Annotated in this window: 109 protein-coding genes, 4 tRNA genes and 1 riboswitch; of the genes, 85 read left to right on the forward strand and 28 right to left on the reverse strand. The window is 55.4% G+C overall.

What is annotated here, in order from left to right; translation table 11 throughout:
• The first annotated feature begins 192 nt into the window (after positions 1-192).
• The 48 genes from ACJAXR_RS13590 to rplQ all read left to right on the forward strand — a co-directional run bounded on the left by ACJAXR_RS13590 (position 193) and on the right by rplQ (position 34,484).
• Positions 193-1,170, forward strand: a complete 978-nt coding sequence (locus ACJAXR_RS13590) for a biotin--[acetyl-CoA-carboxylase] ligase (protein WP_415058818.1) — start codon at positions 193-195, stop codon at positions 1,168-1,170.
• Positions 1,160-1,909, forward strand: coding sequence for a type III pantothenate kinase (locus tag ACJAXR_RS13595; RefSeq protein WP_415058819.1), 750 nt, complete (start codon positions 1,160-1,162; stop codon positions 1,907-1,909). The genes ACJAXR_RS13590 and ACJAXR_RS13595 overlap by 11 nt, the downstream gene beginning before the upstream one ends.
• Entirely contained in the window at positions 1,909-2,577 is a 669-nt protein-coding gene (locus ACJAXR_RS13600) for an SPOR domain-containing protein (protein WP_415058820.1), read from the forward strand. The genes ACJAXR_RS13595 and ACJAXR_RS13600 overlap by 1 nt, the downstream gene beginning before the upstream one ends.
• A gap of 151 nt (positions 2,578-2,728) precedes the next feature.
• Positions 2,729-2,812 (forward strand) — tRNA-Tyr (locus ACJAXR_RS13605).
• 23 nt (positions 2,813-2,835) lie between these two features.
• Positions 2,836-2,909, forward strand: a tRNA-Gly gene (locus ACJAXR_RS13610).
• Positions 2,910-2,934: 25 nt separating this feature from the next.
• Positions 2,935-3,010 (forward strand) — tRNA-Thr (locus ACJAXR_RS13615).
• 84 nt (positions 3,011-3,094) lie between these two features.
• Positions 3,095-4,288 carry an elongation factor Tu gene (gene tuf / locus ACJAXR_RS13620; RefSeq protein WP_415058821.1) on the forward strand — a complete coding sequence of 398 codons (1,194 nt, stop codon included), beginning with the start codon at positions 3,095-3,097 and terminating at the stop codon, positions 4,286-4,288.
• Between the two features lie 57 nt (positions 4,289-4,345).
• Positions 4,346-4,421: transfer RNA gene (locus ACJAXR_RS13625), tRNA-Trp, on the forward strand.
• Between the two features lie 40 nt (positions 4,422-4,461).
• Positions 4,462-4,830, forward strand: coding sequence for a preprotein translocase subunit SecE (gene secE / locus ACJAXR_RS13630; protein ID WP_415058822.1), 369 nt, complete (start codon positions 4,462-4,464; stop codon positions 4,828-4,830).
• 9 nt (positions 4,831-4,839) lie between these two features.
• Positions 4,840-5,373 (forward strand): transcription termination/antitermination protein NusG, encoded by a 534-nt coding sequence (nusG, locus tag ACJAXR_RS13635; RefSeq protein ID WP_415058823.1) that lies wholly within the window; start codon positions 4,840-4,842, stop codon positions 5,371-5,373.
• Positions 5,374-5,487: 114 nt separating this feature from the next.
• Positions 5,488-5,919, forward strand: coding sequence for a 50S ribosomal protein L11 (rplK, locus tag ACJAXR_RS13640; protein WP_415058824.1), 432 nt, complete (start codon positions 5,488-5,490; stop codon positions 5,917-5,919).
• On the forward strand, positions 5,920-6,615 hold the full coding sequence (rplA, locus tag ACJAXR_RS13645; RefSeq protein WP_415058825.1) for a 50S ribosomal protein L1: 696 nt from the start codon (positions 5,920-5,922) through the stop codon (positions 6,613-6,615).
• A 213-nt stretch (positions 6,616-6,828) separates the two neighbouring features.
• The gene (gene rplJ / locus ACJAXR_RS13650; protein ID WP_415058826.1) at positions 6,829-7,329 is read left to right on the forward strand and encodes a 50S ribosomal protein L10; all 501 of its coding nucleotides are present in this window, start codon (positions 6,829-6,831) and stop codon (positions 7,327-7,329) included.
• A 78-nt stretch (positions 7,330-7,407) separates the two neighbouring features.
• Positions 7,408-7,773, forward strand: coding sequence for a 50S ribosomal protein L7/L12 (gene rplL / locus ACJAXR_RS13655; protein WP_415058827.1), 366 nt, complete (start codon positions 7,408-7,410; stop codon positions 7,771-7,773).
• A 216-nt stretch (positions 7,774-7,989) separates the two neighbouring features.
• Entirely contained in the window at positions 7,990-12,060 is a 4,071-nt protein-coding gene (rpoB, locus tag ACJAXR_RS13660) for a DNA-directed RNA polymerase subunit beta (RefSeq protein WP_415058828.1), read from the forward strand.
• Between the two features lie 64 nt (positions 12,061-12,124).
• Positions 12,125-16,324 (forward strand): DNA-directed RNA polymerase subunit beta', encoded by a 4,200-nt coding sequence (gene rpoC / locus ACJAXR_RS13665; RefSeq protein WP_415058829.1) that lies wholly within the window; start codon positions 12,125-12,127, stop codon positions 16,322-16,324.
• Between the two features lie 145 nt (positions 16,325-16,469).
• Complete coding sequence (gene rpsL, locus ACJAXR_RS13670; protein WP_373187641.1) at positions 16,470-16,841, forward strand: 30S ribosomal protein S12; 372 nt, start codon at positions 16,470-16,472, stop codon at positions 16,839-16,841.
• Positions 16,842-16,939: 98 nt separating this feature from the next.
• Positions 16,940-17,413, forward strand: coding sequence for a 30S ribosomal protein S7 (rpsG, locus tag ACJAXR_RS13675; RefSeq protein WP_415058830.1), 474 nt, complete (start codon positions 16,940-16,942; stop codon positions 17,411-17,413).
• A 17-nt stretch (positions 17,414-17,430) separates the two neighbouring features.
• On the forward strand, positions 17,431-19,533 hold the full coding sequence (gene fusA / locus ACJAXR_RS13680) for an elongation factor G (protein ID WP_415058831.1): 2,103 nt from the start codon (positions 17,431-17,433) through the stop codon (positions 19,531-19,533).
• A 33-nt stretch (positions 19,534-19,566) separates the two neighbouring features.
• Entirely contained in the window at positions 19,567-20,760 is a 1,194-nt protein-coding gene (gene tuf / locus ACJAXR_RS13685) for an elongation factor Tu (protein WP_415058821.1), read from the forward strand.
• 157 nt (positions 20,761-20,917) lie between these two features.
• Complete coding sequence (rpsJ, locus tag ACJAXR_RS13690; protein ID WP_028614853.1) at positions 20,918-21,229, forward strand: 30S ribosomal protein S10; 312 nt, start codon at positions 20,918-20,920, stop codon at positions 21,227-21,229.
• 93 nt (positions 21,230-21,322) lie between these two features.
• Entirely contained in the window at positions 21,323-21,958 is a 636-nt protein-coding gene (rplC, locus tag ACJAXR_RS13695; RefSeq protein WP_415058832.1) for a 50S ribosomal protein L3, read from the forward strand.
• 12 nt (positions 21,959-21,970) lie between these two features.
• A complete protein-coding gene (gene rplD, locus ACJAXR_RS13700; protein ID WP_415058833.1) occupies positions 21,971-22,573 on the forward strand; it encodes a 50S ribosomal protein L4 in 603 nt (200 codons plus the stop codon).
• Positions 22,570-22,866 (forward strand): 50S ribosomal protein L23, encoded by a 297-nt coding sequence (rplW, locus tag ACJAXR_RS13705; RefSeq protein ID WP_415058834.1) that lies wholly within the window; start codon positions 22,570-22,572, stop codon positions 22,864-22,866. Before rplD ends, rplW begins: the two co-directional genes overlap by 4 nt.
• A 15-nt stretch (positions 22,867-22,881) precedes the next feature.
• Complete coding sequence (rplB, locus tag ACJAXR_RS13710) at positions 22,882-23,706, forward strand: 50S ribosomal protein L2 (protein ID WP_415058835.1); 825 nt, start codon at positions 22,882-22,884, stop codon at positions 23,704-23,706.
• Positions 23,707-23,718: 12 nt separating this feature from the next.
• Positions 23,719-23,994, forward strand: a complete 276-nt coding sequence (gene rpsS, locus ACJAXR_RS13715; RefSeq protein ID WP_415058836.1) for a 30S ribosomal protein S19 — start codon at positions 23,719-23,721, stop codon at positions 23,992-23,994.
• 12 nt (positions 23,995-24,006) lie between these two features.
• Complete coding sequence (rplV, locus tag ACJAXR_RS13720) at positions 24,007-24,339, forward strand: 50S ribosomal protein L22 (protein WP_150279281.1); 333 nt, start codon at positions 24,007-24,009, stop codon at positions 24,337-24,339.
• 11 nt (positions 24,340-24,350) lie between these two features.
• Positions 24,351-25,031 carry a 30S ribosomal protein S3 gene (gene rpsC / locus ACJAXR_RS13725; RefSeq protein ID WP_415058837.1) on the forward strand — a complete coding sequence of 227 codons (681 nt, stop codon included), beginning with the start codon at positions 24,351-24,353 and terminating at the stop codon, positions 25,029-25,031.
• Positions 25,032-25,042: 11 nt separating this feature from the next.
• A complete protein-coding gene (gene rplP / locus ACJAXR_RS13730) occupies positions 25,043-25,456 on the forward strand; it encodes a 50S ribosomal protein L16 (protein ID WP_415058838.1) in 414 nt (137 codons plus the stop codon).
• Positions 25,456-25,647 (forward strand): 50S ribosomal protein L29, encoded by a 192-nt coding sequence (rpmC, locus tag ACJAXR_RS13735; RefSeq protein ID WP_150279283.1) that lies wholly within the window; start codon positions 25,456-25,458, stop codon positions 25,645-25,647. The genes rplP and rpmC overlap by 1 nt, the downstream gene beginning before the upstream one ends.
• Before the next feature lie 2 nt (positions 25,648-25,649).
• On the forward strand, positions 25,650-25,913 hold the full coding sequence (rpsQ, locus tag ACJAXR_RS13740; RefSeq protein WP_415058839.1) for a 30S ribosomal protein S17: 264 nt from the start codon (positions 25,650-25,652) through the stop codon (positions 25,911-25,913).
• A 44-nt stretch (positions 25,914-25,957) separates the two neighbouring features.
• Positions 25,958-26,326, forward strand: a complete 369-nt coding sequence (gene rplN / locus ACJAXR_RS13745) for a 50S ribosomal protein L14 (protein WP_096348042.1) — start codon at positions 25,958-25,960, stop codon at positions 26,324-26,326.
• 11 nt (positions 26,327-26,337) lie between these two features.
• The gene (rplX, locus tag ACJAXR_RS13750; RefSeq protein ID WP_415058840.1) at positions 26,338-26,652 is read left to right on the forward strand and encodes a 50S ribosomal protein L24; all 315 of its coding nucleotides are present in this window, start codon (positions 26,338-26,340) and stop codon (positions 26,650-26,652) included.
• A gap of 17 nt (positions 26,653-26,669) precedes the next feature.
• Positions 26,670-27,209, forward strand: coding sequence for a 50S ribosomal protein L5 (gene rplE, locus ACJAXR_RS13755; protein ID WP_373187689.1), 540 nt, complete (start codon positions 26,670-26,672; stop codon positions 27,207-27,209).
• Positions 27,210-27,219: 10 nt separating this feature from the next.
• Positions 27,220-27,525 (forward strand): 30S ribosomal protein S14, encoded by a 306-nt coding sequence (gene rpsN / locus ACJAXR_RS13760; RefSeq protein ID WP_150279287.1) that lies wholly within the window; start codon positions 27,220-27,222, stop codon positions 27,523-27,525.
• Positions 27,526-27,564: 39 nt separating this feature from the next.
• Positions 27,565-27,957, forward strand: coding sequence for a 30S ribosomal protein S8 (rpsH, locus tag ACJAXR_RS13765; RefSeq protein ID WP_415058841.1), 393 nt, complete (start codon positions 27,565-27,567; stop codon positions 27,955-27,957).
• Positions 27,958-27,969: 12 nt separating this feature from the next.
• Entirely contained in the window at positions 27,970-28,500 is a 531-nt protein-coding gene (rplF, locus tag ACJAXR_RS13770) for a 50S ribosomal protein L6 (protein ID WP_415058842.1), read from the forward strand.
• Between the two features lie 10 nt (positions 28,501-28,510).
• A complete protein-coding gene (gene rplR / locus ACJAXR_RS13775; RefSeq protein ID WP_415058843.1) occupies positions 28,511-28,861 on the forward strand; it encodes a 50S ribosomal protein L18 in 351 nt (116 codons plus the stop codon).
• A 10-nt stretch (positions 28,862-28,871) separates the two neighbouring features.
• Positions 28,872-29,375 (forward strand): 30S ribosomal protein S5, encoded by a 504-nt coding sequence (rpsE, locus tag ACJAXR_RS13780; protein ID WP_150279291.1) that lies wholly within the window; start codon positions 28,872-28,874, stop codon positions 29,373-29,375.
• A 6-nt stretch (positions 29,376-29,381) separates the two neighbouring features.
• The gene (gene rpmD / locus ACJAXR_RS13785) at positions 29,382-29,564 is read left to right on the forward strand and encodes a 50S ribosomal protein L30 (RefSeq protein ID WP_150279292.1); all 183 of its coding nucleotides are present in this window, start codon (positions 29,382-29,384) and stop codon (positions 29,562-29,564) included.
• 3 nt (positions 29,565-29,567) lie between these two features.
• Positions 29,568-30,002 carry a 50S ribosomal protein L15 gene (gene rplO / locus ACJAXR_RS13790; RefSeq protein ID WP_415058844.1) on the forward strand — a complete coding sequence of 145 codons (435 nt, stop codon included), beginning with the start codon at positions 29,568-29,570 and terminating at the stop codon, positions 30,000-30,002.
• Positions 30,003-31,334: a preprotein translocase subunit SecY gene (secY, locus tag ACJAXR_RS13795; protein WP_415058845.1), complete on the forward strand. Its 1,332-nt coding sequence runs from the start codon at positions 30,003-30,005 to the stop codon at positions 31,332-31,334.
• A 24-nt stretch (positions 31,335-31,358) separates the two neighbouring features.
• Positions 31,359-31,475, forward strand: coding sequence for a 50S ribosomal protein L36 (rpmJ, locus tag ACJAXR_RS13800; protein ID WP_084672050.1), 117 nt, complete (start codon positions 31,359-31,361; stop codon positions 31,473-31,475).
• Between the two features lie 171 nt (positions 31,476-31,646).
• Positions 31,647-32,003, forward strand: a complete 357-nt coding sequence (rpsM, locus tag ACJAXR_RS13805) for a 30S ribosomal protein S13 (protein WP_415058846.1) — start codon at positions 31,647-31,649, stop codon at positions 32,001-32,003.
• A 20-nt stretch (positions 32,004-32,023) separates the two neighbouring features.
• Positions 32,024-32,413, forward strand: coding sequence for a 30S ribosomal protein S11 (gene rpsK / locus ACJAXR_RS13810; RefSeq protein WP_415058847.1), 390 nt, complete (start codon positions 32,024-32,026; stop codon positions 32,411-32,413).
• Between the two features lie 13 nt (positions 32,414-32,426).
• Positions 32,427-33,047 carry a 30S ribosomal protein S4 gene (gene rpsD, locus ACJAXR_RS13815; RefSeq protein WP_339846707.1) on the forward strand — a complete coding sequence of 207 codons (621 nt, stop codon included), beginning with the start codon at positions 32,427-32,429 and terminating at the stop codon, positions 33,045-33,047.
• Positions 33,048-33,072: 25 nt separating this feature from the next.
• Complete coding sequence (locus ACJAXR_RS13820) at positions 33,073-34,074, forward strand: DNA-directed RNA polymerase subunit alpha (RefSeq protein ID WP_415058848.1); 1,002 nt, start codon at positions 33,073-33,075, stop codon at positions 34,072-34,074.
• 26 nt (positions 34,075-34,100) lie between these two features.
• Complete coding sequence (rplQ, locus tag ACJAXR_RS13825; RefSeq protein WP_415058849.1) at positions 34,101-34,484, forward strand: 50S ribosomal protein L17; 384 nt, start codon at positions 34,101-34,103, stop codon at positions 34,482-34,484.
• A gap of 127 nt (positions 34,485-34,611) precedes the next feature.
• Here the strand turns inward: rplQ and uvrA are convergent, their stop codons facing one another.
• Positions 34,612-37,443 carry an excinuclease ABC subunit UvrA gene (uvrA, locus tag ACJAXR_RS13830; protein WP_415058850.1) on the reverse strand — a complete coding sequence of 944 codons (2,832 nt, stop codon included), beginning with the start codon at positions 37,441-37,443 and terminating at the stop codon, positions 34,612-34,614.
• 197 nt (positions 37,444-37,640) lie between these two features.
• Between uvrA and ACJAXR_RS13835 the strand changes: the two genes are divergently transcribed.
• From ACJAXR_RS13835 to ACJAXR_RS13850, 4 genes are all read left to right on the forward strand, one after another.
• Entirely contained in the window at positions 37,641-39,014 is a 1,374-nt protein-coding gene (locus tag ACJAXR_RS13835; RefSeq protein ID WP_415058851.1) for an MFS transporter, read from the forward strand.
• Between the two features lie 52 nt (positions 39,015-39,066).
• Complete coding sequence (gene ssb, locus ACJAXR_RS13840) at positions 39,067-39,567, forward strand: single-stranded DNA-binding protein (protein WP_415058852.1); 501 nt, start codon at positions 39,067-39,069, stop codon at positions 39,565-39,567.
• A gap of 269 nt (positions 39,568-39,836) precedes the next feature.
• Positions 39,837-40,514, forward strand: coding sequence for a histidine phosphatase family protein (locus tag ACJAXR_RS13845; protein ID WP_415058853.1), 678 nt, complete (start codon positions 39,837-39,839; stop codon positions 40,512-40,514).
• A 74-nt stretch (positions 40,515-40,588) separates the two neighbouring features.
• Positions 40,589-41,476, forward strand: a complete 888-nt coding sequence (locus tag ACJAXR_RS13850; RefSeq protein WP_415058854.1) for a sugar nucleotide-binding protein — start codon at positions 40,589-40,591, stop codon at positions 41,474-41,476.
• A gap of 44 nt (positions 41,477-41,520) precedes the next feature.
• On the opposite strand, the gene ACJAXR_RS13855 is transcribed toward ACJAXR_RS13850, so the two are convergent.
• Positions 41,521-42,186 carry an OmpW family outer membrane protein gene (locus tag ACJAXR_RS13855; RefSeq protein ID WP_415058855.1) on the reverse strand — a complete coding sequence of 222 codons (666 nt, stop codon included), beginning with the start codon at positions 42,184-42,186 and terminating at the stop codon, positions 41,521-41,523.
• Positions 42,187-42,389: 203 nt separating this feature from the next.
• Here ACJAXR_RS13855 and ACJAXR_RS13860 point away from each other — a divergent pair, with 203 nt between their 5' ends.
• From ACJAXR_RS13860 to ACJAXR_RS13885, 6 genes are read left to right on the forward strand one after another with little or no spacing between them, the layout of a single operon-like run.
• The gene (locus tag ACJAXR_RS13860; RefSeq protein ID WP_415058856.1) at positions 42,390-43,151 is read left to right on the forward strand and encodes a DUF3450 domain-containing protein; all 762 of its coding nucleotides are present in this window, start codon (positions 42,390-42,392) and stop codon (positions 43,149-43,151) included.
• On the forward strand, positions 43,148-44,494 hold the full coding sequence (locus ACJAXR_RS13865; RefSeq protein ID WP_415058857.1) for a MotA/TolQ/ExbB proton channel family protein: 1,347 nt from the start codon (positions 43,148-43,150) through the stop codon (positions 44,492-44,494). The genes ACJAXR_RS13860 and ACJAXR_RS13865 overlap by 4 nt, the downstream gene beginning before the upstream one ends.
• Complete coding sequence (locus ACJAXR_RS13870; protein ID WP_415058858.1) at positions 44,487-45,002, forward strand: MotA/TolQ/ExbB proton channel family protein; 516 nt, start codon at positions 44,487-44,489, stop codon at positions 45,000-45,002. Before ACJAXR_RS13865 ends, ACJAXR_RS13870 begins: the two co-directional genes overlap by 8 nt.
• Before the next feature lie 10 nt (positions 45,003-45,012).
• Positions 45,013-45,435, forward strand: a complete 423-nt coding sequence (locus tag ACJAXR_RS13875) for an ExbD/TolR family protein (protein ID WP_415058859.1) — start codon at positions 45,013-45,015, stop codon at positions 45,433-45,435.
• A gap of 5 nt (positions 45,436-45,440) precedes the next feature.
• On the forward strand, positions 45,441-46,127 hold the full coding sequence (locus tag ACJAXR_RS13880) for an energy transducer TonB (protein ID WP_415058860.1): 687 nt from the start codon (positions 45,441-45,443) through the stop codon (positions 46,125-46,127).
• The gene (locus ACJAXR_RS13885) at positions 46,127-47,206 is read left to right on the forward strand and encodes a tetratricopeptide repeat protein (RefSeq protein WP_415058861.1); all 1,080 of its coding nucleotides are present in this window, start codon (positions 46,127-46,129) and stop codon (positions 47,204-47,206) included. Before ACJAXR_RS13880 ends, ACJAXR_RS13885 begins: the two co-directional genes overlap by 1 nt.
• Positions 47,207-47,234: 28 nt before the next feature.
• Here ACJAXR_RS13885 and ACJAXR_RS13890 read toward each other — a convergent pair whose 3' ends face one another.
• From ACJAXR_RS13890 to ACJAXR_RS13920, 7 genes are all read right to left on the reverse strand, one after another.
• Positions 47,235-47,756, reverse strand: a complete 522-nt coding sequence (locus tag ACJAXR_RS13890; RefSeq protein WP_415058862.1) for a DUF3299 domain-containing protein — start codon at positions 47,754-47,756, stop codon at positions 47,235-47,237.
• A 19-nt stretch (positions 47,757-47,775) separates the two neighbouring features.
• Positions 47,776-49,038: an ABC transporter permease gene (locus tag ACJAXR_RS13895; RefSeq protein ID WP_415058863.1), complete on the reverse strand. Its 1,263-nt coding sequence runs from the start codon at positions 49,036-49,038 to the stop codon at positions 47,776-47,778.
• The gene (locus ACJAXR_RS13900; RefSeq protein WP_415058864.1) at positions 49,038-49,751 is read right to left on the reverse strand and encodes an ATP-binding cassette domain-containing protein; all 714 of its coding nucleotides are present in this window, start codon (positions 49,749-49,751) and stop codon (positions 49,038-49,040) included. The genes ACJAXR_RS13895 and ACJAXR_RS13900 overlap by 1 nt, the downstream gene beginning before the upstream one ends.
• Positions 49,752-49,832: 81 nt before the next feature.
• Positions 49,833-50,426, reverse strand: a complete 594-nt coding sequence (locus tag ACJAXR_RS13905; protein WP_415058865.1) for a DUF2796 domain-containing protein — start codon at positions 50,424-50,426, stop codon at positions 49,833-49,835.
• 88 nt (positions 50,427-50,514) lie between these two features.
• Complete coding sequence (gene trxA, locus ACJAXR_RS13910; RefSeq protein WP_415058866.1) at positions 50,515-51,396, reverse strand: thioredoxin; 882 nt, start codon at positions 51,394-51,396, stop codon at positions 50,515-50,517.
• An 81-nt stretch (positions 51,397-51,477) separates the two neighbouring features.
• Positions 51,478-52,131: a class I SAM-dependent methyltransferase gene (locus ACJAXR_RS13915; protein WP_415058867.1), complete on the reverse strand. Its 654-nt coding sequence runs from the start codon at positions 52,129-52,131 to the stop codon at positions 51,478-51,480.
• A 63-nt stretch (positions 52,132-52,194) separates the two neighbouring features.
• On the reverse strand, positions 52,195-53,100 hold the full coding sequence (locus tag ACJAXR_RS13920) for a LysR family transcriptional regulator (protein ID WP_415058868.1): 906 nt from the start codon (positions 53,098-53,100) through the stop codon (positions 52,195-52,197).
• A gap of 129 nt (positions 53,101-53,229) precedes the next feature.
• On the opposite strand from ACJAXR_RS13920, the gene ACJAXR_RS13925 reads away from it, so the two are divergent.
• The 15 genes from ACJAXR_RS13925 (at position 53,230) to ACJAXR_RS13995 (ending at position 65,699) form a co-directional block, all read left to right on the forward strand.
• Positions 53,230-54,219 carry an NAD(P)H-dependent flavin oxidoreductase gene (locus tag ACJAXR_RS13925; RefSeq protein WP_415058869.1) on the forward strand — a complete coding sequence of 330 codons (990 nt, stop codon included), beginning with the start codon at positions 53,230-53,232 and terminating at the stop codon, positions 54,217-54,219.
• A complete protein-coding gene (locus ACJAXR_RS13930; RefSeq protein ID WP_415058870.1) occupies positions 54,216-55,700 on the forward strand; it encodes an AMP-binding protein in 1,485 nt (494 codons plus the stop codon). The genes ACJAXR_RS13925 and ACJAXR_RS13930 overlap by 4 nt, the downstream gene beginning before the upstream one ends.
• A 121-nt stretch (positions 55,701-55,821) precedes the next feature.
• Positions 55,822-56,295 (forward strand): transcriptional regulator NrdR, encoded by a 474-nt coding sequence (nrdR, locus tag ACJAXR_RS13935; RefSeq protein ID WP_415058871.1) that lies wholly within the window; start codon positions 55,822-55,824, stop codon positions 56,293-56,295.
• Positions 56,288-57,421, forward strand: a complete 1,134-nt coding sequence (gene ribD, locus ACJAXR_RS13940) for a bifunctional diaminohydroxyphosphoribosylaminopyrimidine deaminase/5-amino-6-(5-phosphoribosylamino)uracil reductase RibD (protein WP_415058872.1) — start codon at positions 56,288-56,290, stop codon at positions 57,419-57,421. The genes nrdR and ribD overlap by 8 nt, the downstream gene beginning before the upstream one ends.
• 13 nt (positions 57,422-57,434) lie before the next feature.
• A complete protein-coding gene (nhaD, locus tag ACJAXR_RS13945; RefSeq protein ID WP_415058873.1) occupies positions 57,435-58,694 on the forward strand; it encodes a sodium:proton antiporter NhaD in 1,260 nt (419 codons plus the stop codon).
• Between the two features lie 31 nt (positions 58,695-58,725).
• Entirely contained in the window at positions 58,726-59,391 is a 666-nt protein-coding gene (locus ACJAXR_RS13950) for a riboflavin synthase (protein ID WP_415058874.1), read from the forward strand.
• A gap of 22 nt (positions 59,392-59,413) precedes the next feature.
• Positions 59,414-60,508, forward strand: coding sequence for a bifunctional 3,4-dihydroxy-2-butanone-4-phosphate synthase/GTP cyclohydrolase II (gene ribBA, locus ACJAXR_RS13955; protein ID WP_415058875.1), 1,095 nt, complete (start codon positions 59,414-59,416; stop codon positions 60,506-60,508).
• 60 nt (positions 60,509-60,568) lie between these two features.
• Complete coding sequence (ribE, locus tag ACJAXR_RS13960) at positions 60,569-61,048, forward strand: 6,7-dimethyl-8-ribityllumazine synthase (RefSeq protein WP_415058876.1); 480 nt, start codon at positions 60,569-60,571, stop codon at positions 61,046-61,048.
• Positions 61,045-61,524 (forward strand): transcription antitermination factor NusB, encoded by a 480-nt coding sequence (gene nusB, locus ACJAXR_RS13965; RefSeq protein ID WP_415058877.1) that lies wholly within the window; start codon positions 61,045-61,047, stop codon positions 61,522-61,524. The genes ribE and nusB overlap by 4 nt, the downstream gene beginning before the upstream one ends.
• Before the next feature lie 30 nt (positions 61,525-61,554).
• Positions 61,555-62,547: a thiamine-phosphate kinase gene (thiL, locus tag ACJAXR_RS13970; RefSeq protein WP_415058912.1), complete on the forward strand. Its 993-nt coding sequence runs from the start codon at positions 61,555-61,557 to the stop codon at positions 62,545-62,547.
• Complete coding sequence (locus ACJAXR_RS13975) at positions 62,540-63,025, forward strand: phosphatidylglycerophosphatase A (RefSeq protein WP_415058878.1); 486 nt, start codon at positions 62,540-62,542, stop codon at positions 63,023-63,025. Before thiL ends, ACJAXR_RS13975 begins: the two co-directional genes overlap by 8 nt.
• A gap of 23 nt (positions 63,026-63,048) precedes the next feature.
• Positions 63,049-63,702 carry a TIGR02281 family clan AA aspartic protease gene (locus ACJAXR_RS13980; RefSeq protein ID WP_415058879.1) on the forward strand — a complete coding sequence of 218 codons (654 nt, stop codon included), beginning with the start codon at positions 63,049-63,051 and terminating at the stop codon, positions 63,700-63,702.
• 121 nt (positions 63,703-63,823) lie between these two features.
• A complete protein-coding gene (gene ribA / locus ACJAXR_RS13985; RefSeq protein WP_415058880.1) occupies positions 63,824-64,435 on the forward strand; it encodes a GTP cyclohydrolase II in 612 nt (203 codons plus the stop codon).
• Positions 64,435-64,860, forward strand: coding sequence for an MFS transporter (locus ACJAXR_RS13990; protein ID WP_415058881.1), 426 nt, complete (start codon positions 64,435-64,437; stop codon positions 64,858-64,860). Before ribA ends, ACJAXR_RS13990 begins: the two co-directional genes overlap by 1 nt.
• The gene (locus tag ACJAXR_RS13995; protein WP_415058882.1) at positions 64,860-65,699 is read left to right on the forward strand and encodes a helical backbone metal receptor; all 840 of its coding nucleotides are present in this window, start codon (positions 64,860-64,862) and stop codon (positions 65,697-65,699) included. The genes ACJAXR_RS13990 and ACJAXR_RS13995 overlap by 1 nt, the downstream gene beginning before the upstream one ends.
• Before the next feature lie 60 nt (positions 65,700-65,759).
• Here the strand turns inward: ACJAXR_RS13995 and ACJAXR_RS14000 are convergent, their stop codons facing one another.
• The 10 genes from ACJAXR_RS14000 to ACJAXR_RS14045 all read right to left on the reverse strand — a co-directional run bounded on the left by ACJAXR_RS14000 (position 65,760) and on the right by ACJAXR_RS14045 (position 76,166).
• On the reverse strand, positions 65,760-67,574 hold the full coding sequence (locus tag ACJAXR_RS14000; RefSeq protein WP_415058883.1) for a TonB-dependent receptor domain-containing protein: 1,815 nt from the start codon (positions 67,572-67,574) through the stop codon (positions 65,760-65,762).
• A 142-nt stretch (positions 67,575-67,716) separates the two neighbouring features.
• Positions 67,717-67,935, reverse strand: a riboswitch (cobalamin riboswitch).
• A gap of 50 nt (positions 67,936-67,985) precedes the next feature.
• Complete coding sequence (gene dxs, locus ACJAXR_RS14005; protein WP_415058884.1) at positions 67,986-69,869, reverse strand: 1-deoxy-D-xylulose-5-phosphate synthase; 1,884 nt, start codon at positions 69,867-69,869, stop codon at positions 67,986-67,988.
• Positions 69,870-69,957: 88 nt separating this feature from the next.
• The gene (locus tag ACJAXR_RS14010; RefSeq protein ID WP_415058885.1) at positions 69,958-70,845 is read right to left on the reverse strand and encodes a polyprenyl synthetase family protein; all 888 of its coding nucleotides are present in this window, start codon (positions 70,843-70,845) and stop codon (positions 69,958-69,960) included.
• Positions 70,842-71,081, reverse strand: a complete 240-nt coding sequence (locus ACJAXR_RS14015) for an exodeoxyribonuclease VII small subunit (protein ID WP_415058913.1) — start codon at positions 71,079-71,081, stop codon at positions 70,842-70,844. The genes ACJAXR_RS14010 and ACJAXR_RS14015 overlap by 4 nt, the downstream gene beginning before the upstream one ends.
• A 132-nt stretch (positions 71,082-71,213) precedes the next feature.
• The gene (locus ACJAXR_RS14020) at positions 71,214-72,065 is read right to left on the reverse strand and encodes a phosphate ABC transporter ATP-binding protein (protein ID WP_415058886.1); all 852 of its coding nucleotides are present in this window, start codon (positions 72,063-72,065) and stop codon (positions 71,214-71,216) included.
• Positions 72,062-72,895 carry a phosphate ABC transporter permease PstA gene (gene pstA, locus ACJAXR_RS14025; protein WP_415058887.1) on the reverse strand — a complete coding sequence of 278 codons (834 nt, stop codon included), beginning with the start codon at positions 72,893-72,895 and terminating at the stop codon, positions 72,062-72,064. The genes ACJAXR_RS14020 and pstA overlap by 4 nt, the downstream gene beginning before the upstream one ends.
• Positions 72,888-73,778: a phosphate ABC transporter permease subunit PstC gene (gene pstC / locus ACJAXR_RS14030; RefSeq protein WP_415058888.1), complete on the reverse strand. Its 891-nt coding sequence runs from the start codon at positions 73,776-73,778 to the stop codon at positions 72,888-72,890. Before pstC ends, pstA begins: the two co-directional genes overlap by 8 nt.
• A 2-nt stretch (positions 73,779-73,780) precedes the next feature.
• A complete protein-coding gene (locus tag ACJAXR_RS14035) occupies positions 73,781-74,611 on the reverse strand; it encodes a phosphate ABC transporter substrate-binding protein (RefSeq protein ID WP_415058889.1) in 831 nt (276 codons plus the stop codon).
• Between the two features lie 5 nt (positions 74,612-74,616).
• Entirely contained in the window at positions 74,617-75,126 is a 510-nt protein-coding gene (locus ACJAXR_RS14040) for an arsenate reductase ArsC (RefSeq protein WP_415058890.1), read from the reverse strand.
• On the reverse strand, positions 75,117-76,166 hold the full coding sequence (locus ACJAXR_RS14045) for a methyltransferase domain-containing protein (protein ID WP_415058891.1): 1,050 nt from the start codon (positions 76,164-76,166) through the stop codon (positions 75,117-75,119). The genes ACJAXR_RS14040 and ACJAXR_RS14045 overlap by 10 nt, the downstream gene beginning before the upstream one ends.
• Before the next feature lie 177 nt (positions 76,167-76,343).
• Here ACJAXR_RS14045 and ACJAXR_RS14050 point away from each other — a divergent pair, with 177 nt between their 5' ends.
• From ACJAXR_RS14050 to ACJAXR_RS14070, 5 genes are all read left to right on the forward strand, one after another.
• Positions 76,344-77,102, forward strand: a complete 759-nt coding sequence (locus tag ACJAXR_RS14050) for an alpha/beta hydrolase family protein (protein WP_415058892.1) — start codon at positions 76,344-76,346, stop codon at positions 77,100-77,102.
• A gap of 110 nt (positions 77,103-77,212) precedes the next feature.
• Positions 77,213-77,524 (forward strand): copper-binding protein, encoded by a 312-nt coding sequence (locus ACJAXR_RS14055; RefSeq protein WP_415058893.1) that lies wholly within the window; start codon positions 77,213-77,215, stop codon positions 77,522-77,524.
• A 538-nt stretch (positions 77,525-78,062) separates the two neighbouring features.
• A complete protein-coding gene (locus ACJAXR_RS14060; protein WP_415058894.1) occupies positions 78,063-79,316 on the forward strand; it encodes a TolC family protein in 1,254 nt (417 codons plus the stop codon).
• Entirely contained in the window at positions 79,313-80,755 is a 1,443-nt protein-coding gene (locus ACJAXR_RS14065; RefSeq protein ID WP_415058895.1) for an efflux RND transporter periplasmic adaptor subunit, read from the forward strand. Before ACJAXR_RS14060 ends, ACJAXR_RS14065 begins: the two co-directional genes overlap by 4 nt.
• The gene (locus ACJAXR_RS14070) at positions 80,752-83,904 is read left to right on the forward strand and encodes an efflux RND transporter permease subunit (RefSeq protein ID WP_415058896.1); all 3,153 of its coding nucleotides are present in this window, start codon (positions 80,752-80,754) and stop codon (positions 83,902-83,904) included. The genes ACJAXR_RS14065 and ACJAXR_RS14070 overlap by 4 nt, the downstream gene beginning before the upstream one ends.
• On the opposite strand, the gene ACJAXR_RS14075 is transcribed toward ACJAXR_RS14070, so the two are convergent.
• The 4 genes from ACJAXR_RS14075 to crp form a co-directional block, all read right to left on the reverse strand.
• Positions 83,901-84,749 (reverse strand): hypothetical protein, encoded by an 849-nt coding sequence (locus ACJAXR_RS14075; protein ID WP_415058897.1) that lies wholly within the window; start codon positions 84,747-84,749, stop codon positions 83,901-83,903. The genes ACJAXR_RS14070 and ACJAXR_RS14075 overlap by 4 nt on opposite strands.
• A 41-nt stretch (positions 84,750-84,790) precedes the next feature.
• A complete protein-coding gene (locus ACJAXR_RS14080) occupies positions 84,791-85,195 on the reverse strand; it encodes a hypothetical protein (protein ID WP_415058898.1) in 405 nt (134 codons plus the stop codon).
• On the reverse strand, positions 85,192-85,914 hold the full coding sequence (locus tag ACJAXR_RS14085) for a 16S rRNA (uracil(1498)-N(3))-methyltransferase (protein ID WP_415058914.1): 723 nt from the start codon (positions 85,912-85,914) through the stop codon (positions 85,192-85,194). The genes ACJAXR_RS14080 and ACJAXR_RS14085 overlap by 4 nt, the downstream gene beginning before the upstream one ends.
• A 115-nt stretch (positions 85,915-86,029) precedes the next feature.
• On the reverse strand, positions 86,030-86,674 hold the full coding sequence (gene crp / locus ACJAXR_RS14090; RefSeq protein WP_415058899.1) for a cAMP-activated global transcriptional regulator CRP: 645 nt from the start codon (positions 86,672-86,674) through the stop codon (positions 86,030-86,032).
• Between the two features lie 168 nt (positions 86,675-86,842).
• Here crp and ACJAXR_RS14095 point away from each other — a divergent pair, with 168 nt between their 5' ends.
• On the forward strand, positions 86,843-87,265 hold the full coding sequence (locus tag ACJAXR_RS14095) for an OsmC family protein (protein ID WP_415058900.1): 423 nt from the start codon (positions 86,843-86,845) through the stop codon (positions 87,263-87,265).
• 43 nt (positions 87,266-87,308) lie between these two features.
• Here ACJAXR_RS14095 and coq7 read toward each other — a convergent pair whose 3' ends face one another.
• Entirely contained in the window at positions 87,309-87,956 is a 648-nt protein-coding gene (gene coq7, locus ACJAXR_RS14100) for a 2-polyprenyl-3-methyl-6-methoxy-1,4-benzoquinone monooxygenase (protein WP_415058901.1), read from the reverse strand.
• Positions 87,957-88,017: 61 nt separating this feature from the next.
• Positions 88,018-88,356 carry a histidine triad nucleotide-binding protein gene (locus ACJAXR_RS14105; protein ID WP_415058902.1) on the reverse strand — a complete coding sequence of 113 codons (339 nt, stop codon included), beginning with the start codon at positions 88,354-88,356 and terminating at the stop codon, positions 88,018-88,020.
• 93 nt (positions 88,357-88,449) lie between these two features.
• On the opposite strand from ACJAXR_RS14105, the gene ACJAXR_RS14110 reads away from it, so the two are divergent.
• Positions 88,450-89,928 carry an AAA family ATPase gene (locus tag ACJAXR_RS14110; RefSeq protein WP_415058903.1) on the forward strand — a complete coding sequence of 493 codons (1,479 nt, stop codon included), beginning with the start codon at positions 88,450-88,452 and terminating at the stop codon, positions 89,926-89,928.
• On the opposite strand, the gene hemJ is transcribed toward ACJAXR_RS14110, so the two are convergent.
• The gene (hemJ, locus tag ACJAXR_RS14115; protein WP_415058904.1) at positions 89,925-90,347 is read right to left on the reverse strand and encodes a protoporphyrinogen oxidase HemJ; all 423 of its coding nucleotides are present in this window, start codon (positions 90,345-90,347) and stop codon (positions 89,925-89,927) included. The two genes, ACJAXR_RS14110 and hemJ, sit on opposite strands and share 4 nt — an antisense overlap.
• Positions 90,348-90,474: 127 nt before the next feature.
• On the opposite strand from hemJ, the gene argC reads away from it, so the two are divergent.
• The 4 genes from argC to erpA all read left to right on the forward strand — a co-directional run bounded on the left by argC (position 90,475) and on the right by erpA (position 93,119).
• Positions 90,475-91,509, forward strand: coding sequence for an N-acetyl-gamma-glutamyl-phosphate reductase (gene argC, locus ACJAXR_RS14120; protein ID WP_415058905.1), 1,035 nt, complete (start codon positions 90,475-90,477; stop codon positions 91,507-91,509).
• Between the two features lie 26 nt (positions 91,510-91,535).
• Complete coding sequence (locus tag ACJAXR_RS14125) at positions 91,536-92,273, forward strand: DUF6776 family protein (RefSeq protein ID WP_415058906.1); 738 nt, start codon at positions 91,536-91,538, stop codon at positions 92,271-92,273.
• Between the two features lie 26 nt (positions 92,274-92,299).
• Positions 92,300-92,695 carry a bactofilin family protein gene (locus tag ACJAXR_RS14130; protein ID WP_415058907.1) on the forward strand — a complete coding sequence of 132 codons (396 nt, stop codon included), beginning with the start codon at positions 92,300-92,302 and terminating at the stop codon, positions 92,693-92,695.
• A 70-nt stretch (positions 92,696-92,765) separates the two neighbouring features.
• Positions 92,766-93,119 carry an iron-sulfur cluster insertion protein ErpA gene (gene erpA, locus ACJAXR_RS14135; RefSeq protein ID WP_415058908.1) on the forward strand — a complete coding sequence of 118 codons (354 nt, stop codon included), beginning with the start codon at positions 92,766-92,768 and terminating at the stop codon, positions 93,117-93,119.
• A gap of 15 nt (positions 93,120-93,134) precedes the next feature.
• On the opposite strand, the gene ACJAXR_RS14140 is transcribed toward erpA, so the two are convergent.
• Positions 93,135-94,244, reverse strand: a complete 1,110-nt coding sequence (locus tag ACJAXR_RS14140; protein ID WP_415058909.1) for an anhydro-N-acetylmuramic acid kinase — start codon at positions 94,242-94,244, stop codon at positions 93,135-93,137.
• Positions 94,245-95,699, reverse strand: a complete 1,455-nt coding sequence (locus ACJAXR_RS14145; protein ID WP_415058910.1) for an OapA family protein — start codon at positions 95,697-95,699, stop codon at positions 94,245-94,247.
• A 219-nt stretch (positions 95,700-95,918) separates the two neighbouring features.
• Here ACJAXR_RS14145 and tyrS point away from each other — a divergent pair, with 219 nt between their 5' ends.
• Complete coding sequence (gene tyrS, locus ACJAXR_RS14150) at positions 95,919-97,118, forward strand: tyrosine--tRNA ligase (RefSeq protein ID WP_415058911.1); 1,200 nt, start codon at positions 95,919-95,921, stop codon at positions 97,116-97,118.
• Positions 97,119-97,236: the final 118 nt, after the last annotated feature.

The following is a 97,236-nucleotide window of genomic DNA, read 5'->3' on the forward strand; positions in this document are numbered from 1 at the left end:
AAACGATGCATCGCCGATGGTAGTGTGAGGTTTCCTCATGTGAGAGTAGGTCATCGTCAAGCGCTATACCAAAACCCCGATCTGGAAACAGGTCGGGGTTTTACTTTGTGCAGTCAAAACACATTCCTCATTCATTCTGCCGTGCTGCGGCGTTATCATGCATCTTCAATTTAAACGGCCAATTTAATATTCATGCTCAGCTCTTTACTCAACTTGATGTCTGATGGGCGTTTTCACTCCGGTGAAGCGCTTGGTGCTGCGTTAGGCGTTAGCCGTGCCGCCGTATGGAAGGTGCTCAGCCCGCTTGAGGAGCAGGGGTTTCCGATACAGCGTGTGCGTGGCAAGGGTTATCGAATACCGCGTGGTGCTGTGCTGCTAGATGCGTCTGCTATAAAAGCCGAGCTACCAAGCGTCTGTGTGGATTACTGGTCGTGGCATGTGTACAAGGAGCTGGACTCTACGAATGCCGAGGCGCAGCGACTAATGGTCTCTGGCGGGCAGAGGCCGCTTGTGTGTGTCAGCGAGCAACAAACAGCAGGGCGCGGCAGGCGTGGACGAACCTGGGTTAGTCCATTCGCGCAGAATATCTATATGAGTATTACGGAGCCCTTTGAAACGGGGGCGCAGGGTCTGGAAGGACTCAGTCTGGTTGTGGGGATTGTACTGGTTGAAACGCTGGAGGCGTGCGGACACCACGGAGCTGAGCTCAAATGGCCTAACGATGTGCTGATCGAGGGTAAAAAGGTTGCGGGCATCCTTATCGAGATTGTAGGCGACCTGACGTCAGACTGTGTTGTAATCATAGGGGTAGGGGTTAATGTATTGATGCGTGAAACCGCTGTCGATCCAATAAATCAGGCCTGGACCTCTCTTGTACTGTCATCGCATTCTGGTGAGCTGAACAGGAATATTTTGATTGCCACCTTTGCTGAAAATCTCCTGACGGCTGTTCAGTTATTTCGGCAACGTGGCTTCGAGCCATTTATATCTGGTTGGCAACAACGTGATGCCTGGCTTGGTCAGTTTGTAGATGTTATTTCCGGGAGTAATGTTATTTCTGGTGAGCATTGTGGCGTGAACGAGCGGGGTTCTCTTAAGCTTAAGACAGTTGACGGCGTGAAGCTGGCGAGTGGAGGCGAAGTCAGCTTGAGGAAACACAATGCTTCTTGAGCTTGATTGTGGAAATACACTGATCAAATGGCGTCTGATTGATCGTGAAGGAAGAGTACGCGACAGGGACATGGCGCCGGATCTGGTAGAGCTGCAGTTGTTACTGGGCGGGCAAGAGCGTGATATTCACGCATGTCGATTGGTCAGTGTCCGTTCGCCAGAAGAGACCCAGGTAGTCATGAATCAATTGTCGAGCTGGTTGAAGTTACATCCAATGCTGGCGAAAGGCAGTCTCTGTCTGGCGGGTGTGCGCAACGGTTATGCTGACTATACCCGGCTTGGAATGGATCGCTGGCTTGCTTTGGTGGCAGCTTATAATCGTTGTCGCCGCGCCTGCGTCATCATCGATCTTGGAACCGCGATCACGGTTGATTTCGTTGACGCTGGAGGCCAGCATCTCGGTGGTTATATCGCGCCAGGTAGTAAGCTGCTGAGGAGCGGGTTGAAGCGGCATACGCGTCTTATCCGTTACGATGAAAGCTTGCTAGGAGACCTGCTTCTACCAAAACCGGGGAACAACACGGCTGAAGCGGTGGAGTTTGGATGTGATCTGATGCTGGCGGGATTTGTTCGTGAGCAGCGACGCATTGCCCATCAACTGCTTGGGGATGACATGATAGTTTTGCTCACAGGTGGCGATGCGGAGCGTATGTCAGAGGCTCTGCCTGGTGAGTGTGAAGTAATCAGTGACCTAGTTTTTGAGGGGCTGGCTATTGCCTGCCCGCTTGGAGACAGCTGATGCGTTCCGTATTTCTTTTCCTTTTGCTACTCAACGTACTCTATGCGCTGTGGCAACTGCAGGACGACAAGGCAGTTCAGGCGCTATATGACGTTGCGGATACATCGTTGGAGCAGCTCGACGTTGTCGCAGAGTCTTCATCTTCAATGCTGGAGCGAAAAGATCCAGAGCTAGGTTCAGCGCAGGTAAAAACTAGTCTATGCGTTAATCTGGGCGTTTTTCAGTCACGCGATAAGGCGGAGCAGCTTCGGCAGCGGCTCTTGGCATTGTCTGTAGAATCTAAAGTAATCGTCCGGGATGTGTCCGGTACGCTTGATTACTGGCTGGTCTATCCGGTCAGGGGTGATGAGGGCGCCGCTCTTTCTCGCTTGGGTCTTTTGCAGGCGGAAGGCATAGACAGTTTCCTCATTACGCGAGGCGATCTCGCCGGCAATATATCCCTTGGGGTATTCGGTCGTGAAAATAACGCCATGGCGCGTCAAGCTCAATTGCAGGCAATGGGTTACCCAGTTGAGATTGAAATGCTGGAAAAAATCACCAGCGAATACCTGGTTCAAGTGGATGCTAGTGCAAGAAGGCTGGTTAATCAGCCAATGCTTGCCAGGCTTCGCGAAAGCTTTCCCGGGCTTCAACATCAGTTTGATCCGTGCCAGGCCGTTGCGAACTAAGGCTTCATCACCTATGCTATGCGCCGCATTGCTAATCATATCCTTTGGAAAAGTTGGCGGTGCACAACCCTTTAAGCGCACAAGTAACGGTTTTTACTAATAAATGTGTTGACAGGGTGGCGCCAAGTGAAGAGAATGGCGCCTCTTTTACGGAGGGGTTCCCGAGCGGTCAAAGGGATCAGACTGTAAATCTGACGCGAAAGCTTCGAAGGTTCGAATCCTTCTCCCTCCACCAGATTTCGCAACAGCCAGTGTTCGGCGGGTATAGTTCAAAGGTAGAACCTCAGCCTTCCAAGCTGATGGTGCGGGTTCGATTCCCGCTACCCGCTCCAATCTGGCGCTGCAACAAGCCTGTATGCTCATGTAGCTCAGCTGGTAGAGCACACCCTTGGTAAGGGTGAGGTCAGCGGTTCAATTCCGCTCATGAGCTCCAGTATAGGGCGGATATGAGAATATCTGCTTTTTCATTAATGGTCGCGTGACGCGCGCATTGTACTCACGAATAAGGGGTCTCTCGATGGCTAAAGAGAAGTTTGAACGTAAAAAACCGCACCTTAACGTGGGCACCATCGGTCACGTCGACCATGGCAAGACCACTCTGACAGCGGCTCTGACCAAAGTCTGTGCTGAAACCTACGGCGGACAAGCCCGTGGTTTTGACCAGATTGACAACGCGCCGGAAGAAAAGGCACGTGGTATCACCATCAACACCTCGCACGTAGAGTACGATTCTCCGACTCGTCACTACGCGCACGTTGATTGCCCCGGCCACGCTGACTATGTGAAAAACATGATCACCGGTGCTGCGCAGATGGACGGTGCTATCCTGGTTTGCTCTGCAGCTGACGGCCCTATGCCTCAGACTCGCGAGCACATCCTGTTGTCACGTCAGGTTGGTGTTCCTTACATCGTCGTGTTCCTGAATAAGGCTGACATGGTTGATGATGATGAATTGCTTGAGCTGGTCGAGATGGAAGTACGTGAGCTTCTTAGCGCATACGACTTCCCTGGCGACGATACTCCAATCATCATCGGCTCCGCGTTGATGGCCCTTAAGGGTCTGGACGATAACGAGATGGGTGTGACTGCTGTCAAGAAGCTAGTCGAGGTTCTGGATTCCTATATTCCTGAGCCCGAGCGCGCCATCGACAAGCCGTTCCTGATGCCAATCGAAGACGTATTCTCCATTTCCGGTCGCGGTACTGTAGTGACGGGTCGTGTAGAGCGCGGTGTCGTTCGCATCCAGGAAGAAGTTGAGATTGTTGGCATCAAGGACACCGTCAAGACTACTTGTACTGGTGTTGAGATGTTCCGCAAGCTGCTCGACGAAGGCCGTGCTGGTGAGAACGTTGGTGTACTGCTGCGCGGTACCAAGCGTGAAGATGTAGAGCGTGGTCAGGTCCTCGCCAAGCCGGGCACTATCAAGCCGCACACCCAGTTTGAAGCTGAAGTGTACGTGCTGGGCAAGGATGAAGGCGGTCGCCATACTCCGTTCTTCAAGGGTTATCGCCCCCAGTTCTATTTCCGTACTACAGACGTGACCGGTTCGTGCGAACTGCCGGAAGGCGTTGAGATGGTCATGCCTGGCGATAACGTCAAGCTGGTCGTTACTTTGATCGCTCCGATCGCCATGGAAGATGGTCTGCGCTTCGCGATTCGCGAAGGCGGCCGTACCGTTGGTGCCGGCGTGGTTGCCAAGATTATCGCTTAATTAGCATTTGATCTTGAACTGTCGGGCCGGTACTATTACCGGCTCGACTGCGATTACAGGCCAGTAGCTCAATTGGCAGAGCGGCGGTCTCCAAAACCGCAGGTTGGGGGTTCGATTCCCTCCTGGCCTGCCAGATTTCATTTTCTGGCTACCAAAACAGGATTTAATGATTCATGAGCACCAAAGCTGAGCTTTACGACGACCGCCTAGATATACCCAAGTGGATCGTTGTGGCGATTATTGTTGTCGCTGGCGTTTATGGAAACCATTATTTTGCCGCGGAACCTGTTTTGTATCGCGCCCTAGCACTGGTTGTGCTGGGTTTGGTTGCAGGCTATGTAGCGCTGCAGACATCCAAAGGCAAGGCTTTTTGGGCGCTCTTGAAAGAAGCGCGAATCGAAATACGTAAAGTGGTTTGGCCAACCCGTCCGGAAACGACTCAGACAACGCTTATTGTTGTAGCGGTTGTATTGGTAATGGCTCTGATTTTGTGGGGGCTTGATACTCTTCTGGGTTGGATCATTTCTCAGTTCATTGGTTAAGGGTGATCCGTGTCTAAGCGTTGGTACGTAGTGCATGCCTTTTCAGGCTACGAAAAGCAAGTCATGCGTTCTCTTCATGAGCGTATCAAGCTGGCCGGGATGGAAGAGCTGTTCGGCGAAATCCTTGTGCCCATCGAAGAAGTGGTGGAAATGCGCAATGGACAGAAGCGCAAGAGCGAGCGCAAGTTTTTTCCTGGTTATGTGTTGGTCCAGATGGAAATGAATGAGGGCAGTTGGCACCTCGTTAAAGACACTACCCGCGTGCTTGGCTTCATCGGCGGCACGGCAGACAAGCCGGCTCCTATTACCGACAAAGAAGCGGATATTATTTTGCGCCGGGTTGCTGAAGGTACTGACAAGCCCAAGCCTAAGACGTTGTTTGAACCTGGTGAAGTTGTCAGGGTCACAGATGGTCCCTTCGCCGACTTTAACGGTGTGGTAGAAGAAGTTAATTATGAGAAGAGCCGTGTTCAGGTGGCTGTTCTGATCTTCGGTCGTCCTACCCCTGTCGAGCTTGAGTTCGGCCAGGTAGAAAAGGGCTGATAGCCCGCGTCCTCCTGAACCCTGCAGAGCCTTGGGCACTGCGGGGTTTTGTTGTCAGTATGATGTGTTGAACCGGGGAGCCGTAAGGCGCTACTACCCAATGGAGAGAGAAACATGGCTAAGAAAATTAATGCTTACATCAAGCTGCAGGTAAAAGCTGGTCAAGCTAACCCAAGTCCGCCAGTTGGTCCGGCGCTGGGTCAGCACGGCGTGAATATCATGGAGTTCTGCAAGGCGTTTAACGCCAAGACTCAGGGTATGGAGCCTGGCCTGCCAACTCCAGTGATCATTACGGTTTACAGTGATCGTAGTTTCACATTCGAAACAAAGAGTACGCCTGCAGCGATCCTTCTGCTCAAGGCTGCTGGCCTGAAGGGTGGCTCCGCTCGCCCGAACACCCAGAAAGTAGGCACTGTAACTCGTGCCCAACTGGAAGAGATCGCCATTATCAAGAAGGCGGATCTGACAGCTGCCGATATGGACGCCGCTGTGCGTACCATCGCCGGCTCCGCGCGTAGTATGGGCCTTACTGTGGAGGGTGTGTAAATGGCTAAGTTGAGCAAGCGTCAAAAAGCAATCAACGAGAAAGTACAGGCCAATAAGGCTTATGCCTTTGAAGACGCCGCCACTCTGTTGGCCGAAGTGTCCAGCGTCAAATTTGTCGAGTCTGTTGATGTATCCGTAAACCTCGGTGTAGATCCGCGTAAATCCGATCAGGTTGTGCGTGGTGCCACTTTGTTGCCACACGGTACAGGCAAAACTGTTCGCGTTGCTGTATTTACTCAGGGTGCCAATGCAGAAGCTGCTCTGGCAGCCGGCGCTGATCGCGTTGGTATGGATGACTTGGCCGCTGAAATGAAGGCCGGCGATCTCAATTACGATGTGGTCATTGCATCCCCAGACGCAATGCGTGTTGTTGGCCAGTTAGGTCAATTGCTGGGTCCCCGTGGCCTGATGCCAAATCCCAAAGTAGGTACTGTTGCTGCCGATGTTGGCACCGCTGTGAAAAACGCCAAAGCTGGCCAAGTTCGCTATCGCACAGACAAGAATGGCATCATTCATTGTTCGGTTGGTAAAGTTGGATTTGACGCAGTCAAACTAAAGGAAAACGTTGAAGCCCTGATTAGCGATTTGAAGAAGGCCAAGCCTTCCACGTCCAAGGGTATCTATCTTCAGCGCGTGACCCTAAGCACTACTATGGGTCCGGGTATCGAGATCGATCACGCGTCCCTGACTATCTGATTTAACGGCGCTCTGCTTTCAAGCGGAGCGTCTCTTATTGGGGTCCCTGCCGTATCGCGGGGGCTATCCAAGACCGTAGGTGGCGAAAGCCCCAAATAGAAGAAGTGTTTCTTCAAGCCTACGCAGATGGTGCTCCCGATTCAGTGCAGGCTGGATCAGACACCAAGACACGTCGCCCTCGGGCGATTAATGGTATATCCAGGAGTAAAACCCGTGGCAATTAAGCTCGAAGACAAGAAAGCCATCGTCGCTGAAGTCAACGAAGCTGCCAAAGGTGCGCTCTCCGCTGTTGTGGCTGATGCCCGCGGCGTGAGCGTTGCTGCTATGACTAGTCTGCGCAGAGATGCGCGCGAAGCTGGTGTGACATTGCGCGTTGTGCGTAACACACTGATGCGCCGCGCTGTTGAAGGTACTCAGTATGAGTGCCTCAACGACGTCTTTACAGGTCCGACTCTTATTGGCTTTTCCAATGAACATCCCGGTGCAGCTGCCCGTTTGTTCAAGGAGTTTGCAAAGAGTCAGAGCGCATTCGAGATCAAGGCTGCAGCCTTTGAAGGCAACTTCCTTGCAGCATCACAGATCGACATTTTGGCTACGCTGCCGACTTACGACGAGGCTATAAGCCAGCTGATGAGCGTGATTCAAGGCGTTACCAGCAAGTTCGTTCGTACCTTGGCTGCTGTTCGCGATCAAAAAGAAGCCGAAGCTGCTTAATAAGCGCTTTACTTTCTTGCTGTCGCACACCCTATTTTGACGGCCTCGAGGTCGTCCACTATTACAGGAATTTGAGTCATGGCTTTGACTAACGAAGACATCATGAACGCCGTATCAGAAATGACCGTTATGCAGGTAGTTGAACTGATCCAGGCAATGGAAGAAAAGTTCGGTGTTTCTGCTGCTGCTGCTTCTGGTCCCGCTGCCGCTGTTGCTGCTGTTGCTGAAGAGCAGACCGAGTTTAACGTTGTTCTGACCGAAACCGGTGAGAAGAAAGTCAACGTGATCAAGGCTGTTCGCGAGCTGACCGGTCTAGGCCTGAAAGAAGCCAAAGCACTGGTTGATGGCGCTCCTGGCAACATCAAGGAAGGCGTATCTAAGGACGAGGCAGAAGCTGCCAAGAAGACTCTGGAAGATGCCGGTGCCAAGGTTGAGCTCAAGTAAGCTTGCGCGACCTTGTGTCGACAGTCTGATTTAACGGTCAGATTGATGGCTGGTGGCCTGTGTGCCACCGGCCTTTTTCCGTTCTGATTGGCTTCTGTGAAGCTGTTGACGGAGAGGCACCCCGAGGGGTGAGCAAGGCGTAGGACTTGCAAGCATTTTCTGGTTTTCCCCGCAGGGGAGGACCAATCAAGCAGGTGACCAAGCTGGGGAACGCTGATGGCTTACTCATATACTGAGAAAAAACGTATCCGCAAGGACTTTGGCAAACTGCCGCATGTGATGGATGTGCCCTATTTGCTGGCGATTCAGCTGGATTCCTATCGGGAATTCCTGCAATCGGACATGCCGAAGGAGCAGGTTCGTGATATCGGTCTGCATGCGGCCTTCAAATCTGTGTTCCCCATTATCAGCTACTCCGGTAATGCGGCACTCGAATATGTAGGTTATCGTCTGGGTGATCCTGCCTTTGACGTCAAAGAATGTGTCTCACGTGGTGTGACCTATGCGGTCCCACTGCGCGTGAAAGTGCGCCTGATCATCTTTGATCGTGAATCGTCGAACAAGGCGATCAAAGACATCAAGGAGCAGGAAGTCTATATGGGGGAGATCCCTCTGATGACCGAAAACGGTACCTTCGTGATCAACGGTACGGAACGTGTCATTGTTTCTCAGTTGCACCGTAGTCCGGGTGTGTTCTTCGATCACGATCGTGGCAAGACGCACAGCTCCGGTAAGTTGTTGTATTCGGCCCGCGTGATTCCTTACCGTGGCTCATGGTTGGATTTTGAGTTTGATCCGAAGGATGCGGTCTTCGTTCGTATCGATCGACGCCGTAAGTTGCCGGCCACAGTCTTGCTTCGTGCTCTTGGCTTCCAGACCGACGAAGTGCTGGATATTTTTTACGACACTAACGTGTTTGAAGTGAAGGGTGAAAACCTCCAGCTAGAACTCGTACCTCATCGTTTGCGCGGTGAGATTGCCACCTTTGATATCAAAGATAACAAGGGCAAGGTCATCGTTGAAAAAGGACGCCGTATCACTGCACGGCATATCACCCAGCTTGAAAAAGCAGGGATCGATAGTCTCGAAGTGCCCTATGATTATATTCTTGGTCGTACCATTGCCAAGCCAGTCGTGCATCCCGCTACTGGCGAGATCATTGTCGAGTGTAACGTCGAGATTACTGCCGACCTCATTCTCAAGCTGCAGAAGGCTGAGATTGCGCGGTTAGAGACCCTCTACACAAACGATATCGACTGTGGTCCGTTTATTTCCGATACGCTGCGCATTGATGGGACCTCCACCCAGTTAGAAGCGTTGGTGGAAATCTATCGCATGATGCGTCCCGGCGAGCCGCCAACCAAGGATGCAGCCGAGACCCTGTTTGGTAACCTGTTCTTCAGCGGCGACCGTTACGATCTTTCTGCTGTTGGCCGAATGAAGTTCAACCGCCGTATCGGCCGCGACGAGATTGAAGGCGCCGGCGTGCTGAGCAAGGAAGACATCATCGAAGTCCTCAAGACTTTGGTTGATATCCGAAACGGTAAAGGCGTGGTTGATGATATTGATCACCTGGGTAACCGTCGTGTGCGTTCTGTTGGCGAGATGGCCGAGAACCAGTTCCGTGTTGGCTTGGTACGTGTTGAGCGCGCGGTCAAAGAGCGCCTGTCTATGGCCGAAAGCGAAGGCTTGATGCCCCAGGATTTGATCAACGCTAAGCCCGTTGCGGCTGCAGTGAAAGAGTTCTTTGGTTCCAGTCAGCTTTCCCAGTTCATGGATCAGAACAATCCACTGTCCGAGATTACCCACAAACGCCGTGTATCGGCGCTTGGGCCAGGCGGTCTTACCCGGGAGCGTGCCGGCTTTGAAGTGCGTGACGTTCACCCTACGCATTATGGTCGTGTATGCCCGATCGAAACACCTGAAGGCCCTAATATTGGTCTGATCAACTCGCTGGCAACCTATGCACGTACCAACAAATACGGCTTTCTCGAAAGCCCCTATCGCCGCGTTCGTGAGGCTCAGGTTACTGACGAGATTATTTTCCTGTCAGCGATCGAAGAATCCGATCATGTTATTGCTCAGGCGAGTGCCACGGTTGAGGATGGCAAGTTAACCGACGATTTGGTTGCTGTCCGTCACCAGAATGAATTTACCGTCAAGGCGCCGCATGAAGTGACGCTAATGGACGTTTCACCTCGTCAGGTAGTATCAGTGGCAGCATCGCTGATTCCTTTCCTCGAGCACGACGATGCTAACCGCGCCCTTATGGGTTCGAACATGCAGCGTCAAGCGGTTCCGACCTTGCGTGCGGAAAAGCCGTTGGTTGGTACCGGGATGGAGCGAAATGTTGCGCGTGATTCTGGTGTTTGCGTTACCGCACGCCGTGGCGGTGTAATCGATTCTGTCGATGCTAGCCGTATCGTGGTGCGTGTTGCAGATGACGAAATTGAAACGGGCGAAGCGGGCGTCGATATCTATGCGATGACCAAGTACACCCGGTCCAACCAGAATACCTGTATCAATCAGCGTCCCCTGGTAAAGAAAGGTGATGTGATCGCGCGCAATGACATCCTTGCCGACGGTTCGTCCGTCGACATGGGTGAGTTGGCCCTAGGCCAGAACATGCGCGTTGCCTTCATGCCTTGGAATGGTTACAACTTCGAAGACTCGATTCTGGTTTCCGAACGCGTAGTGCAGGAAGATCGCTTCACCACTATTCACATACAAGAGCTGACCTGTGTTTCGCGGGACACCAAGCTAGGGGCGGAGGAGATTACTTCCGATATTCCCAATGTAGGTGAGTCGGCGCTAGGTAAGCTTGATGAGGCTGGCGTGGTGTACGTCGGTGCTGAAGTGGGTCCAGGTGATATTCTGGTCGGTAAGGTTACTCCCAAGGGTGAAACCCAGCTGACGCCTGAGGAGAAGCTCTTGCGAGCCATCTTTGGTGAAAAGGCGTCCGATGTTAAGGACACCTCCCTGCGCGTGCCCACAGGCACCAAGGGTACTGTCATTGATGTTCAGGTCTTCATCCGTGATGGCGTCGAGCGCGACTCCCGTGCCTTGGCGATTGAAAAAGAGCAGCTTGATGAGATTCGCAAGGATCTTCAGGAAGAGTTCCGTATTGTCGAAGTGGCTACCTTTGAGCGCTTGCGTGCTGCGTTGGTCGGTCAAGCAGTCGAAGGTGGTGCTGGCCTGAAGAAGGGCGCGAAGCTGACTGACGAAGCATTGGACGGCATTGAGCACGGTCAGTGGTTCAAGCTTCGCATGAGCGAAGACAGTCAGAATGAGCAGTTGGAAATGGCGCAGGCGTATTTGTCTGATCGTCGCAAGGTGTTGGACGACAAGTTTGAAGACAAGAAGCGCAAGCTGCAGCAGGGCGATGATCTTGCTCCTGGTGTACTGAAGATCGTCAAGGTTTACCTTGCTATCAAGCGTCGTATACAACCAGGCGACAAGATGGCTGGTCGTCACGGTAACAAGGGTGTTATCTCGGTCATCATGCCGATCGAAGACATGCCCCATGACGAGTTTGGTACGCCGGTGGATATCGTACTTAACCCGCTGGGTGTGCCTTCGCGTATGAACGTCGGTCAGATTCTTGAAACGCACCTGGGCCTAGCGGCCAAAGGGCTGGGAGAGAAGATCAACCGCATGTTGGAAGATCAGCGCAAGGTTGCCGAGTTACGGGTATTCCTAGATGAGATCTACAACAAGGTCGGCGGTCGCCAGGAAAAACTGGACGAGCTGAACGACCAGGAAATTATCGATCTGGCAAACAACCTGCGTGGTGGTGTGCCCATGGCAACGGCGGTATTTGACGGGGCCAAGGAACACGAAATCAAGCACATGTTACGTCTGGCCGATTTGCCCGAAACTGGGCAGATGATGTTGGTCGATGGTCGTACTGGAAACACCTTTGATCGCCCGGTGACGGTCGGTTATATGTACATGCTCAAACTGAACCACCTGGTCGACGACAAGATGCATGCTCGTTCCACCGGTTCGTACAGTCTGGTAACACAGCAGCCGTTGGGTGGTAAGGCGCAGTTTGGTGGTCAGCGTTTTGGTGAGATGGAGGTCTGGGCTCTGGAAGCATACGGCGCGGCCTACACCTTGCAAGAAATGTTGACTGTTAAGTCGGACGACGTGAACGGCCGGACCAAGATGTACAAAAACATCGTGGACGGTGATCACCGGATGGAGGCGGGTATGCCTGAATCCTTCAACGTGTTGATCAAGGAAATTCGTTCGCTGGGTATCGATATCGAACTGGAATCTGATTAACCACCAACTGCCCATGTCTCGGGGGGATATATTCCGCCCCGAGACACTGCGAGGAGTATAGGCCTTGAAAGATCTACTGAACCTGCTCAAGTCCCAGGGACAGATTGAAGAGTTTGATTCCCTGCGAATCGGCTTGGCATCACCGGAGTTGATCCGGTCCTGGTCATATGGCGAAGTCAAAAAGCCAGAAACCATTAATTACCGTACGTTCAAGCCAGAGCGTGACGGCCTCTTCTGTGCCAAGATTTTTGGCCCGGTCAAGGATTACGAATGCCTGTGCGGCAAGTACAAGCGGCTTAAGCACCGTGGCGTGATCTGCGAGAAGTGCGGTGTGGAAGTCGCCCTAGCTAAAGTCCGTCGTGAGCGCATGGGTCATATCGAATTAGCTTCTCCTGTTGCACACATCTGGTTTTTGAAGTCGCTGCCATCGCGTATTGGCTTGCTGCTAGATATGACTCTTCGCGATATAGAGCGTGTGCTTTATTTCGAATCTTATCTGGTCATCGAGCCGGGTATGACGACTCTGGAAAAGGGTCAGCTGCTCAATGATGAACAGTATTTCGAGGCGCTTGAAGAGTTTGGTGATGACTTTGATGCTCGCATGGGCGCCGAGGCGATTTTCGAACTGCTTACCGCAATGGATTTGGTCCATGAGATCGCAGTGCTACGTGAAGAGATTCCGCAGACTACTTCGGAAACCAAGATCAAGAAGTTGTCAAAGCGCTTGAAACTGATGGAAGCCTTTCACGGTTCGGGAAACAAGCCCGAATGGATGGTCATGACAGTTCTGCCTGTATTGCCGCCGGACCTGCGCCCTCTGGTTCCGTTGGACGGTGGGCGCTTTGCGACCTCTGATTTGAACGATCTGTACCGCCGTGTTATCAACCGTAACAACCGTTTGAAGCGTCTGCTGGATCTGTCCGCGCCTGACATCATAGTGCGCAACGAAAAGCGTATGCTGCAGGAGTCGGTTGATGCCCTGCTGGACAATGGCCGTCGTGGCCGTGCCATCACCGGCACCAACAAGCGTCCGCTGAAGTCCCTGGCCGATATGATCAAGGGCAAGCAAGGCCGTTTCCGTCAGAACCTGCTCGGCAAGCGCGTCGACTACTCTGGACGTTCCGTGATCGTGGTGGGTCCGACTTTGCGTCTGCACCAGTGCGGTCTGCCTAAGAAAATGGCCCTCGAGCTGTTCAAGCCTTTCATCTTCGGCAAGCTGGAGCACCGTGGTCTAGCGACCACTATCAAGGCCGCGAAAAAGATGGTCGAGCGTGAGCTTCCGGAAGTATGGGATATTCTCGCGGACGTGATCCGTGAGCACCCCGTACTACTGAACCGTGCACCGACACTTCACCGTCTGGGTATCCAAGCATTCGAGCCGGTTCTGATTGAAGGCAAGGCCATCCAGCTGCACCCGCTGGTCTGCGCTGCCTACAACGCTGACTTCGACGGTGACCAGATGGCTGTTCACGTCCCGCTGACCCTCGAGGCTCAGTTGGAAGCGCGTGCGCTTATGATGTCGACCAACAATATTTTGTCGCCTGCCAGTGGCGAGCCGATCATTGTGCCCTCGCAGGACGTGGTATTGGGCTTGTACTACATGACTCGGACACGTATCAACGCCAAAGGCGAGGGTATGCGCTTCACCGACGTTAATGAAGTCGAAATGGCTTATCGCAGCGGCCAAGCAGATCTGCATGCTCTGGTCAAAGTGCGCATCAGCGAGACCATTAAGCACAAGGATGAAAGCTGGACGACCGAAATCCGTATCGTTGATACGACAGTGGGCCGCGCCCTGCTTTATCAAATCTTACCCAAGGGTCTGCCCTACGAGCTGGTCGACCAGCCGCTAAAGAAGAAGGCGATCTCTAAGCTGATCAACCAGTGTTATCGCGTGGTTGGCTTGAAGGAAACTGTGATCTTCGCTGACCAGTTGATGTATGCCGGTTTTGCTTATTCCACTATTTCCGGTGCTTCAATCGGTGTGAACGACTTCGTCATTCCCGATGAGAAAGCGCACATCATCGATGCAGCTACCGAAGAAGTGAAAGAGATCGAAAATCAGTACGCCTCGGGTCTGGTGACTCAGGGTGAGAAATACAACAAGGTGATCGACTTGTGGTCCAAGGCCAACGACGAGATCTCCAAGGCAATGATGGACAACCTGAAGTCTACTCGGGTGCTGGATCGCAACGGTAAAGAAGTAGAGCAGGAGTCATTCAACTCAATGTATATGATGGCTGACTCGGGCGCGCGCGGTTCCGCCGCGCAGATTCGTCAGTTGGCAGGTATGCGGGGTTTGATGGCCAAGCCGGACGGTTCGATTATTGAAACGCCGATTACCGCCAACTTCCGTGAAGGCTTGAACGTACTTCAGTACTTCATCTCAACACACGGCGCACGTAAGGGTCTGGCTGATACCGCACTGAAGACCGCTAACTCCGGTTATCTGACCCGTCGACTGGTCGACGTTGCCCAGGATCTTGTGATCACCGAAACCGATTGCGGCACTGATCGTGGCCTGGTTATGTCGCCGCACATTGAGGGTGGTGACATCGTTGAGCCGCTAGGTGAGCGCGTATTGGGCCGTACTATTGCCCGTGACGTGATCAAACCTGGTACCGACGAAGTGATTGTACCCGGTGGCACTCTGGTTGACGAAAGATGGGTCGAGTTCCTTGAGCTGAACAGCGTCGACGAAGTTATCGTTCGCTCGCCGATCAGCTGTATTACCCGCTATGGTGTTTGCCGTACCTGTTACGGTCGCGACCTTGCTCGTGGTCACTTGATCAACATCGGTGAAGCGGTTGGTGTTATCGCTGCCCAGTCGATTGGTGAGCCGGGAACCCAGCTGACCATGCGTACGTTCCACATTGGTGGTGCGGCCAGCCGGACTTCAGCAGCAGATAGCGTGCAGGTTAAGGCGGCGGGTGTTATCCGCCTGCACAACCTTAAGCACGTTGAGCGTGCCGATGGCTGCCTGGTTGCCGTATCGCGTTCCGGTGAGCTGGCTCTGGCCGATGAGTTTGGTCGCGAGCGTGAGCGTTACAAGCTCCCCTACGGCGCGGTTATTTCAATTAAAGAGGGTGAGAAGGTTACCGCTGGCCAAGTTGTTGCCAAGTGGGATCCGCACACTCACCCCATCGTGACGGAAATTTCCGGCACCATGGCCTTCTTTGGTATGGAAGAGAACATCACCATCAAGCGGACTGCTGATGAGCTGACTGGTCTGACCAACCTGGAAGTAATGGATGCCAAGGATCGTCCGGCAGCCGGTAAGGACATCCGTCCAGCAGTAAAGCTGGTTGACGACAATGGTAAAGAGCTGCTGCTGCCAGGTACTGACGTGCCGGCTCAGTACTTCCTGCCAGCAAACGCGCTGGTCAACCTGTCTGATGGAGCCAAGGTGAACGTAGGTGATGTTGTTGCCCGTATTCCCCAGGAAACATCCAAGACACGTGACATTACCGGTGGTCTGCCGCGCGTTGCTGACCTGTTTGAAGCGCGTCGTCCTAAAGAGTCCTCTATCCTCGCGGAAATCAGCGGCACGATTTCCTTTGGTAAGGAAACTAAAGGAAAGCGTCGTCTGGTGATCACGCCAACTGATGGTAGCGAGCAATACGAAGAGCTGATTCCGAAGTGGCGCCACCTGAACGTGTTTGAAGGTGAGCAGGTTACCAAGGGTGAAGTTATCTCCGACGGCCCGAGCAATCCGCACGATATCCTGCGTTTGTTGGGTGTCAGTGCGCTGGCTAAGTACATCGTTAACGAGATTCAGGATGTATATCGCCTGCAGGGCGTGAAAATTAACGACAAGCACATCGAAGTGACTATCCGTCAGATGTTGCGCAAGGTCGAAATCAGTGACACCGGGGACTCCAACTTTATCAAGGGCGATCAGGTCGAGTTGACTCACGCTTTGGAAGAGAATGAGCGCCTGGTCTCGCAGGACAAGTTCCCGGCCAAATACGTGCACGTGTTGTTGGGCATTACCAAGGCATCGCTGTCGACAGATTCGTTCATCTCTGCGGCCTCCTTCCAGGAGACCACGCGGGTACTGACTGAAGCTGCTGTTACTGGTAAGAGCGATCATCTGCGCGGCTTGAAAGAGAACGTGGTTGTGGGTCGTCTGATCCCGGCAGGTACCGGTTTGGCTTATCACGCTGAGCGCAAGCGTCAGCGTATGGTCGACAAGCCCGCCAAGGTAAGTGCGGTGGAGATTGAGCAGGCACTGTCCGATGCATTGAATTCGGGTAGTGACTGATAGGGAGCGCGGCGCCCTTCGGCGCCGCTAGCCTTGACGCACGGGGACGGTCTCTATAGAATTCCGTACCCCTAAAACTGGTGGGGATCTTGCCCTGCCATTTTTTATTTAATATGTCTGATAGACATCAGTGGAGTTTTGCTAGATGGCGACAATTAACCAGCTGGTTCGCAAGCCGCGTAAGCGCGTCGCTGAAAAAAGCGACGTGCCAGCGCTGCAGAACTGCCCGCAGCGACGTGGTGTGTGCACCCGTGTATACACGACCACACCGAAGAAGCCGAACTCGGCTCTGCGTAAAGTGTGCCGTGTACGCTTGACCAACGGCTACGAAGTTTCTTCCTACATCGGTGGTGAAGGCCACAACCTCCAGGAACACAGCGTTGTGCTGATCCGTGGCGGTCGTGTAAAGGATTTGCCAGGTGTGCGTTATCACACTGTACGCGGTTCACTGGACACCTCGGGTGTCAAGGATCGTCGTCAGGGCCGTTCCAAGTACGGCACCAAACGTCCCAAGTAATTTTTGAATTCATTTATCCTAAGTCGATAAGAGTAAGGTCAGGTGTAACCAGATGGTTACGGTCCTGAGCTAACCTGAAGACCGTTTGAGGGCTTATCATGCCAAGACGTCGCGTAGCAGCAAAACGTGAGATCCTGCCAGAACCAAAGTACGGCAGCTTGATTCTCGCCAAGTTCATGAACCACGTAATGGAAAGCGGCAAGAAAGCCGTTGCCGAAAGCATTGTTTACGGTGCGCTGGATAAGGTCAAAGAGAGAACCAAGACCGAAGATCCAGTCGAGCTGTTCGAACGTGCGCTCGATGCCATTGCGCCTCTGGTGGAAGTGAAATCCCGCCGTGTTGGTGGTGCCACCTATCAGGTGCCGGTTGAAGTGCGTCCCTCCCGCCGTAACGCTCTTGCGATGCGATGGCTGGTTGACGCTGCCCGTAAGCGTGGCGAAAAGTCCATGGCCCTGCGTCTGGCTGGTGAGTTAGTCGATGCCTCTGAAGGCAAGGGCGCCGCCGTTAAGAAGCGTGAAGATGTGCACCGTATGGCTGAAGCCAACAAAGCCTTCTCCCACTATCGCTTCTAACGATCCAGGAGAATATTTTGTCTCGTGTAACCCCCATTAATCTGTACCGTAATATTGGTATCGTCGCGCACGTTGATGCGGGCAAAACTACTACGACGGAACGGATTCTTTTTTACACCGGCGTCAACCACAAGATGGGCGAGGTGCACGATGGTGCAGCGACCATGGACTGGATGGCGCAGGAGCAGGAGCGTGGTATTACTATCACGTCTGCTGCTACAACGGCGTTCTGGGAAGGTTCAGAGAAGCAGTACAGTCGTCACCGAGTCAATATTATCGACACGCCGGGCCACGTCGACTTCACCATCGAAGTAGAGCGCTCTTTGCGTGTGCTTGATGGTGCTGTCGTCGTATTTTGTGGCACGTCGGGCGTAGAGCCGCAGTCGGAAACAGTATGGCGTCAGGCCAATAAGTATGGTGTGCCACGTATTGTTTATGTCAACAAGATGGATCGTCAGGGTGCGGACTTCCTCCGGGTAGTCGAACAGATTAAGAAACGCCTGGGTCATACACCGGTCGTCATTCAGTTGGCTATTGGTGCTGAAGAGAACTTCGAAGGGCAAATCGATCTGTTGCGTATGAAGGCCATGTACTGGAGTGACGACGACAGCGGTCTGGCTGCCCGTGAGGAAGACATTCCTGCCGACATGCTCGACATGGCCAAGAAGTATCGGGAGCAGATGGTCGAGGCGGCTGCTGAGGCTAATGAAGATTTCACGAATAAATATCTGGATGGCGTGGAGCTGACGAACGATGAAATCAAGGCGGGTCTGCGTCAGCGTACCCTGGCTTGCGAAATTGTTCCGGCAGTCTGTGGCAGTTCGTTCAAGAACAAAGGCGTTCCTTTGGTTCTTGATGCGGTAATTGATTATCTTCCTGCGCCTGATCAGGTTGTTGCTATCAAAGGTGTGCATCCTGACGACGAAGAAAAAGTCGATGAGCGTCATGCTGATGATTCCGAGCCTTTCTCTGCTTTGGCGTTTAAGATTGCGACTGACCCATTCGTTGGAACCTTGACCTTTGTTAGGGTTTACTCGGGCGTACTACAGTCCGGCGATTCGGTATTAAATTCGGTCAAGGGCAAGAAGGAGCGAGTCGGGCGCATGGTGCAGATGCATGCCAATGCCAGGGAAGAGATCAAGGAAGTTCTCGCCGGCGATATAGCTGCCTTGATCGGCATGAAGGATGTGACCACGGGCGATACGTTGTGCTCGCATGAGAAGCCGATCATTCTTGAGCGCATGGAATTTCCAGAGCCGGTGATCTCGGTAGCTGTCGAGCCAAGAACCAAGGCTGATCAGGAAAAGATGGGTGTTGCCCTGGGCAAGCTAGCTCAGGAAGATCCTTCCTTCCGTGTTCGTACCGATGAAGAGTCGGGCCAAACCATTATTTCCGGCATGGGCGAGTTGCATCTGGACATTCTGGTTGATCGCATGAAGCGCGAATTTGGTGTTGAAGCCAACATAGGTAAGCCGCAGGTGGCTTACCGTGAAGCGATTCGTAATAAGTGCGAAATCGAAGGTAAGTTTGTGCGTCAGTCAGGTGGTCGAGGCCAATATGGGCACGTGTGGATTCGCTTTGAGCCGTCTGACGAGGCCGGTGATCATCTGATTTTTGTTAATGAAACAGTCGGTGGCTCCGTGCCGAGGGAATACGTTCCTGCCGTGCAGAAAGGCATCGACGAGCAGATGAAAAACGGTATTCTTGCCGGCTATCCGCTGCTCAACTTGAAGGCAACCCTGTTCGACGGTTCCTTCCACGACGTCGATTCGAATGAAATGGCATTCAAGATCGCTGCTTCTATGGCCACTAAGCATTTGGCCCAAAAAGGTGGCGCTGTTTTGCTTGAACCGATGATGAAAGTAGAAGTGGTCACTCCGGAAGATTATATGGGTGACATCATGGGCGACTTGAACCGTCGTCGCGGTATTGTACAAGGTATGGAAGATTCCGTTTCCGGTAAAGTGATCCGCGCTGAGGTTCCGCTTGGCGAGATGTTCGGTTACGCCACGGATGTGCGCTCCATGTCCCAAGGGCGTGCGAGCTATTCCATGGAATTTTCGAAGTACTCCGAGGCGCCAAAGAACATTGCCGAAGCAATTATCAAGAAGCAAGGCTAACTGAACTCAAGCTAATTAAAGAGGCTATTTACCGTGGCTAAAGAGAAATTTGAACGTAAAAAACCGCACCTTAACGTGGGCACCATCGGTCACGTCGACCATGGCAAGACCACTCTGACAGCGGCTCTGACCAAAGTCTGTGCTGAAACCTACGGCGGACAAGCCCGTGGTTTTGACCAGATTGACAACGCGCCGGAAGAAAAGGCACGTGGTATCACCATCAACACCTCGCACGTAGAGTACGATTCTCCGACTCGTCACTACGCGCACGTTGATTGCCCCGGCCACGCTGACTATGTGAAAAACATGATCACCGGTGCTGCGCAGATGGACGGTGCTATCCTGGTTTGCTCTGCAGCTGACGGCCCTATGCCTCAGACTCGCGAGCACATCCTGTTGTCACGTCAGGTTGGTGTTCCTTACATCGTCGTGTTCCTGAATAAGGCTGACATGGTTGATGATGATGAATTGCTTGAGCTGGTCGAGATGGAAGTACGTGAGCTTCTTAGCGCATACGACTTCCCTGGCGACGATACTCCAATCATCATCGGCTCCGCGTTGATGGCCCTTAAGGGTCTGGACGATAACGAGATGGGTGTGACTGCTGTCAAGAAGCTAGTCGAGGTTCTGGATTCCTATATTCCTGAGCCCGAGCGCGCCATCGACAAGCCGTTCCTGATGCCAATCGAAGACGTATTCTCCATTTCCGGTCGCGGTACTGTAGTGACGGGTCGTGTAGAGCGCGGTGTCGTTCGCATCCAGGAAGAAGTTGAGATTGTTGGCATCAAGGACACCGTCAAGACTACTTGTACTGGTGTTGAGATGTTCCGCAAGCTGCTCGACGAAGGCCGTGCTGGTGAGAACGTTGGTGTACTGCTGCGCGGTACCAAGCGTGAAGATGTAGAGCGTGGTCAGGTCCTCGCCAAGCCGGGCACTATCAAGCCGCACACCCAGTTTGAAGCTGAAGTGTACGTGCTGGGCAAGGATGAAGGCGGTCGCCATACTCCGTTCTTCAAGGGTTATCGCCCCCAGTTCTATTTCCGTACTACAGACGTGACCGGTTCGTGCGAACTGCCGGAAGGCGTTGAGATGGTCATGCCTGGCGATAACGTCAAGCTGGTCGTTACTTTGATCGCTCCGATCGCCATGGAAGATGGTCTGCGCTTCGCGATTCGCGAAGGCGGCCGTACCGTTGGTGCCGGCGTGGTTGCCAAGATTATCGCCTGATAGTCTGACGCCATTCGCAAAAGCCTCCGTTTGACGGGGGCTTTTGTATTTTGGTTGACACTGGGTAGGCGCGTCAGTAGAATTGCGCCTCCCTTGGATGGGCCTACCCGATGTTTCGGGTAGCTCTGAAGAATTGAAGCTTGGAGTTTCTGGTCAAATGCAGAACCAACAGATTCGTATTCGGTTAAAGGCTTTTGACCACCGCCTGATAGATCAGTCAACCCAGGAAATCGTGGATACCGCGAAACGTACTGGGGCTCAGGTCCGTGGTCCAATTCCTTTGCCGACACGCAAAGAGCGTTTTACAGTGCTGGTTTCACCGCACGTCAATAAAGATGCCCGCGATCAGTACGAGATCCGCACCCATAAAAGGGTTCTGGATATCGTTCAGCCTACCGACAAAACTGTCGATGCGCTGATGAAGCTGGACCTGGCAGCTGGCGTTGAGGTTCAGATCAGCCTCGGCTGATAGTCCCATACGACGGGGGCTATAAGTCGTGTAACGCCCTGCAATGGGCGGCCATAGCGGGTAATAGCCCCGTGCACTCATGAGGTTTATAAGATGACTATTGGTTTAGTCGGCCGGAAATGCGGGATGACCCGTGTTTTCACTGAAGATGGTGTATCCATACCGGTTACGGTTGTAGAAGTTGAGCCTAACCGCGTCACCCAGGTTAAATCCCTTGATACTGATGGCTACCAAGCCGTTCAGATCACCGTAGGCGAGCGCCGCGTTAGTCGCGTCAGCAAGCCCATGGCCGGGCACTTTGCCAAAGCCAACACCGCGGCTGGCCGTCGCGTCCGTGAATTTCGCTTTGAAGAAGGCGAATTCGCTGCTGGCTCTGAAATTACTGTTAGCATTTTCGAAGCGGGCCAGTTCGTTGATGTGACCGGTCAGTCCAAAGGTAAGGGCTTCGCCGGTACTATCAAGCGCTGGAACTTCCGTGGGCAGGATGCTACTCACGGTAACTCCGTATCTCACCGCGTTCCTGGCTCTATCGGCCAGTGCCAGACCCCGGGTCGGGTATTCAAGGGTAAGAAGATGGCTGGTCACATGGGTGCTGAACAAGTGACCGTGCAGACTCTTGAAATTGTCCGCGTTGACGCCGAGCGTAATCTGCTGCTGATCAGGGGTGCTGTTCCTGGTGCGCCAGGTAGCGACGTCATTGTCCGCCCGGCTGTCAAGGCTAAGGGTTAAGGGGGAGTTACCATGAATCTGAATGTAGCTGGTGCAAATGCGATCGAAGTATCCGATCTGACTTTTGCCACCGAGTTTAACGAGACCCTGGTGCACCAAGCCGTTGTTGCCTATATGGCTGGTGGACGTCAGGGTACCAAGCAGCAGAAGAACCGTTCTGATGTATCCGGTGGCGGCAAGAAGCCATGGCGTCAGAAAGGTACAGGTCGTGCCCGTGCGGGCACTATCCGCAGCCCTATATGGCGCGGGGGTGGTACTACTTTTGCTGCACGTCCGCAGAACCATGAGCAGAAGCTGAACAGGAAGATGTACCGTGGCGCGCTGCGCTCGATCCTGTCCGAGCTGATTCGCCTAGATCGCCTGGTAGTGGTTGAAGACTTCGCAATGGAAGCTCCCAAGACCAAGGCTCTGGTAGAAAGGCTCAAGGAAATGAACCTGGACAACGTGTTGATCGTCACCGACAACCTGGACTCAAATCTGTATCTCGCTGCGCGCAATCTGCCGCACGTCGATGTACGGGATGTTCAGGGTTCGGATCCGGTCAGCCTGATCGCTTACGACAAGGTGCTGATTACCGTACCTGCTGTTAAGAAGTTCGAGGAGATGCTGGGATGAACCAAGAGCGCATTTTCAAAGTACTGCTTGGCCCACATGTGTCCGAGAAGGCTACCGTGCTGGCTGACAGCAAGAACCAGTTTGTGTTCAAGGTGGAAACCACTGCGACCAAGCTGGAGATCAAGAAAGCTGTTGAGCAGCTGTTCAACGTCAAGGTTAAGACTGTTGCGACCTTGAATGTCAAAGGCAAGACCAAGCGAACCGTTCGCGGCCTCGGCAAACGTAATGATTGGAAGAAGGCGTATGTCAGTCTTCAGCCTGGTCAGGACATCGATTTTGCCAGCGCTGAATAAGTAAAGGGGCACATCATGGCACTTGTAAAATGTAAACCTACGTCCCCTGGCCGCCGCTTCGTTGTCAAGGTCGTAAACTCTGATCTGCACAAGGGCGCACCTTTTGCTGCCCTTGTTGAGAAGCAAAGCAAGTCTGGTGGACGTAACAATAATGGTCGTATTACCACGCGTCATCGCGGGGGCGGCCACAAGCAGCATTATCGGCTGGTCGATTTTCGACGTAACAAGGATGGCATTCCAGCCACCGTTGAGCGTATCGAATACGATCCGAACCGTACTGCGCACATTGCTCTGCTGAAATATGCTGACGGCGAGCGTCGCTACATCATTGCACCAAAAGGTGTGAGTGCTGGTGATCAAGTCGTATCCGGTGCTGAAGCGCCGATCAAGCCGGGTAACTCCCTGCCTTTGCGTAATATCCCTGTTGGTAGCACGATCCACGCGATCGAGCTTAAGCCAGGTAAAGGCGCACAGGTTGCACGCAGTGCTGGCGCGTCATCGCAGCTTGTTGCTCGTGATGGTGCTTATGTGACAGTTCGCCTGCGTTCCGGTGAAATGCGCAGAGTACTTGGTGAATGCCGTGCCACCTTGGGCGAAGTGTCCAATGGGGAGCATAGCTTGCGTTCACTTGGTAAGGCCGGTGCTAATCGCTGGCGTGGTATTCGACCAACTGTTCGTGGTGTTGCCATGAACCCGGTCGATCACCCGCATGGTGGTGGTGAAGGTCGTACATCAGGTGGTCGCCATCCGGTATCACCTTGGGGGTTCCCGACCAAGGGTGCCAAGACTCGGTCAAACAAGCGCACTGACAAGATGATTGTCCGTCGCCGCAGCAAGTAAGGAGATACGACTGTGCCGCGTTCTCTAAAGAAAGGTCCTTTTATCGATCTTCATCTGTTGAAGAAGGTTGAAGTGGCAGTTGAAAAGAATGATCGCAAGCCAATCAAGACCTGGTCGCGTCGTTCTATGGTTCTGCCACAGATGGTTGGTCTAACCATCGCTGTTCATAACGGTCGTCAGCATGTTCCGGTGATAGTTTCCGAAGACATGGTCGGCCACAAGTTAGGCGAATTTTCTGCAACGCGTACCTATCGTGGTCACGTGGCAGACAAGAAAGCCAAGCGCTAAGGGGTTAGAGAGATGGAAGTAGCCGCTACTCATAAAGGCGCTCGACTTTCTGCCCAGAAAGCGCGCCTGGTCGCCGACCAGATCCGCGGGAAGAAAGTGGATGAGGCTTTGAACCTGCTGAAGTTCAGCAACAAGAAGGCCGCTGAAGTCATCAAGAAAATTCTAGAGTCGGCAATTGCCAACGCTGAACACAATGATGGCGCAGACGTGGATGACCTCAAAGTCTCCACCGTGTTTGTCAACGAGGGTCGCTCATTGAAGCGCATCATGCCACGTGCCAAAGGCCGGGCTGATCGCATCGTTAAGCGGTCTTGTCATATCACGGTCAAGGTTGCTGACAAGTAGGAGTCGATCAAATGGGTCAGAAAGTACATCCGATTGGCATGCGCCTCGGTATAGTTAAACAGCACACCTCGGTGTGGTACGCAGAAGGTCGCACTTACGCGGACTATCTGTTCACGGATCTGAAAGTGCGCGAGTACATTCAGACTAAATTGAAAGCCGCTTCGGTCAGCCGTATTGAAATTCAGCGTCCGGCACAAACCGCCAAGATCACCATTCATACTGCCCGTCCGGGTATTGTGATTGGTAAGAAGGGCGAGGATGTCGAGAAGCTGCGTCAGGAATTGACCAAGCAAATGGGCGTGCCCGTGCATATCAACATCGAAGAGATCCGCAAGCCGGAACTTGACGGTGCACTGGTTGCACAAAGCGTTGCTCAGCAGCTGGAGCGTCGTGTGATGTTCCGCCGTGCCATGAAGCGTGCAGTACAGAACGCTATGCGCATCGGTGCCAAGGGTATCAAGATCCAGGTTAGTGGACGTCTCGGCGGTGCTGAGATTGCCCGAACTGAATGGTACCGTGAAGGCCGCGTGCCGTTGCACACACTGCGCGCCGACATCGACTACGCGACGGCTGAAGCCCACACCACTTATGGTGTGATTGGCGTCAAGGTTTGGATTTTCAAAGGCGAGATCATTGGTGGTCAGCCCGAAGAAACCAAAGCTGCCGCTCCCAAGAAAAAAGCTGCTAAGTAAGGGGTACGCACATGTTACAACCCAAGCGTACGAAGTTCCGCAAGCAAATGACCGGCCACAATCGTGGCTTGGCTCTTCGCGGTAGTAAGGTGAGCTTTGGCGAATACGCCTTGAAAGCTGTTGGCCGGGGTCGTTTGACCGCACGCCAGATTGAGGCCGCTCGTCGTGCCTTGACCCGTCATGTAAAACGTGGCGGTAAAATCTGGATCCGCGTGTTCCCGGACAAGCCTATCTCCAAGAAGCCTTTGGAAGTTCGGATGGGTAAAGGTAAGGGTAATGTCGAGTACTGGGTTGCCCAGATCAAGCCTGGCAAAATCCTGTATGAGATTGAAGGTGTTTCCGAAGAGATGGCACGCGAGGCCTTTGCCTTGGCTGCTGCCAAGCTGCCTCTCGCTACCACCTTTGTAAAGCGGACGGTGATGTGATGAACGCAACTGAACTTCGTGAAAAATCTGCCGAGCAGCTCAATGAGCAGTTGCTCACCCTGCTGCGTGATCAGTTTAATCTGCGCATGCAGAAGGCAACCGGTCAGCTCGGTCAGAGCCACCTGCTGAAGCAGGCAAAGCGTGATATCGCTCGCGTCAAGACCGTGCTTAACCAGAAAGGTGGTAAGTGATCATGGCTGAGACCAAGACTACAAGTAGTGTTACTGGCCGTGTGGTCAGCAACAAGATGGAAAAAACCATCACTGTGCTCATTGAGCGCCAGGTAAAGCATCCGCTGTACGGTAAGTACATGCGCCGTTCTACCAAGCTTCATGTGCATGATGAGAATAACGAATGCCGCATCGGCGATCTGGTCACCATTCGGGAAACCCGCCCCTTGGCTAAAACCAAGAGCTGGACCCTGGTGCAAATCGACGAGCGCGCGGCGCAAGTTTAAAGCCCCGCGCGTTTTAGCGGATTTTTTAAGGGTCGGAGAAAGTTATGATTCAGACTCAATCCATGCTGGAAGTGGCAGACAACAGTGGTGCACGTCGCGTTATGTGTATCAAGGTTCTGGGCGGTTCTCACCGCCGCTACGCTGGCATTGGCGATATCATTAAAGTAACCGTGAAGGAAGCAATTCCCCGCGGCAAGGTAAAGAAAGGCCAGGTGCTTAACGCGGTCATCGTGCGTACCCGTCACGGCGTTCGCCGTACGGATGGCTCGTTAATCCGTTTTGATGGCAACGCTGCCGTTCTGCTCAATAATAAAAATGAGCCGATCGGTACCCGCATCTTTGGGCCAGTGACGCGTGAACTGCGTAATGAGCAGTTCATGAAGATCGTATCCCTCGCGCCCGAAGTGCTGTAAGGAGCCCGGTCATGCAAAAGATCAAACGTGAAGACGACGTAATCGTCATCGCCGGTAAGGATAAAGGTAAGCGTGGTAAGGTCCTAAAGGTCCTTACTGATTCGCGCCTGCTGATTTCCGGCGTCAACATTATCAAGCGGCACACTAAGCCTAATCCAATGGCTGGTTCGCAAGGCGGTATTGTTGAAAAGGAGGCGCCAATCCACGTCTCCAACGTGGCTATCTTCAACCCTGCGACAAGCAAGGCCGACCGTGTCGGCTTCAAAGTCGAAGACGGTAAGAAGGTTCGTATTTTCAAGTCGACCCAAAAAACCGTCGACGCTTGAGAATCTAGGTGCTTACCATGGCAAGATTGAAAGAAGTATATCGGACGACTCTCGTTCCACAGATCCAGGAAGAACTTGGCCTGAAGAACGTGATGGAAGTGCCGAAGCTCACCAAAATTACCCTTAACATGGGTCTTGGTGAAGCTGTTGGCGACAAGAAAATCATCGAGAACGCGATGGCTGATCTCGAGAAGATTACAGGCCGTAAAGGCATTGTGACCTACGCTCGTAAGTCGATCGCCGGTTTCAAGATTCGTGACGGCTGGCCCATTGGTATCAAGGTTACCTTGCGCCGTGAGCAGATGTACGAATTCCTGGATCGGTTGCTGTCGATTTCTCTTCCGCGCGTGCGTGACTTCCGTGGCCTGAACGCGAAATCGTTCGACGGTCGCGGCAACTACAGCATGGGCGTCAAGGAACAGATCATCTTTCCGGAGATCGATTACGACAAGATCGATGTTCTGCGTGGTCTGGACATTACCTTGACAACAACTGCCCGGACGGATGACGAAGGTCGCGCGCTATTGCGTGCGTTCAAGTTCCCGTTCCGTAACTAGGAGTTAGGTAATGGCTAAAGTCAGCATGAAAAACCGTGAGCTCAAGCGTTCGCGCACGGTTGCCAAGTACGCCAAAAAGCGTGCTGAAATCAAGGCTGTCATCGGTAATATCAACGCGTCTGTAGAAGACCGCTGGAATGCCCAGGTGGCCCTGCAAAAACTGCCGCGCGATGCCAGCCCGGTTCGTCAGCGTAACCGCTGCCGCATCACTGGTCGTCCGCACGGTGTATATCGCAAGTTTGGCCTGAGCCGTATCAAGTTGCGTGAAGCAGCTATGCGCGGTGACGTCCCCGGTCTGGTCAAGGCCAGCTGGTAAACCAGACCTTAATTACTCAGTTTCAGGAGCACAAAGCCCATGAGTATGCAGGACCCGTTAGCAGATATGCTGACCCGCATCCGTAATGCCCAGATGGCTGAAAAGTCCAGTGTAAGCATGCCTGCGGCAAAGCTGAAGGTGGCTGTCGCCAAAGTATTGACAGAAGAAGGCTATGTAGCCGGTTACGACGTACAAGGCGATACCAAGCCTGTACTGTCCATCGAGCTCAAGTACTTCGAAGGCAGGCCAGTTATTGAAGTTATCAAGCGCGTTAGCCGTCCCGGTTTGCGCCAGTACAAGTCCGTTGACCAGATTCCGAAGGTCAAGGGTGGATTGGGCGTATCGATAGTCTCCACCAATAAAGGTGTTATGACAGATCGTGCTGCTCGCGCTGCCGGTATCGGCGGTGAAGTGCTCTGTACCGTATTCTGATAGGGGGTTACGATGTCTCGCGTCGCTAAGGACCCTGTCAAATTGCCACAGGGTGTAGAAGTAGAACTGAACGGTCAGGATATTTCAGTCAAAGGAGCCAAAGGCTCCATTGCATTGAACCTGCATTCGACAGTCGAAGTTGTCCAGCATGACGGTATGTTGCATTTTGCCGCTCGTGAAGGCAGCGTTAACATGGCTATGGCCGGTACAACGCGTGCGTTGGTACAGAACATGGTTACCGGTGTCACTGACGGTTTTGAGCGTAAGCTTCAGCTGGTAGGTGTTGGTTACAAGGCGCAGTCCAAGGGGCAGGTTCTGTCTCTGGCGCTGGGTTTTTCCCATCCTATCGAGTATCAGCTGCCTGAGGGCGTTTCTGCTGAAACCCCAAGCCAGACTGACATCATCATTAAAGGTATCGACAAGCAACTGGTCGGCCAGGTAGCCGCGGAAATTCGTGATTTCCGTCGTCCCGAGCCCTATAAGGGCAAGGGTGTTCGCTACGCCGATGAGATCGTGCGTCGTAAAGAAGCCAAGAAGAAGTAGGGCATAGCAAATGAGCGATAAAAAAGTTATTCGTCTCCGTCGCGCTCGCCGTACGCGTCTCAAGCAGCGCGAGCTGGAAGCCGTACGTCTGTGCGTGTACCGTTCTTCGCAGCACATGTACGCACAAGTGATCTCGGCTGATGGCGCCAAGGTTTTGGCTAGCGCTTCCACACTGGATTCTGATCTACGCAGTGGTAGTACTGGCAACATCGAAGCCGCCAAGAAAGTCGGTCTGCTGGTTGCTGAACGCGCCAAGGCCGCCGGTATAACTCAGGTCTCCTTCGACCGTTCCGGCTTCAAGTATCATGGCCGCGTGAAAGCGCTTGCCGACGCCGCTCGTGAAGGCGGGCTGGAATTCTAAGGGTAGAGCTATGGCTAATTTCGAGCAAAAGCGCGACGAAGGTTACATTGAGAAGCTGGTTCAGGTAAACCGCGTTGCCAAGGTAGTAAAAGGCGGCCGTATCTTCGCTTTCACCGCATTGACGGTGGTTGGCGACGGTAATGGTCGTGTGGGTTTCGGTCGTGGTAAGGCACGTGAAGTGCCTGCTGCCATCCAGAAAGCCATGGAAGCTGCACGTCGTAACATGATCCAGGTAGACCTTAACGGTTCTACTTTGCAGTATCCGGTGAAAGCTGCACATGGCGCCTCCAAGGTGTACATGCAGCCTGCTTCCGAAGGTACCGGCGTCATCGCTGGTGGCGCAATGCGTGCCGTCCTGGAAGCTGCCGGTGTGCATAACGTACTGGCCAAGTGTTACGGTTCCACCAATCCGGTCAACGTCGTACAGGCCACCTACAAGGGCTTGAAGTCTATGCAATCGCCTGAGTCGGTAGCGGCCAAGCGTGGCAAGACCGTCGAAGACATCGTGGGGTAAGCTGACATGGCTAATGCAACAATTAAAGTGACCCTGTTCAAAAGTGTTGTTGGTCGTTTGCCGAATCATAAGCTCTGCGTCAAGGGTTTGGGTTTGCGTCGAATCAACCACACTGTCGAGGTCGAAGATACTCCGGCCGTTCGTGGGATGATCAATAAGGTCTCCTACATGGTTCGGGTAGAGGGTTAAGACATGAAATTGAATGATCTGCGTTCCGCGCCGGGTGCACGCCGTAACAAGCTACGTGTCGGTCGCGGTATTGGTAGTGGTCTGGGCAAGACAGCCGGCCGTGGTCACAAGGGTTTGAGCTCTCGTTCCGGTGGCACCGTTGCCCCCGGTTTTGAGGGTGGTCAGCAGCCTTTGCACCGTCGTTTGCCGAAGTTCGGCTTCACTTCCAAGATTGCCATGGTTACCGCCGAGATCCGTACCAGCGAGTTGAATAAGCTGGACGCCGACGTGATTGATCTTCAGGCGCTCAAGGATGCCAATATTATTGGGAATAAGTTTGTACGTGCCAAGATCGTCCTCTCCGGTGATGTGACCAAAGCGGTCAACGTCAAAGGGCTGATGGCCACCAAAGGTGCGCGTGCAGCAATCGAAGCAGCTGGCGGCAAGTTCGAGGAATAAATGGCTAAGCAAGGCGCTCTCTCAGGAATCAAACAAGGCGGCCTGTCCGAACTGTGGACGCGACTGCGTTTTCTGTTCATGGCGATCATTGTCTACCGTATCGGGGCTCATATCCCAGTACCTGGCATTGACCCTGATCGTCTGGCCGAGCTGTTCAGACAGAATGAGGGAACCGTTCTTAGCCTGTTCAACATGTTCTCGGGTGGAGCACTGGAGCGGATGAGTATCTTCGCTTTAGGCATCATGCCGTACATATCTGCATCGATTATCATGCAGCTTATGACGGCGGTTAACCCTTCTCTCGAGCAGTTGAAAAAGGAAGGCGAGTCTGGTCGACGTAAGATTGCCCAATACACGCGGTATCTGACGCTGGTTCTTGCGTTGGTGCAGGCGGTGGGCATGTCGGTTGGTTTGTCTAGCCAGGGCGTTGCTTTTGAAGCGGGGTTTAGCTTCTATTTCATAGCAGTAACGACCTTTGTTGCGGGAGCCATGTTCATGATGTGGCTGGGCGAACAGATCACTGAGCGTGGTATTGGTAACGGTATATCAATGCTGATTTTTGCTGGTATCGTCGCCGGGCTGCCCAGTGCCATAGGGCAGTCTTTTGAAGCTGCACGCCAAGGTGATATCAATATTTTCGCCTTGATTGCGATTGCTTTATTAGCTATCGGTCTAGTGGCTTTTGTGGTCTTTGTTGAGCGTGGGCAACGGCGTATTACCGTCAACTATGCTAAGCGCCAGCAGGGCCGTAAAGTGTTTGCTGCGCAGACAAGTCACCTGCCCTTGAAAGTGAATATGGCGGGTGTCATACCGGCTATTTTTGCCAGTAGCATCCTGTTGTTCCCCGCATCATTGGGTACCTGGTTTGGTCAGGGCGAAGGCATGGGTTGGCTGCAAAGCATCTCCCAGTCCCTTGCTCCGGGTCAGCCACTTAACATCATACTGTTTACCGCAGGTATAGTTTTCTTCTGCTTCTTTTACACAGCGTTGATGTTCAACCCCAAAGATGTGGCAGAGAATCTCAAGAAGTCAGGGGCGTTTATTCCTGGCATTCGACCTGGCGAGCAGTCGGCGCGCTATATTGATGGTGTGCTGACCCGACTCACCATGTTTGGTGCCATGTATATGGCAGCAGTGTGCTTGTTGCCCCAGTTCCTGGTGGTATCGGCCAATGTGCCCTTCTATCTGGGTGGGACTTCGCTGTTGATCGTAGTAGTGGTTGTTATGGACTTCATGTCCCAAGTACAATCGCACCTCGTTTCTCAGCAGTACGAGTCTCTTATGAAGAAATCCAACCTGAAAGGCTATGGTGGCAGCGGTATGCTGCGCTGAGATGCCAGGTTCTAGGAGTCAGTTATGAAAGTTGCAGCATCAGTAAAGAAGCTTTGCCGTAACTGCAAGTTGGTACGTCGCAATGGTAGCGTTCGTGTCATCTGCAGTGCTGAGCCCCGTCACAAGCAACGCCAGGGTTAATATTCCCTATAGTTGATTGTCGACTACGTCTCAGGATAACCGCCACTCGACCAGATAAATGGTCGGGTGGTTGATTTTTATATTTGTTAGCGCTACCCTACTGCACCCTTTTTCACACAACCTGTGAACTTATTGGTTGAGTCAGGTAGCTGTCAGACGGAGTAAATTTGGATGGCCCGTATTGCAGGCGTCAACATCCCGGATAACAAACATACTGTTATCTCTTTGACCTATATATTTGGTATCGGTCAAACCAAGGCACAGAAGATTTGTGCAGCAACTGGCATTGCGCCGGATGCAAAAATCAAGGATCTCAGCGAGGAGCAGGTTGATCTGCTGCGCACCGAAGTGGGCAAGTCAAACACTGAAGGTGACCTGCGTCGTGCGGTCAACATGAACGTCAAGCGTCTTATGGATCTTGGTTGCTATCGTGGTCTGCGTCACCGCAGGGGCCTTCCGGTCCGTGGTCAGCGCACCAAGACTAACGCTCGTACCCGCAAGGGTCCGCGCAAGCCGATCCGTAAGTAATCGCGAAGGAATATACAGATATGGCTAAGCCTGCTGCTCGTGTACGTAAGAAAGTAAAAAAGACAGTGGTTGATGGGATCGCCCACATCCATGCGTCTTTCAATAACACCATCATTACCATTACCGACCGTCAGGGTAACGCTCTGAGCTGGGCGACTTCTGGTGGTTCCGGTTTCCGTGGTTCGCGTAAAAGCACCCCCTTTGCTGCACAGGTTGCAGCTGAGCGTGCTGGTCAGGCTGCTCTGGAATTTGGTCTGAAAAACCTAGACGTTAACGTGAAGGGCCCAGGCCCGGGTCGTGAGTCGGCTGTTCGTGCGCTGAATTCTTGTGGCTACAAGATCAGCGGCATCACTGATGTCACCCCCATCCCACATAACGGCTGTCGCCCGCCTAAAAAGCGCCGCGTGTAACCAGGAGACGGAAATGGCTAGATATATTGGTCCCAAGTGTAAGCTGTCTCGTCGCGAAGGCACCGACCTGTTCTTGAAGAGCGGCGCCCGCGCAATCGAGTCAAAATGCAAACTGGATAGCCCCCCAGGTGTGCATGGTCAACGTCGTGGTCGGCTTTCCGAGTACGGCACACAACTGCGTGAAAAACAGAAAGTTCGTCGTATCTACGGCATTCTTGAGCGTCAGTTCAGCAACTATTACAAGGAAGCTGCCCGTCTCAAGGGTCCTACCGGTGATAACCTGCTGCAGCTTCTCGAGCGTCGTCTTGACAACGTCGTTTATCGTATGGGTTTCGGTTCGACTCGTGCTGAATCGCGTCAGTTGGTTTCGCATAAAGCTATCAGCGTTAACGGCAAAACCGTAAACATCGCTTCGTTCCTGGTATCCCCGGGCGACGTTGTTGCTGTTCGCGAAAAAGCCAAGAATCAGTTGCGTATTGGCGGTTCTCTGGAGCTCGCAGCGCAGCGCGGCCAATCCGAGTGGTTGGAAGTAGATGCAGCGAAGAAGGAAGGTGTCTTTAAAAGCCTGCCCTCACGGAGTGATCTGTACGCCGACATCAACGAGAATTTGATCGTCGAGCTTTACTCCAAGTAAGCGTCAGACAGCAAAAGGTGCCCCCATGCAGAGTTCGGTTACCGAGTTTCTAACACCACGTCATATTGACGTACAGGAAACCTCGCCCACACGTGCCAAGATTACTCTTGAGCCGCTTGAGCGTGGTTTCGGTCATACCCTGGGCAATGCGCTTCGTCGTATTCTGCTCTCTTCCATGCCAGGTTGTGCGGTGGTAGAGGCGGAAATCGACGGCGTCTTGCATGAGTACAGCGCTATCGAGGGTGTCCAGGAAGATGTCATCGAGATACTGCTTAACCTGAAAGGTTTGGCTGTCAAGATGCACGGCCGTGATCATGTAACACTGACCTTGTCCAAAAAAGGACCAGGTCAAGTTACCGCAGCTGACATCCAGCTGGATCATGATGTTGAGATCATCAATCCTGATCACCTCATTGCTACCTTGTCCGATAATGGTTCGCTTAATCTTAAAATTACTGTGGCCCGTGGCCGTGGTTACGAGCCAGCTGACTCGCGTCAGACTGACGAAGATGAAAGCCGCTCTATTGGCCGCTTGCAGTTGGATGCGACTTATACCCCGGTTCGCCGCGTGGCCTATGTTGTTGAAAGTGCACGGGTCGAGCAGCGCACGAACCTGGACAAGCTAGTTATCGACCTGGAAACCAACGGTACGCTGGATGCTGAAGAAGCCATTCGTCGTGCTGCGACCATCCTGCAACAGCAGTTGGCCGCCTTCGTTGACCTGAAAGGTGAGAACGAACCCGTTGTTGAGCAACAGGAAGACGAAATTGATCCTATTCTGTTGCGTCCGGTCGACGACCTTGAGCTGACTGTACGTTCAGCCAACTGTCTGAAAGCCGAAAATATTTACTATATTGGCGATCTGATCCAGCGTACCGAAGTGGAACTGCTGAAGACCCCGAACCTAGGCAAGAAGTCCCTGACCGAGATCAAGGATGTTCTGGCCTCACGTGGTCTGTCACTGGGTATGCGTCTGGATAACTGGCCGCCTGCAAGCTTGAAGAAGGACGATAAGGTTTCGGCCTGATCGTCTCGACACCGAGGAATTGAGAGATGCGTCATCGTAAAAGTGGTCGTCACCTGAGTCGGACCAGCTCACACCGTAAGGCTATGTTTCAGAACATGGCGGTGTCGCTGTTCGCGAACGAACTGATCAGAACCACTCTGCCCAAGGCCAAGGAATTGCGCCGTGTTGCTGAGCCCCTGATCACCCTGGCGAAGGAAGATACCGTCGCCAATCGCCGCCTGGCATTTGATCGTACCCGCAGCAAAGAAGCTGTTGGTAAACTGTTCAATGACCTTGGTAAGCGATACTCTGATCGCCCCGGCGGTTATGTGCGTATTCTCAAGTGCGGTTTTCGTACTGGAGACTCTGCGCCCATGGCTTATGTCGAGTTGGTTGATCGCCCTGACTTGGCTGCTGCCAGCGAAGAGTGATAGAAGAGTACGAAAAAAACCGGACCCAGTGTTCGGTTTTTTTATGCTTGGGATATGGGGTGGGAATTGAATGTGCCAAGTAACAAAACGGCTATAGCTTAGCCGCTTAGATACTGTTTGGACGCGCCTAGCTGTCCCTTTTGAGTACAGGCCCCAGGAAGTGACCTGTATGGGAGTGAGTCATAGCGGCAACTTGCTCGGGTGTGCCGGTGGCGATGATCTTTCCGCCCCGAGAGCCACCCTCTGGCCCAAGGTCTACGACCCAGTCAGCGGTTTTTATCACATCTAGGTTGTGCTCGATGACAACCAGAGTGTTTCCGTGATCACGCAACCTATGAAGTACGTCGAGTAATTGCTGAATGTCGGCAAAGTGCAGGCCTGTGGTGGGCTCGTCGAGGATGTAAAGAGTCTTGCCGGTGTCGCGTTTGGACAGTTCCCGGGCTAGCTTTACCCGCTGCGCTTCGCCACCGGACAAGGTCGTTGCTGACTGGCCTAGGCGAATATAGGACAGCCCGACATCGATCAAAGTCTGCAACTTCCGGGCTAAAGCCGGCACCGCTTCGAAAAACGCACGAGCCTCTTCTATTGTGAATTCTAGTACTTCATGGATGTTCTTGCCCTTGTATCTGATCTCCAGCGTCTCGCGGTTATATCGCTTGCTCTTGCAGACGTCACAAGGCACATAGATGTCTGGCAAAAAGTGCATCTCGACCTTGATAAGACCATCACCTTGGCATGCTTCGCAACGGCCACCTTTGACGTTGAATGAGAAACGTCCTGCTTTGTATCCCCGAGAGCGCGCTTCCTGGGTGCCTGCAAATAACTCACGAATCGGCGTAAAGAGACCGGTATAGGTTGCCGGGTTTGAACGCGGAGTACGACCGATGGGGCTCTGATCGATATCCACTACCTTGTCTAGAAGGTGCATGCCATGAAAGCTGTCATAGGGTGCAGCTTCAAGGGTCGTTGCGCCATTGAGCTCGGTCGCCGTTATCGGATGCAGCGTATTGTTAATCAGTGTCGATTTACCCGATCCGGATACTCCTGTGACACAGGTCATGAGCCCGGTCGGGATTTCCAGAGTTACATTTTGCAGATTGTTGCCGCGCGCGCCTTTTAGCTGTAGCCATCCATCCTTTTTTGGCACATGTCGCTTAGCAGGAACGGGTATTTTGACCTTGCCAGACAGGTATTGACCGGTGAGAGAGTTGGGGTTGTTCATTACCTCTTCTGGTGTGCCTTGTGCGACGATCTGCCCACCGTGTACTCCCGCACCAGGACCGATATCCACGACATAATCGGATTGGCGTATGGCGTCCTCGTCATGCTCGACTACGATAACTGTGTTACCGATATCGCGCAGATGTACCAATGTTGATAGTAGGCGCTCGTTGTCTCGTTGATGGAGGCCAATGGAAGGCTCGTCAAGGATGTACATGACGCCAACCAAGCCTGCACCAATTTGGCTTGCGAGTCGTATGCGCTGAGCTTCACCACCAGACAGCGTATCGGCGCTGCGATCAAGAGAAAGATAATCCAGACCTACGTTCACTAGGAACATAAGTCGCGCTCTGATCTCCTTGAGGATTTTTTCGGCGATCTCTCCGCGATTACCCTCGAGGCTTAATTGTCCAAAATACTCAGTAGCTTCACCTATTGGCAGGGTAGTGACGCCGGGTAGGTTGCGGCCATCGATGAATACGTGACGGGCCTCGCGCCTCAACCGTGCGCCATGACAGGAAGGGCAGGGTTGCGTACTGAGATATTTGGCTAGTTCTTCGCGCACACTCTGGGATTCGGTCTCTCGATAGCGGCGTTCCAGATTGGGAACGATGCCTTCGAAGGGGTGTTCACGTTTGACAATGTCCCCTCGGTCATTCAAATAGCGAAAAGATACCTTCTCGGTACCCGTTCCGTGCAAGACGATCTTTTGATCCCTTTCATCTAGATCCGCAAAAGCGGTTTCCAGTGATATACCGTAATGGTCTGCAAGCGAGCTGAGCATTTGAAAATAATAGACGTTGCGTCTGTCCCAGCCTCGGATTGCGCCTTCGGCTAGTGTCAACTCGCCGTTAACCAAGCGCTTGGCATCAAAGAACTGTTTCATACCGAGGCCGTCGCATGTGGGGCAGGCGCCGGCAGGGTTGTTGAACGAAAAAAGGCGCGGCTCCAATTCACTGATCGAGTGGCCACATTTGGGACAGGCAAACCGGGCGCTAAATGTCAGCTCTTGCCCTTCTTCACCTTCCATGGGGGCAATGATGGCTATGCCATCGGCCAAATTGAGACAGGTTTCGAAGGACTCGGCCAGTCGAAGCTGCAGGTCTTCCCGTACTTTGAAGCGATCGACAACAACCTCAATGGTATGTTTACGATTTTTTTCAAGTGAAGGAGCCTCGTCAAGGTCGTGAACGCGACCATTGATGCGGGCGCGAACAAAACCTTGAGCACGAAGTTCGTCGAGAAGAGCGAGGTGTTCGCCTTTGCGTTCGCGCATGACGGGCGCTAGCAACATAAGCTTGCTGCCTTCGGGCATGGCGATCACTTGATCTACCATCTGGCTGACTGTCTGCGCTGCCAGTGGGAGATCATGGTCAGGACACCGGGGCTCTCCAACGCGGGCGAACAGAAGTCGTAAATAGTCGTAAATCTCAGTGATGGTGCCGACCGTTGAACGCGGATTGTGCGAAGTCGATTTCTGTTCGATAGAAATAGCGGGCGATAGCCCTTCAATATGGTCGACGTCGGGTTTTTCCATCATCGACAGGAACTGGCGGGCATATGCCGATAGTGACTCGACGTAACGTCTCTGTCCTTCGGCATACAGCGTATCAAATGCGAGCGAAGATTTACCCGAACCGGACAGGCCGGTTATGACGATGAGCTTGTCACGCGGCAGATCAAGGTCAATGTTCTTCAGGTTGTGAGTGCGCGCCCCACGAATCACGATGGTATCCACAGTACATTTCCCCAGCGACAGCAAAGCCAAACAGTATACGTGTTCAGGCCTGCGAGCGGCAAAAACCGCTCAGTACTTCGGCTAGGTTAGGTCATTGCTTTTGCAACCTGAGATGTCCGACCATGCGCTTGACTCTGACACTGTCGGCAATCGGTAAGCATGTTAGAATCCGAGCTTTTCACTGATCAGGAATGCCAATGCATCAAGCCGACCGCATGTCATCCAGCGAGCAGCGCGCCGCCGGTTCGTTGGCCGCTGTTTTCGCGTTCCGGATGCTTGGTTTGTTCATGGTATTGCCCGTGTTGGCGACCTACGGCGGCAATCTGGCCGGGGCGACGCCACTACTGATCGGTGTTGCAATTGGTGCTTATGGACTGACTCAGGCTTTCCTACAAATCCCTTTCGGTATGTTGTCCGACCGCATCGGCCGCAAGCCGGTCATTGTCGGCGGGCTATTGCTTTTTGCGCTCGGCGGTTTGTTGGCGGCGCAGGCTGACAGCATGCAGGGAATCATTATTGGCCGTATCGTGCAGGGCGCTGGCGCAATTGCCGCAGCCGTGATGGCGATGGTTGCTGACCTCACCCGTGAGCAGCATCGAACCAAAGCGATGGCAATGATCGGTATGAGTATTGGTGTGTCCTTTGCCATTGCTATGGTGGCGGGACCGGTGATCGCCGCCCGGGCGGGATTGCAGGGGGTTTTCTACGCTACAGTGGTGCTGGCAGTAATAGGTATTGCTCTGGTGATTTGGGTCGTGCCTGCAGTGGGGCGCGCAGAGGTTCACCGGGACGCGGGCGTCATCGCGGACAGCTTTTGGCCCAGTCTGCGCAATCCCGAACTGCTCCGTCTCAACTACGGCATCGCGATGCTACACGCCATTTTGATGGCCAGTTTCGTAGCGATCCCGCTGGCATTGCAGGAACGTGCGGGCCTGCCACGGGAAGATCATTGGTGGGTATATCTCTGCGCGCTGTTGATTTCCTTCTTTGCCATGGTCCCCTTCATCATCTACGCCGAACGTCAACGTCAGGTCAAAGCTGTGGTGCTTGGCGCGATCGGACTGCTCGTTCTGGTGCAGCCGATGCTTTGGCTTAGCGCTGATTCATTGCCCTGGCTGGTCTCTGCCATTGTGTTGTTCTTTATTGGTTTTAACTTGCTGGAAGCTACCTTACCCTCGCTCTTGAGCAAGATTGCTCCGGCGGGCGGGAAGGGCACAGCCATGGGTATCTACTCCACCAGCCAGTTTATAGGTGCGGCTTTCGGCGGGGTGTTGGGCGGGGCAGTATACGGCAGCTACGGGTTGGGTGGGGTATTCGCCTGCTGTGGAGTGCTCGCACTGTCGTGGTTGCTGATTGGTGGTAAGATGCGCCAACCAGCCTACGTTTCAAGCTATCGCGTGCCTTTGCCCCAGGAGCGTGACCGGGATGAGGCGTTGCTCCGGCGTATTCTTGCCATACCGGGTGTCACGGAGGCGGTCATCGTAGCTGAAGAAGCAGCCGCTTATATTAAAGTTGATACGCAGGTGCTGGATCGTGAAGAACTCGATCGCGCAGTAGCGCCGGCTCGGTAACACTAACCGGGTATTGTCAGGCAGCATCACGCCGCACACAGGAGATTGAAAGATGGCCAGAGGCGTCAATAAAGTAATTTTGATCGGTAACGTCGGGGGTGACCCAGAAGTGCGTTACCTGCCAAACGGTAATGCCGTTGCGAATGTTACCCTCGCTACCAGCGATAGCTGGAAAGACAAGCAGACCGGACAGCAGCAGGAACGCACCGAGTGGCATCGAATAGTGTTTTTTGGGCGCATTGCCGAGGTTGTCGGTGAATATGTGCGCAAGGGTTCGAAGATGTATATCGAAGGCCGCTTGCAGACCCGCGAGTGGGAAAAAGACGGCGTGAAACGCTATACCACCGAAATCGTTGTGGATATTGGCGGGCAAATGCAGTTGCTTGATGGCAAGCCTCAAGGTGGGGAGCAGGGCACGGCGCCGCGGCCTCAGCAACAGCGTCCAGCAGCTCCTCAGCCGAACCAGCGTCCCGCGCAGCAAGCGCCGCAGCAGTCAGCACCGCAACAGCCGGCGCCGGATTACGATAGTTTTGACGACGACATTCCGTTCTAGAAAATCTGTTTTTGTGACCTTGAAAGCCCCGTACGCGGGGCTTTTTTCATTTATAGGTTTTTCTGGGCTCTGCTCTGCTTCAGTTTTAGCCTGCGCGCGAAGTAAAAAAGCCGGACACATTGTGCTACCTTATGGAGCATATAGGCTGTCGCGATGCCTTGAACATCTGCGCAGTATCCCTGAACGCCAGTCATTGCTCGCACTGAATGTGGTAGGAAGCTCTGTAAGCTTTCTGCGCGGGGTGATGACACATAATGTGAAGACTGACGATGTCTGAGATTTACTTTGTTCGCCACGGCCAGGCGTCGTTTGGTTCCAGTAATTACGATCAACTCTCGGATAAGGGCCATCAGCAAGCCAAGTTGCTGGGAGAGTATTTTCATCGCCGCGCGATAGACTTTGATCATGTGTTGATGGGCGATATGGTAAGGCACCGCGAAACGGCGCAGGGTATTGCCAAGGGATTGGGTCTTGAAGAATCGACTTTTGAGGTGTTCAAGGAACTCAATGAGTTCGATTTCCATGCGATTCTCGCCGCCTACACTGCGCAATTCCCTGAGCAGGCGTTACCTGAAAAGCCCGAAGTGGCGGATTTTTTCAAGCGACTTCGCAAGGGCATCACGCTCTGGTCGCGCGGTGAGCTGGAAGGTGATTTACCCGAATCCTGGGCTGACTTTGAAGGGCGCCTGCAGCACGTCAAGGCCGATATCATGGCCCGTTGCACGGGTAAAAGAGTGCTGGCAGTCAGCTCGGGCGGTGCTATTGCCATGCTGGTCAGTCAGCTGCTGCGGGCGCCCAGTGAGACGATGATCGAACTCAATTTGCAGACGCGTAACACCGCTTTGATTCATTGCGTATTCAATCAGCGCAATATGAGGTTGAGTAGCTTTAATAGTGTGCCTCATCTGGATGATCCAGAGCACAAGACGTTGATCACCTACGCCTGAGTAGGACGCTGCGGCGGTCTTTAGGTCGGCGCAAAGTGTATCGGTCAAAAGTATTTTGAATACAGGGTATAAGCATGCGAATGCGCATTTTGCTGCTGGAAGGGGATTCGTCGCTGGGTTTGGCGCTGGTTCGGCTGGCGGCACAAGAAGGGATTGCTATAGAGTCCCTCGATCGCCCGCAGGAGGGTTGGAGCGCGGATTGCTTACCCAGCTGGCTGAAGGAGTATGACGCTGACGTGGTGGTCAACCTGGCCTATTTCCATGAACAGTTCCAGCTGGGCATGACGGCCCCGAGCGCTCTGGCTGCGCTGGAGAGCTTTAGCGGCCAGCTCGCCGGACTCTGTGCTGAAAGCAATCGATTTTTGCTGCAGCCATCAAGCGCCCGGGTATTCGATGGCCTGAAATCGACACCCTATACCGAGAAAGATGAGTGTTTACCCGGGGATGATTTGGGTCTGGTCCAGGCTCGACTGGAAAAATTGCTCGCCCTCCATTCCGCGCGATATATCGTTCTGAGATTCAGCTGGTTGCTCGACGCCACCTCTGATGGCCAGCTGGCAAAGCTCCTCGACCAGATGCATGAAGAGCAACCCGTGCTGCTCGCTGAAGAATGGCGTGGTAATCCCACGCCCGTAGAAGATGCGGCACGGGTGCTTCTGGCGGTACTCAAACAACTGGACTGCGAAGCGTCCCTGTCCGGTGTTTATCACTATGGCAGTACCGAACCTTCCAGTTGGATCAGCTTTGCCAAAAGCCTTGCTCAGGAGTTGATGGCCAGCAGCAAGCTGGATATTGATCCAGTGATACGCGCTATCCCTTTTGAAAAGCAAACCGAGGCTGGTTGGGAACCCCAGAATGCGGTAATGGCGAGCCGGCGTCTTCTGATGGCTTTCGGCGTCAAGCCTCGACCCTGGCGAAGCCAGCTTGCGCATCTGTTGGCGGATATCGAGCGGTATAAATGAAAAACGACCGAATGGCGGCCGTTTTATACAGAGTGTCTGCCGGATCAGAACTTGTAGCCAACGCTTGCCATGTAGATCATTGGGTTGATTTCCACATCGACCTTACTGGGAACACTGGCTGTACGGAACGTGGCAGTAGTCTCTATATCCGCATACCAGACAGTAGCGTTTAGATACACCTGTTCAGTCAGCTTGTAGTCCAGGCCGGCTTCAAGGGCATAGCCCCAGGAATCGTCCAGGGAAAGATCGGAGAAGCCGAGACCTTCTGCAGCGCTGGAAAGGTCTTCGCTGAAGAAGGTCGTGTAGTTCAGGCCGGCACCTACAAAGGGCTGCAGTACAGAGGACTTGTCCATCGGGTAGTACTGGAGCGTGACAGTCGGTGGCAAGTGTTTGATGCTGGCAAAGCGGCCGACCCCTTTCAGCTGAATGTCATGCTTAAAGGGGGTAGCGCCCAGTACGCCGACGCCTAGGTGGTCAGTCAGCATGAAGGTGCCGGTGATGCCAAGCTGGGTATTGCTATCAACACCGACTTCCAGTCCGGTATTAGCTCCGCCAACATAGACGTTCCCGCTATTCTCTTGGGGGTCAACTGCAACGACACCTGCGCGCACTATGATATCGCCGGTTTCGTGGGCCTGTACTGCAGATGCAGCAAGAAGGGCGGGGGCGAGTAAAAGGCCAGCGGCCAGTTGGGTGGTGAATCGTGACATATCTAAATCTCTCTTCAGTATTGGTATGGGGAGACTGTATGTTTTTGCATTTGTATGGGTATTGATCTGGAACAAGGATCCTACTGAATGCGCTAATTCCAGGCAGTTTGGTGTGGGAGGCTTGAATAATCTTCACGTCCAAATGATAATGCTTCTCTTTTAATAGTCCCGATTGTGGGGCAAGACAATGCCGGAGAGTCTGGATGAGAGTGGTTCTATGGATACTCTGCGCGCTGCCCCTGATTGCACTGGCGCAGGGCGCCACCGAGCAGGCACTGGATCAGAGCCAGGCGCTTATGCGTGACGCGCAGGGCTCACAGCAACGCATCGAGCAGCTCGATGACGCCACGCGTCAGGCGCTGAAGCGCTACCGTCAGGCCCTAGAGCAGCGCGAACGGCTGGTTGACTACAATGCGCGCCTGGCTGACATGGTCGCGGCTCAGGCTGAAGAGCTGGATGCATACGAAGCGCAATTGAGCAGTATCGATGATACCCAGCGTGAGCTTTTACCCCTCATGCAGCGGATGTATGTTTCTTTGGAGCGGTTCATTGAGCTAGATTTGCCTTTTTTGCCCGAGGAGCGCGCCGAGCGTCTCGCTCAGCTGGAAGACCTGCTCAAGAGCGTGCATGTAAGCGTGGCGGAAAAGTATCGCCGACTGGTCGAGGTCTATCAGATCGAGAGCGATTATGGGCGTACATTGGAGGCCTGGCGCGGGACATTGGGCGAGAATGAGCCGGTTCGGATAGTCGATTTTCTCCGCCTTGGACGGGTGATGCTTTTCTATCAGACTCTGGATGGACGTGAACAGGGCTACTGGGACGCCCAGACAAGCGCCTGGAAAGCGTTGCCCGATAGCTACCGTCGCACCTTGGAGCAGGGCCTGAATATTGCCCGCCAACAGCAGACGCCGGTCATGCTCCGCTTGCCATTGCCGCCGGTGTTAGAACAGGAGAGCGGGCTATGAAGAAGTTTTTGCTGCTATTCGCTCTGGCGCTTTTAACCCCAGCGGTGAGTGCCCAGCCCGCCGATCTGGACGCGCTGTTGAGAGATATACGCGAAGTGCGCAATACGGAGCAGACGGCCATGCGCGAGCGTGAAACGCGCTTTCTTGCCGAGCGCGATGAGCAACAAAGTCGCTTGCGTCAGGCCGAAGAGGCATTAGCACAGGTGCAGGCCGAGGCTGACCGTCTCAAGTCTGAATTTGATCGGCAGGAGCAGGCTCTGACCGAAGGCGAAGCGCAATTGGCCCAGCGCAGCGGCAACCTGGGCGAGCTCTTTGGAGTAGTGCGTCAAGCCGCCGACGACACGCGTAGCCAGTGGCAGGATTCATTACTCAATATGCAGTTTCCCGGGCGTACGGCCACCCTGGACCAGTTAGCCGGAAGCAGGCAAATCCCGACCGTCGAGGCCCTGGAGTCCTTCTGGTTTCTGCTGCAGCAGGATATGACGGCCAGTGGCAAAATCAGTCGGTTTATGGCTCCTGTGGTCGGTCTCGATGGCTCGCAGCGCGAGTTGTCAGTGATACGGGTCGGCCCGTTCGTCGCATTGCAAGGCGAGGACTATTTGCTGTATCAACCTGAACCAGAGCGTTTGCTGGTGGCTACGCGTCAGCCCGAAGGCCGTGGTTTGGTGGATGACTTCATGCAACCGCGCAATGAGCTCGCTGATTTAAAAGTGGATCCGACTCGTGGCAACGTTATTCAACAGCTTCAGCAGACGCCGTCGCTTACCGAACGCATCCATCAGGGCGGTGTGGTCGGCTACGTCATTATCGCGCTCGGCTTGCTCGGCTTGCTGCTGGCGCTGGTGCGGCTGGTCTGGCTGCAGCGCACTAGTGGACGGGTTAGCCGCCAGGTAGCGGACCTCGGTGACTTGCGGCGGGACAACCCCTTGGGTCGGGTGCTCGGTGTGATTGGCAACCATCCACGGCTTGAGCAGCTCGAAACATTAGAGCTTAAGCTGGACGAGGCGATTCTCAAGGAGACGCCCGCTCTGGAGCGTTGGCAAGGCCTGATTAAGCTGGTTGCCGCGGTGGCTCCGCTTCTGGGCTTGTTGGGCACCGTGACCGGGATGATCGCCACTTTCCAGGCTATCACCCTGTTTGGTACCGGCGATCCGAAATTGATGGCAGGTGGTATTTCCCAGGCACTGATCACCACTGTGTTGGGGCTGATCGTCGCCATCCCTTTGTTGTTCATGCACGGTCTGGTTGCTGCGCGCAGTAAAGCGCTGATTCAGTTGCTGGAACAGCAGAGCGCGGGTTTGATGGCGCTGCACCTGGGCGGCGAGGACGAAGAGGATGTTTGAAGGGCTTTGGCAGCTCAGGGACTTTCTCGATAGTGGCGGCTGGGTGCTCTGGAGCATCCTGTTCGTCACTGTCGTGCTCTGGACGCTGATGCTCGAACGGCTCTGGTTTCTCGGTCGTGTATTTCCCCGGCAAGCGCGACAACTGCAGGAGGGCTGGCTGGCTCGAAGCGACCGTCGCAGTAGCGCCGCAAGGCACATCCGCGCCGCTTGGCTATCGCGCGCCCAACTGCGGCTGCAGCGTTACTTGCCCATGGTGCGTGTACTCATTGCGCTATGTCCGCTGCTCGGTTTGCTGGGCACGGTCAGCGGCATGATTGAGGTTTTCGATGTAATGGCGTTGAGCGGTAATGGTAATCCCCGCGCGATGGCCGCTGGCGTATCCCGCGCCACGGTACCAACCATGGCCGGAATGGTGATTGCCATTAGCGGATTATTTTGTCTGGCACGTCTTGATCAGCAGACGCGTCGAGCGCTGCAGCGGCTGAATGACCGCCTGCGTTTTGAATAGGAATCGATAGATGCGCATGCGCAGACACTATACCGGTAGCGACGATGAGGCCGGCATCGACATGACGCCGATGCTGGACATTGTCTTTATCATGCTGATTTTCTTTATTGTCACCAGCTCCTTTATCAAGGAGTCGGGTATCACCGTGCAGAGGCCTTCGGCCGCGACGGCCACCGAACAGCCCAAGGGCAACATCCTGATTGCGATCAGTCCCGAGGGCGCAATCTGGATCGACCGCCAGCCGGTGGATGTCAGGGCTGTTCGGGCGGCGGTCGAGCGTATGCTGGTGGATCAGCCTGATAGTACCGTGGTAGTTCAGGCTGACCGGGATTCGCGCAGCGGCCTGGTCATCCAGATAATGGATCAGGTGCGCCTGGCCGGCGTTGTGGATGTGGCACTTGCGGCGACGGCCACCTCCGCCGAGACGCGGTGATGCGCATGCTGTTCAGCTTTGCCGGCGCATTACTGGTCGCCCTGGCGCTGTTTGCGCTCATGGTGATGCTGGTTACGCCGCCGCGAGATGACAGCGTGGCCGATGAGGAGCTGGTTAGGGTGAGTTTTGTACGCGCGGTGGGCGACACCCGCAGTGAAAACCGCGAGCGGGAACAGCGGCAAGCACCTGAACGTCCCCAGCCGCTGGAGCCGGTGCCACAGCCAAAAGCGGTGACGGCCCAACCCAGGCCCACGCCGGAAGTGAATCTGGATATTAATATTCCCAGCCTGCCAACGTCGATTCAGCTCAGCAGTGCGCCGACCCTAGAGGGTCTTAGTGCGGCCAAAGTCGCAGCTGCACCGACGCCAGCCCCTGCTGCAGCTTTACCAGCGGCTCAGGCTGCGCCTTCCCTGTCAGAAGAAGTCACGCCACTGGTGGATATTGCCCCCAATTATCCACGGCGTGCACTGGCCGCGGGTATCGAAGGGGAGGTGACGCTGGTATTTACCATAACGGCTGATGGCCGGGTGGCGAATCTACGGGTAGTCGATGCCAATCCCGTTGGCGTGTTCGAGCGCGAAGCGCGCCGCGCGGCAAGCCGTTACCGCTTTGCGCCGCGTCGGGAAAATGGCCAGGCGGTTACGCGAGAGGCAACCAAGACGCTCTATTTCCGCTTGGAAGAGCGGCGCTGATGCGTACCCTGCTCTGCGTTATAACGCTGGTATTTATTGGCCATGCTCAGGCGCAGCAGGCTATCGACCCGGCCGTATTTCAGGCATTGAGCAACGCACGCGAGGCGCAGCAAAGCAGGGACTTTGCGACCGCTCAGCGGATGTTGGAAGCCGTTCTGAACTCGACCGAGACAGGCAGCTTGGAGCGCGCGCTAGTGCAGCAAAGGCTGGGCTATGTGGCGATTGAGGGTCAGCGCAGCGCGGAAGCGATTGATTGGTTGCGCAAGGCGTTAGCGCAGGAGCAACTGGACGATCAAACCGCCAGTCAGGAACGCCGCAACCTGGCCCAGTTGCTGGCGCAGGCTGGACAGGATGCTGAGGCGGTCAGCTTGCTCGAGGTCGAGTTGGCTGCAGATAACCTGCCGCTAGACACCCGAAGATTGTTGGTGCAGCTGTATAACCGGCTTGAGCGTTACAGCAAGGCGATCCCGCTGGCCGAGCAAGTGGTGCGTGAAAACCCGGACGTAGATGGGGTCTGGTATCAGTTACTGGCCGGGATGAATTATCGGCTGCAACGCTATAAAGCGGCGGAGAAATGGTTTCGACTGTTGTTGCGCCGTCAGCCGGAAAGCGCCGAGACTTGGCGGCAGCTAGCCGCAGTGCAGAGCATGGACCGGCGGCAGGGTGATGCTGCGGGCACCTTGCGTCTGGCTTATGAAGGTGGGATTCGGTTGCGCGAGATCGATCTGGAAAAGCTGTTGGCTCTTCACGTGGCTGCCGGCGCACCCTGGCAGGCAGCACGTTTATTGGAGGCGCTGCTGCAGCAAAAACTGTTGTCAGCCAGTCACGTCCGCACTGAGCGTCTGGCCCAGTTATGGCAACAGGCGCGCGACCATGCGCGTGCTGAGCAGGCCTGGCGAACCTTGGCCCGGAGCACTGGCGAGACTGATCACTGGATGCAGCTTGCTTCGATTCAATTGGAACGCGGCCGGTGGCCCGAATTACTCGATAGTCTTGCGCAGGCACGGGCCGGTGCTTCAGCCGAGCAGCATCAGGTCATGAATCAATGGGCTGAATACGCCCGTCGAGCGATGGAATAGTGTTTAGTCGGCAATTGATGAGAGAAAATTAATAGCTGTATGGTTCCACGCGGGCGTCGGCAATCTGGTAGCCCGCGTTGGCTAGGTCGCTTTCTACATATTTAACCTGCATCGCGCCCGTGACCCAGAATGGCTGGTAAAGCTCTGCCAGCGGGATACCCTTTTTGCTGCGCACATGGACGATCTGATTGGAGGGCGGCGGCGGCACGTGCACGCAGGCGCCAAAATAAGGCACCAATAAAAACTCACTGACGGAGCCATCTGCGTCGATGCCCAGAGGTACTATATAACCGGGTAGCTTGACAGAGAGGCCATCCAATGTGGTGACAACCGGAGCGGTAGGTTCGAGTTGTACGGCGGGATCGCCGAAGTCCTCGTCGCTCAGTGTATCGGCGAGCGTCGATAAGTCATGACTCGGTAGCGGCATGCCATCCAGACCTCGTGCGTTTGCAGGTACCAGGTCACCCCAGCTCAATTCTTCCACGGCCATGGCGGGCAGCGCGCAGAGCGCCAGTGTGCAAGCGGTGGTTAGAGCGGCAAGATAACGCATGCAGTACCTCTTGGGATTCTCAGGTTCGGATCGACAGGCCGTCCGCCAGCGACTGTCGGTAGGCGCGCCAGGCTGGGACGCTGCCCATCAGGACACTGGCCGCCAGAATAGCGCCGAGCAACGTCCATTCATAGGGGCCCGGAGGCGTGATGGCAATGTATAGCCCGTAGCGTGACAGAATCAAAGGCTGAGCCAACCAAAGACACAGATACATCAGGCCGAGCCCGAGCATGATCCCGGCGAAAGCGAGGCTGGCCGCTTCAAGCAACAAAAGGCTGAATACATGCCGGGGACGCGCCCCAACTGAACGCAGGATAGCCATCTCCCGCCTGCGCTCGTTCAGGCTGCTGAGAATGGCTGTCAGCATACCGACCAGGCCGGTCAGTACGACGAACAGCGAAACGATAAAGAGCGCCTTTTCGGCCATGCCGAGCAAGCTCCACAGTTCCTGCAGGGCCACCCCGGGCAGAACCGCTTGCAGCGGTTCGCCGCCGAACTGATTGATCTCCCGCTGTACGGCAAAAGTGCTGATCCGACTGGTCAGGCCGAGTAATACAGCCGTGATTGCCTTGGGGGTCAGATCCATTTCTCGGGCCTGCTCTGCACTGACGCTGGCTGCGCCCCGGCCGGGCATGCCCTGTTGCCAGTCCACATGCAGCGCTTCTATACCCTGCAGGCTGATATGGATGGTGCGATCGACAGGCGTCCCGGTTTTGCGCAGTATGCCGCTCACTCGAAAGGGTTTGTCTGTATGGTCGACAAAACTCACGGAGCCCGTACCGTGGGCCAGGACCATCTCGTCGGTTAAAGCATACCCCAGTTCACGTGCGACATCGGCGCCCAGGACCGCGTCATACAGATCGTCAAACTGTGCACCGCTGGCAAACACTAGTGCCTGATCGCGTCCGTGACGATAGTGCTCGAAGTAACCTGGGGTCGTTCCCATCACCCGAAACCCGCGGTGAGAGTCACCCAGCGAAAGCGGAATGGCCCAGGCAACCTGAGGATGTTCGGTCACATGCTGATAGCTGTCCCAGCGAATGTTGTTGGTCGCGTTGCCGATACGAAAAACCGAATACAGCAGCAATTGCACCGAGCCGGAGCGGGCCCCGACAACCAGATCCGTGCCCGCAATGGTGCTGGTGAAACTGGCCCTGGCCTCGGTCCGGACCTTTTCCACGGCCAGCAGCAAGGTGACACTGAGGGCGATTGCCAGCACCGTCAAGATGGCGGAGAAACGGCGATTGGCCAGACTCTTTATTGCCAAGCGCAGCAGATACATCAGAGCACCTCTGCGGTTGTGGCCGCGCGGTTTATGTCCTTTAGCGACAGTGCGCGATCGAACAGCGGCTCCAGCGATGAGTCATGGCTGACGAAGAGCAAGCTGCTGCCTCCGCGTTCGCATTCGGCGAATAGCAGCTGCAGAAAGGCTTCCCGACTGTCCGCGTCCAGGGCGGACGTGGGTTCGTCGGCAATCACCAGTTCAGGGTTACCAATCAGGGCTCGGGCCGCGGCTACCCGTTGCTGCTGGCCAATCGACAGTTCGGAAACGGACCTTCGCAGCAATTGCGGATCAGAGAGTCCGAGGCCGGCAAGCAGATCCAATGCTGCCTGCTCCAGGCTGGCGCTGCGTGCGAGTGCCCGTGCACGGCGTACGGCTGAAAAGCGACAAGGCAGGGTGACGTTTTCAACCAGTGAGAGGTAAGGCAGCAGATTGAACATCTGGAATATGTAGCCAGTATGGTCAGCGCGAAACTGGTCCCGCCTGGCCGCCGAGAGGTCAGCCAGGCTTTTCTCCAGGAGTTTGATGCTACCGCTGTCAGGCAACAGCACACCGCCGAGCAGACCCAGCAAAGTGGTTTTGCCGCTACCCGATGGACCCTTGAGGAACACACGCTCACCGCGGTACAGAGCGAAACTCTGTATGTCCAGTAAGCTCGACTGGCCAGGCCAGGTGAAGGTCACTGCATCTAGTTGGATCAGGAATGGCTGCATGGAAGTGTCTGGGGCATGGGAAAATAGGGAGCTGAAGCTACCAAAGTATCGAGTATATCCGATCAGATTGTAGCTGTGACTTCAAAGGTGTATGACGCTCTGCGCCGGGGTCAGCTCTCCGCCCTGCTGGCCTTTGGGCGTAATGGCCTGCAACAGGAGTTTTTCGGTATTGGGAAACGCGTCGAACAACTTCACCTCAATTTTTTGGAGTGCGTCAGGATTGGCGCAGGCGAAATGAAAGCGAGCGTTGATATCCGCATGTGCGATTCCGCGGGCACCGTGATCATCGTGCTCTACCCCAGCCACAGCGAAAAGAGGGCTTTTGGCTTCGGACTCTTCCAATATGCAAGCTGCTGCTTCAGAGAATACGAACAGGTTCTGGGCCTGCTCCAGACGATGACGCGCCTGCTTTGTGATGGCAAGGTCTGTTTCGCTGGTGGGAAGATGTTCAAAACCGACGATGTTGGCAGCGGGGCTTTGGAGCTCGAGTATGACGTTCTGACCATCCAGTACCAGATTAAGGCTTGCCACACCGTGCTCATGTGCAGCGACGCTGGCGGCACTCTCTTCGCTGTGTACGTGATTATGGTCATGGTCATGATTCTGGTCGCTGGCCTGAATGGTGAAGGCCAGCGTACTTAGTAGTCCACCGAGAAGCAGGATAGGGTAGCGCATGTGCAGCCTCCAATATGTTATGGGATGTTATCCTATAACATATGCACAGGGCTTGCCAGCCCCCCTACGATGCTTATGTCAGAGAATATCAATACAGAACCTGATAGAGCTTGCGCCGGTATTGGATAGTCAGCGGATGTTCGCTGCCAAGGGCATTGAAGACCTCCAGCAGTGTTCGGTGGGGGCTTCCATCGGCATAGCCGCGATCGTGCTCGAACAGTGCCAGCAGGGCAGCAAGAGCCACTCCGTGGCGCTGCTGCGATAAGTCCACCATCGCCAGGTGATAGGTGGCTTCACTGTCATTGGCGTTCTGTTCGAGGCGCTGCTCAAGCTCGGTACGCGGCGGCAGACCTACAGCCTGGCGCAGAAAAGTCACCTGAGCCCTTGCGCCAGCCAGTGCTGCCTTGTGTACATTCTTATCTTTTACCGCATCCAATACCTGTTCAGCCGCGTCAAGCTGACCATCCATCGCCAGTGCTCGGCCAAGCAGAACCAGGAGAGGATCTTCGGTTTGCTCGCTGATGGCTGGCTGCAGAAGCGCGATTGCCTGTGTCGCATTGCCTTCCTCAAGGAGGGTGGTGGCTATTGTGGCCAGGTCCGCTTCAGGTTCCGGGGCCGCCTCGGGCACGGTGCCAAGATGTGGCTCGAGGATCACCCGGATAGCACTTTCGGGCTGGATGCCGGTGAAGCCGTCGACGGGCTGACCATCCTTGAACAGCACAACGGTTGGCAGGCTCCGGATGCCAAAGCGCTCGGTCAGTTCGGCCTGTTGATCACAGTCGACCTTGGCCAGCAACAGTTCGCCCGCATAGCTCTCGGTGATACTGACGAGTACCGGCAGCAGGACCTTGCAGGGAGCACACCACTCGGCCCAGAAATCCACCAGTACCGGTTTGTGAAAAGAGTTCTCCAGTACATAGCGGTCAAAGGTCTCGGTAGTGACATCAAAAATATAGGCTGACTGGCTCATGGAGTGTCCATCGTATTGAGAGTCAGGCGATAGTGGGGCGCCCTGGCGTTGAAATCAAGGGTGCCCTGGGCATACTGCTGCTTAGTGGGTGTTGCCATACAAGGCTACTTCCCGGAATGCCAGGGGCTCACCCAGATCCGGCCAGGTCTGGCCCTGTAATCTGCTCAGAAGCCGGTAGCTCGGGTGCTGCAGGTCACGCACCCGCGAGTCGGCGAGCATGGTGGAGGCGGCGCGCTGGCGGAAATGTTCAAGAAACACGCGGTTGCTGCTGTCATACAGGACGTCCGCAGCGAGGATCAGATCAATATCGCCAGTTACGGCAAAAAAATCCTCTGCCAGAGTCAGTTCTACGCCGTTCAGCTCAGCATTCAGGGTGCTGGCGAGCAGCGCCTGAGGATCTAGGTCGCAGGCTATACTTTGTTGCGCGCCGGCCATGGCGCAGGCAATGGCGACGACACCCGAGCCACTGCCGAAGTCCAGTACCCGTTTACCGCGAACCTGTTGCGGATGCTCGAGTATCCAGCGAGCCAATGCCAGGCCGCTGCCCCAGCAAAAGCTCCAATAGGGTGGCTGATCGAGCAGTCGCCGGGTTTCCTCGCTGCTGAAGGCACGATTCAGGTTGGCTGGATCAAGCAGCCACAGTTGCAGTTTTTCCAGTCCGGGCAGACGGGTGGCTATCAGCTGTGCATCGGCCAGAACATGATGCAACTCGGCGTTCAGGGCGGCTAGGGTCATGCTGTGATCCGCAGTAGTAGTGTGGCTATTGGAGTGCGGCGTGAAGACCCATGCGCAGCCTGTTCAGATCGGCAGCAGGACTTGCAGACGACTGTGCAGAAACTCGATCAGGGTCCGCGTGGCCAAGGTGGGGTAGAGGTTGGGCGCAGTCAAGAGGTATAGATGATCGCCCCAGGCACTGACCCGGGCGCGCTGTGAGGGTAACAGCCGTTGCAACTCGCCGTTGTCCAGCTCCTGCTGCACGCTGTAGAGCGGTAGCAGGGCGCAACCAATACCTGCCAGGGTGGCACGTTTGAGGAACATCATATCTTCGGTCTGCAGTCGCGGTCGCAGCATCAGTGTACGGGTTTCATGGCCGTCGAACAGCTCCAGCGGCAGACGTTGGTCATGTGAGTTGACGCTGACCATGTCGATCTTTAACAAATCTTCCGGTTGCTGCGGCGTGCCATGCGCCTGGAGATAACGAGGACTGGCGCAAAGCGCCCAATCAACTGGGCCGAGGTCGCGCGCCACCAGGGCGTCAGGCGGCGTCGTGGTTACGCGGATAGCAACGTCAATTTCGGCAGCGACCAGATCGAAAATACGATTGCTGAAGGTTAATTGCAGGCTAACCTCCGGGTATAGACTGGCAAACTCCAATAGCAGCGGGCCAACCACCTGCTGCCCCAGTGCGACCGGCACGCTGAGGCGGATATGCCCGCGCAGATTCTTGCCCAGGTCGTCTACCGTGGCCTGCAGGGCGTTCAGTTCTTGGCTGATGCGCGCCGCATGCTCGTAAAGCGCCCAACCGATTTGCGTCGGCTCCACTCGGCGCGTGGTACGCCGGAACAGCTGCACTTGAATGCTCTGCTCTAGCGCCTTGAGTCTGCGGCTGACGTGCGAGCGTGATGTGCCAAGGCGGCGCGCGGCAGCGCTCATGCTGCCAGCTTCGACTACTGCGCTGAGGAACTGCAGGTTCTTGATGTCCATCCATTGTTGCCTATTTGTAAACGGTTTGGGCTGGTTGGCGGATATTGTAGATCAGTCAGTCAGCTTCTATAGTCTTTGCACTTTATTATTCTGATATCGCATGCCTGACATGGCCCTAGGAGAACAACAATGAGTCTTCCCCTCATTCTGCAGAACTCACTGACGCTACCCGTTATTTGCTCACCGCTGTTTATCATTTCCAACCCTGATCTGGTGATCGCCCAGTGCAAAGCCGGCGTGGTCGGCTCCTTTCCGGCGCTGAATGCTCGGCCAGCCGAAGAGCTGGACGTCTGGCTGCAACGCATAACGTCCGAACTGGAGAGTTTCAAAAAAGCTAATCCGGAGGCGAAGGTTGCACCCTACGCGGTGAACCAGATTGTCCATGCCAGTAATGACCGGCTGCAGCATGACGTGGAAATGTGCGTGAAATACAAGGTGCCCATCGTCATCACCAGCTTGCGCGCACCCAACGATGTGGTGGGCCCGGTTCATAGCTATGGCGGGCTGGTTTTTCACGACGTGATCAACGTCAAGCACGCGAAGAAGGCAATCGAAGCGGGGGTCGATGGTCTGATTTTGGTTTGTGCTGGCGCTGGCGGGCACGCTGGTCAATTGAGTCCCTTTGCCCTGGTATCGGAAATTCGTGATTTCTACGATGGCCCTATCATTCTTTCGGGCTCTATCGCCAAAGGCGAGCAGATTCTTGCCGCGCAAGCCATGGGCGCAGACCTGGCTTACATGGGTACGCGTTTTATCGCCACCCACGAAGCCAACGCAGACGCGGCCTACAAACAGATGCTGGTGGACACGAGCGCGGACGATATCGTCTACAGCAACCTTTTTACTGGCGTGCACGGCAATTATCTCAAGCCCAGCATTCAGAACGCCGGCATGGATCCGAACAATCTTCCGGAAGGGGACAAGAGCAGCATGAAGTTTGGCTCCGGTGGTAGCAACAAAAGCAAAGCCTGGCGCGATATCTGGGGCGCAGGGCAGGGCGTGGGCAGTATTGGTGCCATCACCTCGACCGCCGAGGCAGTCAGCAAGCTTGAGCGCGAATACGCTGATGCCCGTGCGCGCATGCAGATGCTAGCCAGCCCCTATGGTGAAAAGCCGTGACGGCCCAGTTGATCTGTGGCGAGCTGGATCGCAGTGGCGACGATGTTGCCAGACGGGCCTTGCGGCTAGCCGGTGGACTGGCGCGAATGGGCGTTGAGGACGGCGATGTGATCGCAGTGATGCTGCGCAATGGGCCTGCCTTTATCGATGCGATTCAGAGCTGCCAGACGGCCGGGTGTTTTTATTGCCCGATCAACTGGCACTTCAAAGCAGACGAAGTGGCGTTTTTGTTGAGCGACTCGGGAGCCAAGATGTTTCTGGTCGAAGCAGACCTGCTGGAAGCCCTTGAGAGCACTATTCCAGAGGGCGTTCAGGTGTTGGTTAATGGCGCTGAAGCTGAGCTCGCATCTGGTCGTCTGGCCTATGAGCCATGGCTGGCCGCGCAGGTGCCGTACGCGGGTGCCGAGCGTACCCCGCGGACTCACATGGCCTATACCTCAGGTACGACCGGATTGCCCAAGGGCGTTAAGCGTCTTGCCCCCGCACCGCTAGAGCGCGAAGCAATGGCGACAGCCATGCAGGGTTTGTCGCGGGCAGCCTGGGGGATCGAGCCGGGCGTACGCACGCTGGTCTCGGCGCCGATGTACCACAGCGCCCCCAGTTCCTTTGCGCAGCAGTCGATTTTGCAGGCCGAGCTGATGGTAGTGATGCCGCGTTTTGACGCCGAGCAGACGTTGGCGCTGATTGAGCAACATCGTATTGATACGGTATTTCTGGTGCCGATCATGTACGTGCGCCTGCTGCGGCTGCCGGCCGAGATCAAAGCTAAATACGATCTGTCATCTGTACGCTTTGTGGCCTCTACCGGTGCGCCCTGTGCACCCGATGTAAAGCTGGCAATGCTCGACTGGTGGGGCCCTGTGATTTATGAAACCTATGCCTCCAGTGAAACCGGCATGATCACAATCCAGGACCCTGTCTCCGCGCGGCGCAAGCCGGGTAGCGTCGGTTTGCCGATTGGTGACACACGCATCCGCATCGTCGATGACCAGGGTAGCGATTGTGCGGTGGGCGAGCCGGGCGTGATATATGTTCGTCAGCCAGCTGTCCCCGACTTTACTTACCTGAACAATGAAGCGGCCCGCGTCAAGGCAGGACTTGATGATCTAGCTACTGTCGGCGATATTGGTTATCTGGATGATGAGGGCTACCTTTATATCTGCGACCGCAAATCGGATATGGTGATTTCCGGCGGCGTAAATATTTATCCGGCGGAGATTGAGCACGTTCTGATAACGCTCCCGGGCGTAACCGACTGTGCTGTGCTGGGCGTGCCCGATGCCGAATATGGCGAATCGCTGCTGGCGGTAGTGGCTGCGACGCCGGGTCTGCTGTCTGTGGAGCAGGTACAGCAGTATGTGCGTGAGCGTCTGGCCAGCTTTAAAGTACCGCGTCGGGTCGAGCTGGTTGATGCCCTGCCGCGTGACGACAACGGCAAGATCGCCAAGCGTCATCTGCGGGACCGTTTCGCGCCCTCCTGAGCTCGGAGCCGCAGGACGTCGGGTGTTGAGGATTTCCGTTTCTGAGGGATAAAGATGCATTTTTATCGCGGCCTACAAAAGAGTAAGATACAGGCGCTTTTTATCCTTCTGGGAAATCTTAATGCATTGTCCATTCTGCGGCGCCCACGATACTAAGGTTATCGATTCCCGGCTGGTTGCCGAAGGCGATCAAGTGCGCCGGCGGCGCGAGTGTCTTGCCTGCCAGGAGCGCTTTACGACCTTTGAAACAGCCGAGCTGGTGCTTCCCCGGATTATCAAGGGTGACGGTCGGCGCCAGCCTTTCGACGAAGAGAAGCTGCGTGCAGGTATGCAGCGCGCGCTGGAAAAACGCCCGGTCAGTGTCGAACAGATTGAAGCCGCTATAGGCCACATCAAGCACCGACTGCGGGCGTCCGGTGAGCGTGAAGTGCAGGCGATGGTTGTTGGTGAAATGGTCATGAACGAACTCAAGCAGCTCGATGAGGTTGCCTACATTCGGTTTGCTTCTGTCTACCGGCGTTTTCAGGATCTCAATCAGTTTCGCGAAGAGATTGAGCGGCTGTCACGCCGTGACAAGGAAGAGCCGGATGCCTGATCAGGCGATCAACGATCGGAGCATGATGGCCCGGGCGTTGCAGTTGGCAGAGAGAGGCCTGTACACCACGGATCCCAATCCCCGCGTCGGTTGTGTGCTGGTTCGCGGCGGGCAGGTTGTGGGCGAGGGCTGGCATGTGCGTGCCGGTGAAGGTCATGCTGAGGTGAATGCGCTGAGTCAGGCCGGTGGCGCTGCGCGCGGTGCGACGGCCTACGTAACGCTTGAGCCGTGCAGCCACACTGGTCGCACACCGCCCTGCGCTGACGCACTGTTAGCCGCTGGAGTGATACGGGTGGTTGCGGCCATGCAGGATCCCAATCCGCTGGTCGGTGGCCGTGGCCTTGCGCGTTTGAGCGCGGGTGGCATTGAAGTCGAGTGCGGTTTGCTGGAAGCGCAGGCGGCTGCGCTGAATGCGGGTTTCGTCAAGCGTATGCAGACCGGTCTACCCTTTGTGCGACTCAAGTTGGCCATGAGTATGGACGGCCGCACCGCAATGGCCAGTGGTGAAAGTCAATGGATTACCGGTCCCGAGGCACGTGCCGATGTGCAGCGTCTGCGCGCGCGCAGCAGTGCGGTGGTCTCTGGCGCTGATGCGGTATTGCTGGATGATTCTGCGTTGACGGTGCGCCGCGACCAGTTGGGCCTGCCGGAAGCACAGGCGGCCACCGCAGCTGCCCGTCAGCCACTGAGAGTATTGATAGATGGCCGCCGGCGTGTACCCTTGACCAGCCGCTTGTTCCAGCAATCCGGACCTGTGCTGGTAGCGTGCCGACTGGACGGAGCGGCAGCGCTGGATTACAGCGATGCGGGTGCCGAGTTACTTGCATTACCCAGTGCGGCCAGTGAGTACGTTGATCTTGAGGCTCTGTTGCGGCTGCTCGCTGCGCGCGACTGCAATGAAGTGCTGGTGGAGTCCGGTGCCGGTCTGGCGGGTGCCTTTCTGCAGGCGGGACTGGTTGACGAGTTGATTGTATATATGGCGCCACGGCTGCTGGGCAGTCTGGCGCGACCCTTGTTGGAACTGCCCTTCGACAGTATGGCCGAGGCCATGCAGCTTGATGTAACCGACATGCGGGTTGTCGGCCGTGACTGGCGAATCACGGCGCGACCGGTTCTTCCTTTCTAAAGAGTGTTTCATTATGCATACGGCAGTTCAATGGTTACTGATTGTAATGGCAGTGGCTGCGTTTCTGGGTGTGGTTTTCGAGGAGTTGATTCACGTCAACAAGGCCAAGGTGGTGCTGTTTTTCGGCGCGCTGGCGTGGATGGTGTTGTTTATCGCCGCACCCGACGAGGCCTTTCGTGAGAGTGTTCACGAGGCACTCAACGAAAACATTACGGATATCGCCGGACTCTGGCTCTTCCTGCTGGCGACCATGACCTTTGTCGCTTACCTGAACAAGAAGGGACTGATTGAAAATATCATTTACAGCATTCTCCCCGGTCGGGTGACAGAGCGAAAGTTGCTGTTCCTAACCGGTCTGTTCTGCTTCGTATTTTCATCCATTGCGGACAACATCACCGCTACGCTGGTCTCGGTGGCGCTGGTACTGAGCCTGAAGATGGAGCTGCGCAAGACCCTGCGTTTTGCCACGCTGGTTGTCTTTGCGGTTAACTCGGGCGGCGTGGCAATGATCACCGGTGATGTCACTACCCTGATGATCTTTCTCGCCGACAAGGTCGAGATCACCCATCTATTGATGTTGAGTGGGCCCGCATTGCTGGCGGTATTATTGCTTGCCGGACTCCTCTCGGTGGGACTTAAGGATGAAGTCATTATCGAGAAAGCAGCGCTGAAACCGTTGCGCGGAGTTGATCAGCTGATCGGCCTGGTTTTTCTGCTGACCATTCTCGGGACTATCCTGGGGAGTCTGGTGTATTCCATTCCGCCCGTATTGACCTTTCTCACCGGGCTGGCGCTGATGTTTTTGATTGCACGGTTTTTCAACGAAGACATCGAAAACGATCCAATTCTCGAGTATGTCCGGGCAATCGAGTTCGAGACATTGCTGTTCTTCCTTGGGGTTCTGTTATTGGTCGGCATGCTCCAGTTTATTGGCGTACTGCAAGGCCTGACGGCACTTTACGATGTGGTGCCGGTGGTCGTTGCCAACTTCCTGATGGGTATGCTTTCGGCGCTGATTGATAACGTGCCCTTGACTGCTGCCTTGTTGAAAGCCGATCTGCAGATGACTACCGCCAACTGGATGGGCCTGACTTATGCTGTCGGTGTGGGCGGTTCATTGCTTATAATCGGTTCCGCTGCCGGGATTGTGGCGATGAGCAAGCTGCCGGGCTTGACCTTCATGACCTACATGCGCAGCTTTGGGTTGCTATTCGCGGCGTTCATCTTCGGCTATATCTCGGTTTATGGTTTGGGTTTGCTGGTCGGTGGCTAGTAGACTCAACTCCTGATAAAGAGGCACTTACATGTTCACAGGCATCATCGAAGCGGTTGGTCAGATCCAGAGCATGCAGCCCCGTGGCGGAGACGTCAGGCTTTACGTTAAAACAGCGGGTCTCGATCTGGGCGATGTGAAATTGGGCGATAGTATCGCGGTCAATGGCGTGTGCCTGACTGCGGTGGAGTTGCCTGGGGATGGCTTCTGGGCTGACGTCAGTGGGGAAACTATCCGCCGCACGGCGCTGTCGCGCCTCAAGGACGGCAGTCGAGTCAACCTGGAAAAGGCACTCACGCCCTCTTCGCGTCTGGGAGGACACCTTGTCAGTGGCCATGTGGATGGCGTTGGCAAAGTCCTCTCGCTGGAAGAGGATGCGCGCTCCTGGCATTTTCGTATCGAAGCGCCAGCCGAGCTGGCGCGTTATATAGCCGAGAAGGGTTCGATTACCGTCGACGGCATCAGTTTGACAGTCAACTCCGTAGATGGCGCCGTGTTTGACCTGAACATTGTGCCGCACACCATGCAGCAAACAGTCATGGGCGAGTACCAGCCGGGTAGTCCGGTCAATCTGGAAGTCGACCTGATCGCTCGCTATCTGGAGCGCCTGCTGTTGGGAGACAAGGCTGCCGAGCCCAATCGCGACAGCCGTCTGAGCATGTCTTTTCTTGCCGAAAACGGCTACCTGAAATCCTGATCAAGGAGCCCGGGAGGGCCGCATGAAACTTAATACCGTTGAAGAATTACTGGAAGATATTCGCGCTGGGAAGATGGTCATTCTGATGGATGACGAAGATCGCGAGAACGAAGGCGACCTGATCATGGCGGGTCAGGCCTGCCAGGCTGAACATATCAATTTCATGGCCCGTTTCGGTCGCGGATTGATCTGCATGCCTATGAGTCTGGAGCATTGCGAGCGTTTGAATCTGCCCCTGATGGTGCAGCGCAACAATTCCGGCTTTGGTACCAAGTTCACGGTTTCCATCGAGGCGGCCATCGGAGTCAGCACGGGAATCTCCGCGGCAGACCGGGCGCGCACTGTGCAAGCTGCCGCAGCGCCAGGCGCGGTGGCTGATGACATCGTCAGCCCCGGCCATATTTTCCCGTTGATGGCGCAACCGGGTGGCGTGCTGGCGCGTGCCGGTCACACCGAAGCCGCCTGCGACTTGGCGCGCATGTCAGGTTTTGGTGAGTCGGGTGTGATCTGCGAGATCATGAACGATGATGGCAGTATGTCCCGTCGTCCCCAGTTGGAAGGTTTTGCCCGCGAACATAACCTCAAGATCGGTACCATTGCTGACCTTATTCACTACCGGCTGCTCAACGAGCGTACGGTTAAACGTATATCCGAGCAGCCGCTTGAAACCGAGCTGGGCAGCTTCAACCTGGTGACTTACCGTGACAGTCTTGAGGGCGCAGTGCATCTGGCTTTGACGCTGGGTAAACTGGAGCCGGAAGAGCCAACGCTGGTGCGTGTGCACAACATGGATCCGTTGCGGGACCTGTTCATGGTCAGTCAACCAGGTCGCTGGAGTCTGCGTGCCGCAATGAGCAAGCTGGCTGAGGCCGGTCATGGAGTAGTGCTGCTGTTGGGCAACCAGATGGGCTCCGAAGAGCTGCTGCATCATGTTAACCAGCTTGCCGGGACCAATGCGCCCGAACGCGAGCCGACAACCTATAATACTGTTGGCGCTGGTTCGCAGATTCTCCGTGACCTCGGCGTACGCAAGATGCGACTGCTGTCCCAGCAGATGAAGTTCAATGCCATATCCGGGTTCGACCTGGAAGTAGTAGAATATCTGCCCTGCGAATAACCGCACCCGATTAACGACTGCGCCTGGTGCGCAGCCGGTTCTTTAATAGAGAGAGATTACATGTCAGCTATACGTACCATCGAAGGCGATTTCGTGTCAGTGCAGGGCCGCTATGCGTTAGTGGTTGGCCGGTTCAACAGCTTTGTAGTAGAAAGCCTGCTGTCCGGCGCTATCGATGCGCTCAAGCGTCACGGTGTTAAAGATGCGGACATCACCATTGTGCGTGCCCCGGGTGCCTTTGAGATTCCTTTAGTTGTGAAGAAGGTCGCCGAAACCAAGCAGTTCGACGCCATCATCACCCTTGGCGCGGTTATCCGCGGCGGTACGCCGCATTTTGAATATGTTGCGGGTGAATGCGTAAAGGGCATTGGCAGTCTGTCCTTGGAGTATGGTATTCCGGTGGCCTTTGGTGTGCTGACGGTCGACAGCATTGAACAGGCCATTGAGCGCTCTGGCACCAAGGCGGGCAATAAGGGCGCCGAGGCAGCCATGTCTGCTGTTGAAATGGTCAGCTTGTTCAAGCAGTTGGGGGTAAAGTGAGCGAATCCGACCAGCAACCGGTTAGTGCTGGCAGGCCCAAAGCGTCGGCGCGGCGCAAGGCGCGCAGCTTTGCGGTACAGGCTTTGTATGGTTGGCACGTGGCCGACCTGCCGCTGTCTGATATCGAAGCGCAATATCGCGCCGACAATGATTTTGCCAAGGTCGACGGTGCATATTTTCACGAATTGCTAACCGGCGTGGGTCGCAACCTGACCGAGCTGGATGAACACCTGGGTAGCGTGCTTGATCGTCCGGTGCGCGAACTTGATCCCATCGAGTTGTCGATTCTGCGCCTGGGCGTTTATGAACTGGTGCATCGGATCGACGTGCCCTACAAGGTAGTGATCAACGAAGGTATTGAACTGGCCAAGATCTTTGGCGCCACTGACGGTCACAAGTACGTCAATGGCATTCTCGACAAGCTCGCGCCGAGTCTGCGCAGCGTCGAGGTCAATGCGTCCCGCAGGGGGCGTTGAGATCTATCTGAAAAGGTTATAGCCATGTCGTTGGGTGAGTTCGAACTGATTGGCCGGTATTTTCGCAGCACTGCGCTGGAAGGTGCTGGTCCGACGGAGCAAGTCACCCTGGGTATTGGCGACGATGCGGCCATGATTGCCCCGGCTGCTGAAAAGCAGCTGGTTGTGTCGACTGACTCACTGGTGCTCGGCACACATTTTCCGCCTGATTACGTCCCCTCTAATATTGCTTATCGCGCTCTTGCCGCAGCTGTCAGTGATCTCGCCGCAATGGGCGCCAGACCGCTGGGTTTCACGTTGGCTCTTACCTTGCCCGAGGTCGATGAGATCTGGCTGCAGAGCTTTGCTGAAGGCCTCGCCGAGGCTGCGCGCGACCACCGCATTAGTCTAATCGGGGGTGACACGACCAAAGGCCCGCTAAACATCAATGTCACCGTTTTTGGCGAAGTGCGCCCTCGCAATGTGGTTCGCCGCAGTGATGCACAGCCAGGAGATCTGTTATGTGTTGGCGGGCCTTTGGGTGATGGTGGTGGCGGTCTTGCGGTTGCCCTTGCAGCGGCGTTGCCAGCCGATCTCGACGATGCCGCGCGTGATTACCTGTTGCAGCGTTTCTGGCGGCCCATGGCACAGTGCGATCTCGGGCTAGAATTGGCCGGAGTAGCCAGTGCTGGGCTGGATATCTCTGATGGATTGCTGGCTGACGCGCGTCACCTGGCAGAGGCCAGTGGACTGGCGCTGCATATTAGGGTCGCGGACTTGCCTTGCTCGCAGGCATTGCGCTTTTGGCCTGCGGAGCAGCGGAAGGAATGGATGTTGGGCGCAGGAGACGATTACGTATTACTTTTCACTCTGCCGGTTGCCAGTATCCGCTCTCTGGAGATCTGGAAATCTCAGGGATTTGACGTGACGGTAGTTGGCGAGGCTGTTGTCGGGCGCGGTATATGGTTGGACGAAGGTCAGGGGCTCGAAGAAGTAGCCCGGCCAGCGGGTTACCAGCATTTCCAAGGGAACAATAATGTCTGAACAGGTCTCGTACGCCCCCGCATCGGTCTGGCGCAATCCCATCCATTTTCTCGCCTTCGGGTTCGGCAGTGGTGCGGTGCGCCGGGCACCGGGTACCTGGGGTACACTGGCCTCGGTTCCGTTCGTTCCCTTATGGCAGCACCTGTCGTTGTCGGGCTATCTGGCGGTCATCGTCATCAGCACACTGCTGGGTATCTGGCTATGCGGGCGCACCGCAAAAGATCTGGGTGTGCATGACCACGGTGGCATCGTCTGGGACGAGTTTGTTGGCTACTGGTTAACCATGCTGCTAGCGCCACCGGGCTGGCTCTGGCTGCTTGGCGGCTTTGTGCTCTTTCGCTTTTTTGATATTTTGAAACCCTGGCCGATCGGCTGGGTGGATCGCAAAGTGCACGGCGGGCTGGGTATCATGCTGGACGATATTCTCGCCGGACTGATGGCGTTGGCGGTGTTGCTTGCGGTTGAACAACTGTTCTGAATGCCGGCTCAAGGAGAATAACGATGCGAAGGACGTTAGCCATAGCGTGGATCGTTTTGGGATTAGCTGCAGCAATAGGTAACCTCAGTGCAGAGCCGCGGGTCAGGGTTGTCGGTCTGTTCTCCGGTGCCGCAGTTGTTAATATCGACGGGCAACGGCATATGTTGCGCATCGGCAAGCCAGGGCCACACGGTGTTGAGTTACTGGCAGCAGATAGTCGCAATGCGACCTTGCGAATCAATGGTGAAACCCGCCAACTCTCTTTGCAACGTGACTACACCGACGGTTTTGCCGAGGTCGAGCGCCAGCAGGTTTCCATCGCACGTACTGCGGGGGGGCACTTCCGTACCATTGGCTCCATCAATGGTCAGAATGTCCAGTTCATGCTCGATACCGGCGCGACCAGTGTGGCAATGAACTCCTTTCAGGCCCAGCGTCTGGGGATCGACTTCCGGCTCAACGGCACGCCGATCATGGCCAGTACCGCGAGCGGCCAGGAGAGGGGTTACCGGGTTATGCTGGATAGAGTGAAGGTGGGGGATGTCGAGCTGAGCAACGTCGACGGCCTAGTTCTGGAAGGTGGCTTTCCGACCGAGGTGCTGCTGGGTAACAGCTACCTGAGCCGAATACGCATGGTCGACAATGGCGAAACGCTGCTGCTGGAAAGCCGGAACTGAAGTCGTGCCGGCTTGATCGCCGACATGCTGACACATTCGCCATGTCGCTATACGTCGCCGTTCCGGCGTTCACCTGATAATATGGCGCCCCTTTGTAGTTGCAACCGGACAGGAGCCAGGTGTGTCAGTCACCTTTGTTGCGTCATCCAAATTGCCAACCCGCTGGGGCACCTTCACCATGCATGGCTTTCTCGAACCGGAAACCGGCAAGGAGCATGTGGTGTTGACCATGGGCGATGTTGCCGACGGTCAGCCAGTACTCGGTCGTTTGCACTCGGAGTGCCTCACCGGTGATGCCTTGTTCAGCCTGCGCTGTGACTGCGGCTTCCAGCTGGAAGCTGCGCTCAAGGCGATTGCCGAAGAAGGTCGCGGGGCTCTTTTGTATTTGCGTCAGGAAGGTCGAGGCATAGGCCTAATGAATAAGATCAGGGCTTACCATCTGCAGGACGGTGGCGCTGATACCGTTGAGGCAAATGAGCAGCTCGGCTTTGGCGCAGATCAACGCGATTATGGGATTTGCCAGCCGATCCTCAAGCACCTAGGCATCACCAGCCTGCGTTTGTTGACCAATAATCCGCGGAAAGTTAAAGCCCTTGAGAGCTACGGGCTGAACGTGACCGAGCGTTTGCCACTGGAATTTGGCCTCAATCCCCACAACAGTAAGTACCTAGCAACCAAGGCTGGCAAGCTCGGCCATATGTTGGGACAGATGCATCAGGCGGAGAAAGAATAATGTTTGACTCTACTCAGCACTGGCGAGCCTTGCGCCGTAACTGGCGTATGCAGAGCTTTGTGACCCTGTGCTTGCCCATTGCCTTGGCCTGGTTGCTGAAAGATCAACCGGGCGCATGGGAAGACGGTGCCATTGCGTTATTCGTTCTCGCGCTGGCTACCCTGTTCCTCTCGCTTTGGCGGTTTCGCCGGTATAAAGCGGCGCTGATTGAAGCCGAGCGCCTGGGTGAGACTCCCGAGGCTGCAGACGCCTGGGTAACGCTGCATCGTGAGCAGCTACTTGGATTGCTCAATGCCAAGCTTCCGGCATGGATCGGCATGCTGCACTACGTGTGTACTGCGGAGGTTGTGCCTTTGACCTTGCTGGTGCTGGCGAGCGTCGGCGTCATGCTGCTCTATCGTCCACCCTCCGCCTGGGTGAAGTGATGTCGCGCTGGTGGGCTGCTCTGGCCTGCCTATGGCTATTTTGTACCGGCGCACTGGCCAGCGACCTAAACGGTCACTCCCAAGCGCAACGTATCGTCAGTTTGGCTCCGTTTCTGACCGACATGGTGGTTCAGCTGCAACAGGCTGATCGTCTGGTTGGGGTGCTGGATGATGGCCAACTGCACGATGATCTTGCGCAGGTTCCACGCGTCGGTGGCTATCAGTCGGTGTCGCGCGAACTCATTCTTGCGCAGAAGCCTGATCTGGTTCTCGCCTGGAGCTCTGGTAACTCACCGCAGATGCTTGCTCAATTAGAGGATTGGGGTTTGCGTGTGGAGCGATTTGACCCGCAGCGCCTGAATGATATCGCGCAGATGACCCGCGAACTGGGCCTATTGCTGAACGTATCCGAGCGTGCCGAATTGTTGGCATCCGATTTTGAACAGGCGCTTGAGCGCTCCTACCGTCCGCTCAGCAAAAACGCGCCACGGGTCTTTGTACAGCTCTGGGACGATCCTCTTTATACCGTCAGCGATCAGCAGTTGATCGGCGATGCACTGCGGCACTGCGGGGCTATAAACATCTTTGGTGATCTGTCCGTGCTTGCCCCTCAGGTGGGGCGCGAAAGCGTTATCGCAGCCGACCCCGATATCATTATTGTGTTTTCCGATGCTCCGGCCGGTGCGAATATCTGGCTGCAGCGCTGGCGCCAGTTTCCGAAGCTAAGAGTGGTTCGCGAGGAGGGTTTAAGGGTGATGGATGGGGACGCGCTGGTGAGGCCAACGCCTGCCGTATTGAAAGGCTTGGAACAGCTGTGCGCATTGATTGAGCTGCATTGAATTGTATTGCAAGAGCGAAGCGGGCGGCACATCTGAAGGATGCGACGCCCGCTTGTCGGATCAGAAGTTGGGCGTCCAGCTCACTGCCAGCTGGGCATTCAGATTGTTTTCCTGGTAACTGTAGGTTTGGCCTCCGCTATTATAATTGGCCAACCGGTAGTCCTTGTCGAGCAGATTACCCAGTTTGAGATCCCAGCGTACGGCCTCGGTCATCGCCCAATGCGCGCGAGCTTCGACCAGGCCATAGCCAGACAGCTCCTGTTGATTTGTCGGGTCATTGTAGCGGGTGCTGTTGGCCGTCACGCTGAACCCCAAGCCCAAATCGCCCCATTGACGGTCAATATCGACACTGATTAAACGCTTGGGCCGGCGTGGCAGCTGATTGCCCGTGTTGCGGTCCCGGGGATCCAGCCAAGTAGCCGAGGCCATGGTTTGCCAGCCTGCCAGCTCGGCCTCGGCGCTGAGCTCTAGCCCGTGGATGCGTGCCCGGCTGATGTTCTGGGCGACGAAGAAGGGGTCGAGCAAAATCAGATCATCGATATCAGTTCGGAACGCAGCCGCTTGTAGTCTTGTGTTTTGAACCTCTCCCCGCCATTGCAGCTCATAGCTCTTGGAGCGCTCGGGCTGCAGCTCTAGGTTTGCGCCGAAGCTGTTGTACAGATCGTTGAAAGTCGGCGCCCGGAAACCTTCGCCATATGAAGCGACCAGCTGTTGATTGGCGCTGATGGGCAGGATTAGGGCCGCGTTGAATGTGTTGGCGTTGCCAAACTGCTCATTGTCGTCGTGCCGCCAGCCGAGCTCTGTCTGAAACGCCTCACCGGCAAAGCGGTGCTGAACAAACGCGGCGCGGTTGGAGCGCTCTGTTTTGAGGAAGCTGCCGGTAGTGCGAAGACGATCCTCGTACCAATCCAGTCCTGCCTGCAGACTATGCTGATCATTCAATTGCAGAGTATTCAGCCAGCTGGCGGAATCGCGGTAAGTATTGTAGGTAAAATTGAAGAAGTCGTAATTGCTGTCGCGTTTGTCTTCCGCATGACCGGCTTCCAGGCGGGTAGTCCACAGCTGATTGACCTGCCATTGCAGATGAGTAGCGACCGTGCTCAGAGTGAAGTCATCTTCGGGGTTGCCAAACAGGTCATATTCCGTATTGCCACTTTGCTCCAACAGGCTGATGCCCGCTTCCAACGTCTCGGTAAAGCGATGGCTGAGGCTCGCATTGAAAGCGCTATTACGATATCCGTCGTCGTCCTGATCACCCGCAGTTTCATGCCGTGTGCGATCAAAGCCGCCTGTTTCGTTCAGGCTGGCGCCAAGGTCGAAGCGGGTCCGTTGATCGCCGCCAGACAGGCCTACATGCCGGCGATAGGTCTGGTCACTACCTACAGCGAAACTGGCCCGGGGATTGAACCCCGTTTTGCCTTGACGGGTAAAAATCTGTACCACGCCACCAATGGCGTCTGAGCCGTAGATAGCGGAACGGGGTCCGCGGATCACTTCAATACGCTCAATCTGGTCTATATTCAAAAACTCTAGACTGGGTTGGCCGGCCGACGCGCTGCCGATGCGCTGCCCGTCTACCAATACAAGTGATTGAGTGCTGCCGGTGCCGCGCAGGGATAGCGCTGTGAGACTGCCTGGACCGCCATTGGTGGTGATCGACGCGCCTGGCACTCGACGCAAGAGATCGGCGACCGAAGTGGGCTGCAGGCGCTCGATATCGGCGCGGGTAAATACGGTGGTGGCTGCTGGCGTATTCGATAGCTGCTGCGACTGGCGCGATGCGGTGATTACTGTGTCTGGAAGATCCAGGGAGCTGTTGGCCAGCGTGATGCCAGATACCAACAAGGTAGGGACGAGAATTAAAAATCTGTTCATGTTGAGCCTCAAAAGAAATACTTTTGAGGAGGGCGAGAAGCCAGCGAAATCTGTCAGAAACACGAAGGGACAGCCATACACTGGCCGGGTGACGCCCTCCGCGACACCTCAGCAACGAATTTGCGCGCCGCTTGCAGGGCGCGCAAATTCTTTCGCACAGGGCCGGTCTCCGGGCTCAGGATGCAAATAATGTGGCCTTCCCATACTCGAGAGTACAGTGGCTTAATGCACATTACCGACAGACCCGTATCAGGGGGCTGTGATCCTTTACCGTTGCGGGGGCAGCGTCGGGATTGCACCGACTTCCCGTTTAACCCCGTGGCTTGATGGCCAGCAGGGCACCCAGTGCGACTGGAAGCGGGACGGACTCTAGGGCTAATGCGCGCAGCGGTCAAGTCCGCAGACGCAAATTCAGGTGGATTGCAGCAGCCGCTGTCGGATCGATGCCTCGATGCCTGCTGCGTCCAGTCCGCATTCGGCTAGCATTTCAGCTGGTTTTGCATGCTCGACGTAGCAATCAGGCAGGCCGAGATTGAGCATAGGTACCGCTATCCGCTCGGCCAACAACCATTCATTCACTGCGCTGCCAGCGCCACCCATCACGGTGTTTTCTTCTAGCGTAACCAGTAGATCGTGGCTGCTGGCCAGCTGCCGAATGAGTTCGACATCCAGCGGCTTGACGAAGCGCATGTTAGCGACGCTGGCGTCCAGTGTCTCGGCAGCTTGCAGCGCGTTTGCGTGTAGCGTGCCGAAGCACAGAATGGCTATCCCCGTGCCCTTGCGGGTCAGGGCACCTTTTCCTATAGGCAGGCATGTCAGCGTCTGCTCAACAGGTACTCCGGGCCCGGTTCCGCGCGGGTAACGGACGGCAGCGGGTCCGTCGTGCAGGAAGCCCGTCGTTAGCATCTGGCGAGTCTCATTTTCGTCGGCGGGGGCCATGATCAGCATGTTAGGCAGGCAGCGCAGGAACGACAGATCGAAGCTGCCTGCGTGGGTCGGGCCGTCTTCGCCGACCAGTCCTGCGCGGTCTATGGCAAACAGTACGTCCAGATTCTGCACGGCCACGTCGTGAATGACCTGGTCGTAGGCTCGTTGCAGAAAGGTGGAATAGATGGCAACTACCGGCTTGGCCCCTTCGCAGGCCATACCGGCCGCCAGGGTTACCGCATGTTGTTCGGCAATGGCGACATCGAAATAACGTCGCGGGTAGCGCTCACTGAAGGCAATGAGGTCGGAGCCCTCTTTCATTGCTGGCGTGATGCCAACCAGCCTTTCGTCTTCGGCGGCCATATCGCACAGCCATTGGCCAAATATGCTGGAAAACTTTGGTTTACTCACGCCATTGCTGGCGTGCTTGGGTTCGAACTTGGTGATCGCGTGGTAGCCGATCGGATCCGCTTCGGCGGGGGAGAACCCCTTACCCTTCTGAGTCACCACATGCAAAAACTGCGGTCCTTTCAACTGACGCATGTTGCCCAGGGTGGCTATCAGTGTCGGCAGGTCATGACCATCGATCGGGCCGATGTAATTCCAGCCAAGCTCCTCGAATAGCGTCCCCTGCACTAGCATACCCTTAGCGTGTTCTTCGGTCCGGCGTGCCAGTTCCCAGGCAGAGGGGATCTTCGAAAGTACTTTCTTGCTGCCCTCGCGCATGTGCGAGTAAGTGCGGCTGGAGAGAATCTTGGCCAGATAATTGGACAGGCCGCCGACGTTGCGGGAAATCGACATGTCGTTGTCATTCAGGACCACCAGCATATCGGCTTCTACGTCCGAAGCGTGATTCAGCGCCTCGAAAGCCATCCCCGCGGTTAATGCACCGTCACCGATAACCGCGACGGTACGCCGATTAAGTCCCTGCAATCCTGACGCGATGGCCATACCCAGCGCGGCGCTGATCGATGTGCTGGAGTGGCCGACACCGAAGGTATCATAAGCGCTCTCGTTGCGCCGCGGGAAAGCCGCCAGACCGTTTTTTTGCCGCAGGGTGCTCATCTGCTCCCGGCGACCCGTTAATATCTTGTGCGGGTAGGCCTGGTGGCCCACATCCCAAACAATACGGTCATAAGGGGTATGGTAGGTGTAGTGCAAGGCAATGGTCAGCTCGATGACACCCAGGCCCGCACCAAAATGCCCGCCAGTCTGACTGACCGTCCACAATAGATAAGCACGCAGTTCGTCTGCCAGCGTCGACAGCAGCTCGTCGTCAAGCTCACGCAGACGCTCAGTGGTGTCCAGGCTGTCCAACAGCGGTGTGCTGGGCCGGTTGCGGGGTATCTCGTGGAAAGTGCTTGGCATCAAACAGGGCTCTGGGTGCCTGCATATCAGGCACGATTAAAATACCAGTTTAACTGATGCGGACGGATAGCCCAAGGCTGCCTGACGGTTAGAAATGCCGTTGCACAATATAGTCGGCCAGTTGTTGCAAGCGCGCGCTGCCAGAACCGATAGGCTGCAGTGCGTCGATAGCCTGGTCGCGCAGTGATACAGCAAGCTGGCGCGCGCCATCTAGTCCGAGCAGTGCCGGATAAGTTGGTTTGTCGCGGGCGATGTCTGCACCCTGTTGCTTGCCGAGTACGCTGGTGTCGCTTTCGATGTCGAGAATATCGTCCTGTACCTGAAACGCCAGTCCTATGCAGCCTGCATAGGTGCTTAGCGCCCGCAAATGCGTCTCGCTGGCGTGGCCACTGGTCAGGGCGCCTAGTTGCACGGCGGCGCTGATCAGAGCCCCGGTTTTTTTTCTGTGCATATTTTCCAGCGTCGCGATGTCCAGAGTCTGACCAATGGCGCCGAGGTCGATTGCCTGACCGCCAACCATTCCCTCGGGTCCCGCAGCACTCGCTAGCAGTTGCACCATGCGCAGGCGAACAGCCGGATCGAACTCGTCTGCAGCAGCAAGCCAGTCAAAAGCCATCGCGTGCAAGGCATCGCCGGCCAGAATCGCCGTCGCCTCATCGAAAGCGCGATGACAGGTCGGTTGGCCTCGGCGCAGGTCGTCGTTGTCCATCGCCGGTAAGTCATCATGGATCAGGGAATAGGCATGGATCATTTCAACCGCGGCAGCGGCCACATCCGCCTGTGCGATGTTGCCCTGCAGCGCTTCGCAGCTTGCATATACAAGCATCGGCCTAATTCGCTTGCCGCCGTTGGTCACGCTGTAGCGGATGGCCGAGAACAGACGATCCAGACGTGGCTGCTCAGTGTGCAGATGCCGCTTTAAATACTCATCGATACGCACCTGACAACGGCCCAGGTACTGATTGAAATCGGTCATTCAGCCGGACCATCGAAGGGCTCGACGACAGGCTGACCCTGCTGTTCGGTGAGCAGGCTGACTTTCTGTTCTGCTTGGCTCAGCGCCTGCTGGCAATCGCGGGTCAGGGACACGCCCTGCTCGAAAGCGGTAAGCGACTCTTCTAGGCTCAGCTCGCCACTTTCCAGTCGCTCGACCAGCCCTTGTAGCGCGCCCAGCGATTGCTCGAAATCCACGGCGGTTTTCTTCTTGGCCATGCTTACCTCGGTTATCTGGCGAATCGGAGTCGGCTGAACATTACCCAAGGGGCCCCTGACGGTCAATCAGCCATGGCTCCAGTATGGCTAAAATAGTGAAGATGGCGGGCCCTGATCTCAGAAACCGGATGGTCAGCCCTTGGTTCCTGCGATGTACGCCTCAGTCAAACTGTTCTGGGGTGCCTCGAAAAGACTCTGGCAACGGTTGAATTCGATCAACTTGCCGCTCTGCTCGGTTACCCAGAAGAAGGCTGCATAATTAGCGATGCGCCTTGCCTGTGCCAGATTATGAGTAACGATAATCACGGTATAGCGGCCTCGAAGCCGTAATATCAGATCTTCAACTACCGCAGACGAGAGCGGGTCGAGTGCACTGCAGGGTTCGTCCATCAGCAGGATTTCCGGTTCCAATATCAAGGCTCTGGCAATGCATAGGCGTTGTTGCTGCCCGCCGGATAAGCGTGTCGCAGGACTGTTGAGGCGTGTTGCAACCTCGTCCCACAGACCCACGTCGCGCAGGACGCTCTCTATCCGCCGGTTTATCTCGATTCTTTGGCGAATGCCACGCTCCAGTAAGGGCAATTCAAGGTTGCGTCGGATGGATAGGGGGAAGGGGTTGGGCTTCTGGAAAATCATGCCGATACGCTGGCGTAGCTGCTTTACATCCAACCCTGGAGCCAGAATATTCTGATCGTCTAATCTGACTTCGCCATGGGTATGGGCCCCGGGAAGCAGATCGGTCAGACGGTTGAGGCAGGCTAGGAAACTCGACTTTCCGCAGCCTGAGGGGCCGATTAGGGCGGTAATGCAGCCACGATAAACGTCCAGTGATACCCCGGAAAGAACCGTTACCCCATGGTAGGCGATGGTTAGATCGCGAATTTGTAAATGCGCCACGGGTTTACAGCAAGGCGAGCCTGCTTCGACCTGTCCCAGAGTATAGGGTGATTCGATACCCTTTTGTAGACCAGTTGAATCGGTCATGTGAGGGTTACCTTGCGTTTTGCCCAATACAACGAGAGCAGGTTGGCGAGCAGATTGATAACAATGATCAGGGTGACCAACACCAGCGCTGATCCGTAGGCAGCGTGGTCGCCACCGGTGACGTTCATCGATAGGTCGTAAATATGCACGGCCAGAGCGCGTCCGGAGTCATTCAAAGACTCTGGCATACGATCCACGTAGCCGCTAGTGAAAATCAGAGCGGCTGTTTCCGCCGTGGCCCTGCCCACTGCTAACAGTAAGCCCGCGGTTATAGCCGGTGCTGCGGCGGGTAGCAGCACATGCCAGAGTACACTGCCACGGCGCATACCCAGTGCTGCTGCGGCATGGCGCCATTCATCAGGCACTGCAGTCAAGCCACTTTCGGCGGTACGTACCAGAATGGGTAGCATCATGCAGGCCAGGGTAAGGCCGCCCGAGAGGATGGAGAAACCCAGCCCCAGGAATCCGCTAAAAAAAGCGTATCCAAACAGACCGATAACGATCGAGGGCACGCCTGCCAGTATGTCCAGGGCCAGCCCGATCCGGCGTCCCAATGGGCCGTCGCGGCGGGTGAACTCAGCCAGCCAGATGGCACTGCACAGGCCCAATGGCAGTGCAACACAGATGGCGACAGATAAAATTAGCACGGTCGATACCAGGATCGGCCATATACCCCCTTGCCGACCGGCGCGGCTTGGCGCCTGACTGAGAAACTCCCAGCTGATGGCGGGCACGCCTTTGATCAGAATGTCACCCAGCAACCAGGCAAAGGTCAGGGTTACCAGACCGGCAATTAACCACAGCGTCAGCAAAAAAAAACGATCAGCCATGTGCCATACCCCGGCTCATGCGGTGTGCCAACCAAGCCAGTATAGCCACCATTGTCATTAGCAGTAGGCCCGAGACAAACAGGCTGGAGCGGTGCTGGCCGACCGCATAAGCCATTTCCAGGGCGATATTGGCCGTTAATACCCGGATGGGATCAAACAGGCTGGCTGGGGTTTGCACCACGTTGCCGGCGACCATGAGTACCGCCATGGTTTCGCCCAGTGCGCGAGCAATGGCCAGTAACATGCCGCCGAGTATGCCGCGCCGGGCCGCAGGCACTAAGACCCCGAGCAAAATACGATGACGACTCATGCCCAGCATGGCGGCACCTTGATAAAGAGACGGTGGCGTTGCTGCCAGTGCAGCGCGGCTGGTCAATGCAACGGTTGGCAGTGTCATCATGGCCAGTATCAGAATGGCAGCCAGCAGGCTGGCACCCGGTGGTTGCCATTGGCCAATTAGCGGCACCAGCACGGTTAGACCCCAGAGCCCAAAAACCACGGAGGGTATACCTGCCAACAAACTGATCATGCTGTTGAATAGGCCTTTGATCCATGCCGGGGCCAGATATTGGCTGAACAGCGCGCAGGCAAGACCCATAGGGACGGCCAGGAGCATAGCGCCCAACGCCGCCGCAATAGAGGCCCATACCATGGGCAACATGCCGAATTGCTCCTGTAGCGGATACCAGCCGTCACTGCGGAAAAAGTCGAGCAGGCTGATGCCACTGTGCCCGGTCATGACCGGCCAGGCTTCGTAGACAAGAAAAATGACAATCAGCAGCAGTAATACGGCCGCCGTTAGCGCGGGCAGCCCAAGCATGAATTTCAGCAGCGCATCTGAAGGCCAGCGCTGCTTTTTCTTTGTTACGGTGACCTCATGCATGCCTAAGGTAACTTTGCGTTGGATAAGGCAACGAAAAAGTGTTCGCTTATCAAAGCGTTTGCCGACGCTGACTGAGCAAAGGCAATAAACTCTGCGGCCAAGCCACCAGCAGGGCCTGCGGTGACCAGATTCAATTGTCGGGACAATGGATAAGAGCCATCGGCTACATGGGCGGTAGTCGGTGCAATATCTGCCATCGGCAGCAGTTTGATCGGCGTACCGTATTCAGCTTCGAACTCGGCGGTACCAATCGACACATAGCCAATCGCACCCGGATTGCCGGCAACGGTTTTGATGCCTTGCTGATTATCGCCAATGACAACCTGCGCCCGGATATCACTGTTTTTCAGCTGAAAGAATGCCAAAAAAAGCTCAAGCGTTGAACGGCCTTCGGCTTTATTGACCACCGTGATCGGGCGATCCGGACCTCCAAGCGCTTTCCAGTTGGTTATTTTGCCGGTAAAAATAGCGATTGTATTTTCCCTGCTGAGTGCGTTCACGGGGTTGCTGGCGTGGGTGATAATGCTGATGCCGTCCATCGCGAAAGGGTAAGCGGCCAGGTCATTTTCATTGTCGTTAAGTGCCCGTGAGACCATGCCGATATCAGCTCGCCCTTCGCGTGCATCCGCGATTCCTCTGGACGATCCCCCGGTTTGAACGTCAATTCGCGTACCTGGGTTGGCTTGTTCAAAGGCTTTGCCAATATCCGATATGACAGGTGCTACCGTGCTGGAGCCGGTGATGGTGAGGCGCGATGATTCTGCCTGGACGGCGAAAACTAGACCACTGGAAAGGATCAGGATGGCCAGGCGTCTCAAGCAGAAATCAAGCATATACATTACTCTTCGATAGCAAGGGAGCGCATGAATGTAGCAATAACGACGGGCTCGATGCGCTGGCTTGTGTCATTGGTCAGCTGCATCTCCAGTTGGCTGATACGCAGTCGTAAAACATCATGGCATTGGGCAAAGGCTGCACGCTTGAGGTTGTCGCCGCCCTCTAGCGCAGCAGGATCCGGCAGGCCCCAGTGCACCCGTTGCGGGGTTCCAGGGAACTGTGGGCAAGCCTGCCCTGCATTGCCGCATACGGTGAGCACAATATCCAAAGGCGTCGCCCCGGGTACAAGAAACTCATCCCAGCTCTTGCTGCGCGGTGGCTGATCAGCCTCCCAACTGCCGAGCTGCTCCAGAGCTAACGGGTTGATCCGGCCTGTCGGCTGGCTGCCGGCGCTGAACGCCTGAATATAATCGCCGAGTAATCGATTGAAGAGCCCCTCGGCCATAACGCTGCGAGCCGAGTTGCCAGTACACAATACCAGCAGCCGAATGGGTGAGGTTTTCAGCAACATGCGCCAGCCCCAGCTGTCGAGCCGTTGCTGTTGCCGCTGTCATACGGCAATGCGCCGCCGCAGCCAGGGAAAATACCGTAATGCTGATCAAAATTGCCGATAAACTCGAAGTGGGATTCGAAGCGGCTGTGCTTGAGCATGCGCCACGTATTACCGCACACTGGAAAGATGCGACCGCGTTCGATTGCGTGATGCTTGTCGAGCTGGAACAGGTGTTCAGCTTCGGGGATGCTGCCGCGATAAATGACAGCCTGGCCGTAGTCCTCGCAGGCGGGCTCAAGTGCATCGAGCTTGAAAAGACGATAAGTTGCTGAATAAAAGCGGGTGTTGCCCAGCTTGGCCGCGATCTTCGGATCGGTGATCTCCAGTGGGCGATCCTCGACAAGGCGAGGGTCGAGGAAACCATGGCGTCGTGCTAGGTTCTCGAAGTCATTCCAGTACAGCGCTCCCCCCAGACACTCGCCATACAAGACTTCATCCTGTTGCAGAGCCTCGGGCAGGCGACGATCGGCGTAGATATCGGAGAAATACAGCTCGCCACCGGGCTTGAGAAGCCTGTAGGCCTCGCGAAGTACCGCATCCTTGTCCGGAGAAAGGTTGATCACGCAGTTGGAGACAATCACATCGATGCTATGGTCGGCCAGATTGAGGGTATCCAGCTGTTCAATGTAACCTTCATGAAAGCTGACATTGGCGAAGCCAAAGCGTTGGGCGTGGTAATCCAGATGACGGCAAGCGACATCCAGTTGTTCTTTTGTCATGTCAACGCCTGTCACCTTGCCGCTGGGCCCTGCCAGCTGAGCCAGGATATAGCAATCGCGCCCGGATCCACTGCCTAGGTCGAGGATCTGGCACCCTTGTAGCAGGTGCGGTGCCACTAGTCCGCAGCCGTAGTATTTCTCTGTGACTTCGGGATGGATATTGGCCAATAGGGGCTTGAGCCAGGCAGGCGTACTGGAGATGTCACAGCAGGCTGAGGTTTTAAGGTCGGCGCTGGTTTTAAGTACTTTGCCATAATAGTCTTGGACAGATTCGAGCATGAAGCCCCCGTGGTGAATAGTTAGCTTATGTATCAGAGCGAACGCGCTTTCAATTGTTACATCAACAGCGTGTTTTAATGTGTATTCAATTATTAACACTCTTTGCGAAGGTCCGTCTAACACGTATTTGGCTCAAGCAAACAAGGCGCTACCAGTATTAACAGGGATTAGAATCCGATGAAACGAACTCGATTTGAATTTCCCAACGGGCAGGGTGACTCCTTGGCGGGTCTGCTAGAAATGCCCGACGATGGCGCGCCGCTTGCCATGGCGTTATTTGCCCATTGCTTCACCTGCGGCAAGGACAGCGCTGCGGCATCGCGTATAGCCCGGCGGCTGGTTGATCAAGGGATTGCAGTGCTGCGCTTTGACTTCACTGGCTTGGGTAGCAGCGACGGTGATTTCGCCAATACCAATTTCTCCTCCAATATTCAGGATTTGTTGGCAGCGGCGGACTACCTGGGAAAACACTACAGCGCTCCAAGGCTGTTGATTGGTCACAGTCTGGGTGGTGCCGCTGTGTTGGCAGCAGCGCAACAGATAGCCAGTATCGAGGCCGTCGCCACTATCGCTGCACCGTCCACAGCGACCCACGTCAGGCACCTTTTTGCCGATGACCGGGCGGAGATTGAGCGCATGGGGTACGCTCGGGTAGATTTGGCAGGTCGACCCTTTACGGTCAAGGCGCAGTTTTTGACCGATCTGGAACAATGGAACTCAGCTGAGCACATTGGCGCTCTGCGCAAGGCGTTGATCATCTTTCATTCGCCGGTAGATGAGTTGGTCGATGTATCCGAGGCTGCGGCAATTTATCAGGCAGCGATGCATCCCAAGAGTTTTATCTCCCTCGACGATGCCGACCACATGCTCAGCCGCAACGACGATGCCGAATATGTAGCTAACGTGCTGGTCGCCTGGGCGGCGCGCTATTTATGATCGGCTGCGAGGTGCGTTGTTGATTCTTGTAATGGTATTTTAATAACCGTTGTTTAAAAGCAGCGTTAGTATCAATAGATGTACCTACTTAAACGACATGGTCAGCATTGATGAAAAAAATAATCGCGATTTCCTTGTTGGCCAGTGTGCTGGCAAGCGGGCTCGGCGCGCATGCCGGTCCAGAGGGTGAGAATGCCAACTTCCTTACTAAAGGTGAAATCCGCAAGATTGACCCGGATACGGGCCGCGTTACCCTTCGTCATGGGCCGATTGAAAATTTGAACATGCCGGGCATGACCATGATCTTCCAGGCTGTGCCAGCCGAGCAGCTGAGTGATCTGCAAGCGGGTGACAAAGTGAGGTTCCGTGCATCGAAGAATAATGGTAATTTTATTGTTACTGACATCGAAAAAACCCAGTAACATTCACTGTGCAACGTTGATTGCCAACCTCCCGATTCCGTAAGGAGCGGGTACTTTGATGACTGGGTACACGGACTGTGAGACTGATGCGTGCTGCCCTAGGCGTCCTCCTTTGCTCCTTGCTGCTGTCGTTCAACGCGCTGGCGGCCTCCCTGTTGGCGATTGATCACTGTATGACCGGCGGTACCCCTGAGGCACACCAAATGTCTGAACAGGCCAAGATGCAAACGCATTCTGACTGTGCGGATACCGAGCAGGGTTGGGTTAGTGCTACCGCTCAGCTGCTATGTGATCAGGGCGGAAGCTGTCATATGGGGGGTGCGGTCGTCCCTAGCGCGGCGATATTATTGTCGGCACTTCCAGACCATGCTCTTTCAGCTTTTGTACGACTTGGCTTTAGCCCTACCTACCCGATTGCATTCTGGCGCCCTCCGCGCCATTGATTCCTGAATGATCTGAACCCCGCGGGCAATTGTCTGTGGTGTCCGCTTGCACCTGCTTTTTTGACGGTGCGGCATTAGCAACAGGAATTCACATCATGTATTTCTCTTTTTCGGGTCGGCTCGGACGACGGGCGCTATCGTTATGCCTGGCGTTTATTACGACAATGCAGGCCCATGCATTAACGCTTGACCAAGCTCTGACAGAGGCTGGACGACAAGCACCTTCTCTCGCTGCCCAGGTTGCCGACCGGCAGGCTGCCCGAAGCGCTGCAATTCCCGCTGGCGAACTCCCTGATCCCCGAGTGACCCTGGGCTTGCAGAATCTGCCGATCCAGGGCGATGCTGCTTGGGATGTCAACGCTGAACGGATGACCATGCAGCGTATCGGCCTTATGCAGGAGGTGCCCAGCCGGGCCAAGCGTGAGGCCAGAGTAGAACTGGCGCAGGCTGGGATTGCGCTGGCCGATGCGCAACAGTCAGTCGAACTGCTCGATGTGCAGCAGGCGACCACCCAGGCCTGGATATCAACACTGGCGGTAGAGCGCAAGCTGGTCGTTTTCCGCCAGCTTTATGCGGAAAATCGGCTGTTTGCCAAGGCCGTCGAGGCTAGGTTAGCTGGTGGCCGCGGTCTGGCGGCGGACAGCGTTGGGCCACGCGAAGAGGCAGCGACGCTCGCTGATCGAGAGGACCAACTCTTGCGCGAAGAAATCCAGATGCGTGCCCAGTTACGCCGCTGGGTTGGGGACTTCGCAGCGCAGCAACTGAGTGGAGGCTGGCCCCAGTGGCCGGTCGATGCCGAGCGCTACCGCGATAATCTACAGCGTCATCCGCAACTTGAGGTATTCGACCCATTGCAGCGTCAGGCCGAAGCGCGGGTTGATGGCGCCCTTGCCGAGAAGAAGCCGGACTGGAGCTGGGGCCTTGATTACCTCAGGCGCAGCCGGGAATTCGGCGACATGGTCAGCCTCAATGTGACCTTTGATCTGCCAGTATTCTCTGCCTCTCGCCAGGACCCCGCAATTGATGCCGAACGTGCCGGCCTTGCGCGTGTGTATGCGCAGCGAGAAGCCGTAGTCCGCCTTTATCGTCTCGAACTGACCGACGAGCTCGCCGAATATCAGCGCCTGGAACGCACTCTGGTCCGCTCGGAACAAACCCTATTGCCGCTGGCAGAAGAAAAGGTCGGGTTGGCCATGACCGACTATCGCGCCGGCAAAGGTGAGCTTGGCGGCGTGATCGTCGCCCGCGAACAATTGATCGCCGTCCGTCTACGTCATATTGATCTCACACGGGACCGCTCGCTGAGCAACGCCCGTCTCCATTTCGCTTTCGGAGCTGACCGCCCATGAACTTTTCATTTAGACAGATTTTTTTGCTGCTCAGCATGCAGTTCCTGCTGGCACCCGTATCAGCGCTGGCCCAGCCGGCAAACGAGGAGCGCGATGTGCTTTATTGGTACGATCCGATGTATCCGCAACAGCGCTTTGACGAGCCGGGACCGTCGCCGTTCATGGATATGGACCTGGTGCCCCGCTATGCAGAACAAGATGCCGACAGCGAAGGGCGCGCCGTGATGCGGATTGCTCCGGGCATCATGCAGAATCTGGGGATGCGGCTGGCTGCGGTCAGCCGTGAACCGGTCAGGGTCAGCATCGTTGCAACCGGACAAATCACCTTCAACCAGCGCGATCTTGCTGTGGTGCAGGCGCGTAGTGGTGGCTTCGTCGAGCGGGTGTATGGGCTCGCACCTCAGGACCTGATAGAGCAAGGCGCGCCCATTGCAGATCTGCTGGTGCCGGAGTGGGCTGCGGTGCAGGAGGAATACCTGGCATTGCGCAGCCTTAATGAGCCTTCGCTCATTGCTGCTGCGCGCCAGCGCATGCGCCTGGCCGGCATGCCTGATGCCCTGATCCGCCAACTGGAGCGCAGTGGTCGCGCTCAGCCGTTCTGGACCTTGAGGAGTCCAATCGATGGCGTGGTGCAAAGTCTCGATGTACGTGAGGGCATGACGCTATCTGCGGGTTCGACGCTGGCGCAAATCAATGGGTTGAATACGGTGTGGCTGTTGATTGAAGTGCCTGAAGCAGAGATTGCCAGCCTGGAGGCTGGACAAAAAATCCAGGCACGCTTGCCGGCGCTGCCCGGCGAAACACTCGAAGGCACGATCGAAACCCTATTGCCTGAGGCTAGCCGTGACAGCCGCACCGTCCAGGTACGCGTGGTACTCGACAATGCGCAGCAACGGTTACGGCCGGGCATGACGGCGGAAGTATCGCTGGATCGGCAGGAGGCCGCCGCGCTGGTTGTGCCCACCGAGGCATTGATCCGCACCGGCAGACGCACGCTGGTGATGGTGGCTGAAGAGAAGGGCCGGTTCCGTCCAGTAGAGGTTCGCATCGGTCGCGAGACAGAAGATAAAACAGTGGTTCTGGATGGGCTGGTGGAGGGCCAGCAAGTGGTGGCCTCAGGTCAATTTCTGCTCGATTCGGAAGCCAGTCTTCGCGGTCTCACTGCCACGCCTACGACCCCGGCGACCCCCATGTCAGCGCCCGCACCGATGTTGCATGAGTCAGAGGGCACCATCGTCGGTCTGGATGACGATATGTTATTCCTTGAGCATGGCCCATTTGAAACATTGAATATGCCCGGCATGACCATGGGCTTCCCGCTGTCCGATCCATCGCTGCTTGAAGGGCTGCATGAGAACGATCGGGTTCGCGTCGGGGTACGCGAAAGTGATAATGGCCTGACCATCGACAGGATCGAGAAGCTCGGAGGCCAGCCATGATTGCCGCGACTATTCGCTGGTCGGTAGCCAATCGTTTCCTGGTGCTGTTGGCTACGCTATTTGTGGTTGCCTGGGGGACCTGGTCGGTGCAGAACACGCCAATTGATGCGCTGCCAGACTTGTCCGATGTGCAAGTGATCATTCGCACCCCGTATGCCGGTCAGGCACCGCAGATCGTCGAGAATCAGGTGACCTATCCACTGGCCACGACCATGTTGTCAGTGCCAGGGGCGAAAACCGTGCGAGGTTATTCGTTCTTCGGCGACAGCTACGTCTACGTCCTGTTTGAAGACGGCACCGATCTGTACTGGGCGCGCTCGCGCGTGCTCGAATACCTGAGCCAGGTGCAAAGCAGTCTGCCCAGTGCCGCCAAGCCGGCACTGGGCCCGGATGCCACGGGGGTAGGCTGGATATTTCAGTACGCATTGGTAGATCGTACTGGCCAGCACGATCTGGCGCAGTTGCGCTCGTTGCAGGACTGGTTTTTGCGTTACGAGTTGAAAACGCTGCCCAACGTGGCCGAGGTCGCGCCGATTGGCGGGATGGTTAAGCAATACCAGGTAGTACTTGATCCGGTGCGCATGGCGAGTCAGAAAATCACCCAGCAACAGGTCGCCCAGGCAATTGACGACGCCAACCAGGAAACCGGCGGCAGTGTGCTAGAACTCGCCGAAAGCGAGCTCATGGTGCGTGCCTCTGGCTATCTGCAGTCGCTGGCTGACTTTCGGGGTATTCCGCTGCGCTTGGGTACCAGCGGGGCGCCGATCACACTCGGCGACGTTGCCCATATCCGCTTGGGCCCGGAGATGCGCCGCGGCATAGCCGAGCTCGACGGTGAAGGGGAGGTCGTGGGTGGCGTGGTCATCCTGCGCAGCGGCAAAAATGCCCGCGAGACCATTGAGGCGGTCAAGACCCGGCTTGAAGAGTTGAAAAAGGGTTTGCCAGAGGGTGTCGAGATCGTTACGACCTACGATCGCAGCCAACTGATCGACAGTGCAGTCAAAAACCTCAGTTATAAGCTGATCGAAGAATTCATCGTGGTGGCTCTGGTATGCGTTCTCTTCCTCTGGCATCTGCGCTCGTCGCTGGTCGCCATAGTCTCGTTGCCGGTGGGTATATTAATCGCGTTCATTATCATGCAGCGCCAGGGTGTCAACGCTAACATCATGTCCCTGGGGGGGATCGCGATAGCGATTGGTGCGATGGTGGATGCCGCCATCGTGATGATTGAGAACGCACACAAGCACATTGAGAATTGGCATAAACGCAACCCTGATCAGCAACTCAAGGGTGAGGCGCACTGGAAGGTCATCACTGATGCGGCCGTTGAAGTGGGACCCGCTTTGTTTTTCAGTTTGCTGATCATCACCCTGTCGTTTATACCGGTATTTACGCTCGAGGCGCAGGAGGGGCGTTTGTTCGGTCCGCTGGCCTTCACCAAAACCTACGCGATGGCTGCTGCGGCTGGCTTAGCTATCACACTGGTGCCTGTGCTCATGGGTTACTGGATTCGTGGCCGCATTCCCGCCGAAGAGCGCAATCCCATCAGTCGGGGATTGATTCGGATTTATCAGCCGGCGTTGGACGTCGTTCTGCGCTGGCCAAAAGCGACGATCGTAGTCGCTCTAGTGATCTTTCTCAGTGGGCTTTGGCCAGCCAGCCAGTTGGGCGGAGAGTTTCTGCCGCCGCTGGATGAAGGCGACCTGCTTTATATGCCTACCGCCTTGCCTGGCTTGTCCACGCAAAAGGCTTCGGAACTGCTGCAGCAGACCGATCGAATGATCAAATCGGTGCCGGAAGTCGCACGGGTGTTCGGCAAGGCTGGTCGGGCGGATACCGCCACCGACCCGGCGCCGTTGACCATGTTCGAAACCACGGTGCAGTTCAAGCCGCGGGACCAGTGGCGAGCGGGCATGACCCCGGAAAAACTGGTCGAGGAGCTGGATAGGGCGGTGCAGGTTCCCGGTTTAGCCAACCTATGGATCCCGCCGATCCGTAATCGTATCGACATGCTCGCCACCGGGATCAAGAGTCCTATCGGGGTGAAGGTATACGGCGCCGACCTGACGCAGATCGATCGCGTAGCCCAGGCCGTCGAAAAGATCGCCAAGGACGTTCCCGGCGTCAGCTCGGCGATTGCCGAACGGCTGACGGGGGGGCGTTATATCGATATTGACATCGACCGCGCAGCGGCTGCGCGCTTCGGGTTAAATATTGCTGATGTACAGGCAATCGTTGCCGGTGCCGTAGGTGGAGCGACAATCGGTGAGACGGTCGAGGGTTTAGCTCGCTATCCCATCAGCTTGAGATATCCGCGCGAGTGGCGCGACTCACTGTCAGACTTGAGGCAGCTGCCGATTTATACACTCCAGGGTAGTCAGATCACCTTGGGTACGGTGGCAGAAATCGGCATCAGCGATGGCCCGCCCATGCTCAAGAGTGAAAACGGACGATTGACCGGTTGGGTCTACGTTGACGTGCGTGACCGGGACATGGCCGCAGTGGTTGCGGACTTGCGCAAGCAGATTGATAACGAAGTCGAGCTTGCTCCGGGCATGAGCATCAGCTATTCCGGTCAGTTCGAGTTCATGGAGCGAGCCAACGCCAGGCTCAAGCTGGTGGTTCCGGCCACGCTGATGATTATCTTCGTGCTGCTATATCTGACGTTCAGGCGCTTTGACGAAGCCCTCCTGATTATGGGCACTTTGCCGTTTGCACTCACCGGGGGTATCTGGTTTCTGTATTGGTTGGACTACAATCTGTCCATTGCAACAGGGGTCGGCTTTATTGCTCTGGCTGGCGTGTCGGCGGAGTTCGGCGTGATCATGTTGTTGTATTTAACCAATGCACGGCAGGAACGGCTCAAAGCGGGATTGACTAACGAGCGCTCACTGATTGAGGCGATTAGGGAAGGCGCAGTGCAACGGGTCAGACCCAAAGCTATGACCGTGGCGGTGATTATCGCAGGTCTGTTGCCGATCCTTTTGGGAAGCGGCACCGGCAGTGAGATCATGCGACGCATCGCGGCGCCGATGGTCGGCGGCATGATTACCGCACCCTTGTTGTCGCTGTTTGTCTTGCCGGCGGTCTATCTGATGATGCGGCGTCGAGCGACTCAGCCGAACTCGCCACCCCCTGACGTGTCCTAACCAAAGCCCATCGCTACGGCGGATGACTCATAATACGGAGTCGTCCTCCGGGCCGGAATAAACCGGAGCAAAACCGCCGCCGGAGGTGCGGAAGTTGGTGGTCTGTCCTTGATATAGACGTAGTTGCGCAGGTCGAACTTGAGCACTTGTGGCGCTTCGTTATCGTCCAGTACGCGCAAGCCGGGCGCTATCAAGGCCTGGGCAACATACTCGCCAGCGAGTATCTCTTCCCATACGCGACGGGTGAGCTTGTCGCCGCGATAGGCCGCGCGACCGCCGTAACCGGCTGCCGGCTTGAAAAAGAGTCCCTTGCGTTGGGACCATAGACGGTCGGCCTTGTCGCGATGGACTTGCTCGGTGTGCGGAATCCCGGCGAGCAGGATTCTCCGGATGTCTTCCGGCACGCCTAGGCGCAGCAAATGTGCTTCGCTGCTTAACAACACCAGGTTGCGTTTGTCAGCGTAAAGCGCGTGAGCTTCCGGGTGTGGTGTCAGCACTGTGGCATCGGCAAGGTAGGCCTGAAGCAGGCGGTTGTTAGTCTTCGACTCGAGCAGAAAATCGGTTAACCGGTTGTACACCAGATCAATCGACACATCACCATGCCACAGAGTGTCGGAGCGCAACTCCAGGTCTGCCGGATCAGCGATGACGGTTTCAATCCCATGATCTTCAAATAGCTTTTTGAAGAGCATGAACTCGGGATACAGATATTGGTTTGTTGATTCTTCATCGACGATCGCAATGCTACGCAGTGTTCGGTCTCGACCAGCTAAAGCCCATTCCTGGCGAAACATGGTGACGATACTGGACTCAAAGCTTTCCGCCTGCGCAGGTGGCGGCACCAATCCGGCGACCTCTGGACAACATGTTCGCCGTGCACGGGCCATCAGTGAGTTAGCAGGGCGCCGCCGGCGTTTGTGTTGATCTCAATCAACCCGAAATCGCTCTCTGTAGCGTGAAAGTCGTACCCCATGAAAACTCCGAGCGCACCCGAGGAATGTTTGGCAATTGGCAGGGAGTGGGCGCGAATTTCTTCTCGGTAGGCGGGCAAAGCGAGGACCGATTCAATCGCAGCAATGAGTTCACTCATGCGTGTCATCTGCGCTTGTGAAACGAATACGGGCCGAGCGGCAAATACGGTTGGGCAGCGTTCTTGAAGCAGCTCGAAGAGATCCGGCTCGCCGGCCTCTCTAGCCAGCGCCAGGTGCAGCGCTTGTTGATCCAGGCTAATGCAAAAGCAGTGACTATTGAGTCTCTGGATCAGGTTGGTCTGCTCGTTGTCCACGTTCATATGTCGCCCCACAGATACTGAGCGAGCGCCAGTGCGGCGACGGGTGCCGTTTCGGTTCTCAATACACGTGGTCCGAAGCGAGCAGGTTTGAACCCATTGGTTCGGGCCCGGGTGATTTCGTCATCGCTTAGCCCGCCTTCAGGGCCGATCAATAGAGCCAGACTGGCGGGATGTTGCAGGCTCGCGAGGCTCTCCTCGGTCCGGTGGTGCAGCACCAGCTTTAGATCCGCTTGCAGATCGGTCATCCATAAATCCAACGTGACGGGCGGATACACTGTTGGGATCACGCTGCGGCCGCATTGTTCGCAGGCGCTGATGGCCACCTGTTGCCAATGGGCCTGACGCTTGTCGGCCCGCTCACCCTGGAGTTTGACCTCGCACCGCTCGGTCATCAAAGGAGTGATCTGGTTTACGCCCAACTCCACAGCTTTCTGGATTGCCCAGTCCATGCGGTCGCCACGGGACATGGCCTGGCCTAGATGCACGTGTAAAGGTGACTCCGGCAAGCCTGGCTGTGGCGTGTCCAGGCGGACTGTTACTTGCCGCTTACCCACCGCGACAACCTCGCCCAGCCACTCCAGACCGGAGCCGTCGAAGACCTGAATGGGTGCGCTTGGGGTAAGCCGCATAACGCGGCCGATGTAATGAGCCAGATCGCCTTCGAGCTGATGCTCGCCAGCGACCAGTGATGCCCCGATATAAAAGCGTGAAACGCGCATCATCAGTCCCCCGGCACCATCTCGATGCTGCCGCCTACGGCCGTGGTTGCCAGGACCTCGCCGAGATGTCGAATGAAGTCTGATTGTACATCAGCACTTGGCTAGCTGCAGTCTCTCAGCGTGTGCCAAAAACCACCATGGTCTTGCCTTTCACGTCGATCAGGCCCTGCTCCTCAAGAGTCTTCAGTACACGGCCGACCATTTCACGTGAGCAGCCGACGATGCGGCCGAGTTCCTGGCGAGTGACCTTGATCTGCATGCCCGCGGGGTGTGTCATGGCGTCAGGTTGCCGACACAGGTCGAGTAATGTCCGGGCGACGCGCCCGGTAACGTCGAGAAACGCCAGGTCGCCCACCTTGCGGGTGGTGTTGCGCAGCCGCTCGGCCATCTGCCGGCCAACAGCGAAGAACAGGTCAGGATCCTGTTGGCTGAGTTCACGGAACTTTTTATAGCTGACTTCGGCGACCTCGCATTCATTTTTCGCTCTGACGCAAGCACTGCGGTCCTGGTGCATATGTTCTTCGTCGAAGAGCCCCATTTCACCAAAAAAATCGCCCTGATTCAGGTAGGCAATGATCATCTCCCGACCGTGTTCGTCTTCGATCAGGATGGTGACACTGCCTTTGATGATGTAGAACAGGCTCTCGGAATGGTCGCCCGCGTGAATAATCGTGCTGCGGGCGTTGAAGGTACGAAGGTGACAATGTGCCAGATAGCTTTCGAGATTTTTTATGCGGGGCGTCAGGGCGGTTACGGCCATGTAGGTATCCTGTCGAGCAAAACGGTGATGCCGAAGCAGATAGGTGAGCCTCAAATCCGAGACCAATCGTAATTATGTCCAGTTTTTACCATCATGGCCAGTACGAGACTTTATCGCCAAGGGCTGTGGTATTATGCACGGCCTCAGATTGTCTTGCCGGAGATAGTAATGAAAGCGCAAATCAAGTGGGTGGACGGAGCCATGTTCCTGGGTGAATCAGGCAGCGGTCATACGTTGGTAATGGATGGGCCGCCCGACGCGGGTGGACGCAACATGGGCGTTCGCCCAATGGAAACGGTGCTCATCGGTCTTGGTGGATGCGCCAGCTACGACGTGGTCAGTATCCTGAAAAAGTCCCGGCAGGACATTCGAGACGTGCAGGTTTCGCTTGATGCCGAGCGTGCTGACAGCGAGCCTAAAGTGTTTACTCGGATACATATCCACTTCCAGGTGACCGGCAAGCAGCTGAAAGAAGCTCAGGTTAAAAGGGCGGTTGAATTGTCCGCGGAGAAGTACTGCTCAGCATCCATCATGTTGGTTCGCGCAGGCGTCGAGATGACCCATGATTACGAAATCATCGAGATAGACTGAAGGTCAAGCATACGTCGAACGGGCCCGGTTTGGCGGGCATCGTTCAGATCCGATAAGTCGCCTTGGTCATCAGGCTGGAAAGCAGCGTCATCGCTGCCTTGACCGGCTCGGGGAAGACCATGCCACCAGCTTCAAGGGCCTGAGCGCCATGCTCTATCTCATCCATACGCATTTGTTCCAGAATTGCCCGCGATTTGATGTCTTCCTCTGGTAACTCGGCCAGATGGTCGTCCAGGTGCCGTTCAACCAATTGCTCAGTAGCCGCAACGAAGCCGAGACTAACGCGATCGCTGATAAGCCCGGCTGCCGCGCCCATCCCGAATGACAGACCGTAAAAAAGCGGATTCAACACGCTAGGCTGGCTATTTAGTTCGCTCAGACGTTGTGCGCACCAGGCTAAATGATCAATTTCTTCGGCGGCGGCACGCTCCATCTTGGTTCTTACGTCCGGCAGCTTGGCGGTCAGTGCCTGCCCCTGGTAGAGCGCTTGCGCACAGACTTCTCCAGTGTGATTGATACGCATGAGCCCAGCAATGTGCTGGCGCTCTGGCTCATCCATTGGCACATTGGCCATATGCTGTGACGGCGATGGTCGGTTCGCATGGGCGGCGCCAGGAACGAGCGTGCGCAAGGACTGGTCCGCCTGAGTCAGCAGGCGATCGACAAAGCTGTAACGACGGGGGGAATTCATGTGAGAGCTCCTGTACACAAATGGAATATAACGCTCGGCGCTTCGACGGCAGTGCGCTGGCTCAACCTGGCGGCCAGGTCATCTGCCGCTTGCCCAGCACATGCAGATGAATATGGTAGACCGTCTGTCCCCCATCTTCATTGCAGTTGAATACGGTGCGGAATCCGTTATCGCAGCTCTGCTCCCGAGCTATTTGTTGGGCGGCAAAAACCATGTGGCCGACCAGCGCGCGATCGTCCTCTGTCAGATCGCTCAAACAGGCTATGTGTCTTTTCGGGATCACTAGAAAGTGCACGGGAGCCTGGGGATTGATGTCGTTAAAAGCGACGACCTGGTCATCTTCGTAGATTTTTTTCGCCGGAATCTTACCTTCGACGATCTTGCAGAATAGACAGTCCACGCGTTACTCCTTGGCTGGCCTTTAAATGACTTCCAGTGTAACCATGTCGGGCTAGAATGGCATCCTATCGAAATGCTGCAAAAGGATTCGCCGGTGAAAAACGATATTCATGATCTCAATTTACTACTCGAGAGCAGGGTAAAGCTGATCATCACTGAGAGCTGGGAAGAGCAGCGCGTGCTGGAAACCATGGCCGCGCTGGCCATCAAGCGCGCACGTACCTGGTTCACCTGGGATCATGTTGATGGCTTGCAGCGGCTGGGGTTTGGTGCGGATATTGAGGATGACGAAACCAGTGATCCAGAGAAGGCCCTTGAGTGTGTGCGCAAGGATACTCAGCAATCGATTTATGTGTTCTGCGATCTGCATCCGTTTCTTGATAATCCCAGACTAGTAAGGCTGCTCAAGCTGGCAGCTATGAATACCGATACCCAGGCGCCGACCATTATGCTGGTCAGTCATCAGATCAAGCTGCCGCCTGAACTGAGTCGTCTGGCCGTCCGTCTTGACTTGAGCATGCCATCCGATGAACAGCTGGCGGCGATCATTCGTGAGGAAGCGTCCAGTTGGACCGAGCAGAATCAAGGCCTCAAGGTGCGAACCGATAATCGTACGCTCGAACAGGTTGTGCGCAATTTGCGCGGCACGACCCACGAAGAAGCACGCCGACTGGCACGCAAGCTGATTGTGGATGACGGTGCGATCACCCAGGAAGATGTCCCCGCATTGAACAAGGCTAAGTTCAGTTTGCTGGACATGCAGGGGGTCCTGAGTTTTGAGCAGGACACGGCTCATTTCGCCGATGTCGGTGGACTGCACCATTTCAAACAGTGGTTGCTGGATCGCCAGACCGCCTTTCTTGGGGTTGGCGCTATCAAGGATGCGCCCAAGGGCGTCATGCTGGTTGGTGTGCAGGGCGCTGGCAAAAGTCTTGCTGCAAAAGCGGTCGCTGGGGTTTGGGGTTTACCCTTGCTACGTCTGGACTTCGCTGCACTGTTTAACAAGTACATTGGCGAAACCGAAAAGAATCTGCGTGAAGCGCTGAAGATGGCCGATTGCATGGAGCCCTGCGTTCTCTGGATCGATGAGATCGAGAAAGGGCTGGCGCCGGACAGTGGCGATCAAGGAGTATCACGTCGTTTGCTGGGCACCTTGCTGACCTGGATGTCGGAGCGTCAGAGCCGGGTTTTTCTGGTAGCTACAGCCAATGACGTTAGTCAGTTGCCGCCGGAGCTGATTCGCAAGGGCAGGCTCGATGAGCTATTTTTCGTTGATCTGCCGGCAATGGCAGTGCGTGAAGATATTCTGCGCATCCATCTGCAAAGACGGGATATGGATGCAGGCAATTTCGATCTCTCCAGGTTGGCGCTGGCTAGCGAAGGCTTCTCTGGTGCGGAGATAGAACAGGCAATAGTCTCTGCCGTTTATGCTGCATCAGCCAGGCAGCAGAGTGTCACTGACGCGCATGTTCTGGCTGCTTTGACGCAAACGTCCCCCCTTTCTGTCGTCATGAGTGAGCGGCTGCAGGCACTTCGGACCTGGGGGCACGAGCGCGCGGTCATGGCAGGTTAGAAAGGCTTTACAACGACCAAGATGACAACCGTTACGAGCACCAGAACCGGTGCTTCGTTGAACCAGCGATAGAACACATGCGAGCGTGTGTTGTTATCCGTAGCAAATCGCTTGAGCATTGCCGCACAGGTGAAGTGGTAGGCCACGAGCGCAATGACCAGGGCCAGCTTTACATGCATCCAGCCTTGAGTCAGCCATGCGGGTGCCAGCATTACCAGCCAGATCCCCAGGCCTATGGCGATGATCATCGAGGGCAGCATGATGCCGCGGTAAAGCTTTCGTTCCATTACCTTGAAGCGCTCTTTGCTGACGTCGTCCTTGCTTTGTGCGTGATATACGAACAGGCGTGGGAGATAAAACAGGCCGGCAAACCAGGTGACTACCGCAATGATGTGAAAGGCCTTGATCCACAGATACACAATTAGATCCTCGCAGGTGGTTGATACTCCCCGCCGCGAGGAAGGGAGTGCTGGTAATTTGCGTCAGCGGTTTTATGATAGGGGGTTATCAGTTATCAGTCATGTTCAAACGATTCAGGAAGTAAAGATGATCAATATCGGCATAGTAGGCGGAACCGGCTACACCGGCGTCGAGTTGCTTCGGCTGCTCGCACAACACCCTCAGGCGCATGTTGAGGTGATCACCTCGCGATCTGAAACCGGCATCCGCGTAGTGGATATGTACCCCAATCTGCGTGGCCACTATGACGATTTGTGTTTCAGCGTGCCTGATACCGACGCCCTGGGCCGCTGCGATGTGGTTTTCTTTGCTACGCCGCACGGTGTAGCCCACGAAATGGCTGCCCAGTTGCTGGCAACGGGCACCCGACTTATCGACCTGTCGGCCGACTTCCGGTTGCGTGATGCGGATGAGTGGGCGCGCTGGTATGGTCAGCCCCATGGCGCGCCAGAACTACTTGACCAGGCGGTATACGGCTTGCCTGAAGTCAATCGTGAGGCTATTCGCGGTGCGCGTCTCATAGCTGTGCCTGGTTGCTACCCCACAGCGGCTCAGCTCGGTCTGCTTCCCTTGTTGGAAGCGGGGCTGGCAGACAATGACCGTATCATTGCCGATTGCAAATCGGGCGTCAGCGGTGCCGGTCGTGGGGCCAATGTCGGATCACTTTTCTGTGAATCCACAGAAAACATGAAAGCCTATGCTGTGGGTGGTCACAGGCACTTGCCGGAAATTCGCCAGGGCCTGCAAGCGGCTGCTGGTATGCCGGTCGGGCTAACCTTCGTGCCACATCTGACGCCGATGATTCGAGGTATACACGCGACCTTGCACGCTACTGTGAAGGATCATTCGGTGGATCTGCAGTCCTTGTTTGAGAATCGTTATTGCAATGAACCCTTTGTGGATGTGATGCCGGCTGGAAGTCATCCGGAAACGCGCAGCGTGCGCGGCGCCAACGTATGCCGAATTGCTGTGCACCGGCCGCAGGGTGGAGACCAGGTTGTCGTGCTGTCGGTTATCGATAACCTGGTGAAAGGAGCTTCTGGTCAAGCAGTACAGAATATGAATATCGCCTTTGGTCTCGACGAAACGATGGGCTTGTCTCATCCAGCGCTTATGCCTTGATGCGCTTTTTCAATCGGCATCGACCGATGCGTGATCACAGTATCGTACTGATGCCGCGGCAGTCGAAACTGATGGGCGTATTTAAATTCTGTGTCCTTTTGCTTCTGGTTCTGTCTATCCCGGCGACCTATTGGTACGCACGGCAAGCAGGTCAATGGTCGCAGGCCGATGTGGTTCAGGAACGTGACGGCCTGCTGGTTCAGCGCGAAGAAATAGTGCGAGAGCTGAATGCGTCGCGGCAGCATGCGCAGCAACTGCAGGTTGATTTGCTGGTCGCAGTCGAATCTGGCGCAGAGAACCGAGGCATGGTTCAGGAGCTAGAGCAGCAGCTGTTCCATCTCCAGCAGGACCTTGCCCAGTATAAAGGTGCTCTGGTGCCCAATGCGGCCTCACCGGGGGTTCGTATTCAGGCGTTTGAATTGCAGGCGACAGATGATCCCGGTCGTTTCCGATACAAGATAATGGTCAGTCGGGTAGGTGATGAAGAGGATACGTTCAAGGCTCGGCTGGTCATGCAGGTCCACGGGCGGCAGAATGGCACAGAAATCAGCCTGCCTCTCGCAGAGCTGACGGATGCTGATGATGACGATGGTATTTTGCTGGATTTCCGTTACTTCCAAGTTGTGCCTGCCGGCAGTGAAAACGCGGAGATGCGCCTGCCTGAGGGCTTTGAGCCGATGCGAGTAGAGTTGCAGGCGCTACAGAACGGCTCGACCGTGGTCGAGCGTACATTCGAATGGACAGCCACAGGAGCGAAACCCTGATGTGGGGCGCAGACAAGCATAAGAAAATGGACATTGGCAAATTTGGGGGTAAAACTACTATTGTGGCCCAGGATGCCGAGATACAAGGCAACATCAGTTTTACGGGTGTTCTTCAGGTCGACGGCCGAATCATTGGTAACATTGATGCCGAGCAGGGTCTGGTGCGAATAAGCGAACACGGGCGGGTCGAAGGTGTCATCCATGTTCCCAATGTGCTGATAAACGGAGAAGTGACCGGGGACGTGCACGCCAACGAGCATCTGGAGCTTGATGCGAAAGCGCGGATCTGCGGTGACCTGTATTACCAGGTCATCGAAATGGTCATGGGTGCACAGATTAGCGGTACGCTTAACCATATGAATGAAACAGCATCGGTGACTCCGATCGCGCGAATCACCGCTCGCTCCAATCCTGATGAATAGTTGACCAAAAGAGTCGGGAAAAGGATAATGCTTAACTTGTTGTGCTGTTGCACCTGTCGCTGGAGGTTATATGTCGACTGCTGAGATTTTTATCCCTTCCCCCATGTTGTTCAGTGACACTGCGGTGTCCAAGGTACGAGCGCTGATCGACGAGGAAGGAAATGAGCGGCTAAGCCTGCGAGTATTCGTTACGGGCGGAGGTTGCTCTGGTTTTCAGTATGGCTTCACCTTTGATGATGAGCTAGCCGAAGACGACACTATTGTCGAGCGTGAGGGTGTGAAGCTGGTCGTTGATCCGATGAGCTTTCAGTATCTTGCAGGTTCAGAAGTCGACTATCAGGAAGGTCTGGAAGGTTCACGCTTTGTAATCAACAATCCTAATGCTGCAACCACCTGTGGTTGTGGGTCGTCCTTCTCGATTTGATCCGCGGGCGTTAATTCAGGCAGGGTAAAGTGCACCGAGTATTCTCGGCCCGCTAGCGCCGGTCACTGCCGGCAGATTACCCGGCTGGGATTCCTTGTGGCGCCAAGCCAGCCATGCAAAAGCGATGGCTTCCATCCAGTCTGGATCGACTCCAAGAGAAGCGGTAGTCTTTACTTGCATGCCGTCACCAAGCAGTGATTGCAGGCGCTCAAGCAGTAGTCCATTTCTTGCGCCGCCTCCGCACACCGTCACATTTCGAGTGAGAGGTGCGCTGCGCTGCACATCCATGGCTATCGTGTATGCGGTCAACTCCAGCAGTGTGGCCTGGATGTCTTCGTTGCGAGGTGGCTCCCCTGAGATCTGGGCAAGCTTTTGAGCAAGCCAGTTTGGATTGAAGTGCTCTCGACCAGTACTTTTTGGGCCCAAGCGATAAAAGTATTGATCGCTGAGCATCAACTCCAGTAGTGCAGGGGAGCAGATGCCCGTGCGCGCCCATGCGCCGCCATCATCATATGATTTTGATTGGTGCAGCTGAATCCAGTGGTCCATCAGCACATTACCCGGCCCGCTATCGAACCCGACAGCCGGCTGGTCCCGCTCCAGCACGGTCAAGTTGGCGAAACCACCTACATTCACCAGTGTTCTGGTTTGCTCCGGCGAACGCAGTAACCATTCATGGAACGCGGGCACCAAAGGGGCGCCCTCTCCTCCGGCAGCTAGGTCTCTGCCGCGAAAGTCAGACACTACGCTGATATGGGTCAGTTCAGCCAGTAGATCGGGAGCTCCAATCTGGCAGCTGAATCCTAGCTCGGGGTGATGACGTATCGTTTGCCCGTGGCTACCGATAGCTGTTATTTGACCTGATTGCAGTTGGTTTTTTTCCAGCAGTGCATGCACGCCCTGTGCAGCCAGGCGAGCCCAGGCTTGTCCGGCGATGCCAGAGCGGCGGATCTCATCCATGCCGGGAGAGCAGAGGCTAAGCAGTTGTTCGTGTAATGTATTGGGGATGGGCATGCAGCAGGCGTCTATCAATACCGCCTGTCGGGGTGAGGAAAAAGCAACGAGTGCTACGTCGATACCATCCAGGCTGGTGCCTGACATGATACCGACATACAGGTTTTCCAATCAGGGCTCCAGCAATGCCAGCTGGCTAGCGCTTTGTTGGTCCAGGCTGACCATCATTTTGTTGCTGATGGCCATGAACGCTGTCCGCTCGGCTTTTGGTACGGGATCGGACACAGGCAGTTCAATACCCAAGGGATCTACGTGGCGACCATTGACTTGAAACTCATAGTGCAGGTGAGGACCTGTAGCCAGCCCCGTCATGCCTACATACCCGATAATCTGACCCTGTGTAACGTTGCTCCCAGCACGAAGACCGTTCGCGAAGCGACTCATGTGAGCGTACAGCGTTTTATATTTCTGGCCATGTTGCACGACAATGGCATTGCCGTAACCGCCCTTGCGTCCAAAATGCACAATACGCCCGTCTCCGGTCGCTTTGATGGGGGTGCCGGTGGAGGCGGCGTAGTCGACGCCGTTATGGGCGCGAATTTTGTTCAAGACCGGATGGCGGCGATTGGGATTAAAGCGTGAGCTGATGCGGGCAAACTCCACTGGCGTGCGGATAAATGCCTTGCGCAAACTGGTCCCATCTGCGCGGTAGTAACTGCTGTATCCGTTCTTGTCAGTGTAGCGAACCGCAGTAAAGGTCTTACCTTTATTGGTGAATCGCGCAGCGAGAATATTTTTGGTGCCCACGGGTTTGTCGCCAACATGCAGTTCTTCGTACATCACCTCAAAATTATCGTTCTCGCGGATGTCCCGAGCGAAATCGACGTCATAGCCGAAGATGTTGGCCATCTCCATGGTGAGTCCATGAGACATGCCGGCTTGTTGTGCTGCAAGGAAAAGTGAACTGCGGATATCACCTCGGGCAAAACGGCTGCGTACTTCGGGCTCAATAAGGACCTTGCTGAACACGTAACCGGTATCGGACCGCTCGACTTTCATCGTTTCCAGGTCGCTCACTTTCGAGCGCATTACCTGCAGGTCTCCGGCATTGTCCAGCTTGAACTCAAGCACCTGACCAACCTTGAGGCGGGTAAATCGCTTTGCCTCTTTGCTACTGTTAATCACATTATGCAAGGTACTTGCACCAAGCCCGACTTCGTTGAAGAGAACAGACAGTGTATCGCCACTTTCAACGGTTACTGCCTGCCAGGCGGCAGGCTTGGTCGGCGCTTTCGTCTCGGATAGGACCATCATGGGGGTGTTGTCTGGCACATCCGAAGCACTGGCTTGGCCGTTGATAGCACTTTGCGAGCCGCTCATCGGTTGTTTTGACGAAAATGTGACCGTTTCCTCGATCAGGGCATCCAATTCTTCAGATAAAACATTTGACTCTGTTGATTCGCCGATGTGGCCTGTTTGCAAGTCGAGTGGAATGAATGTTTTGCGAGCTTCGACGTCAGTAGTGGGGATAACGAGCAGAAAGATGCTCAGCGCAGCTGCTATACCGCTAGCGGCCACTAGGTGGCTTTTGGGGTACAGCGGCGATTTTGTCTTGTGGAAAGCCATAAGCGCTCTTGTCGTTGATTCTGAGTAATGTGTAATATCTTGCTAAATTATAACTGAAATTGCTTCGTGGCAACCTTTCTGGCGTGCCACCCGTCAGTTTTCCAGCGCCACTAACGTGCGTTGTCCTGCAATCATACCCCTTTCGAACTTGTAATTGATCATCAATGTTGTATGTTTGGCTGCCTTTTTTGCCAACTCAACTACAGGATTTGCAGATTTATGAAGCCGGTCGACGAGCAGTTAGCGTTAATCAAGCGCGGCGCAGACGAGATTCTGGTCGAGAGCGAGCTGAGAGCTAAGCTTGAGCGCGGCGTTCCGTTGAGAATCAAGGCTGGCTTCGATCCCACTGCACCAGACCTGCACCTGGGCCATACCGTCCTTATCAACAAGCTTCGGCAGTTTCAGGAACTGGGTCATGAGGTTCTTTTTCTGATTGGAGATTTCACTGGAATGATCGGTGATCCGTCAGGAAAGAATGTGACCAGGTTACCGCTTACCCGTGAGCAGGTAATGATCAACGCTGATACCTATAAAGAGCAGGTATTCAAGATACTGGATCCCGCGCTTACTCAAGTCATGTTCAATTCGACTTGGATGGACAAGATGAGTTCTGCGGATATGATTCAGCTGGCTGGTAAATACACGGTTGCTCGCATGCTTGAGCGTGATGACTTTGATAAGCGCTACAAGTCTGGTCAGTCGATCGCAATCCATGAGTTTCTGTATCCGCTGGTTCAGGGCTATGACTCGGTCGCGATGCAGGCGGATGTGGAACTGGGAGGGACAGATCAGAAGTTCAATCTGCTCATGGGACGCGAGTTGCAGCGTCAGTTTGGGCAAGAGCCGCAGGTGATTTTGACTATGCCATTGCTGGAAGGGCTTGATGGCGTGAAGAAGATGTCCAAGTCGCTTGGCAATTACGTGGGCATCAATGATGCGCCCGGGGAAATGTATAACAAGATTGTTTCGATGCCCGACACTTTGATGTGGCGCTATTTTGAGCTCCTCAGCTTTCGTAGCATGGAAGAAATTGCTCAGTTGCGCGCGGATGTCGCGGGCGGAGCGAATCCGAGGGACGTGAAAATACAGCTGGCTGAAGAGTTGGTTACGCGCTTCCATGGTGTCGAAGCGGCTGCAAACGCGCACCGCTCTGCAGGTAATCGTCTAAAGGAGGGTGAGCTCCCTGAAGATTTGCCCAGCGTGTTGCTAGAAGCGGATGAGGCCATGCCTGTAGCTGCGGTACTGAACCGTGCAGGCATGGCGAAGAACGCTGCGGCCATCAGGGATCTTCTAAATGCCGGATCTGTAAAGGTAGACGGCGTCGTTGTTGATCGCGATTTTGTCTTCTCTCTGGACCACGATTACGTGTGCCAGGCGGGCAAGAAGAGGTTTGCACGAATTCGTATCGAAAAGCCTTGACGGCAAAACCTCAGCCCCTATAATGCGCGTCTGCCCAGAGGGGGCGCTTTGTATAAAGCGTTTTACAATCAATGAGTTAGCGATAATTCAGGGGTTGACAGGGCAGGCAGAGCAGGTA

This window comes from Halopseudomonas sp., from assembly GCF_047631575.1.
Classification (GTDB): domain Bacteria; phylum Pseudomonadota; class Gammaproteobacteria; order Pseudomonadales; family Pseudomonadaceae; genus Halopseudomonas.

Excerpts from the sequence above, each read along its gene's own strand:
- ACJAXR_RS13590 (WP_415058818.1), top strand. The coding sequence starts at position 193 with ATGCTCAGCTCTTTACTCAACTTGATGTCTGATGGGCGTTTTCACTCC.
- ACJAXR_RS13595 (WP_415058819.1), top strand. The coding sequence starts at position 1,160 with ATGCTTCTTGAGCTTGATTGTGGAAATACACTGATCAAATGGCGTCTG.
- ACJAXR_RS13600 (WP_415058820.1), top strand. The coding sequence starts at position 1,909 with ATGCGTTCCGTATTTCTTTTCCTTTTGCTACTCAACGTACTCTATGCG.
- tuf (WP_415058821.1), top strand. The coding sequence starts at position 3,095 with ATGGCTAAAGAGAAGTTTGAACGTAAAAAACCGCACCTTAACGTGGGC.
- secE (WP_415058822.1), top strand. The coding sequence starts at position 4,462 with ATGAGCACCAAAGCTGAGCTTTACGACGACCGCCTAGATATACCCAAG.
- rplK (WP_415058824.1), top strand. The coding sequence starts at position 5,488 with ATGGCTAAGAAAATTAATGCTTACATCAAGCTGCAGGTAAAAGCTGGT.
- rplA (WP_415058825.1), top strand. The coding sequence starts at position 5,920 with ATGGCTAAGTTGAGCAAGCGTCAAAAAGCAATCAACGAGAAAGTACAG.
- rplL (WP_415058827.1), top strand. The coding sequence starts at position 7,408 with ATGGCTTTGACTAACGAAGACATCATGAACGCCGTATCAGAAATGACC.
- rpoB (WP_415058828.1), top strand. The coding sequence starts at position 7,990 with ATGGCTTACTCATATACTGAGAAAAAACGTATCCGCAAGGACTTTGGC.
- rpsL (WP_373187641.1), top strand. The coding sequence starts at position 16,470 with ATGGCGACAATTAACCAGCTGGTTCGCAAGCCGCGTAAGCGCGTCGCT.
- rpsG (WP_415058830.1), top strand. The coding sequence starts at position 16,940 with ATGCCAAGACGTCGCGTAGCAGCAAAACGTGAGATCCTGCCAGAACCA.
- rpsJ (WP_028614853.1), top strand. The coding sequence starts at position 20,918 with ATGCAGAACCAACAGATTCGTATTCGGTTAAAGGCTTTTGACCACCGC.
- rplC (WP_415058832.1), top strand. The coding sequence starts at position 21,323 with ATGACTATTGGTTTAGTCGGCCGGAAATGCGGGATGACCCGTGTTTTC.
- rplD (WP_415058833.1), top strand. The coding sequence starts at position 21,971 with ATGAATCTGAATGTAGCTGGTGCAAATGCGATCGAAGTATCCGATCTG.
- rplW (WP_415058834.1), top strand. The coding sequence starts at position 22,570 with ATGAACCAAGAGCGCATTTTCAAAGTACTGCTTGGCCCACATGTGTCC.
- rplB (WP_415058835.1), top strand. The coding sequence starts at position 22,882 with ATGGCACTTGTAAAATGTAAACCTACGTCCCCTGGCCGCCGCTTCGTT.
- rplV (WP_150279281.1), top strand. The coding sequence starts at position 24,007 with ATGGAAGTAGCCGCTACTCATAAAGGCGCTCGACTTTCTGCCCAGAAA.
- rpsC (WP_415058837.1), top strand. The coding sequence starts at position 24,351 with ATGGGTCAGAAAGTACATCCGATTGGCATGCGCCTCGGTATAGTTAAA.
- rplP (WP_415058838.1), top strand. The coding sequence starts at position 25,043 with ATGTTACAACCCAAGCGTACGAAGTTCCGCAAGCAAATGACCGGCCAC.
- rpmC (WP_150279283.1), top strand. The coding sequence starts at position 25,456 with ATGAACGCAACTGAACTTCGTGAAAAATCTGCCGAGCAGCTCAATGAG.
- rpsQ (WP_415058839.1), top strand. The coding sequence starts at position 25,650 with ATGGCTGAGACCAAGACTACAAGTAGTGTTACTGGCCGTGTGGTCAGC.
- rplN (WP_096348042.1), top strand. The coding sequence starts at position 25,958 with ATGATTCAGACTCAATCCATGCTGGAAGTGGCAGACAACAGTGGTGCA.
- rplX (WP_415058840.1), top strand. The coding sequence starts at position 26,338 with ATGCAAAAGATCAAACGTGAAGACGACGTAATCGTCATCGCCGGTAAG.
- rplE (WP_373187689.1), top strand. The coding sequence starts at position 26,670 with ATGGCAAGATTGAAAGAAGTATATCGGACGACTCTCGTTCCACAGATC.
- rpsN (WP_150279287.1), top strand. The coding sequence starts at position 27,220 with ATGGCTAAAGTCAGCATGAAAAACCGTGAGCTCAAGCGTTCGCGCACG.
- rpsH (WP_415058841.1), top strand. The coding sequence starts at position 27,565 with ATGAGTATGCAGGACCCGTTAGCAGATATGCTGACCCGCATCCGTAAT.
- rplF (WP_415058842.1), top strand. The coding sequence starts at position 27,970 with ATGTCTCGCGTCGCTAAGGACCCTGTCAAATTGCCACAGGGTGTAGAA.
- rplR (WP_415058843.1), top strand. The coding sequence starts at position 28,511 with ATGAGCGATAAAAAAGTTATTCGTCTCCGTCGCGCTCGCCGTACGCGT.
- rpsE (WP_150279291.1), top strand. The coding sequence starts at position 28,872 with ATGGCTAATTTCGAGCAAAAGCGCGACGAAGGTTACATTGAGAAGCTG.
- rpmD (WP_150279292.1), top strand. The coding sequence starts at position 29,382 with ATGGCTAATGCAACAATTAAAGTGACCCTGTTCAAAAGTGTTGTTGGT.
- rplO (WP_415058844.1), top strand. The coding sequence starts at position 29,568 with ATGAAATTGAATGATCTGCGTTCCGCGCCGGGTGCACGCCGTAACAAG.
- secY (WP_415058845.1), top strand. The coding sequence starts at position 30,003 with ATGGCTAAGCAAGGCGCTCTCTCAGGAATCAAACAAGGCGGCCTGTCC.
- rpmJ (WP_084672050.1), top strand. The coding sequence starts at position 31,359 with ATGAAAGTTGCAGCATCAGTAAAGAAGCTTTGCCGTAACTGCAAGTTG.
- rpsM (WP_415058846.1), top strand. The coding sequence starts at position 31,647 with ATGGCCCGTATTGCAGGCGTCAACATCCCGGATAACAAACATACTGTT.
- rpsK (WP_415058847.1), top strand. The coding sequence starts at position 32,024 with ATGGCTAAGCCTGCTGCTCGTGTACGTAAGAAAGTAAAAAAGACAGTG.
- rpsD (WP_339846707.1), top strand. The coding sequence starts at position 32,427 with ATGGCTAGATATATTGGTCCCAAGTGTAAGCTGTCTCGTCGCGAAGGC.
- ACJAXR_RS13820 (WP_415058848.1), top strand. The coding sequence starts at position 33,073 with ATGCAGAGTTCGGTTACCGAGTTTCTAACACCACGTCATATTGACGTA.
- rplQ (WP_415058849.1), top strand. The coding sequence starts at position 34,101 with ATGCGTCATCGTAAAAGTGGTCGTCACCTGAGTCGGACCAGCTCACAC.
- ACJAXR_RS13835 (WP_415058851.1), top strand. The coding sequence starts at position 37,641 with ATGCATCAAGCCGACCGCATGTCATCCAGCGAGCAGCGCGCCGCCGGT.
- ssb (WP_415058852.1), top strand. The coding sequence starts at position 39,067 with ATGGCCAGAGGCGTCAATAAAGTAATTTTGATCGGTAACGTCGGGGGT.
- ACJAXR_RS13845 (WP_415058853.1), top strand. The coding sequence starts at position 39,837 with ATGTCTGAGATTTACTTTGTTCGCCACGGCCAGGCGTCGTTTGGTTCC.
- ACJAXR_RS13850 (WP_415058854.1), top strand. The coding sequence starts at position 40,589 with ATGCGAATGCGCATTTTGCTGCTGGAAGGGGATTCGTCGCTGGGTTTG.
- ACJAXR_RS13855 (WP_415058855.1), bottom strand. The coding sequence starts at position 42,186 with ATGTCACGATTCACCACCCAACTGGCCGCTGGCCTTTTACTCGCCCCC.
- ACJAXR_RS13860 (WP_415058856.1), top strand. The coding sequence starts at position 42,390 with ATGAGAGTGGTTCTATGGATACTCTGCGCGCTGCCCCTGATTGCACTG.
- ACJAXR_RS13865 (WP_415058857.1), top strand. The coding sequence starts at position 43,148 with ATGAAGAAGTTTTTGCTGCTATTCGCTCTGGCGCTTTTAACCCCAGCG.
- ACJAXR_RS13870 (WP_415058858.1), top strand. The coding sequence starts at position 44,487 with ATGTTTGAAGGGCTTTGGCAGCTCAGGGACTTTCTCGATAGTGGCGGC.
- ACJAXR_RS13875 (WP_415058859.1), top strand. The coding sequence starts at position 45,013 with ATGCGCATGCGCAGACACTATACCGGTAGCGACGATGAGGCCGGCATC.
- ACJAXR_RS13880 (WP_415058860.1), top strand. The coding sequence starts at position 45,441 with ATGCTGTTCAGCTTTGCCGGCGCATTACTGGTCGCCCTGGCGCTGTTT.
- ACJAXR_RS13885 (WP_415058861.1), top strand. The coding sequence starts at position 46,127 with ATGCGTACCCTGCTCTGCGTTATAACGCTGGTATTTATTGGCCATGCT.
- ACJAXR_RS13890 (WP_415058862.1), bottom strand. The coding sequence starts at position 47,756 with ATGCGTTATCTTGCCGCTCTAACCACCGCTTGCACACTGGCGCTCTGC.
- ACJAXR_RS13895 (WP_415058863.1), bottom strand. The coding sequence starts at position 49,038 with ATGTATCTGCTGCGCTTGGCAATAAAGAGTCTGGCCAATCGCCGTTTC.
- ACJAXR_RS13900 (WP_415058864.1), bottom strand. The coding sequence starts at position 49,751 with ATGCAGCCATTCCTGATCCAACTAGATGCAGTGACCTTCACCTGGCCT.
- ACJAXR_RS13905 (WP_415058865.1), bottom strand. The coding sequence starts at position 50,426 with ATGCGCTACCCTATCCTGCTTCTCGGTGGACTACTAAGTACGCTGGCC.
- trxA (WP_415058866.1), bottom strand. The coding sequence starts at position 51,396 with ATGAGCCAGTCAGCCTATATTTTTGATGTCACTACCGAGACCTTTGAC.
- ACJAXR_RS13915 (WP_415058867.1), bottom strand. The coding sequence starts at position 52,131 with ATGACCCTAGCCGCCCTGAACGCCGAGTTGCATCATGTTCTGGCCGAT.
- ACJAXR_RS13920 (WP_415058868.1), bottom strand. The coding sequence starts at position 53,100 with ATGGACATCAAGAACCTGCAGTTCCTCAGCGCAGTAGTCGAAGCTGGC.
- ACJAXR_RS13925 (WP_415058869.1), top strand. The coding sequence starts at position 53,230 with ATGAGTCTTCCCCTCATTCTGCAGAACTCACTGACGCTACCCGTTATT.
- nrdR (WP_415058871.1), top strand. The coding sequence starts at position 55,822 with ATGCATTGTCCATTCTGCGGCGCCCACGATACTAAGGTTATCGATTCC.
- ribD (WP_415058872.1), top strand. The coding sequence starts at position 56,288 with ATGCCTGATCAGGCGATCAACGATCGGAGCATGATGGCCCGGGCGTTG.
- nhaD (WP_415058873.1), top strand. The coding sequence starts at position 57,435 with ATGCATACGGCAGTTCAATGGTTACTGATTGTAATGGCAGTGGCTGCG.
- ACJAXR_RS13950 (WP_415058874.1), top strand. The coding sequence starts at position 58,726 with ATGTTCACAGGCATCATCGAAGCGGTTGGTCAGATCCAGAGCATGCAG.
- ribBA (WP_415058875.1), top strand. The coding sequence starts at position 59,414 with ATGAAACTTAATACCGTTGAAGAATTACTGGAAGATATTCGCGCTGGG.
- ribE (WP_415058876.1), top strand. The coding sequence starts at position 60,569 with ATGTCAGCTATACGTACCATCGAAGGCGATTTCGTGTCAGTGCAGGGC.
- ACJAXR_RS13975 (WP_415058878.1), top strand. The coding sequence starts at position 62,540 with ATGTCTGAACAGGTCTCGTACGCCCCCGCATCGGTCTGGCGCAATCCC.
- ACJAXR_RS13980 (WP_415058879.1), top strand. The coding sequence starts at position 63,049 with ATGCGAAGGACGTTAGCCATAGCGTGGATCGTTTTGGGATTAGCTGCA.
- ACJAXR_RS13990 (WP_415058881.1), top strand. The coding sequence starts at position 64,435 with ATGTTTGACTCTACTCAGCACTGGCGAGCCTTGCGCCGTAACTGGCGT.
- ACJAXR_RS13995 (WP_415058882.1), top strand. The coding sequence starts at position 64,860 with ATGTCGCGCTGGTGGGCTGCTCTGGCCTGCCTATGGCTATTTTGTACC.
- ACJAXR_RS14000 (WP_415058883.1), bottom strand. The coding sequence starts at position 67,574 with ATGAACAGATTTTTAATTCTCGTCCCTACCTTGTTGGTATCTGGCATC.
- dxs (WP_415058884.1), bottom strand. The coding sequence starts at position 69,869 with ATGCCAAGCACTTTCCACGAGATACCCCGCAACCGGCCCAGCACACCG.
- ACJAXR_RS14010 (WP_415058885.1), bottom strand. The coding sequence starts at position 70,845 with ATGACCGATTTCAATCAGTACCTGGGCCGTTGTCAGGTGCGTATCGAT.
- ACJAXR_RS14015 (WP_415058913.1), bottom strand. The coding sequence starts at position 71,081 with ATGGCCAAGAAGAAAACCGCCGTGGATTTCGAGCAATCGCTGGGCGCG.
- ACJAXR_RS14020 (WP_415058886.1), bottom strand. The coding sequence starts at position 72,065 with ATGACCGATTCAACTGGTCTACAAAAGGGTATCGAATCACCCTATACT.
- pstA (WP_415058887.1), bottom strand. The coding sequence starts at position 72,895 with ATGGCTGATCGTTTTTTTTTGCTGACGCTGTGGTTAATTGCCGGTCTG.
- pstC (WP_415058888.1), bottom strand. The coding sequence starts at position 73,778 with ATGCATGAGGTCACCGTAACAAAGAAAAAGCAGCGCTGGCCTTCAGAT.
- ACJAXR_RS14035 (WP_415058889.1), bottom strand. The coding sequence starts at position 74,611 with ATGCTTGATTTCTGCTTGAGACGCCTGGCCATCCTGATCCTTTCCAGT.
- ACJAXR_RS14040 (WP_415058890.1), bottom strand. The coding sequence starts at position 75,126 with ATGTTGCTGAAAACCTCACCCATTCGGCTGCTGGTATTGTGTACTGGC.
- ACJAXR_RS14045 (WP_415058891.1), bottom strand. The coding sequence starts at position 76,166 with ATGCTCGAATCTGTCCAAGACTATTATGGCAAAGTACTTAAAACCAGC.
- ACJAXR_RS14050 (WP_415058892.1), top strand. The coding sequence starts at position 76,344 with ATGAAACGAACTCGATTTGAATTTCCCAACGGGCAGGGTGACTCCTTG.
- ACJAXR_RS14055 (WP_415058893.1), top strand. The coding sequence starts at position 77,213 with ATGAAAAAAATAATCGCGATTTCCTTGTTGGCCAGTGTGCTGGCAAGC.
- ACJAXR_RS14060 (WP_415058894.1), top strand. The coding sequence starts at position 78,063 with ATGTATTTCTCTTTTTCGGGTCGGCTCGGACGACGGGCGCTATCGTTA.
- ACJAXR_RS14065 (WP_415058895.1), top strand. The coding sequence starts at position 79,313 with ATGAACTTTTCATTTAGACAGATTTTTTTGCTGCTCAGCATGCAGTTC.
- ACJAXR_RS14070 (WP_415058896.1), top strand. The coding sequence starts at position 80,752 with ATGATTGCCGCGACTATTCGCTGGTCGGTAGCCAATCGTTTCCTGGTG.
- ACJAXR_RS14080 (WP_415058898.1), bottom strand. The coding sequence starts at position 85,195 with ATGAACGTGGACAACGAGCAGACCAACCTGATCCAGAGACTCAATAGT.
- ACJAXR_RS14085 (WP_415058914.1), bottom strand. The coding sequence starts at position 85,914 with ATGCGCGTTTCACGCTTTTATATCGGGGCATCACTGGTCGCTGGCGAG.
- crp (WP_415058899.1), bottom strand. The coding sequence starts at position 86,674 with ATGGCCGTAACCGCCCTGACGCCCCGCATAAAAAATCTCGAAAGCTAT.
- ACJAXR_RS14095 (WP_415058900.1), top strand. The coding sequence starts at position 86,843 with ATGAAAGCGCAAATCAAGTGGGTGGACGGAGCCATGTTCCTGGGTGAA.
- coq7 (WP_415058901.1), bottom strand. The coding sequence starts at position 87,956 with ATGAATTCCCCCCGTCGTTACAGCTTTGTCGATCGCCTGCTGACTCAG.
- argC (WP_415058905.1), top strand. The coding sequence starts at position 90,475 with ATGATCAATATCGGCATAGTAGGCGGAACCGGCTACACCGGCGTCGAG.
- ACJAXR_RS14125 (WP_415058906.1), top strand. The coding sequence starts at position 91,536 with ATGCGTGATCACAGTATCGTACTGATGCCGCGGCAGTCGAAACTGATG.
- ACJAXR_RS14130 (WP_415058907.1), top strand. The coding sequence starts at position 92,300 with ATGGACATTGGCAAATTTGGGGGTAAAACTACTATTGTGGCCCAGGAT.
- erpA (WP_415058908.1), top strand. The coding sequence starts at position 92,766 with ATGTCGACTGCTGAGATTTTTATCCCTTCCCCCATGTTGTTCAGTGAC.
- ACJAXR_RS14145 (WP_415058910.1), bottom strand. The coding sequence starts at position 95,699 with ATGGCTTTCCACAAGACAAAATCGCCGCTGTACCCCAAAAGCCACCTA.
- tyrS (WP_415058911.1), top strand. The coding sequence starts at position 95,919 with ATGAAGCCGGTCGACGAGCAGTTAGCGTTAATCAAGCGCGGCGCAGAC.